This is a genomic window from Phyllobacterium zundukense (assembly GCF_025452195.1).
In the GTDB taxonomy this organism is placed as follows: Bacteria; Pseudomonadota; Alphaproteobacteria; order Rhizobiales; family Rhizobiaceae; genus Phyllobacterium; species Phyllobacterium zundukense_A.
Map to the genome: position 1 here is coordinate 173014 of NZ_CP104973.1, position 114165 is coordinate 287178.

Below are 114165 nucleotides of genomic sequence, written 5' to 3' on the forward strand. Positions count from 1 at the left end.
TGATGATTCTGGCGATCTGAGCGTCGATACCAGCCTCGACTTCGGTCAGGGTCGCTGTACCGCGCGGCGAACCATAGACACCGAAACTGCCGGCATCCAGTGACCCGCCTTGATAATATGCACCGGCACTTGCAGCCGTTCCGTCGGTGATGACCAGAGACTGGTAGATGCGGCTGCGGTTGGATCCACCCAAAATTTCACTCAAAAGATCCAAGGCTTCAGCTTCCCCTGGTTTGGCACTGGTATAAGAAGGAGCAAGCCACATCTTCTGGAAACTCGGCTGCGAGACCCGTGGGTCGGCCAATGAGACAGTACGCTTGGTATTCTGCTCCGGTTCCTGGGGGCGTTCGCGTTTTCCAGGCTCCGCCCTCCGCGGAACCCTACCATAAGTCTTTTCCGCAAGCGCCTTTACCGTAGCCAGATCGACATCACCCGAGACAACAAGCGTAGCATTATTCGGGGTGTAATATTTGGCATAAAATGCAAGCGCGTCCTTGAGATTTAGCTGCTGCATTTCGTGCAGCCAGCCAATTACCGGTATCCGATAGGGATGGTTCTGGTAGAGCGTCGCATTGACCTCTTCCGCAAGCAAAGCTGAAGGGTTGCTGTCCGTCCGAGAGCGGCGCTCCTCAAGCACGACATCGCGCTCGGTCTTGACGACATCGTCGTTGAGAATGAGATTTTCCATACGGTCGGCCTCATAGGTCATGACCATTTCGAGAGCCGATGGCGCTACTTGCTGATAGAACGCAGTGTAATCGTAAGAGGTAAAAGCATTTTCCTGTCCGCCGATCTCGGCAACCTTGCGGGAAAATTCACCAGCTGGATAGGTTTTGGTGGCTTTGAACATGAGGTGTTCAAAGAAATGTGCGATGCCGGATTTGCCAGGTTCTTCATCTGCTGAGCCGACGTGGTACCACATCATATGGGTGACGACGGGCGCGCGATGATCCGGAATCACGACGACTTCAAGTCCGTTGTCCAGATGGAACGACGAAACGTCATCTTTATTGGTTGTCTCGATCGCCTTCGCGGTTTGCGGAACAGTATCCGCACGCGCTGGAACGAAGGAAACAGCCGTAAGGGTCGACGCGCCGACCAGGATAAATACCGTAAGGGCGCGGCTTAAAATGCAGGACATACAGATCGATCCAGTTCTGTTTCACGAAAAGCGATACAATCGCGGTCTTTACGACTTCAATGTGACAAACCTTATAACCGTTCCGCCATAGGAACGTTCTTCAACCACGACAAATCGCGGGTCGAGTTCGATCACAGCTTCGGCCTCTTCCTCCAGCACCAGAAGCGTGTCTGGACTGAGCCAGCCGCCCTCAAGTGCGGATTTGAATGCCATCTCGCCGAGGCCTCTCCCATAGGGGGGATCGGCAAAGACTAAATCAAATGGCTCGATGGTGCCTGCGTCGCCAAGTTTAGTCGCATCACGTCGGAATATCTTGGTGTTACCGAGCAGACCGAATGCCTCGACGTTGGTGCGGATCAGTCCGCGCCCTTCCGTCGATTCTTCAATGAACACACCATAGCGAGCGCCGCGTGACAATGCCTCAAGGCCCAGCGCGCCAGTCCCGGCGAAAAGGTCGAGTACGCGCGTTGATTCAAACTTCTCCGGATAACTGTGCACCAGAATATTGAAAAGGCTTTCGCGCGTACGGTCGGTCGTCGGCCGTATTGCGTTGGAAGCGGGCGTCGCCAAGGCACGCCCGCGAAATTTGCCACCGACAATTCGCATGGCTTCAAGTCCTAGGATTTGGGTTTGTCGCCACGCGGAGGGCGACTTGCGCCTCCACCGGACCGGCCCCTCGGTGCACCTTTGGGCCCGCCATATGGCCGATCTCCGCTTTTGCCATCCTGGCGGCCGGGCGATCGAGTCGGTCTGCCGCTTGCCCCGTATGGGCGCTCGGAACGCGCTGGGCGATCACCCTGAGCCGGATGCTCACCCCTTGCTTCCCGCTCCTTCAATTCGGCACGCTCCCGCTTGCCGACGCGCGGGGGACGATCCGCACGAGGTCCGTCCCGAGAACCTTCCGGCCGCGTAGCCCCGAATGTCCGCTTCGGTCGATCAGCATTGTCGCCTTCGCTTCGTGGGGCGCGCGGAGAAAAACTGCGTGGCTTGTCGCCGGCATAACCAGCTGACGAACGACCGACGGTGGTGCGATCACTGGCAGGACGATCACCGGCAGGCCGAGCGGAGCCTTCGCCGAAACGCTTCGGCTTGTCGGCACGCTGACCTTCTGAACGGTTACGCTCTTCCCGCGCTTCCACGGCCTTGGCCCTCGCCTTACCCATCGGACGCGCGCCAGGCGCCATCCAGACGTTGGCGCCGCGAGACTTGCGCGGAGCTGCCGCTTCGTCTTCCTTGCGCTCCCGATCGGCTTTCGATGACACGCCATGCTGGGAGCGTGGCTTACGATCGTCTTCGCGTGGCGCGCGTGCTGGGCGATCCTCACGACCGCCACGAGGCACCGCCGGCCGCTCATTGCGATCCGTCGTCCAGCGTGAGAGGGACTCCTCCCGCTTCTCGTCCTTCGATTTGCGCGGCCCGCGGGCCTTGGCGACGGGAGCGCTGGAAATCCATTCGGATGAGCGGCGCTCCGGACGCTCGCTCGGTTGCTGGACCGCCTCACCCTTCACCGCGTCATTGGAGAACACGTTGATTATCGGCGCATCGAAATCCGCACCGGATTCTTCGATCAGCCGTTCGCCCAGCTGGTCACGCAAGGTTCGGCCATTCATTTCGCGTACAGAGCCTTCCGGCAGATCGCTGAGCTGGAACGGTCCATAGGAAATGCGGATCAGCCGGTTGACTGAAAGTCCGAGCGCGCCAAGTACATTCTTGACTTCACGGTTTTTACCTTCGCGCAAGCCAACCATGATCCAGACGTTCGAGCCCTGTTCACGTTCCAGTGTCGCTTCGATCGCGCCGTAGAAGACACCATCCACTGCAATGCCATCCTTGAGCGTATCGAGCTTTTCCTGGGTAATGCTGCCATGAGCACGAACGCGATAGCGGCGGAGCCAGCCGGTAGACGGCAATTCAAGCGCGCGGGATAGGCCGCCATCATTGGTGAGAAGCAGCAAGCCTTCTGTGTTGATATCGAGACGACCGACGGAAAGGACGCGCGGCATATCCTTGGGCAAGGATTCAAAGACGGTCTGGCGCCCTTCCGGATCACGGTTGGTCGTAACAAGACCTGCGGGCTTGTGGTAGAGCCAGAGACGTGTGCGTTCCTTTTGCGGCAAAGGCTTGCCATCGACTTCGATGCGATCAGCAGGCATGACGTTGATGGCCGGGCTTTCGAGCCGCTTGCCATTGACGGACACGCGGCCCGCGGCGATCATCGTTTCGGCCTCCCGCCGAGAAGCTATGCCGGCGCGAGCAAGCCGCTTGGCGATACGCTCGCCTTCCTCGGCCGGTGCTTCGTCGCGTGGTGATTTGCGGTGCTCGACACCGTGCTTGGCGGGAGCCGCGCCCTCGAACTTGCGTGAGCCTCTGGCGCGATCGCCATCGTTGCCTCGCTTGTCGAAGCTTCGCTTTTCAAAGGGACGTTTGCCGCCCTTCCCGTCATCATTTGAACTTGTCATGGAATGTTTGCCTTTCAGCAGCGCTCACTAACAGCTATGAGGTTTTCTTGCGAGTAAATTCTGGACGATGAGCGCCGCGTGAACCAAAAAACTGATCCAATGAGTGTGGCTCTAGCCGAAGCGCATGACGCCGCGACGCGCAGCGAGGTGCCGATCGGTGCAGTCCTGGTCAAGGACGGGACAATCGTGGCGCGGGCGGGCAATCGCACGCGCGAGCTCAACGATCCAACCGCACATGCGGAAATCCTTGTCATCCGCGAAGCTTGCCACATCCTTGATGACGAACGCCTCACCGGTTGCGATCTCTACGTGACATTGGAGCCATGCACCATGTGTGCGGCTGCGATTTCTTTCGCCCGTATAAGGCGGCTCTACTACGGCGCACGGGATATCAAGGGCGGAGGGGTCGAAAACGGTGCGCGGTTTTTTGCCCAGCCGACTTGCCACCATGCACCGGAGGTATATTCCGGCTTTCAGGAACAGGAAGTGGAAGTCATGCTCAAGGAATTCTTCCAAACCAAAAGACTTTAATTTTCTGCTCTGATCTTTGCCGAAAAATCCATATCCGAGCCAGCATCCTGAGCAAGCTGGTTGATCGAAGCTGCTTTTATCGTCGCCTCCAAAGGTCCCTGATGATCGATGGCGCCGATATCATAAAGGTAGCCGGGCAAATAACCTGACAGAATGACCCGGTAATCGAGCGGCAGTTCCGGAGTTATTGCCCGGACCATGTCGAAAATCACCGTCGTGCAATTGGCCGTTATCGTATTATAGAATTTTGCCGTGCTCGCCAGATGATTGGCGTTATCCATATAGGACAGGAAGAGTGCCTGTCGCATCTCCGGCTTGAGATTGATGCGGTAGCGATAAACATCTTCCTTGCGGATATTCGTACGCAATCGAATGATATCGCGCTCGTCTGCTGCAATCATCGCCAGCTCGAATTCCTTGAAGAACCCTCCGATTTCGGAGAACTCTTCATGACGCTCTTTGCGTATCTCGGCGGAGAAAACAATGTGATCGCCGTTATTGAAGCCGAAGCTCACAAGCGTGTGGGCGATAGCGGGGTTCGACCAATAGGACAGAAATAGGTCGACGGAATCGAGATTTTGAAGATCATAAGTCCGGACTTCCCAGCGCTGGGTAAATTCTGTCGGCGTCCGCCATTCAAAATTGCGCACATTTGCAAGCGTCACATAGTTGCCGTTAAGAGAGCCGGTCACAGTCTGCGCAACATCATCGGCCCAGATACGATTCAACGAGGGTGTGATCGTGCTCCACCAATAGCCGAGGCCGACCATGACCGGAACCAGCACAATAAGTGCACGCCAGGCGCGACCCTTGAACTCAAGCCAAAGGACGGCGAAAGCGATCGCCGCCCAGAGCAAGAGGCAACCAATGTTGCCGGCAATGCCAAACGGCAATTGATACCAGAGTGCGAACCCTCCCCACAGAAAGCCAATAAGCGTCAAAATTATAAGGATGATTAGGCCAAGAAATCGCAGAATGAACAATTGTTGCGGTCCTTGATGGGAAGATGGAAGCGACGCTCTCTCCTTGTAGACGAAAGCATCAATCCGTTCCACAATTCTTGTTGCTAGAATCGCACTGTCAGATCGGCTCTGACGCCATGATCCTGCACTTCGCTGGCAATCTGCCCACGATAGGAAAAGCCAAACGTTGTGGCCGGCGCAAGATCAATGTCGAGACCCACCTCGACCAGCGCAGCGTCCCGAGCGATCGGCAATGCCGATATCTCGAAGCTATCCATACCGGCAAATGCAAGCGACGATAACGGCGTAACATCGCCGTAGGCATGCCGCCAACCCGCCATACCCCGAAGCATCGCCGTGGCGTCGCCGAACAACAATTGCTTTGAGGCGCGCAGACCAAGCGTAGTGAATGTCACATCGGCATCCGACGAGGCACCGGCAAGCGCGGCCGAACCGCCCTCTTCAGCAAAACTGTCGAGATGGAGATTGGCATAGGCTAAGTTGGCGAAGGGCTCGATAGTAACGGTATTGTATTGCAGGGAGTAGCCGAACTCACCAAAGATTTGCGCCGTTCCGCCGTTATAGTCAGCCGTGAGACGCTCCTCCGATCCGGTAAACTGCACGGTGCGATCGGTGCTGATATCGTGCCAAGTGTAGCTCGCGCCCGACCGAAGCCTAAGTCTTCCGAACTCTGCTCCACCATATATACCAAGATGAATATCATCGACATCTGCTGACGCGTCGAGCCCGGACTCATCGATGCTGGTTTGGCTGTAGCCGGAGAGCACACCGATACGGGCGTTGTCACCGACTGCAGCGTCGCCGCCGATGAGGAAGCCGCCGACGGATCGATCGACACCGGGAACTTGATCGTTACTCTCCCAGTCTGCCCACGAACCGAAGCCCTGCCCCCACACGGCAAACCGGTCGCCCGTGCCGATTTGTGGTTCGACGCCGTCGGGACCGTAAGCGAGAACGGGAATTGGCGGTGCGGCCACATCGCCGAAAGCCGAGCGCAGCCGATTGTTGGCTGCATCCCGGATGAAGCGGCCGTCATCTAGTAGCACGCTTGCCAATGACGCGTGAATTTCGCCGGGAAGCTGGGCGATGGTCAGAGGTGCCGTTGCTTTGTCGAGCCCAAGGAGCATTCCAATGAGCGGATTGTCCGTGTCCCGATTATCCATCAAGAAGCGATCAAGGGATTGAATTGCGTTTTTCTGGTTGGGTGTTTTGGCGAGTGAACCAAAGACGACTGGTGTCGGCTCTGGCCCCGGGTCTGGGCCGGGATCTGGCGGCAAGCGAACGAGCGTGAGTGTGAGCAGGACATTGTCGGCGTCATAGCTCAATGCCGGTGTCAGAAACTGGAGATTTGACGACACACCGAGGAACTCGCTGCCGTTCAATCCGCCTGCAGCCGTAAGAATTGTATAAACGGTGCCGATACGCCAACTGCCGGATGAAGCGATGACATCCACATGTCCGCCGCTCAGCGTTGCGATTCCGGAGACCAATGTCTTGTCACCGTTGCCAGCCGGATCGACCTCGACCTGATAGGTCGACCCTTGGTTGAAGGTGAGATTGCCGTCAACGTGCAGCGTACCGATCGAATTGCCCGGAGCAAGGAGACCACCATCGTTGATTGAGGTGGAGCCCACGGTCCCGGTTCCGCCCAACAGCCCGGTTTCCTCGACACTAATGATCCCGCCGAGTGTGCCATTCACAATGAGATTACCGCCCACGAGATTCGTATTACCAGTAAAGCCGCTGCTGTCTCCTGTCTGAATCACGTTGCCTGAAAGCACATTGAATGCGCCAGAACCACTCATACGAGCAGTAAGATCATAGTCCGTCGCGGGATCGAGATTGAACGCGCCGCTGCCTGCGCCGAACGCGATGCTATCTGTTTGCAAAGCTCCACCTAGAACGTTGAGCGTTCCTGACGAGCCAGGTTCGGAAGCAATGCTTATGACGGGACTTGCAGCCGTGCCACCGATGCCGAGGTTCAGGGTTCCGGTGCCGGTATTTCCAATGGTCAGTTCCGATGCTGCGGAAAGTGCAGCCCCTGCGCCCGCGACATTGACAATGCCCGTACCTGAGCCAGCCACGATACCCTGTGCTGGTACCCCAGCCCCACCGCCAATATCAACCCTATCAAGACTTCGGACAGCGGCGCCGTCCAGTACCGAGACCGAACCGGTACCGCCAAGGCCGACGAACAGGAAGCGGCCCGGATCGAGCACTGAATTCACACCCCGGATGGTGACTGTGCCATTGGCCTCGGGGAATCGCGCTATAGCGACGACCATATCGGTCGATACGCGTCCGCCTCCAATGATATCCAGCGAACCTGCGCCTCGAGTACCGACGCTTAGCCGGGATCCGGCCCCCCAGAGGGAACCAGTGCCATCAACGCGGACCATTCCCGAGCCGCCGGCCTCTGACCCGATCGCCGTCGCTGGTGGCGCGCCGTTAAAATCCGCACCGGCATCGAAGACCCTTGCACCATTCTCGATGACGAGAGTCCCTGATCCGGCCCCGCCGATCAACATCTGATGGCCATAATCGAACGACGATCCCGCGCCTGTCACAAGGACGGTGCCTACAGAGGCAGTATTCCTTCCGACATCGGTCGTTAATCGATCCACATCTGGATCGACACGCGAATGAAACGCAACGCCACCATCGCGAATGATCAATGAACCCTCGCCATCTATCCTGTTGACCAGATCGCTGCCGACATTCAGCAGGTAACCCACATCCCATGGACTGGGCTGTGGGCCGGGCGTTGTCAGAATTCCGCTCGTGACCTGGCCGCTCGTCACGATTTGTTGTGCGACGCCCGGTTCGGCAGGAATGAGGATAAAAATGGAAAAAGAGACCGTTATCAGACCCGTGCGCAAGGCACGAGTGGTTTTATCCCCCATCCTGACAACAATCATGCGAATACCCCCCAACGCCCCAAGGGTTTCGACTAGTCAGAAATAATAACACTTAAGTATTAGGGTGCGCAAATATCGTCTTAGTTGCAATTATTGTCGGCCTTGACGACCTTCGCGGTCGGTCAAGGAATAGTGGCTCGACAATTGTGTGACCTTGCAGACTGCGCGCGCTCGGTAAATCCCTATTCCCAAGGAATGAGATTCTTCCAGCTAAAGCCTTTGTCTTTTTTTGCAGCGGCTTTGCGTTCCCGCTCTTTCTTGGCCTCGTCTTCACCCAGCTCATTGGCTGCAGCGGTAGAGGCTGGAGCACGGTATTCGAGTGGCGGCTCGCTCAGGTAACGACGCGTCGTTGGCGATCCGGCTGTTGACGCAAGCTTGCGAGCGCGGAAATCCGCCCCCGCAGTGCTTTTCGATCCTTGATTGGCGGGAGACTTGTCATTGAAGAACCCATATTCCGGCTTGCCTGCAGATTGCTGGGCAAGAGGCATATCATTCTCGACTTCCGGCACGAAATTCGGATTGTTCTGGTTGGCCGTAGCTGTGTCGCGTATGCGCTTGCGCCGCGCCTCGGGCGATTCCGGCCAGTTTGCACTGTCGGTGGTCACGACATCATTCTGCGGTGCTGGCAATTGTGCTACCTTGCCCTCGGCTGGCCGGACGAGCTCGGGACGCGGGTTGTAAGCGATCTGGTTCTTCTTCTTGGATGATCCAAAGGAAGCCATGTTCGATACATCGTCGAGGAGCTGGCTGCCAGCAGTCTTGTCCGTCCCATAGGTAGGCGACGACATGCAGCCGCCAAGCGCCAGTGACGCGACCAGTGCACCGAAAACCGTAATGCGTCCGTTCAAATCCATACTCGCTATTTCCAACCCATGTCTGGGCAGTACTGACTGCCGATCAAATTGTGCTTGATCTATGCCCTGCCTCTAAAATCAGGCAACTCAATGGCAAGCCTTTTACATGAGGCCAATTAGATTAAGCAAGTCTGTGCATGTTTTTACAGAGGATATGCGGATCACTTTATCCAGCAATCCGCATTTCTTCTCTAAACAGCAAGTTTTCCAAGTTTTTCCAGCTCATGTAGAGCGCCGGCGTCGCGGGCTGAAACGTCCGGGAAAGCCGGGTCCAAGCCGACATCGTGCGTATATCGCCACGAACGGGCACACTTCATGCCTGTCGCACGTTGAGATACAACTGCAACGCCCTTCACATCATCGGCGACAAACGCATCCGCAGGGGCTTTTTCGCTTTTTATCGTGATGTCGCTGGTGATGCAGATCTCCGCCATGTCCAGCCCCTTCACCGCGGCAAGCAATTCCGGATCGGTGATGTAGACCACAGGCGCTGCCTCAAGGGACGAGCCGATGGTTTTCTTTACCCTCTCCAGTTCGAGTGCACCGGTTACAACACGGCGGACATCTTTCACCTTGCGCCATTTGGCGGCAAGTTCGTCGTTCTTCCATTCCTTTGGCGTTTCGCGGAACTGCTCAAGATGGACCGATACTGCGTCCCTGTGGAGGTCCAGCCAAGCTTCCTCCATCGTGAACGGCAGCATCGGGGCCAGCCATGTGACGATGCGGTCAAAGAGATAGCGCACGACTTGAAGCGAGGCCTTGCGTCTGATGCTCGACGGCGCATCGCAATAGAGCGAGTCTTTCCGGATATCGAAATAGAAGGCCGAGAGTTCGACATTCATGAAGTCGATCAGCGCGCGGGTGATACGCTTGAACTCGAAGGCGTCATAGCCCGTGCGGACAACATCATCGAGTTCGGCAAGCCGATGCAGCATCAGCTTCTCGAGCTCCGGCATATCGTCATAGGCGATCTCGGCGCCTTCATCGTGGGCAAGCGTACCGAGCATCCAGCGGATCGTATTGCGCAATTTGCGATAGGCGTCGATGTTGGTCTGGATGATGTTCTTGCCGAGACGCTGATCTTCCCAATAATCAGTCGTCATGACCCAAAGACGCAGGATATCCGCGCCGGAATCCTTGATTACGTCCTGCGGCGTCACCGTATTGCCGAGCGATTTTGACATCTTTCGCCCCTCTTCGTCCATGGTGAACCCATGGGTGACAAGGGTGTCGTAGGGCGCGCGACCACGCGTACCGCAACTTTCCAGCAGCGACGAATGGAACCAGCCGCGATGCTGGTCCGAACCTTCGAGATAGACATCGGCAGGCCATTTCAGGTCCGGCCGGTCCTCCAGCGTGAACACATGGGTTGAACCAGAGTCGAACCAGACATCGAGAATGTCGCGGACCTGCGTCCATGGCTCATTCGCCTTTTCACCAAGGAACCGCTCGCGCGCACCTTCAGCGAACCAGGCATCGGCGCCTTCCTGTTCGAAAGCTGCGAGGATGCGCGCGTTGACGCCGTCGTCTTTCAGGACATTGCCGTTGTCGTCGGCGAAGACGCAAATCGGCACACCCCAAGCTCGCTGGCGCGACAACACCCAATCGGGACGATCCTCGATCATGGCGCGAAGCCGATTCTGGCCGCCAGCGGGGACAAAGCGCGTTTCGTCGATAGCGGCAAGCGCGCGCGAACGAAGCGTCGTCTGATCGCCGAGGTCCTTGTCCATATAGACGAACCATTGCGGCGTGTTGCGGAAGATCACCGGCTTCTTCGAACGCCATGAATGCGGATAAGAATGCTTGAGACGGCCCCGCGCAAACAATGCGTCGCGGGCAATGAGTTCTTCGATAACGACCCTATTGGCGTCGCCCTTCTTGCCATTGTCGTCGATAACGCGCGCGGCACCGCCTTCACGGTCGGGGCCGAAGCCCGGCGCGTCCTTTGTATAATAGCCGGCATCATCGACAGTGAACGGGATTGCCGAAGAAATGCCGCGAGCTTCAAGATCGTTGCGCGCATCTGTCCAAGCATCAAAGTCCTCGCGCCCATGGCCGGGCGCCGTGTGGACAAAGCCAGTGCCGGCATCGTCGGTGACATGATCGCCGGGCAGCGTGGGCACGGGAAATTCGTATCCGCCACCAAGGCCTTTAAAGGGATGAGAAAGCGTCATCGCCGCAAGTTCATCAGCCGAAACCGTCCTGATGCGCTTGAAGGTCAGCTTGGCTTTCGTTGCCGATTCTTCGGCAAGGGCATCGGCAAAGATCAGCTTTTCACCTGGACGCGGACCAAAATCATTCTCCGCAGATTCAACCTCATACAGCCCATAGGCAACGCGTGGCGAATAGCTCACTGCTCGGTTACCGGGGATTGTCCAAGGCGTAGTGGTCCAGATGACGACATGCGCGTTCAGCAACTCGGGTCTCATTTCGGCGCCATCACGGCTCATGAAAAGCACCGGGAATTTCACCCAGATCGTATCGCTTTCGATGTCAGCATATTCAACTTCAGCCTCGGCGAGCGCAGTGCGCTCGACCACGGACCACATGACAGGCTTGGAGCCGCGATAAAGCTGGCCGGACATAGCGAATTTCAATAATTCACCGGCAATGCGGCTTTCCGCATGGAACGCCATCGTGGTGTAGGGGTTTTCGAAATCGCCTTCGATGCCGAGGCGCTTGAACTCCGCCGACTGGACCTTGATCCAGTGCGTGGCGAACTCACGGCATTCCTTGCGGAACTCGTTGATCGGCACCTCGTCTTTGTCCTTGCCCTTGGCCCGGTACTGCTCCTCGATCTTCCACTCGATCGGCAGGCCGTGACAGTCCCAGCCGGGCACATAGTTGGAGTCATAGCCGCGCATCTGGAACGAGCGGGTGATGACGTCCTTGAGGATCTTGTTCAGCGCGTGGCCGATATGGATGTTGCCGTTGGCATAGGGCGGACCATCATGCAGGACATAGAGCGGACGCCCATTCGCGTCCTCACGCAGCTTTTTATAGAGGTTCATCTCCTGCCAGCGTGCAACGAATTCCGGCTCCTTGGCAGGCAGCCCGGCGCGCATCGGAAAGTCCGTCTGTGGCAGATAGAGTGTTTTCGAATAGTCGAGTGTCGTGGACGTGTCGGTCATTTTACCAGCTTGTGATGGGGCCCGCGCGTTATCGCAGCGGGCAGATCTCGAAGAAATCATGTTAGAGCGCAAAGGCGCCGCCCCGGACCTTCCGCACCGCGAAGCCGAAGCTTCAGGAACGCGGCAAGGCCGGGCCAGTAATTCGTATCGTCTGAATAGGTATGGACTGCGCGCCGGTCCAGCAAACGGTTTTCATGCGGCGCTTTTAGCAATCACCGCTCATAGAATAAAGAGGGAGGCGCAATAAACTTCGCGTGTGCCTCCTCAAGCCCTTAAAGCGCGAAGTCGAAGCGGTAGGTTGCCTGCACGCCGAGTGTCGCCTGATTGGCCGAACCGCGCTCCCTGACCAGGCTTGAATCTGCCGCTGGTCCCATTAACCGGCTATATTCGGCATAGGCGCTCGTGGTGATCTTGTCGGTGGTCTGCCAGGTGATTTGACCGCCGACGCCAAGCGATTTCAGGCCGCCGCCCGGCGAATATCGTGCGAGGCCCGATGCCGCAGACTCGCTGGCAGTCACACCATAATATTCCTCAAAATAGTCTTTGGAGGCAACGGTTGCACGCGGACCCGCAGACACGCGCACTGTCGGCGTTATGTCCTTGAAGGCATCGATGGCAAAATCGGCTACGACGCCGTCATGAGCGCCGATACCGCGCCGTACCTCGACTCGGCCGCGAATATTGTCTGTCGGATAGAATTCTGCAAAGCCACCGAGCTCGAATCCCCAGTCGACATCGTGAAGGCCTTTGAGATCATCCGAGTCACCGCGGTCGCGCCCGGTGATCAGTTTACCGGTGATCCCGGCCCGAAAAACGCCTGTGTCGATGAAACCGAGGGAGGCATTGTCATTGAGCGAAGAAAAACGAACCGACTTACCTGCACGGCCAAGGGAGATAACCGGGGCAGCGCTGAGCATATAGTCCTTGGCGCCTTCATACTTTGGAGCAACGAAGCCTTTGGCGCCAAGCGTGAGATACCAGTCGCCTGACCACCAATGATCTCCGCGCGTGCTACTGGTAGGCTGGCTGTCCGGATAATACTCATCAGCAAAAACTGCAGTTGATCCCGCAAAAAACAGTGCGCTCGAGAGAGCGCCAATCAGGCGAATAGACATGAAATCACTCCGGAACCCTGCCTGGGAGGTGGCAAGTTATCTGGCGAAACTACCGAAAGATAGATAAAATTGGCTTTATTGTCTTGGTAAACAATTTACCAATTCAATCGAAGTTGATCGTCTGGTCGAGCGCCGACAACGGCCCCACACCCTGCAGCAAGGCCCGCGATTCCTCTTCATCACGCCTGATTTGCTGCATCATCGGTTCCAGGCCGTCGAATTTTTCCTCGCCACGCAGATAACCAAAGAATGATACAGCGCAGGTTTCACCATAGAGATCGCCGTTGAAATCGAAGACATAGCTTTCGAGCAGCGGTTCACCATCTGTGTCGACTGTCGGCCGCCGGCCGAAGCTGGCAACTCCATCGTAGAGCGTACCGTCAGCCCTGCGGAAACGCACGGCGTAAATGCCATGTTTCAGATGTGTTTCCGGCGGCAAAACCATGTTGGCTGTCGGAAATCCAATAGTGCGGCCTAGCTGTTTACCGCGAATGACCTCTGCCCGAATACGGTGGCGATAACCGAGTAGACCCGCTGCCTCCACCACCTCGCCTTCGCCGAAAAGTTCGCGAATACGGCTCGATGAGATGGCGTGGCCGCCCTCATCGCGGAAGGCATCAACCAGAGTAACATGAAAGCCGCGCTTTTCGCCGGCATCCATCAGAAAGGCGGGGCCGCCCTGACGGTTCTTGCCGAAATGAAAATCAAAACCAGTAACGATGCGGCTCGCCGCCAGGCCGCCGACCAGTATCTGGTCTACAAATACGTCTGCAGTCAGCTGCGAAAACTCGCGGGTGAAATGGCACTCGACCACTGCATCAAAGCCCAATGCTTCGAGAATGGAGGCTTTCTCGGCGGCCGGGGTCAAGCGGTCGACCGGCTGGTCCGGTACAAACACGCTGCGCGGATGCGGCTCGAAAGTCAGCACGAGGGAAGGCTTTCCCGCCGCCTGCGCTGCCTCGAGCGCGCGTTCCAGCACGGCCTGGTGACCGCGATGCACACCATCAAAATTGCCAATCGCGACAACGGCATCTTTGAGGTGCTCGGGCAAATGGTTCGGATCGCTCAGACGCAGGATCGACATGAACTTTAGCCTCAGGCCAACATAGTCATCGTGGCCACAGGAATGCTGCCGTGCTTCGCCAGAAATGCAAGCAGTTTCTCAAGGTCTTGAACGCCGCCCATGACGTAATCTCCAGCATGGATACCACCGGAAATATAGAGAGCATCGATCCCGAAAAGGTCGGCGCCCTTGATGTCAGTCAGCATACCATCGCCGATAGCGAGGACGCGCGCGAGATCGACAGGCTCATCGCGCACCTCCATAGCAGCGGCAACAGCGGCCTCGTAAATTGGGCGATGCGGCTTGCCGGCAATCAATGTCCGGCCGCCAAGCTGGCTATAGTCACGGGCAAGCGCTCCCGCGCACCATATGAGTCGGTCGCCACGCTCGACGACAATATCCGGGTTGGCGCAAATGAACGGCAGATCGCGCGAACGGAATCGAGTGAGCATTTCTGCATAATCTTCCGGCGTTTCCGTCTCATCGTCAAAGAATCCGGTGCACACGACGACGTCTGCTTCGCGTTCCTCGACAAGTTCGACGTCCAGCCCTTCATACAGTGTTTCATCGCGCTCAGGCCCAAGATGAAAGACGTGGCGCGGCGCATTGCGGATCAATTCGCGCGTCACGTCCCCCGATGTGACAATGCGATCGTAGGAAGATTCGGCCACGCCAAGCGCGTGTATCTGCTGTGCGACGCTATCAAAACGGCGCGGTGCATTGGTTATAAGGACGACCGTCAGACCGGCTTTCCGCGCACGTGAAAGAGCTGCCGATGCGGAAGCAAAAGAATCCACGCCATTGTGCAGAACGCCCCAGACATCGCACAGGAGGACATCGTAGCGATCCATCAATTCGTCGAGACGCTGCAAATGTATCATATCGGTCATGCCGATCCTTTCCGAGAACGCAAAGCCCGACATCGCTTACCCGATTGCATGAAATGTGTCACCCATGATCATCTGCGATTGTTTCGCGTCCAGATATTGACAGCATACATATGAACAATTATTGATATGTTTGTTATCACTAGGGCAAGCCATGTCAAATTCCCACGAAGGCCACGACCACGCACCGAAGATCACGGTGGGTAATCAGCGCAAAGTGTTGATTGCGTTTTTCATTACATTTGCCTTCATGATCGTCGAAGTCATCGGCGGTTTGTTGTCCGGTTCGCTGGCGCTGATCGCCGATGCTGGCCATATGGTGACCGATGCCGCGGCGCTGGCTCTGTCCTATGCGGCATTCCATTTCGGCAAACGGGCCGCAGATGAGCGGCGCACATTCGGTTATTTGCGTTTTGAAGTCATTGCCGGGCTGATGAACGCCATCGCCCTCTTCGCTATCCTCATCTGGATTACCATCGAAGCAATTGATCGCTTCCGCAACCCCGGTGAAGTACTGGCAGGGCCGATGCTGATCGTCGCGACGATCGGGCTAGTCATCAATATAGCTGTATTCTGGATCCTTACGCGCGGCGACAGCGAACACGTCAATATCAAGGGTGCAATCCTGCATGTGCTAGGCGATCTGCTTGGTTCTGTCGGGACAATCATCGCCGCTATCGTCATCTATTATACGGACTGGACGCCGATAGACCCCATCCTCTCGGTCTTCGTCTGCCTGCTTATCCTGCGCAGTGCCTGGGCATTGCTGCGAAATTCAATGCATATTCTTCTTGAAGGTGCGCCGGCGAACGCCTCGCCGGAAGAAATCGAGCAGCATTTGAAGAAAACCATACCCGGTTGCGCCAATGTTCGGCACGTTCACGTTTGGATGATTACATCAGGAAAAGCGCTCGCAACACTGCATGTACTGCCGCAAGCGGATGCCAATCCTCGTTTGCTGGTAAAGCAGGTCGAAGCCGAGTTGAGAACGAAGTTCGGGATTGAACATTCGACCATCGCCATCGACTGGCCGGATACCGCGCCGGAGGATTGCTGCCTTGGCATAGAGCCGGGCGGCGGTCACGAAGAACATGACCACGCAGATCACAACCACGCGCCGCATAGTCATGGTCACGAGGATCATAAACATTGAACAAGGTAGCAATTCCATCGCAGCTCGATACAACGGTCCTCGCAGAGACGTTTCGGCTGCTTGGCGATCCGACGCGGTTGCGCATCCTGTTCTTCTGCCTCGACGAGCCGAGATCAGTCGGTGATATAGCGACGAGCCTCGATCTGTCGCAATCTCTGGTAAGTCATCATCTGCGGCTATTGCGCGGAGCACGGCTGGTACGTGGCAACCGGCAGGCCAAGCAGATCTTCTACAAGCTTGCCGACGAACATGTCAGCGACATGCTCGTCGACATGGCCCATCACGTTTGCGAGGAGCAGTTCGACGACTGACGCTGCTCTTCTAGCCGCTTCTACTACCCAATAGCCAGCGCAATTGACCTGATTTAGAATCCGGACAGAACAATCTTGCCTTTGGCGCGGCCGCTTTCGATAAGCGCATGTGCTCTCTTCAGATTAGCGGCGTTGATCAGGCCGAAGTCATCGGCGAGAGTCGTCTTGATCGTCCCTTCGTCAACGAGTTCCGACACCTGGTTCAAAATTCGATGCTGAGCATCCATATCGGGTGTCTTGAACAGCGCCCGTGTAAACATCAGCTCCCAATGCAGCGATATGCTCTTGCGCTTCAACAACATGACATCGAGTGTCTTCGGATCGTCGATCAGTGCGAACCGGCCCTGCGGCGCGATCAGCGTGGCGACTTCGGCAAGATGCGCATCGGAGTTGGTAGTTGAGAACACGAATCCCGGAGCGCCTATACCCAGCGCCTCAACCTGGGCCGCTATGGGTTTCGAGTGATCTATGACGTGATGAGCGCCGAGATCACGGGCCCAAGTCTGCGTTTCCGGACGCGACGCCGTGGCGATGACGGTGAGGTTGGTCAACTTTCGCGCGAGCTGAATAGCGATCGATCCAACTCCACCGGCGCCGCCGATGATAACGATGGCATTGGCCGCCCCGAGTACCGGTGTTTCGACATGGAGCCGATCAAACAACGCCTCCCACGCGGTGATCGATGTCAGCGGTAAGGCGGCCGCGGCGCTGAAGCTCAGCGATGATGGTTTTTTGCCGACGATACGCTCATCGACGAGGTGAAATTCTGAGTTCGTGCCGGGACGATCGATCACTCCAGCGTAGAACACTTCATCACCCGGCTTGAAGAATTGTGCCTCGGGACCCACTGCGGCTACGACGCCTGACGCATCCCAGCCAAGTACCTGGGGCGTTCCCCCTTCCGGGTTGACCCTGACCCGGACCTTGGTATCGACGGGATTGACAGAGATCGCCCTCACCTCAACCAACAGGTCTGTGCCACTTGCTTCGGGCTTTGGCAGGTCGATATCGACCAATGAAGTTTCAGCGGTGATGGGTTGTGATTCTGAAATAGGCGACAGCGCGCATGATCGTTGCTCCTGAAAAAGTTGACCTGCTCGAGATGCGCCCTATGCTACATAAGTGCAAGAATGCACATATAATGCATATAGTGTCAAAAAGGATACCGTTATGCCCCGCGTGCGCCACAAGACGTTTGATTGCTCCGCCGGCTGTCCGGTCGAAGGTGTTCTCAACTTGATCGATGGCAAGTGGAAAGGCGTGATCCTCTACCATCTCATGTCAGGTACGCTGCGGTTTAATGAGATCCGACGCAAGCTGATTAATGTCACGCAACGCATGCTGACAAACCAGCTGCGCGAATTGGAAGCCGATGGGCTGATCATACGCAAGGTCTACGCCGAGGTGCCGCCCAAGGTCGAGTATTCGCTTTCGGAGCGCGGCCGTAGCCTGGAGCCGGTTATCAACGCCCTGAAGGCATGGGGTGATGCAAATCTCGCTCTCGACAAGATCGACGTCGAAGCAGCCTGACGCGTCGTTTCATCAAGTCATCACATTCATATGGGATTAATGGCTTGCTGCAGCACCTGCGAGCGCCTGCGACTGCCGAATTTGGTCTTACCGCAGAAAGATTCATCGCAGCTTTCCCTTGACTCTTCAGTGTCATCCCACTATCTCCGGCCGCAGTTAGCACTCACCTCTGTCGAGTGCTAATAACGCGGATGGCGCAGCTGTTCGCGACATCGTTTTGACACCAACATCAAGGGTTCTAACCATGGCCAAGACCAAGTTCCGCCCGCTTCACGACCGCGTCGTAGTACGCCGCGTTGAATCCGAAGCAAAGACTGCAGGCGGCATCATCATTCCGGATACTGCCAAGGAAAAGCCACAGGAAGGCGAAATCGTCTCCGTAGGCACTGGCGCTCGTGACGAAGCCGGCAAGCTCGTACCACTCGATGTCAAGGCAGGCGATCTTATCCTGTTCGGCAAGTGGTCCGGTACGGAAGTCAAGATCGGCGGCGAAGACCTGCTGATCATGAAGGAATCCGACATTCTCGGCATCCTCGGCTAATCAACGTCGTTTCAACACAATTTCGATCAAACCGGGTTAAGTCCCAGGAGAGATAAAATGGCTTCCAAAGAAGTAAAATTCGGCCGCGACGCGCGTGAGCGCATGCTGCGCGGTGTCAACATCCTTGCAGACGCGGTCAAGGTAACGCTCGGCCCGAAAGGCCGTAATGTTGTCATCGACAAGTCCTTCGGCGCGCCACGCATCACCAAGGACGGCGTGACCGTTGCCAAGGAAATCGAACTCGAAGACAAGTTCGAAAACATGGGCGCACAGATGGTGCGTGAAGTCGCTTCGAAGACGAACGACATTGCCGGCGACGGCACCACGACTGCTACCGTCCTTGCCCAGGCTATCGTTCAGGAAGGCGGCAAGGCTGTTGCTGCCGGTATGAACCCGATGGATCTGAAGCGCGGCATCGATCTTGCTGTTGCTGAAGTCGTCAAGCAGCTCGGCAAGAGCGCCAAGAAGATCAAGACTTCGGAAGAAGTTGCGCAGGTCGGCACGATCTCTGCCAACGGCGAGACTGAAATCGGCGAAATGATCGCCAAGGCGATGCAGAAGGTCGGCAACGAGGGTGTTATCACCGTTGAAGAAGCCAAGACCGCTGACACCGAACTCGAAGTCGTCGAAGGCATGCAGTTCGACCGCGGCTACCTGTCGCCTTACTTCGTCACCAACCCTGAAAAGATGGTTGCTGATCTCGAAGACGCCTACATTCTTCTCCACGAGAAGAAGCTTTCGAACCTCCAGGCTCTTCTGCCGGTTCTTGAAGCTGTTGTTCAGACCTCCAAGCCACTCGTCATCATTTCTGAAGACGTCGAAGGCGAAGCTCTTGCTACGCTCGTCGTCAACAAGCTGCGTGGCGGCCTGAAGATTGCGGCTGTAAAGGCTCCTGGCTTCGGCGATCGCCGCAAGGCAATGCTGGAAGACATCGCGATCCTCACCGGTGGTCAGGTTATTTCCGAAGATCTCGGCATCAAGCTCGAAAGCGTTACGCTCGACATGCTCGGCCGCGCCAAGAAAGTGTCGATCACCAAGGAAAACACCACGATAGTTGACGGTCATGGCAAGAAGGGCGAAATCAACGCCCGCGTCGGCCAGATCAAGCAGCAGATCGACGAAACCACTTCCGACTACGACCGCGAGAAACTGCAGGAACGCCTTGCCAAGCTCGCCGGCGGTGTTGCCGTTATCCGCGTTGGCGGTGCAACGGAAGTAGAAGTGAAGGAAAAGAAGGACCGCGTCGACGACGCCCTCAATGCTACCCGTGCGGCTGTTGAAGAAGGCATCGTTGCTGGCGGTGGCGTTGCTCTCCTTCGCGCTTCGGCTGGTCTTACCCTCAAGGGTGCAAATGCCGATCAGGATGCTGGCATCAACATCGTTCGTCGCGCTCTGCAGGCTCCGGCTCGCCAGATTGCAACGAACGCAGGTGATGAAGCTTCGATCGTTGTTGGCAAGATCCTTGAGAACAAGAAGGACACCTACGGCTACAATGCGGCCAATGGCGAATACGGCGATCTGATCGCACTCGGCATTGTCGATCCGGTCAAGGTTGTCCGTACTGCTCTGCAGGACGCTGCATCGGTTGCTGGCCTTCTCGTCACCACCGAAGCCATGATCGCCGAAGCTCCGAAGAAGGACAACGGCGGCGCTCCCCAGATGCCAGGCGGCGGCATGGGCGGCATGGGCGGTATGGACTTCTAAGAAGTCCTCATCCACGCAAATACGGAAAAGGCGGGTTTCGACCCGCCTTTTTTTGTTATTTAGACCGCTGAAAGTCTTGCGACGGGCGTTGTATGATTCTTTATTCTGCCGCGTCAGCGAATCTTCGCTGTACCTGGGCGTCCCCGTGGGCTGCATCGAAACGGGCCCGGGCCTCGCTGACACGTTGCTCGTTCTTGATCGCCCAGTCTCCAAGCCCTCGCACGGGAACGAGCAGATCGCGACCCAAGTCAGTCAGCTCGTAATCCACACGTGGGGGAATGGTTGGGTAGACCGTTCGTGTAACGAAACCGTCGCGCTCGAGGCTCCGTAGTGTGCTCGTCAGCATCTTTTGCGAGATACCGTTGATCGCCCGCTTCAACTCGTTGAATCGCATTGAGCGATTGCCAAGATAACTGACAACCAGGACCGTCCATTTGTCGCCGACGCGCGCCAGAATGTGATGAACCGCGCTGCAGGCAGAGGTAACTTCAAAGTGATCTGGTTTCAAAAAAGTGCCTCCTTGCGGTCGTTTCGAACAGTCACTTATATAGCGCGGGTCACAAATAGTTACCATCCCAAGACACAAAGGATTTCTCAATATGGCTAAAGCAAAAATCGGCATCATCATTGGCAGCACACGGATCGGCCGTTTCGCCGAATTTCCGGCCAAGTGGATCGCCGAGATAGCCGGAGAACGTGACGATATCGAAGTCGAAATCCTCGATTTGCTCGATTATCCTATGCATTTCTTCGGCGAAGAGCGCACGTCGACCGCCCAAACCGAGACGGCAGAGCGCTGGAAAAAGAAACTGCGTGAGTTCGACGGTTTTGTTGTCACCGTTGCGGAATACAACCACGGCCCGACTGCAGTTCTGAAGAATGCTATCGATCTTGGTGAGTTCATTCACAAGCCGGTTGGATTTGTCGGCTATGGCGGCGTTGGCGGTGCCCGCGCAATCGAGCATCTTCGACTGGTTTTTGTGGAAATGAGTGCCGCATCAGTCAAGACCGGCATCCACATCTCCTTCCCCGAATATCTCACTGTGGTCAAAGGCGAGAAGAAGCTTGCCGACTATGAACATCTCAATGAAGCAGCCAACAACCAGCTCAACCAGCTTGTCCTGTGGGCAAACGCTCTAAAAACAGCCCGTGCTGCTTGATAATTGAAGAGCGGCCGCGCAAGCGGCCGCTCACCTGTCAGACCAGACCGCCAATTCGTAACCCTCCGGATCGGTGAAATGAAAGCGGCGCCCACCGGGGAAATTGAAGATCGGTTTGACGATCTTGCCTCCCGCCTTTTCAACCCGCCTCAATGTATCCGCAAGATCGTCGGCGAAGAGGATCACCAGCGGACCGCTACCCTGTTTGACGTCGCCGGCGTTCGCAAATCCGCCTTTGAGATTACCATCGGAAAACTCGCAGTAATCGGCACCGTAGTCGGTGAACGTCCAGCCGAACGTATTGCCATAGAAGCTGCGAGCCCGCGCAATATCCTTCACGTTGAATTCGATATAGTCGATACGCTGGTCCTTACCTGAACTGGCCATTTTTCACCTCACTCTATAAGTTGTGCTTCGAGCACGTCCTTGAGTTTTTGCAGATCACGCATCACCCAGGCTGCGTCTGCAGTGAATTTTTCGTCGTCCATTCCCGGCAGCCGGAATAAAGTGAATGTTACTTCCGAATTGTCTCCATTGGCGACAACCCGCAATGGAATATAAACCTCCTCACCAGTTTCGGTGATGACCCAGTGATCGAGAACGCCGAGCTTGTTTGGCGGTGCAAAACGTAGCCTGAGCTTACCGGCAGGACTGTCCACCAGCCATTCGTCGCCCGACCTTTGCAAGGCAGACGTTAGTCCGGAGGCCCATTCTGGCAGGTTTTCCGGGATGCTTGCGTAGTCATAGACGTCGCGCCAAGATCGCTGAATGGAAATTTGAAGGGTTCGCGCTTCATGCGTCGCCATGCCCTGTCCTCCCTGCATGCTCTAATCGATTTTAACTTAGCATGGCATCGTTTTCCGGCCAACATTTGCCGCTCGAACCTTGCCTCCCGTCGAGCTTCGCAGTAGTGATCTGCCAACTCCCATCAGGAAAAGTGCAGATGAGCTCTACGCGTACCGAAACAGATACTTTTGGCCCGATCGAAGTTGCCTCGGACAAATATTGGGGCGCACAAACCGAACGTTCACTGCACAATTTCAAAATCGGCGGCGAAAGAATGCCGATCCCGCTTGTACGTGCTCTCGGTATAGCAAAGCGCGCCGCCGCCGAAACCAACATGGCACTTGGCAAGCTCGACGAAGTGATCGGCCGTGCCATCACCGTCGCTGCCGAAGAAGTCATCGAGGGCAAGCTGGACGACCATTTCCCGCTCGTCGTCTGGCAGACGGGATCAGGTACGCAGTCAAACATGAATGCCAATGAGGTGATCTCCAATCGCGCTATCGAGATGCTGGGTGGAACAAAGGGCTCGAAAAAGCCGGTTCATCCCAATGATCACGTCAATATGAGCCAATCGTCGAACGATACATTTCCGACGGCAATTCACATTGCCACAGCAGTGGAAGCGACAGAGCGTCTCTTTCCAGCACTGAACCATTTGACGGAAGCGCTGGCCAAGAAAGAAGAGGCCTTTACAGACATAATCAAGATTGGTCGCACACACACACAGGATGCAACGCCAGTCACGCTTGGCCAGGAATTCTCCGGCTACAGGGCTGCGCTGGAATTTGGGCGGAAGCGGATCGAACAAAGTCTCGCTGATATCTTCCTTTTGGCGCAGGGTGGTACGGCAGTCGGTACAGGCCTCAATGCGCCAATTGGCTTCGATACCGGATTTGCCGAGGCAGTGTCAGATATTACCGGCCTTCCCTTCAAGACGGCGCCAAACAAGTTCGAGGCACTGGCCAGTCACGGTGCACTCACAAACTTCCACGGCAGCCTCAATGCGCTTGCCACCGATCTGTTCAAGATTGCCAATGACATCCGCTTTCTCGGCTCTGGTCCTCGCTCCGGTCTCGGTGAGTTGAAACTGCCGGAAAACGAACCGGGCTCATCAATCATGCCTGGCAAGGTCAATCCGACCCAAGCCGAAGCACTGACCATGGTGGCCACACAGGTGTTCGGCAACAACGCTACTGTGACCGTCGCAGCCAGCCAGGGTCATTTCGAACTCAATGTATTCAAGCCTGTGGTTGCACTGAACGTGCTTCAGTCGATCCGCATTCTCTCCGATGCGATGATCTCCTTTGCCGATAATTGCGTCGACGGTATTGAGGCGGATGAAGTCCGTATCAAGGACCTGCTTGAGCGTTCATTGATGCTTGTCACGGCCTTGGCCCCGGCTATCGGCTATGACAATGCAGCGAAGATCGCCAAGACCGCTCACAAGAACGGCACGACCTTGCGCGAGGAAGCTCTCGCCAGCGGTCACGTCTCGGCCGAAGACTATGATCGCCTCGTGCGCCCGGAACGAATGATCGCGCCGGAATAAGGTTGGAAAACCAATCTACTGTGAACAATCTGTAGAGAAAATAATGGCTTTGTTTGACAATCGGATTTAGCTATTGGGGGGCAACGCCAAACCCGGAGAGATTTCTTATGTCTAACAATGCCCTAGTTACACTGATCAGTCGTATTCTACTTTCGATTCTGTTCATTCCCGCCGGCTTCGGCAAGCTGACCGCTATTGCGGGCACTGCGGGATATTTCGCCGCCAAGGGCCTGCCGCTGCCCACAGTCACTGCCGTCATCGTCGGTCTGGTCGAGTTGTTGGGCGGACTTGCCGTACTCGTCGGCTTTCAGACACGCTATGCTGCAATCCTGCTTGGCCTTTTTACCATTGCCGCAGCATTTGTCGGGCACCTCGTGCCCTGGGACCAAGCGAACCAGATCAACTTCTTCAAGAACCTTGCCATAGCCGGTGGCTTTTTCATTCTCGCCCAGTACGGTGCAGGCGCTCTTTCGGTAGACGCCAAACGCGGCTGACCGCATTTGACCGAATGTAAAAAGGCCGCTCCGTGCGGCCTTTTTCTATAAGAGGAACAAGGGTTTAATTCGAAGCTTTCGCTTCGCTGACCAATACCGGCTTGTCCCGATAGTCCTGGGGGAATAACTTGCTCAGGTTTTCAATTTTTGGCAGATCGTAGTACGCGATATAGGGCTGTGTCGGATTGATCGTGGCGTAGTCCTGATGATAGGCCTCGGCTGGATAAAACTTTTCGAGCGACGAGACTTTGGTAACGATCGGATCGGAATAGACCTTCGCCTTATCAAGCTGGGCAATGTAAGCCTTGGCCACCTTTTCCTGATCGGCACTGGTTGTGAAAATCGCCGAGCGATACTGCGTCCCCGAATCCGGACCCTGACGATTGAGTTCCGTCGGATTGTGAACCACCGAGAAATAGACCTGCAGGATTTTGCCAAGGCTGACAGCCTTCGGGTTAAAAGTTACCTCGACGGATTCAGCATGCCCAGTGTCGCCGCCGCTGACAATCTCATAGCTCGCCGTTTCCTTCTTGCCACCGGAGTAGCCAGAGACGGCGCTGGTTACGCCCTTCATGTGCTGGTAAACGCCTTGGACGCCCCAGAAGCAGCCGCCGGCGAGGACGACTGTTTCAGAATTGGCCGAGGATTTCTGGTCAAGCGAAGGTGGTGGCACCATGGTGACCGTTTCGCTGGCAACGGCGTAGCCGGGAGACAACAAGATGGTTGCGGCAAGCAGTAGTTGACGAAGTTTCATGGGAATGTCCTTTGAGCTCAGGCGGCTGCCGGTTTGAAGTTCAGGGCGACACCGTTCATGCAGTAGCGCAGACCGGTCGGTTTCGGACCGTCGTCGAAAACATGGCCAAGATGACCGCCGCAACGGTGGCATTCGACCGCCGTTCGCGACATGCCGAATGAACTGTCCGTTTTTTCGATGACCGAGCCCTTGATGGGCAACCAGAAGCTTGGCCAACCGGTACCACTTTCGAATTTCGTGTCTGAATCAAAGAGCGGCAGATCACAGCCAGCGCAGGTAAATGTGCCCTTGCGCTTTTCATGATTGAGCGGGCTCGTGAACGGTCTCTCAGTCCCCTCCTCGCGCAGCACGTAGTATTGCTCGGCGGTGAGCAGCTTCTTCCATTCCGCGCTCGTGTGCTCGACTTCGAACGTGCCCGCCGCGTGGGCTGTCGGTGTCGCGGAAAAACGCGCCGCCACGAACGCACCAAGCCCTGCTATAGCACCGCCAAAAAGCGTTCGACGTGTCATCATGGCTGAACTCCCTGTGCCAATGTACCGATAATAACCGGTTTCTGCAGGGAGATACGTAAGGACGGCCGGAAAGGTTACACAACCAGCCTGGAATCACGGAGAGTTGATGAAAAATCAACCTTTGCTCAAAGCGGTCTTGATGCGCCGCGACAGTTTTTCGACTGCGCTAGCCTCGGCTGTACCACGTGACGAAACCAGACAGGCTTCCGATTGGAGGATTGTTCCGTCGTCAAGAACCCTTAGATGATTGGCTTGCAGCGTCGAACCCGTCGAGGTGATGTCGACGATGATATCAGCCGAACCCGAAGCCGGGGCGCCCTCGGTGGCGCCAAGACTCTCGACGATGCGATAGACCTGAATGCCGTGCATTTGCGAAAAGAACTGCTGCGTGAGACGCCAATATTTGGTGGCGATGCGCAGACGCCGGCCATGGCGCTGGCGGAAATCGGCAGCGACGTCATCTAGATCGGCCATGCTGGATACGTCGTACCAGACCTCCGGTACCGCGACCACCACGTCCGCTTGGCCGAAACCGAGTCGGGCCTCGATCTGAACACGCTCATCGGCCGATGACAAAGTCTCGCGGATCAGATCTTCCCCCGTGATGCCCAGATCAACACTGCCGTAGCCAAGCTCGCGTGCGATTTCCGAGGCAGAGAGAAACAGGATATCGATCTGGTTTTCGCCTTTGACCCGCGCCCGGTAGTTGCGTTGATCGTTGGGCAGGATCACGCTGAGACCGGCGCTTTCAAGCACACCAAGCGCCTGATCCTTGAGACGGCCTTTGGATGGAAGGGCCAAGGTAAGTGTCATTTTGCCTCTCCCGCGATCTGTTCAAGCCTGTCGAGCCAGATCGAGAATCCGACGCCTGGAACGGAGCCAACGGCTCCGAGCATCGTCAGCAACCGGTCATAACGGCCGCCGCCGACGATTGCGCCGAGGTCAATATTGTTCAGAGCGCGCGTTTCATAGACGAGACCGGTATAGTAATCGAGCGGGCGCCCGAAGGCGGCGTCATAGATAATCGTCTCATCTCCGATACCCGCTTCGACGACCGAGACCGCCCGCGCCTCGAATTGTTCCAGCGCAGGTCCAAGATCGAACTCGTTGGAGCGCGCGAATTTGAGCAATTCACCGGCGGCAGATCCCAGTGGCACACGGATCGCAAGAAAGCTCTCCAAAGCAGAGAAGGCCTTGGCGGGCAGCCGTACCGAAGCAAGCGCTGCCTTTTCGATCAAGCGGCGCGCGATTTCGACAGGTGCGCGACCTGCGGCCGGCGAAATACCAGCAACCCGCATATCCTGTTCGAGCGCAATGGCCAGTCCGGCTTCATCGCCTTTTTCGACCAGTGCCGTGAGATGATCTGGTAGCGTATCGCTTTGCCGGTCCGACGAAAGGTCCTTGAGCAAACCCTTCAATTGACCGGGATTGCCAAAGGCGCGCGCAAGCTTCTTTTGCCAGCCACGCGGCAGACCAAGTGCTGCCAGCACCGCCTCGAAAATAGCCTGGTCACCGAGCAGGGTTTCGAGTTGCGCATCAGGCGCAACAAGGCGGATCGCGGCAATAGCATCGGCCAGCGAACGCGCATCGGCACGAGCGCGGTTGGCATCGCCAAGATCCTCGATGCCGGCCTGGAAAAACTCGTTACCCCCCTCACGGTGCTGGCGGAACACCTCGCCCAGATAGGCATAGCGTTTTGGCGTCGCGGCGTTGCGTTCGATATGATTGCGGCAAACGGGAATCGTAAATTCCGGGCGAAGGCACAGGCTCTCGCCGTTTTCGTTTTCGGTCAGAAAGATGCGGCGGCGCAGGTCTTCGCCCGCCATGTCAAGGAACTGATCGGCAGGCTGTATAACAGGAATATCAACGAGTTCCGCATCCCGGCTCGAAATCAACGCGGCGAGTTCACCGGAAAAAGCTGGGGCTCTGGAGGCGACCATCCGAATTCAGACGGCCTTCGCCGCGTTGGCGCGATCTTCCGCCTGCGCTTCAAGAATTTTGCGCACCTCGGTGACCAGATCGCCTTCCTTGGCCGTGATCTGTGCCGGACGGCCTTCACGCCAGGTGACATTGTCCTCGATCTCCGCTGAAAGACGCGCGCCCTCGATCAGGTCCTTGATCTGCACTTCGCCGTTGTCACGCTCCTGCGATCCCTGAATGATCACGCAAGGTGCACCGCGGCGATCGGCATATTTCATCTGCGGCTTCATGCCGGACCCGCCGAGATACATTTCCGCCCGGATGCCGGCCTGGCGTAGGTCCGAAACCATTTTCTGGTAGCGGCCAAGACTAGCCGTATCCCTGTCCATGACGAGCACCACGACCGGGCCGATATTGTCGGAGGTATCGAGCTTGCCAAGATTTCTTAAAGCAGTCATGAGGCGCGAAACGCCGATAGAGATGCCGGTTGCGGGGACTGGCTCGCTGCGGAAGCGTGACACTAGGCCATCATAACGGCCACCGCCGCCAACGGAGCCGAAAACGACCTTTTCGCCTTTTTCGTTGGTGACGTCGAAAAGCAATTCGGCTTCGAAGACGGGCCCGGTGTAATATTCCAGACCGCGCACGACGGAGGGATCAATCTTGACACGGCCTTCATAGCCCGCCGCCGAGCAAAGCGCCTCAATTGTTGTAAGTTCTACAACCCCCTCTACGCCCTTGTCATTGCCGCTGACGACACGTTCAAGGTTGGCAATCGTCTCGCCGCCAGTGGCGCCACCCGCGGATGTGAAATCGATCACCTTAGCGATAGCAGCCTCGTCTAGACCAGCGCCCTTGGTGTAGTCACCGCTCTCATCGAGACGGCCCTTGCCCAGCAATTCGCGTACGCCATCGGGACCGAATTTGTCCAGCTTGTCGATGGCGCGCAATACGACCAGGCGTTTGCCACCGTTCTCGTCGCCGTCCAGGCCGATCGCGTCGAGCACGCCGTCCAAAACTTTGCGGTTGTTGACCCGGATGACATAGTCACCGCGCTTGATGCCCAACGCTTCCATGACATCAGCCATCATCATGCACATTTCCGCATCCGCCGAAACGGATGGTGCGCCGACCGTATCGGCATCGAACTGCATGAACTGGCGGAAGCGGCCAGGACCAGGCTTCTCGTTGCGAAACACCCAGCCCGCGCGGTAGCTGCGGTAGGGTTTGGGAATGCTCTCGAAATTCTCGGCAACGTAGCGAGCCAGCGGTGCGGTCAGGTCATAGCGTAGCGACAGCCACTGCTCATCATCGTCCTGGAAGGAAAACACACCTTCGTTGGGACGATCCTGATCCGGCAGGAACTTGCCCAGCGCGTCGGTGTATTCAATGAGCGGTGTTTCGACTGGCTCGAAACCATAGAGTTCGTAGACCTTGCGAATTTCCGCCATCATCTTTTCGGCAGCGCGCAGATCCTCCGGCACACGATCCACGAATCCTCGTGGCAGCCGTGCCTTAACTCTATCTGCTTTCGTTGCCATGATGAAAACCTTGAAATGTCTTGATTGCTGAAGCGGGTTTGCTCTAGCCGATCAGTGCATCAAGGGCAAGGATTGATGAAGCCGCAGCGATTTGAGAACTACGGAGTTAAAGCGGGCCGTTTGAAACCTTTACGCAGCTTTTCTATTTCCTGACGGCATCTGCAGCCCTCTATATGATCGTTGACGAGGCCCATGGCTTGCATATGCGCATACATCGTCGTCGGGCCGACGAAACTCCAGCCACGCTTCTTCAGATCCTTGGACAACCGGATCGAAGTCGGCGAGGTGGGGTTTGCAACAAGCGTCGGATAGTCGACCACCTTGGGGCGCTCATCTGCCGGAGGCTCGAAGGTCCAGAAATAGGCAGCAAGCGATCCCGTCTCTTTGACGAGTTCAATCGCGCGATTGGCATTGTTGATTGCAGAGTTGATCTTGCCGCGATGGCGGATAATTCCTGCATTGGCGAGCAGCCGGTCGACATCCTTCTCACCATAGCGAGCGATACGGCGATAGTCGAAGCCGTCGAACGCCTCGCGAAAATTCTCGCGTTTGCGCAATATGGTCAGCCAGGAAAGGCCCGACTGGAAGCCTTCGAGGCATATTTTCTCGAACAGGCGCGTATCATCCGTAACCGGCCTGCCCCATTCGTGGTCGTGATAGTGAACATATTCAGGAAGAGTGCCCGGCCAGAAGCAACGGGTGACGCCGTCCTCGCCTGTCATCAGACCGGTCTTGACCGGGATATCATCTTGCATAGTGCCTACCCTTCGAATGTTTCACTGGACGTTAACCAGTTCTGAAAACCAGCTGGTAACCACACCAAATAGTTTCGACAAAAAATCGCATTTTATCGATCGCGATTCACTTTTTTCTACCCCGGCGCGGGCAAACTCAACCCGAAAGCTGACAAATCCTGTCAGCAGAGTTTTTGAGAACAATCAGATGAGAACTGCCCTACTGCTTTTGACATCCTGCCTCGTCGTGGCAAGTGTCCCCGGTGCGATAGCCAGCGAGCGTTACGCAACAAGGCCACCTGTGGTCATGAGCCCCGACCTCACCGCGCCCTGGGTCATGCAATTGCGTCAAAGGCCAGTCGGCTCGCCGGTCAATCCTCGCGGCTATGTGGTCTTCAGTGATCCACCGGTACGTGCAGTCAAGCAACGGGACCGCCGCGCGGTTCGCCGAGATGTCGACGCAAATCCGGCCGTTCGTGAAGTTTCGTTTCAACGCCCTGAACAGCCGGCTGCCGACACCCAGCCAAAACGGCGGGGCATGGATCCGAAGTTCCTGCCGCAAACGGTTGCCTATGATGGGCCGGAAAAACCTGGCACCATCGTCATAGATACATCGCAACGGTTTCTGTATCTGGTCGAGGCCAGTGGAACCGCACAACGTTATGGCGTCGGCGTCGGCAAGGAAGGTTTTGGCTGGTCCGGGACCAACGCTATAAGCCGCAAGGCGGAATGGCCCGACTGGAATCCGCCTGCGCAGATGATCGAGCGCGAGCGACTGAAGGGGCGCATCATCCCGGCACACATGGAGGGCGGCGTTGCCAATCCGCTCGGCGCACGTGCGCTCTATCTCGGCTCCACGCTTTACCGCATTCACGGCACCAATGCGCCCTGGACAATTGGGCATTCCGTCTCAAGCGGTTGCATCCGCATGCGCAACGAAGACGTCACCGATCTCTATGAACGGGTGAATGTCGGTACCAAGGTCATTGTGAGATAGACAGTTATGGGGGCCGGCACCGGCGGCGGTGCCGGGAACTGGGCAGGGGTTCGCTTGAATCCCTGCCCTCTTTATTTATTCAGCTGCTTGCAGTGACGAGACTGGTGCTGGCACACCTTCAGGTCGGGGCCCGCCATAAGCCCAGTCTAGCAACTCAACAGTGTGGACGATAGGCAATTTCGAACCGCTGGCAATCTGGGTGATGCACCCGATATTTCCGGTTGCGATGAGGCTGGCGCCGGTCGCTTCAATGTTCTTCACCTTACGATCCCGCAATGTGCGAGCGATCTCCGGCTGCATGATGTTGTAGGTCCCGGCCGAACCGCAGCAAAGGTGCCCTTCGGCCGGATCCTTGACAATGAAGCCTGCTGTCTTCAGCAAGTCCTTGGGTTGGCGTGTGATCTTCTGCCCGTGCTGCATCGAACAAGCGGAATGATAAGCCACGGTCAAGTCCGGAGATTGCTTCGGTGCAGGTAGGGACAGGGTCGCCAGATATTCGGTAATGTCCTTGGCCAAGGCGGAGACTCGGGCAGCCTTGTCCTTGTAGTCGGGATCGAGGCGCAGCATGTAGCCATAGTCCTTGATCGTCGTGCCGCAACCGGAGGCAGTAATCACGATGGCATCAAGGCCACCTGTATCAAGCTCGCGGATCCAGATATCAACATTGCGACGGGCATCCGCAAGTGCCTCTTCTTCGCGGCCCATGTGGTGCACGAGCGAGCCGCAGCACCCTTCACCTTTTGGCACCACGACTTCGATGCCAAGCCGGGTCAAAAGTCGGATTGTCGCCTCATTTATACCGGGTCTCAGCACCGGCTGGGCGCAACCAGTGAGTATAGCAACCCTGCCCTTTTTCGATGTCTCAGGTGTATGCGAACCCGGCTCGGCAAAGCGCGATTTCGCTGGGATAGATTTGGGCGCGAGTTCGAGCATCGCCGCCATTGGTTTCAACGCGGCGATCGATTTGAACAGCGGAGCAAGTGGACGGCCCAGCTTTGCTGCGGTGAGAGCAAGGCGAAAGCGTCCCGGATAAGGCAAGACAAACGCCAAGAGAGCACGCGTCAGCCTGTTCGTCATCGGGCGTTTATAGGTCTTCTCAATATGGGCGCGGGCGTTATCGACCAGATGCATGTAATTCACGCCGGAAGGACAGGTTGTCATGCAGGCAAGGCATGACAGGCAGCGATCGATATGCTTGACAACCTGCTCATCAGCCGCACGGCCGTTTTCCAGCATGTCCTTGATCAAGTAGATGCGCCCGCGCGGACTGTCGAGTTCGTTCCCGAGGGTCACATAAGTCGGGCAAGTCGCGGTGCAGAAGCCACAATGCACACATTTGCGCAGGATCTTCTCGGATTCTTCAACGCCGGGATCCAGCAACTGCTCGGGAGTGAAATTTGTTTGCACGTTTATACTCCCGCGACCATGCGGCCAGGGTTTAGTATTCCGCTCGGGTCGAATTGCTGCTTGAGCCGCTTCGACAACGCTGCCAAGGGCGCAGGTTGCGGCTCGAACACCGGCAATGCCGCGCGCACGCTCGTCGATGCGCGAACGAGAGTTGCATGACCTCCGCCATATTTCCTGATGAGGGCACGTACAGCCTCCGCTTCCGGCTCGCCTTCCATGCGCAACCATACAAGCCCGCCCTGCCAATCATAGAAGGCATCGACGGCGGCGCCCATGCGCAAGGATGCGACGAGTTTGTAAGCCTCCATCGGCACCATCGATACGCGCCATACGGGTTGCTCCGTGCCGTCCACAAAAGGGATGACGTCGCGGATCTCTTGCCAGAGCTTACGCGAAGTATCGCCTGAAAGGTCCACAATCGTACCAGCCGACGCCAACAGACCTTTGAGCATAGTCGCGCGATCGTTGACCGAGGGCGCAAAACCTTCAAGCCGCAGCAACGTCGATGCGCCACCTTTGAGAACGCCGTCGATGACACGTCCGGATACATTGACCGGAAGATGGGCTGCGGAAGCCACCTCGCCGCTCGATCCCATGGCAATCGCCATGGCGCGCGCCGCTTCATCATCGGCAAGACCACGCACTATAAGTGTGGTTTCGGTTTCCGGGGCGGGCAGAACCTTGAAGGTTATTTCAGTGGCGATGCCGAGTGTACCCCACGAATTGGCCATGCCTTTCGATAAATCATAACCGGTCACGTTCTTGACAACCCGGCCGCCAGATTTGAACAGTTCGCCGCGCCCTGAAACGACGCGGACCCCCAGAACATGATCGCGTGCCGAGCCCGATTTCAGACGGCGCGGCCCGCATAGGTTGGTGGCAAGCAGGCCTCCAAAGGTGCCCTGTCCCGCGGCTTGCCCAAGAAGCGGCCCATAGTCCATTGGTTCGAACTGAAACGCCTGGCCGTTCTCGGCAAGCAGCGTCTCGAGCTCGGCGACAGACGTGCCTGCTTTTGCGCTCAGCACAAGTTCGTCCGGGTCGTAGAGCGTCACCCCGGAGTATTCCGACATTGCGATGGTGTGCTCCGTCTGCAATGGACGGCCAAGATTACGCTTGGACCCATGACCGACAACTTCAACCGGCGCATTTTCGGAAAGCGCCCACTGGACAGCCTCGACAATTTCGTCCTCGGTTTTGGGAGTAAATGTGGTCACTCAGAATCTCGGAATTTCTGGGAATGGCACCTGTCCGCGATGCACATGCATGCGGCCAAGTTCGGCACAGCGATGCAATTGCGGAAATACTTTGCCGGGATTGAGGAGGTGCTTGTCATCAAAAGCGCATTTGACCCTGATCTGCTGGTTGAGATCGATTTCATTGAACATTTCCGGCATCAGTTCACGCTTTTCTACACCGACGCCATGCTCTCCCGTCAACACGCCGCCAACTTTGACACAGAGCCGTAGAATATCGGCGCCGAAATCCTCCGCCTTGTGTAGCTCCTCAGGAATATTCGCATCGTAAAGAATGAGCGGATGCAGATTGCCGTCGCCAGCATGGAAGACGTTGGCAACGCGAAGGCCGTATTTTTCCGAAAGTTCGCGCATACCGGCCAACACTTTCGGCAGCTCCTTCCGCGGGATCGTGCCGTCCATACAGAGATAGTCCGGCGAGATGCGCCCAACCGCAGGGAAAGCCGCCTTGCGGCCCGCCCAGAAGGCCATGCGTTCCTCTTCGCTTTGTGAGATCACGCACGTTGAAGCACCGTTTTTGTAAGCAATGGCCTCTACCATGCTGATCAGGTGATCAACCTCTACCACCGGGCCATCGAGTTCGATAATCAGTAGCGCCTCCACATCAAGCGGATAACCGGCATGGACGAAGTCTTCGGCCGCGTGAATCGCCGGACGGTCCATCATTTCCATACCGCCCGGAATGATCCCACCAGCGATGATGTCAGCAACGCATTTGCCAGCTTGCTCACTTGTCGGGAAGCCTACCATCAACGCGCGCGCTGTCGCTGGCTTCTGCAATATACGCACGGTGACTTCAGTGACTACGCCAAGCAACCCCTCCGAGCCGGTCATTAGCCCGAGAAGATCATAACCCTCCGAATCGAGATGCTTGCCGCCAAGCCGGACCACTTCGCCGGTGATCAGCACCATTTCGAGGCCAAGGACGTTATTCGCGGTAAGCCCATATTTGAGGCAATGCACGCCACCTGAGTTTTCGGCAACATTGCCGCCGATCGAGCAGGCAATTTGCGACGAAGGGTCTGGCGCGTAATAGAAGCCCTCGTGTTCGACCGCGTTGGTGATGCCGAGATTGGTTACACCCGGCTGCACGACGGCGACGCGATTGGGATAGTCGATTTCCAATATCTGATTGAAGCGCGACATGACCAGCAATACCGCGTCTTCGAGTGGCAGGGCGCCCCCAGACAGGGACGTTCCAGAGCCACGCGGCACGACCTTTACATTGTTCTCGTGGCAATATTTGAGGACGCGCGAAACCTGCGCCACGGTTTGCGGCAGGACAACCACCAGCGGCAGTTGGCGATAGGCGGTCAGAGCATCCGACTCAAATACCCGCATTGCATTGGTGGCATCGACGACACCCTCGCCCGGAACTATTGCTCGCAGCGCCGTCACGATGTCCGAACGGCGCGACATGGTTGAGTCGTCGGCTTTCGGCATCAGTAGTCCGGACATGAACTTTCCCTTGCTACAGCTATTCCAGCATCTCTCGCTATGACATTATCCGCCTGGACGAGATATCGCACAACTACGACGCGAAAGACAATTGCACAATGAAAACAGTTGATTTCAAACACGCACGGGGACCCGATAGGCTACGTGTTTATGCTATCGGCGATGTGCATGGCCGACTCGATCTTCTGCAAGAAATGCATCGGCGCATTCAGGCGGAGAACGAGAAATCACCTCCTTTCGATTGGGTGATTGTTCATCTTGGCGACTACATCGATCGCGGTCCCGATTCAAAAGGTGTGCTTGATCTTTTGGTCAGCGCACAGAAGAAGACGCACCGAATGCTGGCCATCGCAGGAAATCACGATATCGGCTTTCTGGAGTTTCTGGCGACTGGCGCACCCAATGGAATGTTTGCACACAATGGCGGTCGTCAGACTGCGCTTTCCTATGGCGTTGCCATCGATTTCAACGATCTTGGATCTATAGCGGCCGGACGGAACGCGCTGCTAGATGCGGTTCCCCCGGGGCACATGGAATTTCTTCGCGGCCTGAAGCGCTCGATGATTTTTGGCGACTTTTTCTTTTGCCACGCCGGGATACGTCCGGGCGTCGATCTTGACCATCAAGATCCCGAAGATCTCGTCTGGATCAGGGAGCAATTCCTTGGGGAGCCACGACTCTATCCGAAAGTCATCATCCATGGCCATACACCAGTTACAGACGTGGAAATCAGACCGAACCGCATCAACCTCGATACCGGAGCGGTGTTCAGCGGTCGTCTCAGCGCGATCGCAATCGACGCCGAGAACAAGTTTTTCCTTGAGGCGATGTGAAATCCGCTATCAGCGGAAAGAGGTGCTCACGCCGTAGCCGTCGCTGGAAACCGTAGGGCTGCCGGCATCTACCGAGAACAGACCTGCGCCCATGAACAGGATGGCTGAGAGCATCACGGCAGTTAAAAGTGCAGCACTCTTGGTGGTCATTTCGGGCGTTTCCATCGGTTTCTATCGGTCTGGCTTCATGCCAGTTAACCAGTGTGGCCAATAAAGGACGCAATTATTACCAACTAGTGAATTGGAGACACGCTTCACCTGAATCCCGACATCCCATCGGATTCGGAATTAGGTTGTTGCCAAGTTGCAACGAAATCGCGATGTAGGCCTAAATCAGCGCCACCCAAGCGCGAGCGAGCGCCCGGCCGGCCGCATCTGCTGCAGCGCCGTCACGCTCGAGATAAGTGCCGTAGTTGGCGAGCCAATCGGGATTCAGATTTTTGATCTGGTCATGGAAAACATGTCTCCACTCGTCAACGAGCTTGGTATCGGCCTCGAAATGAAACTGGATGCCATAGACGGCACGGCCGATACGAAATGCCTGGTTCCGGGTCATATGACTTGAAGCGAGGTGTACCGCACCTTCAGGAAGCGTAAAGGTGTCGCTGTGCCAATGAAAGATCGGAAACTTTTGCGGAACAGCAGAAAGAACCGGATCGGACTTCGCTTCAACAGTTCCGGTCACTTCGTGCCAACCGAATTCAGCCGGACGTCCCAGAAGGTTCTCTGCACCGTGGCCGCGCGCGACAAGCTGACTGCCCAGGCAAATTCCAAGGACCGCCTTGTCGGCATCACCGAAACGTTTGGTGAGCCGTGCCAGTTCGGGAAGATAGGGGTGAGTGTCATCGGCAAGGGCATTCTGGTCGCCGCCAAGTATGACCAGCGCATCGTGATCGGAATCGTCGTTTGGCAGGATTTCATCAAGATAGGGCTGACGCAGATCAACTTCAACGCCTGCCTCCTCCAATGCACGTCCAACCTGGCCGAGACCTGTATTCTGATAATTCTGAACGACGAGAACACGCATGCAGCCTGCCTGATGATCGCAATAATAGGAGTTCTCGGATAGCATGCGCGTTAGAGAGTCGGAAGCTGTCAAATGACCTTGCAGAACCGCGTCACACCTTTTGGCGATATTGTTGCTGCGCCATATCGTGGCGCGCTGATGGGAAATCGCGGGATCATCCACGACCCCGCCACGCGTACCTTGCTCAAGCGTCAATGGACGACGCGAGCCTGGATCATCTGCGTCTGCGAATTCAAAGGCGTGCGCCGCGAGGTGATGGCGCGCCGAAGCTGGACCGAGTTGTTCTTTTTTGACGAGGCGACAGCGCTCGCAGCGGGACACCGGCCATGCTTCTATTGCCAGCGGCAACGGGCGAAAGCCTTTCAGGCGGCGTGGGCTGACGGGTATAAAACATCAATCCAGCCTGCACCTGCTATGGACGCCGTCCTGCATAGTGAGCGGCTGGATGCAAAGGGTAGGAAACGGCGACATCCCATCGAAGGTCAAATACAGGATTTGCCGAATGGCACGATGATTGCCAGTGGTGAAGATGCCTATTTTGTAAAAGAAGGGGTGACATATCTTTGGTCTTGGCAGGGGTACGCACCATCCGATCCGCCCAGCCACGATGTTATGCTCCTCACCCCGCCTTCCACCGTCCTGGCATTGAGGGCGGGCTATGACCCGCTCGTTCGCATTAGGCCTTGACACCCAGCGGAACTGATCTGCGGAATGTCCAGCCGAGGCTCGTGCCCGCGGCAGCAAGCAGAATGACAGCGGACCCGGCCAGCTGGCTCGGCTGCAAGGCGTGTCCGAACGCAATATAATCCACCAAGATCGCAGCAATTGGATAGATGAAGGAGAGCGAGCCCGTGATGTGCGTCGGCAGTTTCTGGATTGCGCTATAGAGCAGGATATACATCAGGCCGGTGTGGACTACACCTATCGTGATGAGACTGCTCCATTCGCCCGTGCTCTGCGGCAATTGAGCGAAACTAACGAATGGTGCAAGCATCAGGACGCCAACACAGACCTGAATGAGGGCGATGAGGTGTGATGGAATGCCTTTCAGGCGTTTGGCCACTATGGCGGCGATCGCATAGAGAAAGGCTGCACCGAGCGACAGGGCAATGCCCATCATGTAGTCGGAGCCGTTATAGGCGCCTCTAGGTTTGGCCTGGACGATGAGCAGCATCCCCGCAAAGGCGAAACCCAGCCAGCAAAGCTTGGTAGCAGTGAGTTTTTCCTTGAAAATCAATGCGCCCAGACCAACCAGCATGAACGGTTGGACGTTATACACCGTGGTGGCGATGGCAATGGATGCGCGTGAGTAAGCGGCAAAAAGCAGAACCCAGTTCAACACGATTGCTACTCCGCCAACAACGGCGAGCCCGAAGAGTTTCAGCGAAATGGCGTCACGTCGCAACAATCCGAGTGCCCCGCAGACAGCGAGCAACGTCACAGCACCAATGGCGCAGCGCCAGAACACCACTGACAGGACCGGTTGACCTGAAATCAATACAAACCAGCCGATTGTCCCTGATATGAGCATGGCGGCAGTCATTTCAGCACTGCCCCTCAACACATCTTTATCCATGTCGAACACCTTTTGTTGATTTGCCGAGGGTATGCGCCAAGTGGCGAATTTGATATATGTCGCGAAAGGCAAAACTCGCGCTTTACCTTCTTATTTGAGGCGAAACAAACGAGTGGCCTTAGGAGGAAATTATGCTTGATGATCTTGACCGAACTATCATCGAGATTCTTGTTAATGATGCGCGTATATCGCTAAAGGAGCTTAGCAATCAGGTGGGCCTGTCTTCGCCGAGTGTTTCCGAGCGGTTACGACGTCTTGAAGAGAAAAAAGTGATCCGCGCCTTTACGATCGACATCGATCCCGTCGCTCTCGGCTACAGCCTCTCGGCCATTGTACGCGTCAGGCCATTGCCTGGCATGCTGCACATGGTCGAAAAGCTGATACAGGAAACGCCGGAAATAACTGAATGCGACAAGGTCACAGGTGACGATTGCTTCGTTGGTAAATTACAATTCCGGACGATGGAACAACTCGACACGATACTCGACCGTTTATCGGAAAGGGCAGAGACAAACACTTCTATTGTCAAGTCGTCCCCGGTCAAGCGCCGCCTGCCTCCGCTCAGCTAAATCCAACCTTCGGTTATTCAATGCGCGCAAATTACAAAATGCAGCGGCTCTACGTCACCGCAAATCTTGCTGCCGGGAAGCGCGCAGAGACAGGTCCGGAGGCCGTCAACTATCTGTCCAATGTATTGCGGATGAAGGACGGTGACGAAATCCTCGTCTTCAACGGGCGTGATGGCGAGTGGCGCGCGGCATTGCGATTTGAAAGCAGGAAAAAGCTGTTCCTTGAGCCGCTGGAACAGACTCGCCAACAGCCCGCCGCGCCGGATCTTCTCTATTGCTTCGCACTGTTGAAACAGGGCCGGCTCGACTATCTGGTCCAGAAGGCGGTGGAGATGGGCGCAGGCGTTCTGCAGCCGGTGATTACCCAGCATACGCAAGTTTCCCGCATCGGGACCGAGCGAATCGAGGCCAACGCGATCGAAGCAGCGGAACAATGCGGCGTGCTGGCCATCCCGCAAACGCGTGAACCTGCAAAGCTTGAAAAGCTGCTTGAGGGCTGGGACACTCAGCGTCGTCTCATTTTCTGCGATGAGGGACATGACACACACAATCCCCTGCCTCTGCTGCAATCGCTCCCGCGCGGCCCGCTTGGTGTCCTCATCGGTCCGGAAGGAGGCTTTTCCGACCAGGAACGCGAAACCTTGCGAAAGCTGCCCTTTGTCACCGCTATTCCACTGGGTCCGCGCATCCTGCGGGCAGATACAGCTGCCGTTGTGGCCCTCGCCTTGATTCAGGCGACGATAGGCGATTGGTGAGTTACAAATACTCTTGATGAGACCATAAGCGAAATTTGCTTGCGCTCCTGCGCGAAAACGGTCAATCACGCGCGACAATCTCATCATCTCGGAAAGCACCATCCATGGCGCGCGATACGACAGACGAAACACCGATCTCCGGCACTGAGGAACTGGCTACCTATCTTGCTCAGGGATCGAGACCGGAGTCCGACTGGCGCATCGGCACCGAGCATGAGAAGTTCCCATTTTACACGGAAGACAACAGCCCGGTTCCCTATGAAGGCCCGCGCGGAATTCGTGCGATCCTGGAAGGCATGAAGTCCAAGCTTGGCTGGGAGCCGATCCTCGACGAAGGCAATATCATTGGCCTTGTCGAGCCTACTGGTCAGGGTGCAATCTCGCTGGAGCCGGGCGGACAATTCGAGCTTTCCGGTGCACCGCTTCTCACTATTCATCAGACCTGCCGCGAATCCAACGCACATCTGGCACAGGTGCGCGAAATCGCCGAGCCACTTGGCATTCGCTTCCTTGGTCTTGGCGGCAGTCCCAAATGGACGCTTGCCGAAACGCCGCGCATGCCGAAATCGCGCTACAACATCATGTCCAACTATATGCCGAAAGTTGGCAAGGACGGCCTGAACATGATGTATCGCACCTGCACGATCCAGGTGAATCTCGACTTCTCGTCCGAAACGGATATGCGCCGCAAGATGCAGGTTTCGGTCAAGTTGCAATCCATCGCGACGGCCCTGTTCGCCATGTCGCCTTTCACCGAGGGCAGGCCGAATGGGCTTCTGTCTTGGCGCTCCAACATCTGGCGCGACACGGACAACAATCGCTCGGGCGTTCTGCCGTTCATCTTCAATGAGAATTTCGGCTTTGCCGACTACGTCGAATGGGCACTCGACGTACCCATGTATTTCGTCATGCGTCACGGCCGCTATCATGATTGTACCCACGTGACATTCCGTCAATTCATGAACGGCGCTCTGAAGGATTCCATCCCGGAAGGCACGCCGAACATGGGCGACTGGACAAATCATTTGTCGACCCTGTTTCCGGAAGTGCGACTGAAGCGCTTCCTCGAAATGCGTGGCGCCGATGGCGGACCTTGGCGGCGCATCTGCGCGCTCCCAGCCTTCTGGGTTGGGCTGCTCTACGATGCCGAGGCGTTGGATGCAGCAGAGGCCATGACCTATGACTGGACCTACCCGGAAGTACAGGCGCTGCGCGACGAGGTTCCGGCGAAAGGCCTGCGCGCCATGGTGCGTAATCGGTCGGTGCACGAAATATCACGTGATGTGCTGGCGATTTCGCGTCTCGGCCTGAAGAACCGGGCAAAGCTCAACAGCGAAGGCTTTGACGAGACGCACTATCTCTCGTCGCTGGAGGAAGTTGTTGCGCGTGGAACAACATCGGCCGAGCAGATGCTGTCGCAGTATAATACTGCTTGGGGCAGTTCCGTTGAGCCGGCATTTCTGGAATACGCTTACTAGTCAACTCGAGGATCGGCCATGACCAAAACCATTCTGATTACCGGCGCCAGCCGCGGCATCGGCCGCTCAGCGGCAATTCTTGCAGGTCAGAGGGGTTGGTCGGTGGGCGTCAATTATGTGGGCAATAAAGCCGCTGCCGACGAAGTGGTTGAGGCCATCATTGCAGCGGGCGGCAAGGCAAAAGCCATTCAAGGCGATGTCGCCGTCGAATCCGATGTTATTTCCATGTTCGAACAGGTGGCCGAACTCGGCACTCTTGACGGTGTCGTGGTGAATGCGGGCATTGTTGCTCCTGGCTCGCGACTGATGGATATGGACATCGAGCGTATGCGCCGCATCTTCGACGTGAACGTGCTTGGCGCCTATGTCTGCGCACGCGAGGGCGTGCGCCGCCTCGCCCGTTCACGGGGTGGCAATGGCGGTTCGATCGTTCTCTTGTCCTCTGCGGCCGCTCGGCTCGGCGGACCAGGCGAATATGTCGATTATGCGGGATCGAAAGGTGCCATGGATACGCTGACTATCGGCCTGTCCAAGGAGGTCGGAGCGGAAGGTATCCGCGTCAACGCTATCCGGCCGGGACTGATCGAGACCGATATTCATGCCAGCGGCGGCCAACCGGACCGGGCGCAGCGTCTTGGGGCTACCGCTCCACTCGGTCGTGCTGGTACTGCCGATGAAGTCGGCCAATCCATTGTGTGGCTCTTGAGTGACGAGTCATCCTATGTAACCGGGGCCATCCTTGACGTAACTGGCGGACGTTGAGACAAGCATTACAATTGTGACTCCCGTCGGCCGCCATATGTGTTATGCGGGAGCCATATCATTCGTGCGGATTTCTGAACCATGCCGAAATACAAAGCGCTGTCCGAAGCCTACATTCCAGAATTGCCGAACTACTACAAAGGCAAGGTTAGGGAGAATTACGACCTTGCGGATGGCAGGCGCATCATCATCGCCACGGACCGCATCAGCGCGTTCGACCGCATTCTTGCGTCCATACCACTGAAGGGTCAGGTGCTGACGCAAACGGCGCGCTTCCAGTTTGAACAGACGCAGGATATTTGCCCCAATCACGTCATCGAATATCCAGATCCAAATGTTCTGGTTTGCCGCAAGCTGACCATCCTGCCGGTTGAAATCGTCGTGCGCGGTTACCTTGCCGGAACAACCGGAACGTCGATACTGACGCTCTATAAGGCAGGTAAGCGTGAAATGTACGGCTTCACCCTGCCCGATGGGATGCAGGACAATGAAAAGCTACCAGCGCCGATCATCACGCCGACCTCAAAGGCCTTCGATGGCGGCCACGACGAACCCCTGATTGCTGAGGAAATCCTGAAACAACGGCTTCTCACCAAAGAGCAGTGGGAAACGATTACTGGCTACGCGCTGAAGCTTTTCGCGCGGGGTCAGGAGATCGCCGCAAGCCGCGGTTTGATCCTTGCTGACACGAAATATGAATTCGGCACCGACGATGAAGGTAACATAGTGCTGGCCGATGAAATCCATACACCGGATTCCAGCCGCTATTGGTTTGCCGACAGCTATGCACCCGGCAAGCGGCCGGTCAGTTTCGACAAGGATTTCGTGCGTAACTGGGTCGTGGAACGATGCGATCCCTACAAGGACGATATCCCGGAGATACCGGAAGACGTGATCGACGCGACGACGCAGGTTTATATTCAGGCCTATGAAAAGATCACTGAACGGAAATTTGAGGCCGGTGATCCAGCAGTTGATCCGCTGCAGCGTATTCGCAACAATCTGGCGAAATATTTCCAGTAGTAGAAAAGCATTGAAGTCCAGACTACTACGGCGCTAATCTCCCTTCGCGCATCAGCCCGGAGGAGGATCGGCGCCATGAATCTCGTAGACATGTTTTTGAAGGCACAGGGCGGACAAGCAGTCGATGCCCTTTCAAACCAGTTCAATCTCTCCCAGCAGCAAACCGTTGCCGCCCTTGAGGCATTGATGCCCGCATTTTCCCAGGGTTTGCAGAGAAATGCCGCCGATCCAATGGGCTTTGGCGGCTTCGTTCAAACGCTCTCATCGGGTCGGCAGGTCAATTATTTTGACAATCCCCAAGCAGCTTTTGACCCCATGGGCGTTGCCAACGGCAAGAATGTTCTAGATCAACTCTTCGGGTCGAAAGACCTGTCGCGAGCCGTTGCCGATCATGCTTCGGCAGTCTCCGGAGTTGGGGCGGATACACTAAAACAGATGCTGCCGGTGGTCGCCTCCATGATGATGGGTGGTCTGTACAAGAAATCGACCGGCCAATTTGCTGCGGCCGGACTTGGCGGTGGCAATGTTATCGGCGACCTCATCGAGCAGATGATGCGCCAGAGCGGCGGTCAACCGTCCGCGCCCCAGCAAAGTGCACCTGGCGCAGGCGGCAACCCATGGGGACAGATATTGGAAAGCATGCTCGGTGGAGGTGCATCAGGGCAGCCACAGCCGCAAGGCCAGGGCAATCCGATGGGAAACAATCCGCTTGGCAAAATATTCGAAGAGATGATGAAAGGTGCTGGTGGTGCGGCGCAGCAAGCTCCGGCGCCCCGTGGCAGAGCTCCCCAAGACGCAACGCCTCAGCAGGATACGGCGCAGGGACAAAACCCGTTCGGAGATAACCCGCTGGGGAAAATATTCGAGGAAATGATGAAGGGCGCTGGTCGGCCCGCAGCACAGCAGACACCAACGCCGCGTGGCATGCCTCAGGATAATGCACCTCAAGAGACAGCGCAGGGGCAAAATCCGTTTGGCGACAACCCCCTGGGCCAGATTTTCGGAGAAATATTCGGTGGTGGTGGGCAGCAGCGTCCAGCACCGCAATCGCCCGAACCACAGCCGCAAGCCCAGCAAAGAACGGCGCCTTCCGCCCCTTCGGACAATCCTCTGAAGGACATACTCGGCCAGATGTTCGATACGGGTAAGCAGACGAACGATCAGTATCAGAAAGGTCTGGAATCCATCTTCGACCAGTATAAGCGCGGTATGGATCGATACCGCTGAAGAGCAGGCAAGAAAAAAGCCCGGCCACTTGCATGAGCAGTGTGGGCCGGGCAGGAGGCAGGCGGGACGCCGGGAGGGGATTCCGGCGCGAATGGGCGCCTGCTAAACAGTCAAATCGTCAGCCTCAGATGATCGAGCGGGCGGCGCGAACACGCGACCGCACATCGGCCAATGCGCCCAGTCTTTCGCTCGGATCATCGAGAAGCGAGGTGCCAATCGCAGAATGAAGATCGGCACGGGTGACGCCGATATCATGCAGCATTTCGTCATTCCACTCGCCGAGGCTCATGATCGTTTTGCGATTACGACGTGCGACGATTACTTGCCTGACAAAGTTGGCAGCCTGCGACGCAAAGGTTGCGATCGTGCGGGTGAAACCGTTTACTTCAGTCATTCTCGTTGTCGTCGTCATCGCCGTTACTCCTTTTGAAGGGCGATCAAGAAAGTTAAACCGCGCGAAAACCATTTTCCGCGCACCACGCCGCGTTATCCCTCGAACCACTCGTAGGACACCGACGCTTCCTGAACATTTGCAGAATGATGCATAATAATTGATTATTCAAACGAATGTTTTTAATGTAAACCTTCAATAATAATGATGGATCAGCCATTCCGGGAACATTGCCATGAACGCACCACTTGATCTCGACCAGTTGCAGACATTCACGGCTATCGCCGACCTGGGCAGTTTTACAAGAGCTGCCGACAAGGTGAACAAGACACAATCCGCCGTGTCCATGCAGATGCGCCGGCTGGAGGAGCGCGTTTCAAAATCGCTTTTCGAGCGCGATGGCCGCACCAATCGACTGACGGAAGATGGCGAACGCCTGCTGGCCTATGCACGGCGGATGCTGCAGCTTAACAATGAAACCATTGCAGCTTTTGATGATACGCAGCTGCAGGGACACATTCGCATCGGCACTCCAGACGATTATGCCGACAGGTTTCTGCCGGAAATCATGGCTCGATTTTCCCGTTCCAATCCCCGCGTCGAGCTATCAGTCGTCTGCGAGCCCACCGTCAACCTCGACGAGATGATCCGCAAGGGTCAACTCGATATTGCGCTCGTAACGCAGTGCGACGAGCAGCGGCGCTCAGAAGTTGTGCGTAGCGAACAGCTGCTTTGGGTTACCTCAGCCCACCATAATGTGCATGAAGAACAAGTACTTCCGCTGGCAGTCGGTCGCCCGACCTGTATCTGGCGCGCTGCCGCGGTGGATGTTCTGGACAGCATGCACCATGACTACCGCATTCTCTTTACAAGCTGGTCGGCTACCGTCCTGGCGGCGGCCGTGCTGGCGGGCCTTGCTGTCTCGATCCTGCCCGAGTGCGCCTTGCGTCCGGGAATGCGCGTTCTGACGGAGGCCGACGGTTTTGGCCGCTTGCCGGAATTCGGCATCGGCATCATGCGCGGCCACACCAAGCCCTCCGCGATTGTCGATGCGCTGGCACAGCACATTGTCGAAAGTCTCGACAATCTGTCGATGCCCTCTCCCGTCAGCGTGAGCCAAGCTTCGGCGCCGATCATGGCCAATCAGCGTCTCCGGCAAGTCCGTGCAGCGGAGCTCGTCCCTGGCTGGTGATCACATTCCCCCTTGCCATGCCTTCACTGCGTCCAGGGGATAGAGCAACATGACGATGTTCAGGGTTAGGTTGTCGCGTATGACCCAGCCAGCCAGCAGCTCGAAGAAGATCGCCAGCATGATCGTCAGCCAGAGAGGAGCTCTGGCTGCGAAGAAGAAGCCTAGTACCATGAACAATATGTCGCTGACGGAATTCAGGACACTGTCGCCGACATAGCCCAGCGCGATCGTGGCTTCGCGGTAGCGATTGATGACCATGTCGGTGTTTTCAAAAATCTCCCAGGCCGCCTCGACCACGATAGCCATCAGCAGGCGCTGGCCGAGGGGCAATTTACGGGCGACAATCCAGAAAATAGCATAGAACAGGAAGCCATGGATAATGTGCGAGAGCGTGTACCAATCGGCGATATGCTGTGAATTATCTGGTGAATTCGTCTCGCCAACCCACAACTTTATTGTGCCGCAAGTACATATCGGGTTGCGGCCCATCCACAGCAGGATCGCTGCAGCGGCAGCAATCATGAGCGCCCCTATCGGAAGATAATGACGTAATTTCCAACCCTTGGAAGTAGCGCCAATATCTGCTGGCATGTGGATTCCCCTTTTTCCAACTCTTGCGGATAGGCGAAATTCCTGAGGCTTGCAATGGTGCAATCGAGGATTGCCGAGACTTGACCCTGACGGCAGGGGGACTAGGAATAGCGCATGAGCGAAAAGCCCGAATCTGCATCGAATGTTGCCGAATATACTGTCTCTGAAATCTCCGGCGCGTTGAAGCGCACGGTCGAGGACACTTTCGGGCACGTAAGGGTTCGCGGCGAGATTTCGGGCTATCGCGGCCCGCATTCGTCTGGCCATGCCTACTTCTCGCTGAAAGACGACAAGGCACGTATAGAGGCGGTCATCTGGCGGAGCGCCATGAGCCGGCTGCGTTTCCAGCCCGAAGAGGGCATGGAGGTCATCGCTACGGGCAAATTGACGACTTATCCGGGCTCGTCCAAATACCAGATCGTCATCGAGCAGATGGAACCTGCCGGCGCCGGCGCGCTGATGGCACTGTTGGAGGAACGCAAGCGCAAGCTTGGTGCGGAGGGACTTTTCGATCCCGCAGCAAAGCGACGACTGCCCTTCATGCCGCGCATTATCGGCGTTGTCACATCGCCGACCGGCGCTGTAATCCGCGACATCATCCACCGCATCACCGACCGTTTCCCGCTGCATGTTCTGGTCTGGCCGGTACGGGTGCAGGGCGAGACTTCTGGCGCTGAAGTCGCCAATGCGATCAATGGTTTCAATGGGTTAGAGCGAGGCGGCGTTCTTCCTCGTCCCGATGTCCTGATCGTAGCACGTGGCGGTGGCAGCCTTGAAGACCTTTGGGGATTCAACGATGAAGCCGTCGTGCGCGCCGTCGCCGCATCGCAAATTCCCATCATTTCTGCCGTCGGTCACGAGACCGACTGGACGCTGATCGACCTTGCCGCGGACGTTCGCGCACCGACGCCAACTGGTGCTGCGGAGATGGCTGTGCCGGTCAAGGCAGACCTTAAGGCACAGGTCGCGATGCTTGGCGCCCGGCTCGCTTCCGGCATGTCGCGCTATCTCGACCGCCGTCGTCAGGCGCAGCGGGCGCTTGCCCGTGCCCTGCCCTCGGCGGACCAGTTGCTTGCACTTCCACGCCGGCATTTCGATGAAACCGCAGGCCGTTTGGGCCGTGCCTTACAGGCGAATACGCAGAAGAAACGCGGCGAGTTCGACGGCTGCGCCAGGCAATTAGCGCCGCGGCTCCTTGAACAGAAAATTCGCGAAAAGCGGATTGAAATCAAGCGTTTGGACAGTCAGCTGCCGCGTTGTCTTGCAGCTTTTCTGCACCAGCGGCGCGCGGTTTTTGACCGGCAAGCCGCACGGCTTTCGATTGAACCTGCCGCACGGTTGGCACAAAGAGACCGCCAGGATCTGCAACAGCTGGACCGGCGTCAGATCCAGGCCGTCAATCTGCTGATCGACGGCGCCAAACGGCGCAGCGGCGAACTCGAGCGCCTGCTGAAAACCCTGTCATATCAAGGGGTTCTGGAACGTGGCTTCGCGGTTGTCCTTGACCAATCAGGCACGCCCATCAAGCGAGCGGGGGCTATTGCAAGCGGCGATGACCTTACCCTCAAGTTCCAGGACGGTGACGTACAAGCTGTCGCGAAAGATGGTGAAGAACGTCGATCGCAGCCGAAAACAGAGCGTCCCGCTCCTGCCAAAAAGCCCCCTACTCCGGCTGGTTCACAGGGCTCGCTCTTTTAGTACTTCGCGTCGCCACAACCATTTTTCTCGCCAGAGTTGAAAATTTCGTTCCGGATTCGATGATTCATGCGTCAGGAATCGGGTCTTCTTATGTGAGAATTGAATATTCTTGCAGAGAAACTGTCCCGGTATTGCGATCCGCCATTCAAAATCAGGTTTTCTATTCGCGCATCCACGCAGGACTGTTCAATTCAATCAAGGATTGCGACCAATCCTCGATGAAACGTTGGCGTTGTGCCCTGTCCTGCACCGCGAGCAGAGCCGGGCCGATGCGGATCGGCTGGGCAACGCCGGACTCTTTCAAATTTTGCGGACCATCGACGCCGGGGGGCAGTTCACCACTTTCCGTGAAATAGAACGCATTGGTTCGCGCCACCGATTGGCCACGCTCTGACAGGAGATAATCAAGGAACCGTGCGCCGAGATCTGCTCGCTGTGCACCTTTCGGGATAAGCGCACCACGGCTCAAGACGAGCGTATAATCGCGCGGCACCACCACGCCCAATTCCGGGTGACGCTGGGCGGCGTCGTAGGCATAGGAACCGAGCAGATTGTAACCGATGTAGAGATTGCCCTTGGCGACCTCTTCCAGGATTTCGCCGGTGCAGCAACGGGCCACAGCGGACGCACGCGCCATGCTTTCCAGCAGGCGGCCGAAGACGGTCGTCGTTTGCCGCGCATCATTGAAGGCGAGAAGATAACCGATCCCGGACAGGCGAATATCATAGGTGCCGACACGGCCGCGATAATAGTCGAGCCGCTCCCGTAAAAGGTCGGCGAGTTCGACATGGGTACGTGGAACTTCGGCCGGTGGCACCTTGCTCCTGTTATAGACGAAAACCGCCGGCTCATAGGTAAAACCGAAGACCTCGTCACGCCAATTGGCCCACTCTGCGACGCGAAGGGTTTCGGGCGACGTATGCGCCGCGGCGCAGCCGTCATTGGCGAGCTTGAGCAATTGGTCGACCGATGACGACAAGAGCAGATCGCCGAGCGGTTCCTGCTTGCGGCAGGCCTCGCTGGCCAAGGCATTCAGCTCGTTGGTCAGATATTCGTTGTAGTCAACCGACACATCCGGCGACGATTTCTGAAAATCCTCGATCAGCGGTTTTATCGCGACCAGGTCTGTCGTCGAGTAGATCGTCAGCGTGCCTGCGCCCGGCTGGACCGCTGGAAACAGCGTTTTGTTGTTCTCAGCAGCCAACGCTTGTGCGGCGGTGAAACCAGCCACCAAGAGCGCGAAACTCACCCGGATCATTTCGCCTCTCCCTTGAACAGCGGCACGGTCAGAACCACGGTAAAGCCTTTTTCATCGCGGGCGCGGAAGCTCAAGGTGCCACCATGGGCATTTGCCACTTCCTGGGCAATGGCGAAGCCAAGACCTGAGCTGCCTTCATGCGATTTCGACGTGGCAAAGCGCTGCGTCGCCTTCTCCCAGCTTTCCGGCGGGATGCCGGGACCATCATCCTCAACCTCGACAAAGGCTTGCGTGTCGCTGGCGCGTACCCGCACCTCCAGCCGCTGATCAGTGCCGTGCCGCAAAGCGTTGTCGATGACGTTGACAATAGCTTCGCGCAGGCTGACTGCGTCGCCGAGCACGAAGGGCCGGTCATCCGGCGCTTCGAAAGAAATGACGATATCGGGATCGACCGTGACCGGAACGGCGACCCGATAGGCGCGCCTTGCCACATCGACAAGACTGATCGGCTCCAGCTGAACAGAATCGGCGCGATGAATCACCATCGCGTGGCTGAGCAACTGGTTGGTCAGCCGCGAGAGTTCGCTTGTCCTTTCCTTGACCCGATTGAAATGCTGGCGGCCCGCCTTGTCGAGTTTGCCGGCCCCCAGAAGATCGATCTGCGCCGTCAGCGCAGTCAGCGGCGTGCGTATCTGATGTGCGGCATCGGCAATAAAACGCTGCAACAGATCGACGCGTTCATTGAGCCTTCCCATGAAATGGTTGATCGAACCGACAAAGGGATCAAGCTCACGCGGCACGTCGACTGTAACCGGCGTCAGATCATGCGGATCGCGGCCACGAACCTCCGTCCCCAACCGTTCCACCGGCTGCAGCGCATAGCGGATCGCCAGCATGGCACCAGCGAAAGCCAACAGACTCATAATGAAGACGAGGATCGTCGCGCGCAATGTAAGCTCGCGGGTCAACGCCAATCGCGCCTCATTCGTCTGGGCTACGATGACATAGGCACGACCAGAGACTGCAGGATCGGCAAGGACCCGCGTCGCATGGGCGATGCGCACAGGCTCACCCTTGTATACGCCCTCTTCCACGCTCAGGGGATCTTGCGCGCGCTCCAGTGGTGTCGGTGTTTTGAGATCGTCATACCCGGTCAGGGTCTGGCCATGCGTATCGATGACGCGGTAGAAAATCCGGTCGCGATCAGCCAGGCCGAGCAGCTCGAACGCAGAGGTCGGCAGACGAGCGGTCAGTACACCATCCTCGACCGAAAGACTTTCCGCCATCTGGAACGCCGCGCCAACGAGCAGGCGATCATAGGCCTTGTTCGCCGCAGTCTCGGCATAGTACCAGGCGGCAGTAACGAGTAACGCAGCGCCAATGAAAAGGACAAACGAAATGCGCCGGGCGAGACGCCCGAACAGAGACGCGCCGTGCTGCAGGGCTTCAGGGCGCATCGCCAGCTACCAGCTGATAACCGAGCCCCCGTACGGTGACGATATGCGCTTTCGCACCCTCCAGTTTCTTGCGCAAACGGCCTATATAAAGTTCGATCGCATTGGCATTCGCTGCTTCATCGAAACCGAAGATCTGATCGAGCAATTCGTCTTTGCTGAAGACGCGACCCGGCCGGGCCACGAGAACTTCGAGCAGGGTCAGCTCACGCCGCTTCAACTGTACTTCGCGCTTGCCGACGTGAACGGATCGCGTTCCGCGATCGACGGCAATATCACCGCATTTGATCAGGTTGGTCGCCTCGCCGCCCGTGTGGCGGCGCATCAGGACGCGTGCCCGCGCCTCCAATTCGCGGAAGTCAAACGGCTTTACCAGATAGTCGTCCGCCCCAAGATCAAGCGCTCCAACCCGGTCGTCGATTTCAGACCGGGCGGTCAGGACAAGGACGGGAACCGCATTGCCGGATTTGCGGATGCGTTTGAGGATTTCAAAGCCATCCATGCCCGGCAACATGACATCGAGAATGATCAGCGCATATTCGGTGAAATCGATGATATCGGCTGCATCCCGCCCATTGGTTTCCCAGTCGACGGCATGCCCTGTCGCCTCGAAACGCCTGGCGATTGCCTCCCCCACATCATGCGTGTCTTCTACGAGCAATATGCGCATGGCGTTTCATTCGCATGAAACATCAAGGGCCGCAAACAGTAAAAAATCGGCACAGTGTGAGCCGTTCATACAACTGCGCAACCGCCTAACAGCGAAACGTTTCAACCGGGCGTTCGTGGCGCCGTTGCCTCAACCAAGCGATGAAGTGAGAGCATTTCAGTTTGGAGGCAGAAGCAGTCGCACCGAGCCAGCCGGTGCGTCGAAGGCGATTGGCCACTTCGACCGCGGCAACGGCCTTGCTTCCAACTTGGAGGTAAAGCGATGTGGTGCAAACCATATAGCGTTACCCTCGTCATAAAAAGAACCCGGACAGGCTGGTCAATGTCTTTCCGGGTTCACTTTATGAAATGAGGAATGGGGGCGGACGTAAGTCTGTCCCCGCTCCAAGCTCCAACATAACAGTTCCGCGGATTTTTCCAAGTTTCAAATGCCCTGTGTTTCTGGCTCTTTCGCTGAACGCTGAAGGACAACCGTGCAACCGATTGTTTGCAAAGCGTTTCAACTTGGCGTTCGTTGCCTTGGCTCGTGAAGCAAGCGATGAACTGAGAGCATTCAGTTTGGAGGCAGAAGCAGTCTGCACCGAGCCAGCCGGTGCATCGAAGGCGATTGGCCACTTCGACCGCGGCAACGGCCTTGCTTCCAACTTGGAGGTAAAGCGATGTGGTGCAAACCATATAGCGTTACCCTCGTCATAAAAAGAACCCGGACAGGCTGGCAAGTCTCGTTCCGGGTTCATTTTATGAAATGAGGAATGGGGGCGGACGAAAGTCTGTCCCCGCTCCAAGCTCCAACATAACAGTTCCGCGGATTTTTCCAAGTTTCAAATACGCTAAACAGGGGTGGACGGCGCGCAACAGAAGATTATCCTGCGGCCAACTTTGTTTGAGGCTGGTGGGACATTGGGGCGATGATAGTTAGTGATGCTTTTCCAGATGGCTTCCACAATGGCGAAAAGCTCCGCTCATGTATGCCGCTTCGACAACGTCCTCTCAAATATTATACGCAGTGGCTCTCCCGACTCTCCAACGGTTCCCGATGATCGTTCCGAAGTGGATGAGCCGATACTTGCGTGGAGGACTGAGCAGCCGCAGCATGGGGTTGCAATGGGCGATTCTGCTCGGATTGTCGGTCCTGTTCTTCCTGCTTCTGCATGCGACGCATCTGCCGGCGGCACTTCTGCTTGGGCCGATGGCTGCAGCCATTGCCGTTGCGGCAGGGGGCGGTTCGATCCGCCTGCCGATGCGTCCCTTCATTCTCGCTCAAGGCGTGATCGGCTGCCTGATCGCGCTCAGTATTCGGCCCGCAGCGCTTGCCGAGATGCTGCACGACTGGCCCCTCTTTCTGGTGGTGATCGGCTCCGTTCTTCTGGCAAGCAACGCGCTCGGCTGGTTGCTGACACGCTGGCAGGTCCTGCCCGGTACGACCGCCATCTGGGGCTCATCTCCCGGTGCAGCTTCGGCGATGACGCTGATGGCCGAGGCCTTTGGTGCGGACATCCGCCTGGTGGCATTCATGCAATATCTACGCGTGGTCTTTGTGGCTATCGTCGCCTCGGCCGTATCCAGCATATGGGTCACAGGACCAGTGGCTCCGGTGCCAGAAATCGTCTGGTTCCCGGCCATTCCCTGGCTTGGTCTTGCACAAACCTTGATACTCATAGGGCTTGGAAGTTCGCTCGCCGTGCGACTGCGCATCCCCGCCGGGCCGCTTCTGGTACCGCTTGTCGTGGGTGTGGTCCTGCAGAACACAGGTATGATGGAGATCGTCTTGCCGCCCTGGCTACTTGCCGCGAGCTATGCGCTCGTCGGCTGGAATATTGGCTCGCGCTTCACACGACCCATCCTTGTTCATGCGGCGCGTGCCCTGCCCCGCGTCGTCGCCTCTATCGTGACCTTGATTGCTATCTGCGGAGGAATTGCCGCCATGCTCGTATGGGTGGCGGACGTCGACCCGCTGACGGCTTATCTGGCGACCAGTCCCGGCGGCGCCGATTCCGTTGCGATCATTGCGGCGTCCAGCGATGTCGACGTGGCCTTCGTCATGGCAATGCAAACATCGCGGTTCATCATCGTGCTTTTGACGGGCCCTGCGATTGCCCGTTTCATCGCAAAGCGAACAGGCCATGGAAGCTAGAGCAAATTGGACGGGATGATTATTGAAAAATGGTACGGACGGGTGGGCTCGAACCACCGACCTCAGGAGCCACAATCCTGCGCTCTAACCAACTGAGCTACGACCGCATACCGTCATATTTTTGACAGGCGTCACATACGAAGGATTGACGCTTTTTGCAAGTGTTCGATGCAACAAAGACAGCCAGAAACTAAAAAAAGAAAAAGGCCGGGGGAGGATCCGGCCTTTTTCCATCAACGCAAGACCAGGCGGGAGGAGCCATGAAGTCTTGCTTCCCCTACGGCCGGGAGGAGGAGTGCCGTCGGGGTATTTCTTCCGTCAAGTTGCTGATTAAGCGACCTTGACGTCCTTGATTGCCTTCTCGACAGCCGACTTGACCGGTGCGGAGATTTCTTCAACGGCCTTCGAAGCAACAGCCTGGAGTTCCTTGGCCTGACCGGAGATGGCTTCAGCCTGCTTGCGAACGAATGCGCTCTGCAGTTCGATCACTTCGCCAAAGGACTTCACGCCGATCAGCGCTTCGATGTGAGCGAAGCCGGCTTCGGTGTTGGCACGGAATGCAGCCAATGCCTTGAGCGAAAGAGCGGCGCCATTCGACTGAGCAGTTTCAAAAGTGGTTTCAAGCGTCTTCTGGGCAGCTTCGGCCTGATCCTTGATCTTGGCATAAGCTTCCTTGGACTGAGCAACGCCCTTTTCGGTGAATTCGCGAACCTGGTCGGTTACAGCGGTTGCATCGAAGGTAGGGATCGAGAACGCATCGGCAGTCTGTTTGGTGGTCTTGCTCATAACAGGTTCCTTCCTTGGTGCAGATGGTCGTTCGCCTCTGCAGCTGATTTGATAACTTCTATATAATCCAAAATATGGTGCGTTGCAACATTTATTTTGCAGTGCACAATCGTGTACCTGTTTCTAAATCGAAATTATTATGTGGACGGTTGTATTGCTGCGATGGAAGTTAACTAAACCAAGAGAAAGACATGTAAGATAGAGGGCTGCGAGTGGACGAGTGACGGCTGGATCATTATTAACAAAGTCTTAAGAACATCGCGAGGATGCGACTGTTCGATCGGAGCATGCTGGTCAACATATGGCGTCTGGAACTTATCCATTCATCGACATCGCCGTTCGCGACGAGATCCGCGAGCACTTTGCCAATGGCGATGCGCTCGTCGTGATATCGCAGGATCTGCAGAACGTTATCTGGGCAAATGGCCAGGGTGCGTCGATGCTTGGCTATGCGTCGATCGACGAGATACTCGGTGGCGGAGCAGTGCTCGGCATACAGGCACGGCGGCAGCTCATGGCGCTGGATGGCTTCCCGGCCATCGGTCATGGACGCACGGTTTCGTTGCGCGTTGCCTTCGGGCTTTCCAGCCGCATCCTGACATTCCAGGCGAGCGATCTGACACTGCCGCGCGGCGAACAGGCCATTCTTCTCTCCATGGCCAATGCTGATCGGGCAAGCTCAGGGAAGCAGGTCGCCGCATTGGCAATCAAGGGCTTTGGCGACCGGACAACGCATGCGGCGATGATCGACGCCAATGGCGGCGTGATCGCCGCATCGCAGCAGTTTGCCAGGCTCGAATTCAACGACAAGATCCTCGGCGATCTCGTACGCGAGGTGCGGCTCGAGCGCGACCGCCTGGTAAAGCGCCCGGTACAGACGGCGAAGGGCGCCATACCCGCCGGCATTGCGAGACTGACGGACAGCCCCGCAATGCATTTGTTGTTCGCGATCGAGCCGGAGATTGTAAACAGGCAGGCAAGCGAGCTTGACGACCCGCAGCACGAACTTGCCGTTGTGCCCGACGCGCCCATTGCCGATGCGCAGGTTGTGGATCAGACAGCGGCAGAGCCCCAGACTTCTCTTGCGCTTGAGCCATCATTCAAGGACTCGAAGACACCTTCGGGCGTATTCCAATACGTACCGTCCGAGACGCCGGTGCGCTTTGTCTGGAAGGTCGATGCACAGGCGAATTTCAGCGAGATATCACCGGAGTTCTCCACCGCTGTCGGACCGCAATCGGCATCGATCATCGGCAGACCTTTCCGGCACGTGGCGGCGAGCCATGGGTTCGACGACAATGAGGAAATCGCCGCGCTTCTCGAGCGCCGCGATACTTGGTCGGGACGGACGGTGCTATGGCCTATCGAAGGCACCGACCTGCGCGTGCCGATCGAGCTTGCTGCGCTGCCGATCTATTCGCGTGACCGGGTGTTCCTGGGTTTCAGGGGATTTGGCGTGGCCCGCATGGGTGATGTCACAGCCGATCCGAAAGGCGCCGGCAAGATATTGAACGACGTACGGACAGAGATGCAGAGTGCTGCCGTAGACGTTTTCAACGGGGAAAAACCCGCGCTGGAAATCACGCCGGAGACAACAGACAATATCATTCCGCTCAAGACGCAACGGCTCTCACGCGACGACGGACGGCTCAACGATGCCGAACGCAATGCTTTTCGCGAAATTGCCGAAAGGCTGCGCCGTGAAGTGCTGGGTGATGGCCCGAAGAGCAGTAGCGATGCAGAGCCCCTACCTGCTGCACCTCCGGCTTCAACGATGAAGCCCAAGGTTCCGGATGCGGAAGTGGTCGGTCCGGGCTATGCCGTTGCGGAAAGCGATAACAAGGACGAACTCGCCCGGCCCGAGGATTTTGCTGTCGACATTCGTGAACAGGCACGGCAGGGCGTCGATACGTCCATTCTTGCCGCCCTGCCCTTACCGGTGCTGATCCACCGTCACGGCCAGATACTATATGCAAATCCCGCGCTGCTGGAGAAGATATTGTATGCGTCTGCCGAAGCGATCAACGATGCGGGCGGCTTGAGCATCCTCTTCGCCGATGAAGCTGGCGATAGCGGCGATGACGACGAAGCCGGCATGAACCTGCGGCGCAGCGATGGTTCGGTGATGCGGGTGCAGGCGCATCTGCAGGCGGTCCGCTGGGACGAAGCAACCGAGAATGGCGAGCGCGCGCTGCTGCTTGCATTGTCGCCGCAAACCCCGGCTGCCGATCATTTCGAGGTGAGCGAACGACAACTCCTGCAGACGCGCATCGATGAGCTCAACGCTATTCTCGATACGGCGACGGACGGCGTGATCCTGCTCGATTCCGCCGGTTCAATTCGCTCCGTCAACCATTCCGCCGCTGCGCTCTTTGGCTACGAGCCGGAGGAGTTGACCGGTAAAGCCTTCTCCATGCTCTTCGCCATCGAAAGCCAGCGCGCGGCGATGGATTATCTGAACAGTCTTTCAGAAAATGGCGTCGCCAGTCTGCTCAATGACGGGCGCGAGGTGATCGGCCGTGAAGCGCAAGGCCGCTTCATCCCCCTGTTCATGACCATCGGTAAACTGGACGCCTCCAAGGGATACTGTGTTGTCCTGCGCGACATCACCCACTGGAAGCGCGCCGAAGAAGAGCTCACCAGCGCCCGCCGTGAGGCTGAGCGCACGTCGGCCCAGAAGAGCGAATTTCTGGCGCGCATCAGCCATGAAATCCGCACACCGCTCAATGCCATCATCGGCTTCTCCGAATTGATGGCGGACGAGAAGTTCGGCCCTATCGGCAGCGAACGCTACCGCGACTATCTGAACGATATCAGTCGCTCCGGCAATCATGTCCTGTCGCTGGTCAACGACCTTCTCGATATCTCGAAGATCGAAGCCGGCGCCGTCGAGATGGATTTCGAGGCGGTTTCGCTCAACGAAGCGCTGACGGAAGCCGTTGCGATCATGCAGCCACAGGCGAACCGCGAGCGTGTCATCATCCGCTCCAGCCTGACATCACGGCTGCCCGACATTGTCGCAGACCATCGTTCGATCACCCAGATCGCGTTGAACCTCTTGTCAAATGCGATCCGATTTACGGGGCCGGGTGGACAGGTTATCGTTTCCACGAGCTATGAGGCGAGCGGCGATGTGCTTTTGCGCGTGCGGGACACCGGCATCGGCATGACACGGCAGGAGGTCGAGCAGGCGCTGCGGCCCTACAAGCAGATCACGACGCCCAAGCATTCCCGCAGCGATGGTACCGGCCTTGGCTTGCCGTTGACCAAGGCAATGGCTGAAGCAAACCGCGCCAATTTCACGATCGACTCCAATCCGGGTCGCGGGACAATGGTCGAGATAACATTTCCTTCGACGCGCGTGCTCGCTGAGTAGACATCCACCGATCTAACAAATTGACCGCAAACGAGCTATACCGGCTTGAATTGCCCCGCATGATCGCTAAACCGTGGAAGGCAATGCAAAAATCCTTACAGCAGGCAGCTGGAAGGATTGAAATCGGAAACGCTCATGTCCTGGTACAGGCCAAGGAACCTTCTCGCAACGATCTTGATGTTGGCTCTCGTCGCCGTGGGAGTTCTGGCGGCCCTGCCCTACCTCGTCAGTACGGATCTGATTCGGGCGAGGCTTATCCAGGAAATCAGCAACTGGACCGGCTATAGCGTCGAGTCCCGTCAGACGCCACAGATATCCTTCTTTCCCGTTTTCACCGCTTCGCTAGGCGATATCACCATTCGCAACCCGTGGCAGAGTGAAGGGGCACCCTTCATGCAAGCTGAGAGGATAGAAGTCGACCTGTCGCTTCTTTCCGCGCTACTGGGCAATATCGAATTTACTGAAACCAAAATCGTGCGGCCAAGATTTGTCATCGACGAACCGATCAAAAGCCTTTCCGAGATCGGCGAGGCCCTTGCCAAGAGTGATGGCCGGATCGGCGATGTCGTCCGGGAAGCGCGCGCTGCTGTTGAAGCCAATCCCGCCAAACCGGATATGAGCACCGTATCGTCGCAGCCGTTCGGGCGTGTGCGGCTGGAAGACGCGACGGTCACCTTCAAGCGGCCAATCAACGGCGCCGAAGAACAGATATCGAGCATCAGCGGCGTTTTTGACTGGCCGCAGACCTCGGGCGTTGCGAGTTTCCAGGGCAAAGCCATCTGGCACGGCGAAGAAACGGAAATCGACAGTTCGGCCACGCGGGCGTTGTTGCTTCTGGCTGGCGGCACCAGCCCTCTGCAGGTCAATCTCAGCTCGACACCCTTGACGCTGTCATTCAACGGTTCGGCCAATGTCTCCAAGGATCAGTTCTTCGAAGGAACGCTGTCGCTAACCTCGCCATCCCTGAGACGCACGCTCGAATGGTCGAGAATGGCGACTATTCCGGGCGCGCCGATCGGCAGCTTCGCAATAGATGCATCCGTCTCCGGTTCCGCTACGCGCATGAAACTGGACGGATTGACGGCAACGCTGAACGACAATCCCGCGAAGGGTATCATCGAAGTCGTGCTTAATCAGGGAACACCCAGCATCACCGGCACGCTTGCCTTCGAAGCGCTCGACATTCATTCGGTGTTTTCAGGTTTCATGCCCTTGCCGGATGGTTCCGCGGATTCCGACACGGTTATCGACAGTGGTTTTCTGAAGCAGCTCAATCTTGACCTGCGCGTATCCACACAAAAAGCAACGATCGGGACGATCGATCTCTCGAAGGTCGCCGCGACGGCACAAATCCGCAATGGTCGCGCCATGTTCGACATCGGCGAGGCCTCGGCGTTCGATGGTTCGGTTGCTGCAAGTTTCCAGCTTGCCGATGAGGGGGATGGCGCAACGACCGGCGAATTGCGCCTCAACGGCACAGATGTGAACAGTGCTTCGATCGCCTCCTTGCTTGGATTTGGCGATCGCTTCCAACTTGGCAAGGGAACGATGTCCCTTGTCTTGAAGGGTCCGATATCGCGTTGGTCAACAGCACTCGGCAATGCCAAGGGAACGCTGTCCATGCGCTTCGGCAGTGGGCAGATCCGTAGCCTGGACTTCAACGGCCTCCTGAGCAAGGCCAAGACGGACCGCTTCTTCAGCCTCAACGAGAAGACAGATGCCTGGCTGGCCTTCGACAAGTTCGAGGCCAAGGCGAATATCATGGATGGAGTGGCGGCTCTGGAGACGGCGCAAATCCAGACCAAGTCGGGCACTCTGAATTTTGCCGGTATCGTGACGCTGATCGGTAAAAGTCTGGCGCTCACAGGTGACTTCGCGGCCCGCGTTCCCGCTCCGGCACCGGCAGCAGGCGCTGCGCCGGACGTACCCAAGCCGGAGCCGACGGTCAATCACACGCGCTTTTTCATAGGCGGTTCCTGGGACAATCCGTTTATCTCACCAATCATTTCCCAGTAGACGAAAGTCGTCAGGGGGCCGCTCTTGGAAACTCGCGAGAAGATGTTATAGTCTTGGGGCAGAGGATGAGCTTTCGCCCACCCTCCGTTCCTTATCTAAAGACGTGAACCCGGACGGTCACTGACCAGGTCGTCCGGGTTTTCTTTAAGATAAGGGTTACGCTAAACGGCATGTACCGCATAGTTTCACCTCCAAGTTTGAGGCAAGGCTCTTGCCGCAGTCGGGGGAGCCTATCTTCCCCGATACACCGCTGGCCCGGTGTTGCTGCTTCGCCATCAAACCGTTTGCGCGTTAACGCCATTTCTCATCTATTGCTTGGTTTGATGTGGGCAACAACGAACGCAGAGTTGCATTCGAGGCGCTATCTCAGGCTCGGAAGTTGTCCAGGGTTGTCAGTTCCGTGCAGCGGCCTGTTCGTCGCGTGCCTTCTGGACCTCACGGCGCTTGTTGGCGATCGATGCAATGATCACTCCGACTGCGACGATGGCAATCAGGATGGTACAGGCGGCGTTGATTTCCGGTGTCACGCCAAGCCGGACCTGTGAGTAGATACGCATCGGGAGGGTCGTCGCACCTGGCCCCGAGGTGAAGCTGGAAATGACCAGATCGTCCAGCGAAAGGGTGAAGGCAAGCATCCAACCAGAGACCACCGCCGGCAGGATCACCGGCAGCGTTACCTTGAAGAACGTCGTTACCGGGGTTGCGCCCAGATCCATCGCCGCTTCTTCCAGCGAGCGGTCAAATGTCACCAATCGCGACTGCACGACCACGGCGACAAAGCACATGGAGAAGGTGATATGTGCGAGGGTCATGGTCCACAGGCCGCGGTCGAAGCCGATGGCAACGAACAGCAGCAACATCGACAGGCCCGTAATGACTTCCGGCATGACCAGCGGTGCGTAGATCATTGCCGAGAATAACAAGCGCCCGCGAAAGCGCGTATAGCGGGTCATGGCCAAGGCACCGAGTGTTCCGAGAATTGTGGCGACAGTCGCCGACACGAGACCGACGCGGATGGTTACCCAAGCCGCATCGATAAAGCTCTGGTTGTGGAAGAGAGAGACGTACCATTTTGTCGAAAACCCCGCCCACACGGTGACGAGCCGGGATTCGTTGAACGAAAAGACGACCAGAAGGACGATCGGCAGATAAAGGAAGGCGAAACCGAAAACCAGGGAGGCAATGTTGAAGCGGGACCAGGTGGTGTTCATCTTATTTCTCGCTTTCCTGCGCCCGCGCTTCCGCACGCTGGAACAGAACGATCGGCACGACCAGCAACAGCAGAAGGATAACAGCGACGGCGGAGGAAACCGGCCAATCGCGGTTGGAGAAGAACTCGTTCCACAGCGTCTTGCCAATCATCAGGGTCTGCGATCCGCCGAGGAGATCAGGAATGACGAATTCACCGACCGCAGGAATGAAAACCAGGAAACACCCGGCTATGACGCCCGGCATCGACAGGCGAAAGGTGATTTTCCAGAAGGCGAGTATGGGTGGACAGCCAAGATCCTCGGCTGCTTCGACCAGCGAGTAGTCCATCTTTTCCAGCGCCGAATAAATCGGCAGAACCAGAAATGGCAGATAGGAATAGACGATGCCTATAAAGACCGCCGTATTGGTATTGAGAATATTGAGCGGCGTGTCGATCACATGCGCCCACATCAGGAACTGGTTGAGCAGACCTTCAGGCTTTAAGATGCCTATCCATGCATAGACGCGGATCAGGAAGCTGGTCCAGAACGGCAGGATTACCAGCATCAACAGCGTCGGCCGTATCGTCGCGGGCGCGCGCGCCATGCCGTATGCAATGGGATAGCCGATGATAAGCGTCAGAACGGTCGAAACCGCGGCGATGAGCAAACTGGAAAGATAGGCTTTGTAATAAAGCGGATCCTCCACGAGCCAAATATAATTGTCCCACGAGAGCTGGGCGAAGCTCTCCCTGAGCCCTTGCCAACCCGCCGAGAGATTGAACGCAGGCGTATAGGGCGGAATTGCCATGGCGACTTCAGACAGGGAAATCTTGAATACGATGACGAAGGGAATGAGAAAGAAGATCAGCAGCCACAGATAAGGAACGGCTATGACGAGCCGGCCTACAACGGACGATATCAATTTCTGCATGACCAGCCCCCTCACGCGGTCAACACGATACCGGCGTCGGTATCGAAGTTGACCCAGACCGTATCGTCATAACCGAGCGGGTCCTCGACCGTGCGCACCGCGTTGAGGCTCGCAGCCTTGATGATCCGGCCGCTTTCAAGCTTCACATGGAAGACTGTCATGTCACCGAAGTAGGCGATGTCATAAAGCTCCCCATGCGCAGAGTTGATGGACGGATCGGCGGGCTGCTTGCGGCTGACCCGGATTTTCTCCGGCCTTATGGCAAAGCCGACCGGCTGGCCGACAGCGCAGCTTCTCGAGGCGGCATCGGTGCGGATCGTCAGGTTTTCAGGAGCAACGGCGATATCGATCTTGCCATTGGCGACTGCGGCGGCGGTGCCTTCGAACATGTTCACATTGCCGATGAAATCGGCGACGAACTTCGAGTTCGGGGCTTCATAGACTTCCGCCGGCGTTGCCACCTGCATGACTTTGCCCTTGTCCATGACAGCGATACGATCGGCCATGGTCATTGCCTCTTCCTGATCGTGGGTGACCACCACGAATGTCAGGCCGAGCTTCATCTGCAGGTCCATGAGTTCAAACTGGGTTTCCTCGCGCAGTTTCTTGTCGAGCGCACCGAGCGGCTCGTCGAGCAGCAAGACCTTCGGACGCTTTGCAACGCAACGCGCAAGCGCCACGCGCTGGCGCTGACCGCCGGAGAGCTGGTGCGGCTTGCGCTTGGCGAACTGCTCGAGCTTCACAAGCTTGAGCATTTCGGCGACACGCGCCTCGATATCGCCCTTGGCCATGCCCTCCTGCTTCAGGCCAAAAGCGATATTGCCTTCGACCGTCATGTGCGGAAACAGGGCATAGGACTGGAACATCATGTTGACCGGGCGCTTGTAGGGCGGAATGCCGCGCATGTCCTGACCGTCGATGAGAATGCGGCCGGCGGTCGGTTCCTCGAAGCCGGCAAGCATGCGCAGAAGAGTCGACTTGCCGCAGCCCGAAGCACCCAGCAGCGCAAAGAACTCGCGGTTGTAGATATTCAGAGACAAATCATTGACGGCCGCGAAATCACCGAATTTCTTGGTGACATTTTCGATCGCGATAAAGGGTTTCGCCTGCGGGTCATTCCAAGGTGCGAATGTGCGGCGAAAGCTTCCCAATGATTTCATGATTTGCCCCGGACTTTTCTGTTCTTGATTTCAAAAGACCCCGGCATTGGCTGCCGGGGTCTTTTGTGGATTATTGGCCTGTGACAACTTTCGTCCACAAGCGCGTCACCACGCGTTGGGTTTTGGTGTCATAGGGCGTCACCGTGAAGAGCTTTGCCAGCACCTCCGGTGTTGGATAGACAGCGGGGTTTTCAAGAACCGACTTGTCAATCATGGCCTGGGAGGCCTTGTTGCCGTTGGCATAGGACACGAAATCCGTTGCTTTGGCGGCAACTTCCGGCTTCAGCATGTAGTTGATGAATTCATGGGCTTCCGCGACGTGCGGCGCATCGGCCGGAATCGCCATGACGTCGAACCACATCTGTGCACCTTGTGCTGGGATCGCGTAATCGAGATTTACCCCGGCCTTCGCCTCTTCGGCACGGCTTTTGGCTTGAAGGATATCACCGGAATAGCCCAGAGCCAGACAGATATCGCCATTGGCCAATGCATTGATGTATTCGGACGAATGGAACTTGCGCACGTAAGGGCGTATCGATTCGAGTAGCGCCCCGGCCTTGGCGAGTTCATCGGGATCCTTGCTGTCGGGATTGAGCCCGAGATAGGCGAGCGCGGATGGCATGACGTCTGACGCGGAATCGAGGATATGGATGCCGCAATCCTTGAACTTTGCCGCCAGTTCCGGCTTGAACAGCACATCCCAGGTCGGCTTCTCATCCGAGCCGGTTATTTCCTTCATCTTGTCGACATTATAACCGAGGCCAGTTGTTCCCCACATGTAGTCGACGGAATACTCATTGCCCGGATCGTACGTCGCGATTCGCTGGTTGATCACGTCCCATGTGTTGGAAAGGTTCGGAAGCTTGGATTTGTCCAGCTTCTGGAACACGCCCGCTGCAATCTGGCGCTGCAGGAAGGAGGCGGTCGGCACAACGACATCATAACCGGTGCCGCCGGCGAGAAGCTTGGTTTCAAGAATTTCGTTGGAGTCAAAGGTATCGTAGACGACCTTGATACCCGTTTCCTTGGTGAATTCTTCAAGGATCGTCGGATCGATGTAGTCAGACCAATTATAGATATTGACGACGCGGTCCTGCGCGAAGGCCGAGCTTGTAAGGCCGAGTGCGAGCGTTGCCGTCAACAGAGCAGTTTTGATACCCATTTATTTCTCCAATGATGCTGGCACTAATCCTTTGAATTGTGCCGGGGTTCCCGTGATTGGCCTCCACCTTTTTAGATTGCGAAGGGTTCGTCAACTGGCTTCAGGCAACACTTTCATTGAAAATTGCGCAAGTGCGAAATTTTCAATGATGCAGCGCAGTCGTTACGCGGAAAATTGCGACTATCGGGCGATTGCCGCCACGCGCTTTTGGCGCCGATATTCCCAGCCGAGATGCATGAGCAGTGCGGCGAGAATGATGGCGCCGCCGATGATCGTGCGCTGAGCCGGGACCTCGTTGTGCAGGAGCCAGACCCAGACCGGGCCGAGCACGGGTTCGAGCGTGCTGATCAGCGCGGCCAGCGCCGAGGGAATGAGCCGCGCGCCGCTGACGAAGAATGCGAGGCCAAGGCCGAGATTGACCGCACCAAGTGCAAAGAGCAGCACGAAATCGCGCGCGCTGGTGCTGAACTCGCTGGCCATCGTCGAGGCCACGCAGCCGGCAATGACCATGCCGAGGAAAACCGCCGGCGTCATGCGCAGATGCGCCTTGCGGCGGGTGATGACGGTGGCGATGGCGAACGAGATGGCGATCAACAGCGCCAGCATGTCGCCGATGGGGGAAACCTCCCCGTCGAGCGAATCCGAGACCATGATGGCAACGCCGGCGATAACCACGGCAATGGCGATCCATGTGGCGGTACTGATGCGCTCGCGGAACAATATCCACGAGATCAAAGCTGCAAACAGCGGCACGCCCGCCTGCAGCAGGAGCACATTGGCGACCGTCGTATAGGACAGCGCGATGATGAAGCAGGATGAGGCGATGGCGAAGCAAATGGCGACGCCGAGGCCCGCCAGCCCCATATGCTGAAACAGCCGCCATGTGCCGCGCGGCCCGTCGCGCACCAGCATGAAGCACAGGAGAAACAACGCGGCGAAAACCGAGCGCCAGAAGACGATCGTCCAGTTGTTATTGGCTTCAACGAAGCGCGTGAGCGCGCCGCCGGTGCTCCATGCGATCGCGGCGCCCGCCACCAGCAGACAGCCGATCGCGGCCTCCGAAGAGGTCTTGGCAGGATCAGGCCCGGCGACGGGCGGCAGGGGCACGGCGATACTCATGCACGCGACAATGCCAAGCTTGTGGCAAAGGTTGAGTCTGGAAAGCGACTGTTGATTGTCGGTTTAACGGCACCGGCGCCGGTGTTCAGTACGATAGGTCGATCTTGGCCTCTACTATCGGCTTTGGCTTCAGCTTTTTCACGCCTGAGGTGCGGGATACCCCAGCTAGTTGTTCATAGTCGATCGCCGCGATGCGTGAGACTTGGCCAGCCACTCCCGCGATGTTAGGGTGGCCGCGAATGTGTCGACTGGTTGGGGCAGGTACAAATGACAATTGAAAAAATCACGCGCCGCGGGCTGATGCTGGGCGGATTGGCACTCATGACCTCCGGGTGCGGTTCCGGAGTGCGCGACGCGTTTTCGCCAATCTCATCAGCTTTTGCCGTGCCACGCGGCATGGATCCCCGTTTGAGGCGGCAGGAAGTCGCGTATCAAGGGAGCGAGGCGCCCGGGACGCTCGTCGTCAACACCTATGAACGTTTCCTCTATGCGGTCCAGGGGGACGGATCGGCCACGCGCTATGGTATCGCCGTCGGGGAAGAGGGACTGACGCTCAAAGGCAGAGCGACGATCGAGCGTAAAGAGCAATGGCCATCCTGGACGCCCACTGCAAGCATGATCAGGCGCAAGCCGCATTTGGCGCAATATGCCGGCGGAGTCCCAGGCGGGCCAAATAATCCGCTCGGTGCACGGGCGCTTTATCTCTACCGCGGCGGACGTGACACCTATTTTCGTCTGCACGGTACAAATGAACCCTGGTTGATAGGACAAGCTGTGTCGAACGGGTGCATTCGCCTGACGAATGAGGACATCCTTTATCTCTATGACAACACGCCTCTGGGAACGCCGGTATTGATCGTCTAAGAGCTGTCTTCAAACTCTCCTGCGACGGTCACCGCGATTTTCTGCGCCTCCGGTGCTCAGGTATTCGATGCACGCTGCGTCCGTCGCAAAGGCGGCCTCGAAAACCACGCCATATGTTTCGCGGCAAGGCTTTCAGGCTCCAAATATCCCGGCCGGATCGTCCTGTTGCAAACTGGACACACTCGTTGTGCGTTTACCTTACCAAGTGCGTTTACCTTACCAAGCTCTAGTCATCACTACTATTTGTGCTACTCTACCATTGGTAGTACTCTACCGTCGGTAACCTACTCGCCTTTGAGGGAAAGGAAATCTGATGAGCAGGATTTTATTCGCTGTAGTTTGCACTATAACCGTTGCCAGCCTAAGCGCTTGTGGGTCGATGGGTAAGGGGAAAGCTCCGCCGCCAGTCGCTGAGGAGCCCGCAGCAGCACCAGTTTATAAATAAGAAGTTTCGTCAAAAAAATGGAAGGGTCGCCCGACCCTTCCAGCATCATGTGATCTCGCAAAAAAAGCCGGCTTCACAAGCGGCTGTGCGGCCCCCGATGATTTATGACGGGTTTGGCCGGGCTTGAGGATTGCGTTTTGACGAATTCTGGTATGGGATGACGCTCATGAGTGTTCGTCTTTTGTCTGTGATCATGCTTGGGCTCGCAGTGGCGGGATGTCAAACGAGCAATGAGAGCAAGTCGGGTTCCGTGTCCGGTACCAGTGACAGCACTGCGGCCGTTCAGGTGACTTCGGCGACAACAAAACAACCCGCGCAAAAAAACGGGCGCTACTATATCGAGTTTCGCTCGCGCTACGCCCTTACCTACGGCCATACCTATGTGATGTTCGGGCGTCTGGACAAGGCGGGCAATATAGTTGATCGCGAAGTTGCCGGTCTCCACCCGGCTACGAACAGCGTGGTTCCATATATTCTTGGCCACTACATACCCGTTCCAGCCGAGACCGGTGAGAGCGACGGTGATACGGACGATAAGTACAGGTCGGCAACCTGGCGCGTCACCTTGAACGAAGCCGAGTACAACAAGGTCGTCGCCTACATACGCAAACTGCAAGCCAGATCGCGCTTCTGGCAGGCAACGACGTTCAACTGCAATGCCTTCGTCGGCGAGATCGCGCGGTCCATGGGATACAAAGCACCCGGCCACTTGCTGCGTCCGCAACAATACATCGTCAAGCTTCGAGAGATGAACGGCGGGCCAAATGCGGTCGGTTATACCGGCCCTCCCGGCTAGGAATTCGCGCTCTGACGGCCTGCAGATGGCGTCTTTCTGTGCTCCGTTGCTCACGTACCCTAAAGTACGCTGCACTCGCCGCGAGGGCGGCCCCGGAAACCGGCGTTTTCGCCTCGTCATGATCGCGAATCTCGCAGACCTAGTCTAGGTGGAGAAGGCCATAGCAAGTTCGCCACATCTCGATTGCAAGTCGTTATCTATTGCCGAATGTCGCGATGCGGAGGCGCGGGAGCGCCATCAATAAACTTACGCCTCGCATAATCATGAACATATGAAGAGCGATCCAAAGGCCATAATTATCAAACAACCACCCCAGCACAAATAGCGCTACGACGTAGACCGCAAATGATAATATCATCATATTTCTAAGCATTGAAGACCACGTTGCCCCCAGATAGATCCCGTCCATCACCACTGCGGCCCACGCAACGCCAACGACTCCTTGAGAGATATAGCCCCCACCATACCGATAAGCAGATGTTAAGAATATTAATCAGCACTTGGAGCCCCAACGCGTGCCGCGCTTTGGCTTTCCCAAGTAGAACACCCAGGATCACATAATTCATCAATGAAAACGGGGCCGCTATCAGCCGAATTCCGATATAGGAGGTCATTGCCGAGCCAACTGCATCGGATGCTCCGATAAAACCCGTCCCCGTCAAGCATATGAGCGGCGCACCAATGATCAGCACAATGCCGCACAAGATTCGCAGGATGGAAGCGCGCCAGAATATCTTCTGTTCTTCGGCAATATCGTCTGCGCCATACGCCTGGGCGACAAGTCCAGTTGTTCCAGCGCGCAAAAAATTGAAACTCGTAAACACCAGGTCAAATATCACGGCACCAGCAGCCAAGCCCGCCAACAACGCAACATCGTTGAGTTGTCCAACGACTGCTGTGTCCACGAGTCCCAAGAGCGGAGTGGTCAAATAGGCTAACGTCATTGGCGCCGCGAGAGCCAACACGATGCGGTTCGTGACTTCGAACGCGCCACCCTGGGCTTGGTCATCACCGTCGCAGCGACCATGGCCGGATGATCCATCCTTGGAATTAAACATGTCCCACCAACTCGCGATCATCCACGGTACGAGTTCGGGGAATGCGGCCATTGTCGACGAGTTGAAGTAGCTCGTGTTTTGACAACCAAACCGGGCCGCTTCTTATTCCGGCCTGTCTCGAAGTTGTTAATGACCCGCTCGATCCATTCGGAGGAAATAAAGTGATTCTCGTTTTTGTGCAGGCCAATCCAGTCATCTCCGCCTACAAGTTTACCTGCATCGTATGACATGGAAACAGTAACCCTTTCAGGGTCCAAACAAAATATATGAATAATTGACTTGCACAGGCGACGAACTATTAAATTGATTTCTGCATGATCTATATCGAAGCCAATAACATTTGGCTATATTTTCATTATTCATATGCGTATACGAAAGCTACAATATTGTTAATATTGCAGTCAATATCTTTATTTAACAATTATACTTTTAACTCTGCATTGCATTGAGTTGCAGTTATTTGTACTACTGAAAATCGAACGCGCTGAGCCCCGTCACCATCTCGTCCAGTCCCACCGGCCGTGTCACGGGTGGTTCGGCCCGGGAGAGGCAGGCGGCGCGTTCGCACAGGCGGCAGGCCGGGCCGACAGGCGTGGAGCCGACGAATTTGCCGAGCGGAGGGGCGCTGATACTCATGTTACCGAACGCGCTGCCATAAACCGTCTTGTCAGCATGTTCGATATCGCAGCCGAGAAGGATGGCCGTGCGGCGCGGGCGTTCGTTGAAGGCGCCCTGCGGCCCTTCCAATGTGCGGGCAATGGTCATGAACTCGGCGCCATCCGGCATCTCCACCGCCTCGACGAGGATCTGGCCGGGCTGAGCGAACGCGGCATAGACAGGCAGCTTCGGGCACTCGCCGCCGAAACGGGACTGCGGAAACCCTTGCGCCCCTGCCCGGCGGAAACGATTGCCGGCGTGATCGACTTCCAGCATGAAGAACGGAATGTCGGACTTGCCGTCAAGCGTTGTCAGGCGGTTGGCGGCCTGTTCAAAGGAGACGTGGAAGCGTGAACGAAGGACGTCAACATCATAGCGAGCACGAACAGCCGCGCTCTGGAAAGCCTGATGAGGCATCATGAGTGCATGCGCCGCGTAGCGCCCGAACTCGAAACGGGCGATTCGCCGCGCCTCGTCCGAGGAGAGTTTCAAATCCTGTATTTCGGCTGCGATGACCACCTGCATGCGCATGAGCGCCGCCTCCATCGCCACTTCACGCAACTGGTCGAAGGGCGACAGCCGCTCGGAGATGAACAGCCGCTGCGAATGCCGATCATAACGCCGGCGCCAATTCGGCATGGTCGCCACGGGAAGCACACGCACGGAGATGCCATGTTCACTCTTTAACCAGGCCTTCAGGGCGCCAAGCAAATCATCGCCGGGTTTGAGCAGGCCGGTAAAGCTGTCGACCTCCCCCTCAATGCGGGGAAAATGATTGGCGCGGCGCTCCAGCGCCTCGCGGACCTCGTTCAGCGGCATGCGTGTGGCGACAAGGGATGGGGCGCGACCGTCCTTCGCCAGAAGTTGTGACAGATCAGAAAGGCGCTCGAGCGATTCCCGGTACGCGCGATAAAGCTTGATGACGCCGGTGGCGGCATTGGGCGCAGCATCGCTGATTTCGATGAGCTCCTGGTCGCCCGGCAACTCGCCATTGAGCAGCGGGTCGGAAAACACTTCCTTGAGCACGGCCATGGAGGAGCCAGTCTCCATTTGCAGTGTGTCGAGCTCGATCTTGTAGGTTGAAGAGAGTTTGAGCAGGAGCTGGACCGTGAGCGGCCGCTGGTTGCGCTCGATGAGATTGAGATAGGACGGCGAAATACCCAGCGCCTCGGCCATCGAGGTTTGTGTGAGACCACGCTCGTTGCGAATGCGCCTGATGCGCGGACCGGCGAATATCTTGCCCTCAGCCATGGAGCCTCACTGTTGCGTGCATCGCCGCTGTGCGTGGTTCATTATGACAAGATTTACACATCTCGCTTCCATGCCAGGATATTACAAAATTTACAAATTTACAAACCAGTATTGTCAAACACACAACAGGATAACTCGATAAAACCGCCAAAACATGCGATATTTCTGGCTTATCTCGCCCTGCAATGTAAATCTAGTCATATCAACGCAGTCGTCAAACTCCCTATCAGACAGGCTGCGGCGGGATACAACTCTTTGTGGAGACAATAATGACTGATTTTTACAACCTCGTACCAAACGCACCGGAGGGCCGCTATGATGGTATCGAACGTCCTTATACACCTGACGATGTCCAGCGCCTCAGAGGCTCGGTTCAGATCAAGCATACTCTCGCTGAAAACGGTGCCAACCGGCTCTGGAAGCTCATTCACGAAGAGGGTTTCGTCAATGCACTGGGCGCTCTCTCGGGCAACCAGGCTATGCAGATGGTTCGCGCAGGTCTCAAGGCAATTTATCTTTCCGGATGGCAGGTTGCTGCCGATGCAAACACAGCTTCAGCCATGTATCCTGACCAGTCGCTCTACCCGGCAAATGCGGCGCCGGAACTGGCCAAGCGCATAAACAAGACGCTGCAGCGCGCCGACCAGATCGAGACGGCAGAGGGCAAGGGCCTTTCGGTCGAGACCTGGTTCGCGCCCATCATTGCCGATGCGGAAGCAGGATTTGGCGGACCACTCAACGCCTTCGAGATCATGAAGGCTTTCATCGAGGCTGGCGCTGCCGGTGTCCATTACGAAGACCAGCTCGCTTCCGAGAAGAAGTGCGGTCATCTTGGCGGCAAGGTTCTGATCCCGACGGCCGCGCATATCCGCAACCTGAACGCCGCGCGGCTTGCCGCGGACGTTATGGGAACGCCGACGCTGGTCATCGCCCGCACGGATGCAGAGGCTGCCAAGCTGCTGACCTCGGATATCGATGAGCGCGATCAGCCATTCGTCGATTACGACGCCGGACGGACGACCGAAGGCTTCTATCAGGTCAAGAACGGACTGGAGCCTTGCATCGCTCGGGCCGTCGCCTATGCGCCGCACTGCGACATGATCTGGTGCGAGACATCGAAGCCGGATCTTGAGCAGGCCAAGCGCTTCGCCGAAGGTGTGCGCAAAGAGCATCCGAACAAGCTACTCGCCTATAACTGCTCGCCTTCCTTCAACTGGAAGAAGCATCTGGATGAGGCGACGATTGCCAAGTTCCAGCGCGAGCTCGGGGCGATGGGCTACAAGTTCCAGTTCATCACGCTGGCCGGCTTCCATCAGCTCAACTTCGGCATGTTCGAACTCGCCCGTGGTTACAAGGACCGGCAGATGTCGGCCTATTCGGAACTGCAGGAAGCTGAGTTTGCCGCAGAGACCAATGGTTACACCGCGACCAAGCATCAGCGCGAAGTCGGTACCGGCTATTTCGATGCGGTTTCGCTGGCAATCACCGGCGGCAAATCCTCAACGACCGCAATGAAGGAATCGACCGAGACGGCACAGTTCCGTCCGGCTGCAGAGTAAAACAACAAAAACGCCAAGGAGAAAAATCATGGCACCGCAGACACGCGTCAAGGAACGGGCCGAGGAGCAATCATCGGCCATGAATACAGACCAGCAGGCTGTCATTCGCATGGTCGCCAATGACTTGCATCGCCTCAACCAATCCGTCATGAAGGCGGTTGACGCCGGTGTGTCCGTGGAACTGGTTCGCTCCGCCCGTCACCATGGCGGCGACGGTAACTGGGGCGATCTTCTGATCCCGGTTGTTCTTACAAGGCAGTAGCTCTTCGCGGTCTTTCAGGGCCCGGTCTGGAGCCAGAATGACGCGCATAACCGCTCGCAAGCAATTGCAGGCGGTTTTCGCTCGCACACTAGAGCAAACTTTGTCTATTCAGAGCCAGTTCTGGGCCAAATCCTTCGGGCTTCGGCTTCGTCCGATGGACAGGCATCGGCCTCGCCAAACCCCTCGACCTTGTCCACGAATTCTCTCCGGCAGAACGACTCTGAATAAACAAAACTTGCTCTAGCCAAGAGAAAAGTGCGTGGTCCGATTTGCCGTCGAACCACGCACCGATGACTGGAGCTGTCTGACCCCACAGCGAACGAAGGAAATTCGCATCAAACCATCCAATCACCTGCTCAGTTCAAGAAGAGGCGCCTTATATTCATGGTCGACGCGGGCGTTCGATCCATATGCTGGTCGGCCGCATAGGCAAGGGCAAGGCCGACAATGGCTCGCGTAATCTCATTCGACGACCAACCTGCTTCTCCTGCCTCACTCGCAAGAAAATCGACGGCACGCCGGAACTCTGGCTCCAAAGCCAGCTGACAATCGTAGCTCCGGCTTGGATATTCAGTCGGACGCATCGGTTTATGAATACGCATGCTCCCCTCCTTATGCCATGCATGAGCTCCCGGGAAATGCGACGGATATCAAACTGTCTGGTAGCATCTCAGAAACTTCAAATGCATGCGCTCACGCCTTTTTGCTTTACGCAGAGCATGTTTTCCGACAAGTGTCTTGCTGGTCAGCGCAGAAACCAAAAACTTCGGATCATGCTCCTCAACATTCGACCCCCATTGCCCGACATACCGCTTTTGGCAAAGAGGCAGAATGTTATCGCCTGAAAAATAATAGACGTCATTCATCCTAGTCTTCCCCTCGGAAAATCTAAGCAAACGTATCAATACAGTAATTATTTCGAATTAGTAAAAGTATATATAGAAAATTTTGTCTGTCAATTGAACAAACTTTTTTGACAAATAACCTTGCCAAAAGAATACGTCAAAATTGATGAAACATTGTGCGCGTCAATTTAGATTGGAGCATTTACCCGAGACATACATTACTTGCGATAACCGTTCGGGTTCGAAGTTTCGTATTTCTGCTGCAGGTTTTTTCCAGTCTCGGGTGCTCCGATGGCACGCGGGCGTATGAACCTGAGCCGCGGCATCTTTTCAGTTTTCGTTTCGGAGAATACGCGCGATAACTTCCCCTTCTTCGCCACAAGAATTGATCTGAAGTATCGACTGGAACATTCTAATGTAGAGCAATCTCTTTTATATTTTACAATATGTGTCATAATAGGGTGCAGAGAAAATATAACCGATTATTCGGTCAAATAATGACAGACAATTCTACAATTGTCCATTGGCGGACAATGCATTGTGTCATTTTTTTATTTCGATATTTATAGCATTTCATCACGCAGGATTCTCTGTTCCCGCGAGAAGGGACGAGGATGTCAGCTTCACAATTTGCGTTTGAGAACAAGCTTCTCAGGCATATGCGTGCGAACGATTTTGAGTTGCTGGCACCGCATCTCGACGCACAGAAGTTGCCGCTGAGGCACGTGATCGAGAAATCGCAAACGCCCGTCACGGACGTGTACTTCCTTGAAACAGGCCTTGCCTCGATCGTCTCAAAAATGCCCAGTGGCCGCGACGTCGAAGTAGGAGTGTCCGGCAATGAGGGGATGACGGGTTCCTCAGTCGTTCTTGGCGGGATGCAATCGCCGCATGACAGCTACATGCAAGTAGCCGGCCTCGGTTACAGTATCGCTACTGTGGATCTTCAACGCGCTATGGAAACAAGCACCACGCTGCGCAGCTACCTGCTCCTCTATGTCCAGACCTTGGTCATCCAGACGGCCTCGACCGCATTGGCGAATAGCCAGGCGGACGTCTCATCCAGAATGGCTCGTTGGCTCCTGATGGTGCATGACCGCACGCATGGTCCAGATATTGTGCTGACGCACGAATTCCTGTCGGTCATGCTTGGAGTGCGGCGGCCATGGGTGACGGAAGTCTTGCATATACTGGAAGACAAACGGTTGATCCGGGCAAAGCGAGGACAGATAACCATCGTCGATCGTACCGGGCTCATGGCCGAGGCCAACGGTTTCTACGGGGTAGCCGAGCAAGAGTATAAACGGCTGCTCGGGATAAACCTCGCCCGATAATTCCCTAGAAACGAGTGGAGTGACAATTTTCTCGTCCCCGCCTCCCATATTGCAAACGCTGGAGGATTTCCGCTTTTCGTTCGAACGACGAAATGCTGTTTTACGCAATTCCGGACGGAAAACCGCTTCACACTTTTCCTGGAGTTGCTTTAAGTTTGTTTTTACGCAGTTCCGGACGGAAAACCGCTTCACACTTTTCCTGGAATTGCTTTAAGTTTGTTTTTACGCAATTCCGGACGGAAAACCGCTTCACACTTTTCCTGGAATTGCTTTATCATCTTGTCACCGCAACTCATTCTGGTGATTGATGCCTTCCGAAACTCCCGAGAAAAAACCCGCACGGACGACAACGCGGCGGCGTACACCCGCTTATGTCAAAGCTACGCGCGGCGTGAAGAACTGGCGCGAAGCTTCCGAGTGGCTGGCCTGGCGGGATATCGAGGACATCGAATGCATTACCCCGGATCAGGCCGGTGTGGCGCGCGGCAAAATGATGCCGTCGAAGAAATTCACATCCAATACCTCCCTGGCGCTCCCTTCCGCCGTATTCATGGCGACGATCTCGGGTTCCTATCCGGAAGACGGCCATGGCTTCTCCTATCCTGAGGATGACGGCGATCTGAAACTGATGCCGGATCTTTCCACGCTCTCGGAAGTACCATGGGAGGCCGACCCTACAGCACAGGTCATCTGTGATCTCGTCAACAAGGACGGACAAGCGGTAGAATTTACCCCTCGCAACGTATTGAAGCGTGTCATGGCCGCTTATGCCAGGAAGGGCCTGAAGGCGGTCGTCGCGCCGGAGATCGAATTCTATCTCGTCAAGAAGAACCCCGATCCGGATTATCCCCTGACCCCGCCTGTCGGACGCTCTGGCCGGGCGATCGGCGGCGGACAAGGTTATTCAATCGCCGGCGTCAACGAGTTCGATGAACTCATCGACGATATCTATCATTTTTCCGAGAGTCAGGGCCTTGAGATCGACACGCTGATCCATGAGGAAGGCGCGGCGCAGCTCGAAATCAATTTGCGGCACGGCGATCCGATCGAGCTTGCCGATCAGGTGTTCCTGTTCAAGCGCACGATCAGGGAAGCCGCACTGAAGCACGACATGTATGCGACATTCATGGCGAAGCCTATACAGGGCCAGCCGGGTTCCGCGATGCATATCCATCAATCGATCATCGACAAGAAGACGGGCCGAAACGTGTTCTCCAACCCGGATGGAACGGAAAGCCCGGCGTTCCGGCATTTTATAGGCGGCATGCAGAAACATGTCCCGGCCTCGCTGGTGATGTTTGCGCCCTATGTGAATTCGTACCGGCGGCTGACACCGGCGGCCTCTGCGCCCGTCAATGTCAAATGGGGCTATGACAACCGCACAACGGCCTTTCGTGTACCGCGCTCGGACCCTGCGGCACGGCGTGTCGAAAACCGAATCCCCTCCTCCGACGCGAACCCGTATCTGGCATTGGCGGCATCGCTGGCCTGCGGTCTGATCGGCATGAACAACAAGATCGAACCCGACGAGCCTGCCTCGACGACGGTCAACGACAATCTGATTGAATTGCCGCGCGGGTTGATCGAGGCGACGATCCTGTTCGAGCAGGACAGGGAACTGGTGGCCATGCTCGGTGAATCCTTCGCAATCACCTACGCCGCAATCAAGCGCGCCGAGTTCGAGACCTTCATGGAGGTCATCAGCCCGTGGGAGCGCGAGTTTTTGCTGCTGAATGTTTGATGTTGTCCCTCCTCCGCTATTTTCTTTCTGCGCAACTGCTGTGCGTGGTTCGACAAGCTCACCATGAGGGAGGTGGGTTGATTGCAAGCAGTCAAGTTCTGCATGGTTGGTGGTTGCAAGCAGTCAAGTTCTGCAAGGTTGTTGATTGCAAGCAGTCAAGTTCTGCAAGGTTGGTGATTGCTTGCAGTCCACAACCTGCCTCATGGTGAGCTTGTCGAACCACGCACAGCAGTTGCGCAGCAGATAAACGTAGAAGTTTGCAAATATGCCCTACCAATCACCCATTTCCCCCGGCGTTTCCTGGTACGAGTCAGCCATCACCGACCGAACCGAATATCCGGCGCTGGATGGATCGCGCAACGCCGATGTCGTCATCGTCGGCGGCGGCTTTACCGGCCTCTCCGCTGCCGTGCATCTGGCATCGGCGGGCGTCGACGTGGTGTTGCTCGAAGCCTGGCGCTTCGGCGACGGCGCATCGGGGCGCAATGGCGGCCAGCTCGGCACCGGCCAGCGCGCCTGGGCGGAAGAACTCGAAGCGCAGTATGGTTTCACCCGCGCCAAGGCGCTCTTCGATCTTGCCGAGGAAGCGAAAAGCCATCTGCTGCAATTTGCCGAGACCCACAAGATCGACATCGAATATGTGCCGGGACAAATGTCCGTCGTGCATAAGAAACGCTACCTGAAGGACTATCGGGCGCACGCGGAACTGATGGCGACACGCTTCGGCTATCCGCATATTCATTATATGGACGCCGCGGAAACCGCGGAGCGCCTTGGTTCGACGCGCTATCTCGGCGGAACATACGACAAGGGCACCGGCCATATCCAGCCGATGAAGCTGGTGGTTGGCACGGCAAAGGCCGCGGCGCAGGCCGGCGCGCATCTCTACGAGAACAGCAAGGTCACCAGCATCAAATCCGAAAACGGCCGCGTGACCGTCACGACTCCCTTCGGCAACGTGACCGCGGCGAAATGCCTGATCGCAGTCAATGCCTATGGCGGCAATCTCGAACCAATCAGCGCCTCGCATGTGATGCCGATCCGCTCGTTCATCGGCGCGACGGTGCCGCTCGGGCCCGACAGTCCCGTTTTGCCGGGCGGCGAGAGCGTCGACGATTCGCGTTTCGTCGTGCGCTATTTCCGCCGCTCGAAGGATGGGCGGCTGTTGTTTGGCGGGCGCGAGGCCTATACGGCGGACAACCCGCTCGACATCAGCACGCATATCCGCCGCCAGATCGCCGAGATTTATCCGGCGTTGGCCAATGTCGAAATCACGCAGGCCTGGGGCGGTTCGGTGGGCATTACCCTGCCGCGCCAGCCCTTCGTGCGCGAGGTCATGCCGAATGTGATCTCGGCCGGGGGCTATTCCGGGCATGGGGTGATGCTGTCGAACTTCGTCGGCAAGCTCTATGCCGAGACTGTGGCCGGCAACCGCGACCGGCTGAAACTGCTGGAGGAGCTGAAAGTGCCCGCATTTCCGGGCGGGCGGACATTCCGCGCACCATTACTGTTTCTTGCACTGAGCTGGTATGCACTGATGGACAGAATCTAGCTTTCTTCAAATAAAAAAATGCCAAATTCTTATGTCTAAGTATATGTTTCTGGTAACTATTCTGGATTGTGCATTAATTATTTATGATTATACTTTGATATAAGTAAATATAGGTATACACTCTCTTGCAGCGACTGTGGGGTTCAAGGCCCCATTTCGGCGACCGCCCCGCAGCCCGAGAGGGCCGCGCTTGTGCCCTCTCACCAACGGGGAGGATGAAATTATGGCAGAGGAACTATCGCAATCTTACAGAAATATCCTGAATGTGGGCAGTGCGGCGACGCTGGAGGGCACCAATGGCAATGACACGCAAGTATGGACGCTACCGCTAGGGGCCCAGCACTATTACAACGGGCTGGATGGAAACGACACCATCAGCAGCGCGCTTGCAGGCAACAGCTATATCGAAGGCGGCAAGGGCAACGATATTCTAACCGGCGGTCTTGGCGAAGATACTATTGGATATTTGAACTCTGAAGGTCCCGTCAATGTCACCCTCACTGGCGCTGGAGGCATCACGATGAACGCCTATATAGGCGACGCCATCGGCGACATCACATTGTCCGGTTTCGAAAATCTGGTTGGCTCAAAGAACCCCGACTATTTGAGAGGCAATGGGGACCCGAACAAAATTCTCGGTATGAAGGGCGCGGACAGTATCAACGGTTATGGCGGCAATGACTCGTTATATGGTGGCGATGGCTTCGATTACATAGACGGTGGCGACGGTAATGACCACCTCTTTGGTGAAAACGACGGTGACGACCTTAGAGGCAAGGCTGGCAACGACATATTCGATGGCGGCCCTGGTAACGACTACCTGACCGGCGGCGACGGCAACGACACCTTTCTCTTTAGCGAGGGCGGTGATTACATCAGGGGTCAGGCGGGCATTGACACAGTGGATTATTCGGCAAGTCCGGGCCAATACAATGGTGCTACCATCAACCTCGATACAGGACTGGGCTACGATGACGCAGCGGGGGCAAGGTATGAGACCATCGAAAATGTCATCGGCACCAATTTCAATGACGACATTTGGGGCGACGATCAAGCCAATACAATGAAGGGAGGCCCCGGTCGGGACAACTATTTCTACTATGACCTCGCCAACCTTGATGGAGATGTCATACTGGACTTCAGCACTGTTCAGCATGACTTGATCAAAGTGAGTGTCAGCTACGACCAAATAATTGAAGTCTCCAGGGATACTCGAGAACACTACGCCATATTCAGGCTTAACGATGGCAGCCAAACAGCCGATATAACCGTTTACTATCAAGATCCTGGTTTTCCTGATAAATTTACTGTCTTTTAACAGACCGGCTGAAGCCGAGCTGAATCAGCTGCGGTCGAGGAGGGCAATGAGTTCGCCCTCCTCTTCTTCTGCAAGCCTGAACCTTTCTGGGGCGGGTCGGTGGGCATCACCCTGCCGCGCCAGCCCTCGCCGGCAATCGCGACCGGCTGAAACTGCTGGAAGAGCTGAAAGTGCCCGCATTCCCGGGCGGGCGGACATTCCGCGCACCATTACTGTTTCTTGCGCTGAGCTGGTATGCACTGCTGGACAGAATCTAGATATCCCCAAATAAAAAAATGCCAAATTCTTTTGTCTAAGTATATGTTTATGGTAACTATTCTGGATTATGCATTAAATATTTAGGATTATACTTTGATATAAGCAAATATAGGTATACACTCCCTGCAGCGACTGTCGGGGTTTAGGTCCCCATACCGGTTGACCACCCCAGCAGCCCGAGAGGGCCACGCTTGCGCCCTCTCACCAACGGGGAGGATGAAATTATGGCAATCGATCTGGACTCAAACATGCTGACTTTGCTCGGCATTACCGCACCCGTCTACCGCGAAGGTACGGAGGCAATCGATGCAATCACAGGTGGCCGTTCGAGCGATTACATCAAAGGCTTGGGCGGACTCGATGTTCTGAGTGGCGGCGATGGGAATGATTACATCGAAGGGGGGACATCACTTCTTGGACTGACCCCTGAACTTTTGAACGGCGGCAGTGGCAACGATACCGTAGGTTACTTCAATGCGTCGGGTCCGGTGACCGTCAACCTGCTCTTGAACGGGACTGGGACGGCCACCGGTGCGGACGGAGTGGATGCACTGACCGGTTTCGAGAATGTCGTTGGCTCAAATCACAATGACACGATCAACGGTGACACTGGCAATAACAAACTTTTCGGTATGGGCGGCAATGACACGATCAACGGTCGCGGCGGTAATGACACGCTTTATGGCGGCAATGGCAACGACACGTTCATTTACAGCGGCGGCGATGCCATGGACGGCGGAGCCGGCATTGATACCGTGGATTATAGAGCAAGCACAAATGTGGATGGCGGTGCCACCATCGATCTCAGGCCAGGGGAGATTGGGCGCCATGATGCAGCGGGAGATACATACTTTTTTATCGAAAATGTCATTGGTACCCCCCGCAATGATGACATTTATGGTAATGCATCAGCTAACGTGATGAATGGCGGTGCCGGCACCGACCGCTTCTACTACAAGAATCCTGCCGACCTAAATGGCGATAGAATCAACGATTTCTATACGTTCGATGGCGAGAATGATAAGGTTCACCTTACCGGTTTAGGTCTTACCGATGCTAACATCACCTCACAAACAATTGCAGGATCATATGTGCGCTTCACAATAACAAGTGGCAGCCAGAGCTATACTATTGATGTCGATGGAAGAGATTATATTCCATTCGAGTCACAAGTTTTCGTGCTATGAATCATCCGGCATCGCCGCTTTGATTGAGAAGATTCGGCAATAGGGAAGGGTGCAATTTGCACCCTTCCCTAAACCAGGAGAGTCCCCCTAAACCTTCCGCACGATCACGCTGCCCACCGAATATCCCGCGCCGAACGAACAGATAACGCCGAGGCTGCCGGGCGCCAGATCGTCGGAGTATTTCGAGAACGCTATGATCGATCCGGCGGATGAGGTGTTGGCATAATCTTGCAGGATATTGGGCTGTTCGCCGGGTTCCGGCTCGCGGCCGAGCACCTTGACGCCGATCAGGTCGTTCATGCCCTTGTTGGCCTGGTGCAGCCACAGCCGCGACAGGTGCGCGGGCGCGATGTTTTCGTCGGCAAGATGGGTGAGGATAAGATCGGAGACGATCGGCACCACCTGCTTGAACACCTTGCGGCCTTCCTGCTTGAAAAGCATGTCGCGCCGGTCGGCCATGTGGCCTTCGCGGGTGCGGCGCAGGAAGCCATTATTGTTGCGGATATTGTTGGAGAATTGCGTGAGGCAGCGGGTGGAGACGATCTCGAAGCGGTCCTTGGCGGTGGCCAGATCATCGCGCTCGAGCAGCACGGCGGTGCAGACATCGCCGAAGATGAAATGGCAATCGCGATCGCGCCATTCGAGATGCGCCGAGCAAATCTCCGGATTGACCATGAGGATCGCGCGGGCCGAGCCGGAGCGGATCATGTCGGCGGCGGCCTGGATGCCGAAGGTGGCCGACGAGCAGGCGACATTCATGTCGAAGCCGAAGCCTTCTATGCCGAGCGCCTGCTGCACCTCGATGGCAATGGCCGGATAGGGGCGCTCGTGATTGGAAGCGGCGCAGATCACCGCATCGACTTCCGACACATCCCGCCCGGCTTTGGCGAGGGCGAGACTGGCGGCATGCACAGCCATCTGCGCCATGACGGACAGGTCCTCGTCGGCACGCTCGGGCAGGACCGGGTGCATGATCTCCGGATCGAGGATGCCGGATTTGTTGAGGACATAGCGGTTTTCAATGCCTGACGCGCGGACGATGAAGTCCTCGGCTGACATGGTCATGGGCTCGCGCGTGCCTGCGGCGATTTCATCGGCGTAGAGCTCGTTCTGCCGCGTGGCATAGGTGTTGAACGCCTCCACCAGCTCGGCATTGCTGATGGACTGTTCCGGCGTGAAAACGCCCGTACCGCTGATGACGACTTTATGCATGGCGCTTCCAAAATCTTGTGTTTGAAAAGCGATAGAGTTTCCGGACGTTTCGCGCAAGTTGTCATAGGTGGGCTCACCTCTCCGCCATGACGAACGCTACCCTCTCCGTCATCCTCGGGCTTGACCCGATGACCCACGGCAAAGCAGCTCTATTCTTTCAACCACCCGACACATTCCAGCCAATTCCATTCTCAATGAAGAATTGCCGTACTGTGTTGCTGGATCCCGTTGAGATGCCGGCATTGGCAATGCTCCTCAGCCATGGGTCCTCGGGTCAAGCCCGAGGATGACGGAGAGGGTAGCGTTCGTGATGAGAGTAAAAGGGCATTTCACGATCGGTGGGGCGGTGTTCCAAGCCGAAGGTAGCCCGAATTGAGCCTCGCCCTGTCATCAAGGGTTCACGTGAGGGTCATAGCCTTTCCCCGGTAACCATTTGGGATCTGGTCGTGACGGTAAGTAACACAACTGATACCAGTCCGCGCAGAGCTGAGCATCCACTCGACAAACCAAGCAGCTCGGTCAATCGCCAAACCCAAGAAGCAGGCACTCGAACAAATTGGTCGGCTTTGCCGGCCATTTTTGTTTCACCATACCCGGCCAACCCAACCTTTGTGGCTGGCAAGCTCATCGAAAGTTGTATCGGCGGAGATCAATGGCAGCTCATGATGTATTGCTGTCGCAGCAAGCATCCGGTCGAATGGATCGCGGTGAGCCCAATCCATGGTACCGGCATTCAAACTGATCTCCGGAGTAAGCGCGGCAAGGCGACCATATTGCTCATCAAGGATGTGCGGCAGGGTGTTTAGATAAGGCGCCATCTCTGGCCATTTGCCAATGCGAACTTTCTGGGCGATTTCGAAAAAGCTGACAGGCGAAATAAAAACAGCCTCTGCCTCTTCGATCGTCGATAAGTGTTTTACTGGTAACAGATTGTCTTTAAGCAAAAACCAAGCCCACACATGAGTGTCCAGAAAGACTGATTTCACTCGCCACCTTCCCAAAGCTTCAATTCTTCTTCGGACATAGGTTCAAAGAAATCCGGCGCTGTGCCTACGAGCCCCTTCAAAGCCCCTGCTTTGAAACGGCTCTTGGGAATGGGCACTATTTTTACGACGGGATTCTTGCCTTTGGCAATGATAACCTCTTCGCCAGCCAAGGCCGCGTCGATCAGTTTCGATAAATTGGTTTTGGCTGCGTGAACTGTAACCAGCATTGAAATGCTCCATTAGCTAACTTAGCTAATACCATCGATCTTCTATTTCTACAATTGAAAGTTCACGCAGCCGATCGTGACTAGAGCCATTCCGTTTCTCTTCAAATCACGGAATTGCTCCAAGTATGTTTCTACGCAATTCCGGACGGAAAACCGGTTCCCACTTTTCCTGGAATTGCCCTAAGCTTGTTTCTACGCAATTCCGGACGGGAAAACCGGTTCCCACTTTTCCTGGAATTGCTCTAAGCGTCCGGGTAATCCGCACCCAAGGTCACCTTTTCCCAAGCGCCGAAATCCTTCTGGAGGTCGGCGATCTTGGCATGGGCGTTCTGGAAAGCCTGTTTGCCGAGCAGAAGGCGCAGCGGCGGGTCCTTGGCTTCGACCGCCTGGACGATTGCCTTGGCCGCACGGACCGGATCACCCGGCTGATTGCCGCTGATGTTGCGGATCATCTCCGCACGCTGACCGGACGTGGCGCGGTAGTCTTCAATCGTGTGTTTGGCTTCATTGGCCGAGCGGCCGGCCCAATCGGTGCGGAATGGACCTGGTTCGACGATAAGCACCTTGAGCCCGAGGGGCGCGATTTCCTTTGAAAGAGCTTCCGACAGCGCTTCTACGGCGAATTTGGTCGCAGTGTAGAAGCTGACAGCAGGGTTGGCCACCAACCCGCCTTGCGAGGAGATATTCACGACGGTGCCCGAGCGCTGTTTGCGCAGGGTTGGCAGGACTGCACGTGTCATATTTGCGAGGCCCCAGACGTTGATTTCAAACATCTGCCGCACCTCGTCCATCTCGCTCTCCTCGAAGGAGGCGAAATAGCCGATGCCGGCATTGTTGACGAGCACGTCGATGCGTCCGAAACGTTCCAATGTCGCCTTGACCGCGTTCTCAATATCCTCTGGCTTGGTCACGTCGAGCTTCAGCAAAAGCGCATTGTCCTCATGGCCTTTGGCAAGGTCTTCGATCTGCGCAACGTTGCGGGCGGTGACAACGGTCGGATAACCAAGCTCAAGCGTATGACGCGCAAGTTCGCGGCCAAAGCCGGTTGAACAGCCAGTGATGAACCAGACAGGTTTCGATGTCATGTTGATGTCCTTGAAAGATGGGAGCGCCACGGGGGTCCGAGGGGGCCAGGGCAGCACAGGGGGAAATTTGGCTACATTATTAATGTAGCCAACCCCGCCCATGTTTCAAGGTTTATCGTAAGTCAGATGCAGCGCCCGCCATCAACTTCCAGTGCAACGCCGGTAATAAAGTCGGCCTCGCTCGAGGCGAGCCACAACGCTGCATTGGCGACGTCGAGCGGTGTTGACAGGCGGCCAAGCGGAACCGTCGCCTTGAACTGCGCACGCTTTTCCGGCGTATCCTCACCCATGAACAGGCCAAGCATCGGGGTTTCACCCGCCACCGGGCACAGGCAATTGACCCGGATATTCTTCGGTGCAAGTTCGATCGCCATGGATTTGGTGGCGCTTATCGCCCAGCCTTTCGAGGCATTGTACCAGGTGAGGCCAGGGCGCGGGCGCAGGCCCGCCGTCGAGGCAGTCGTGATGATCGAGCCACCGCCCTGCCTTTCCATGATTGGCACTACGGCGAGCGCCGAATAGTAAATCGCTTTCATATTGACGCCGGTGATGAGATCGAACGTCGCCTCGTCGACGCCGAGCATTGGGCCATTGCGATGGGTGAAGCCGGCATTGTTCACCATGATGTCGATCCGGCCAAATGCGTCCATGGCGGCCTGTACCATGACGTCCACCTCTTCCTTGCGCGTCACGTCGGCATGAACAGCAATGGACGATTTGCCGATATCCGCGGCAACCTTCTCGGCGCCCACGAGGTTCAGATCGGCAACGACGACATTGGCCCCCTCCTCGGCAAAGCGCTTGGCCATCGCCTCGCCAAAGCCCGATGCGCCTCCGGTGATGATTGCTGTCTTGCCTGCCAAACGCTTCATGTCTTCTCCTCATACACGCTGGTGATTGTAGGTGGAATTGGATCAATCGTGACGGAAGATGATCGTCTTGGTCGCGGACATGTCGTAAAGGGCCTCGAAGCCCTTTTCGCGACCATGACCGGATTTCTTGAAGCCGCCAAATGGCAGTTCGATGCCTCCGCCGGCGCCGTAAGCGTTGACGAAGACCTGCCCTGCACGCACGCGCTTGGCAACGCGATGCTGGCGCGCCCCATCCCTGGTCCAGATACCGGCAACGAGGCCATATTCCGTGTGGTTGGCAAGCCTTATGGCCTCCTGCTCGTCGTCAAACGCGAAGAGCGTGAGCACCGGGCCGAAAACTTCTTCCTGGGCGATAATCGCCGTCGGATCGACGGCCCCGAAGAGCACTGGTGCCACATAGTAGCCAGTGACAGGGGCGTGACTATCGATGGAACCACGCGCAATGACATCAATGCCAGCCTCGGCAGCCGCTGTGACGTAATTTTCAACCCTGCGTTTCTGTGCCGGATTGATCATCGCCCCAAGGTCGAGATCAGCATCATGCGGGCCGGCCGCGAGCTTGTCGAAACGTTCACCCAGCGCTGCGGCGACCTCATCGTAGATTGGACGCTCGATAAGAATGCGGCTACCCGCCGAGCAGGTCTGCCCGCCGTTCTGGATGATTGCATTGACGAGAACAGGGAGCGCCTTTTCAATATCCGCGTCGGCAAAGACGATCTGCGGTGACTTGCCGCCAAGCTCCATCGTAACGCCGCGATTGTTCGCGGCAGCGGCCTGCTGGATGGCTGTGCCGGTTGCGGGCGAACCGGTGAATGTCACATAGTCAACGCCGGGATGCACTGAAAGAGCTGCACCCGCTTCGCGGCCATACCCTGTGATGACGTTAAGCACGCCATCCGGAAAACCTGCCTCGATGGCAAGTTCGCCGATACGGAGCGTGGAGAGCGATGCGTCTTCGGCTGGCTTGATGACCAGCGTATTACCCATGGTAAGCGCCGCGCCGACCACGCGCGCCATGATCTGCATCGGGTAGTTCCATGGAATGATCCCGGCAACGACGCCATGCGGTTCGCGCAGGGTCAGCGCCGTATAGCCGTCGAGAAACGGGATCGTATCGCCATGGATCTTGTCGGCCGCACCGCCGTAGAATTCATAGTAGCGCATCGCAGCAGCAACATCCGCTTTGCCCTGGCGAATTGGCTTGCCGGTATCGCGCGATTCGAGCGCTGCAAGTTCGTCACTGTGCTGTTCGATCAATTGCCCAAGCCTGGTCAAAAGCCTGCCTCGCTCGAAGGCTGGCATCCTTGACCAGGGGCCGTGATCGAAGGCCTCGCGCGCGGCACGTACGGCACGGTCCACATCATCGGCATCGCCCGCCGGAATGGTTGCAAAGGCCAAGCCATCGGACGGACACAAAACAGTGATCGTTTCCTGGCTTAATGCGGCAACAGGTCTGCCATTTATGATATTCAGGAAATTCTTATCCTGTGCGACAACTCTGGATAGATTATGTACCATGACCACATCCTATTCGTTGCGAGCCTATTGGAAAGGACACGAATTGGAAATGCATTTTGACGCAGTTCATGCTTCGGGACTGGTCATTTTAAATCGATTAGATTATACAACCCGCAAAGTCAGGCATAGCGAGACTCTCCCATGACAAGTCAGATTATACCGGTTGATCCCTTCGATTGCATTGTGTTTGGAGGTACCGGCGACCTCGCCGAGCGCAAGCTGATCCCGGCACTTTATCAACGTCAGCGCGATGGCCAGCTTTCGGAACCGACCCGTATCATCGGCGCGTCCCGTTCGCCCATGTCAAACGAGGAATATCGCAAGTTCGCGGAAAGCGCGATCAAGGAATTCGTGAAGCCAAGCGAATTCGACCAGAAGCAGGTCGATCAGTTTCTGGCGCGTGTGTCCTATGTCGCGGTCGATGCCACATCCGACAATGGCTGGGAGGAGCTGAAGACCGAGATCGGCAATGATACCAAACGCGTCCGCGCCTTTTATCTTGCCGTCAGTCCATCCCTCTTTGCCGATATTTCAAGCCGCCTGAAGAGCTACAAGCTCGTTCATGACCACACGCGTATCATCGTCGAGAAGCCGATCGGCCGCGACCTTCAGTCAGCCATCGCACTCAACGATACGATCGGCCACGTTTTTCACGAACAGCAGATTTTCCGCATCGATCATTATCTCGGCAAGGAGACTGTGCAGAACCTGATGGCGCTACGCTTTGCCAATGCGCTGTATGAACCCCTTTGGAATTCGGCCCATATCGACCACGTGCAGATCACGGTTGCTGAATCTGTCGGACTGGAAAATCGCGCTGGCTATTACGATACGGCGGGTGCGCTTCGCGACATGGTGCAAAATCACATCATGCAGTTGCTCTGCCTTGTGGCGATGGAGCCGCCGGCATCGATGGATGCGGATGCGGTGCGCGACGAAAAGTTGAAGGTGCTGCGTTCGCTGAGCCCCATAACCTCGAAGAATGCCGAGGAACTTACTGTCCGCGGCCAATATCGCGCTGGCGCTTCTTCCGGCGGCGCAGTGAAAGGCTACTTACAAGAACTGGAACACCCCAGCAACACCGAAACATTTGTCGCCATCAAGGCCGAAATCGCCAACTGGCGCTGGGCCGGGGTGCCATTTTATCTGCGTACGGGCAAGCGCCTGGCATCACGTGCTTCCGAAATCGTCGTGTCGTTCAAGCCAATCCCGCATTCGATCTTCGGTGACAGTGCTGGCCGCGTTGTCGCCAACCAGCTCGTCATCCGGCTGCAGCCGGACGAGGGCGTCAAGCAGTGGATGATGATCAAGGACCCGGGCCCGGGCGGCATGCGCCTGCGTCACGTTCCTTTGGACATGACCTTTGCTGAATCCTTCGCTGCGCGTAGCCCCGACGCCTATGAACGGCTGATCATGGACGTGGTGCGCGGTAACCAGACATTGTTCATGCGGCGCGACGAAGTGGTCGCAGCGTGGCAATGGGTGGACCCGATCCTGAAGGCGTGGGCCGAAACCGAACAGCCACCGGCAGGCTATACTGCCGGCACGTGGGGTCCATCGGCGGCTATCGCGCTTATCGAACGCGACAACCGCACATGGCATGAACCTGAGTGAAATTTGACCCCATGACAGCAGATCCGCGACTGAACAGTTTTGCCGATGGCAATGCGCTTGCCGAAGCCCTCGCTTCGACAGTCGCGGCGCGTCTGGCGGATGCAGTGGAAGCACGCGGCAAGGCTGTGCTGGCCGTATCGGGTGGCACGACCCCTGCCCGCTTTTTCAAGACGCTGTCGCTGAAGGATCTGCCCTGGGACAAGATCACGATCACGCTGGTGGACGAGCGCTTCGTACCGCCGACCAGCGACCGTTCAAACCAGAAGCTCGTGACAGAAATGCTTCTGCAAAACAAAGCCGCCCAGGCGAATTTCATCGGACTCTACAATGAGGCGCCGAACGTCGAAGAAGGTGCTAAAATGGCGGCGCAGGCGATCGCCAAGCTTGGACAGCCTTTCGATGCCGTCATTCTCGGCATGGGTGGCGATGGTCATACCGCATCGTTCTTTCCCGGCGGAGACCGATTGAGCGATGCGATATCGCCAGAACAGCCGGCGCTGGTGCTGCCGATGCATGCGGAAGGTGCAGGCGAGCCAAGGCTGACGCTGACACTGCCGGTGATTGTCAATGCACGCTTCGTGGCACTTCATATTGAAGGCGCCGGCAAGCGTACGACGCTTGAGGCGGCTCTTCGACGTGGCGCGACAACCGACATGCCGATACGCGCGTTATTGCGATACGAGCCGATTGAGCTCGAGATTTTCTGGGCTCCCTGAGGTTCAGAGCGTGATTGCCGGGAAGGCTCCCAAACTTCCGGGCAAACACCATAAGGAGATAGGATATGACCGTTTCTCAGCGGGTGAAAAGCATTACCCATCGCATCTGCGAACAGTCGAAACCGACACGCGATGTCTATCTTGACCATTTGCGCGAAGCCGCATCGCGCAAGCCGAAGCGTTCGGCGCTCGCCTGCGCCAATCTCGCCCATGGGTTTGCGGCCTGCAGCCCTTCCGACAAGGCGGCGCTGGCCGGCGATGTCATAGCCAATCTTGGCATCATCACCTCCTACAATGACATGCTCTCGGCGCATCAGCCGTTTGAGACCTATCCGCAGCTGATCAAGGCAGCAGCCAAGGAAGCTGGCGGCGTGGCGCAGGTTGCGGGCGGCGTCCCCGCCATGTGCGATGGCGTGACGCAAGGCCAGCCCGGCATGGAGCTCTCGTTGTTTTCGCGCGACGTTATTGCCATGGCAACCGCCATTGGTCTGTCGCATGACATGTTCGACGCTGCCGTCTATCTCGGCGTTTGCGACAAGATTGTACCGGGTCTCCTGATTGGCGCGCTAACGTTCGGCCATCTGCCTGCAGTCTTCATCCCGGCGGGACCGATGACCACTGGTCTTCCCAATGACGAGAAAGCCAAGACGCGCCAGCTCTATGCGGAAGGCAAAGTCGGCCGCGAGGAGCTGCTCGAATCCGAATCGAAGTCCTATCATGGTCCTGGTACCTGCACATTTTACGGCACGGCGAATTCCAACCAGATGCTGATGGAGATTATGGGCCTGCATATGCCGGGTTCGTCGTTCATCAATCCGGGCACGCCTTTACGTGAAGCGCTGACGCGTGAAGCGGCAAAGCGGGCACTTGCGATCACGGCGCTCGGCAATGAGTACACGCCGGTCGGCGAAATGATCGATGAGCGCAGTATCGTCAATGGCGTTGTTGGCCTGCACGCCACGGGTGGCTCGACCAATCATACGATGCATCTCGTCGCCATGGCCGCCGCTGCCGGCATCAAGTTGACTTGGCAGGATATTTCCGACCTTTCCGACGTCGTGCCGTTGCTGGCCCGCGTTTACCCCAATGGTCTTGCCGACGTGAACCATTTTCATGCCGCCGGCGGCATGGGTTATATTATCCGCGAGTTGCTCGATGGCGGTCTTCTGCACGAGGACGTCAAGACCGTCTGGGGCGGCGCGGAAGGTCTGCGCGCCTATACGATCGAGCCGAAGCTTGGTGAAAACGGCACGGTCGTGCGCGAGCCGGTCGCTGCGGAAAGTGCCGACAAGAAAGTTCTGTCGACCTGCAAGCAGCCGTTCCAGGTTACGGGTGGTCTCAAGATGCTCAAGGGCAATCTCGGCACGGCGGTGATCAAGACATCAGCCGTGAAAGCCGACCGGCACATCATAGAAGCGCCTGCCATCGTCTTTGACAGCCAGGCAGCGCTGCAGGATGCCTTCAAGGCCGGAAAGCTCGACCGCGACTTCGTTGCAATCGTGCGGTTCCAGGGGCCACGCGCCAATGGCATGCCTGAACTGCACAAGCTCACGCCAGCGCTTGGCGTGCTGCAGGATCGCGGCCATATGGTTGCGCTCGTCACCGATGGGCGCATGTCCGGCGCATCCGGCAAGGTTCCGGCGGCTATTCATGTGACGCCGGAAGCCCTCGACGGTGGCATCATCGGCAAGATCCGGGATGGCGACGTGGTTCGGCTCGATGCCGAAATCGGTACGCTCGACGTGCTGGAGGACCCCGATGTGCTGGCAGGTCGTCCGACGCCCGAGGTGGATATCAGCCACAACAGCTACGGCATGGGACGCGAGTTATTCGCAGCCTTCCGCAATGTTGTCGGAAAGGCGGACAACGGGGCTTCGGTTTTCGGTTGATCAGTAAGTCGTGCGGCGCTCGTCCGAGGGTGAGCGCCCGAATTGCGCACGGTAACTCTGGGCAAAATAGGAATGCGACGTGAAGCCTGTCGCCAGCGCCACGTCCAGAATGGGCGAATGGGTCTGGCGCAACAGTTCACGCGCCCGCTCCAGGCGGAGGCTCATATAGTAGCGCCCCGGCGTCATATTGAGATGGCGCAGGAACAACCGCTCCACCTGCCGGACCGACAGGCCAACGGCCTTGGCCAGTCGCACTGCGGATTTCGGTTGTTCAAGATTGTCCGCCATCAGCTCGACGATCTTGCGCAGCTTTTCCGACTTGCCGGTGAGATCACGCTCGGGGCCAACGCGCTGACGGTCGGTCTGCGAGCGGATACGTTCGTGATGAAACTGGTTCGCCACTTCATTGGCAAGCGCCGGACTGAAGTCCTGCTTAATGATCTCCAGCATCAAATCGATCGAAGTCGTACCTCCGGCGCAGGTATAGCGCTTCCGGTCGATTTCAAAGACATTGCCGGTGCACTCGATCTGCGGAAACCGCTCCTGAAAGCCAGCGCGATTTTCCCAGTGTATAGTGCAGCGATGACCTTCCAACTGCCCCGCCTCCGCCAGAATGTAACTGCCTACATTCAGTCCGCCGAGCACGGCGCCTCGGCGTCCCAGGGTGCGCAGGGTGGCGATGACCTTGGCCTTGTCTTCAAACTCAGTCGTCATCCCGGCGCAAATGAAGGTGATGTCGGCGCTGGGCAAATCCGCCAGCGCATATTGCACATTGATCTGCAGTCCGTTCGAAGCTGTTACCGCTGCACCATTGGCGGAAACGGTAGTCCAGGAATAGAACGCCTCTTCCGACATGCGGTTGGCCGTGCGCATGGTATCGATAGCCGCCGCGAGGCTGAACATCGGGAATCTGTCGACGAGCAGAAAGGCAAAGGTTCTGGTGACTTTGAGGGCTTCTGGCATGCGTTGTTCTAACCGGATTCCCTGTAAGAGCAAATGGATCAGAAACGCGGCGGCACTTCGCCGACCGAGCGATAGGCGGCGACAAGCGTGTTGGCCATCAACATGGCGATAGTCATAGGCCCGACACCACCCGGAACTGGCGTAACAGCACCAGCGACCGTTGACGCGTCGGCAAAGTCCACGTCACCAACGAGGCGGGTCTTTCCCTCGCCCTTTTCGGGAGCTGGAATGCGGTTGATACCGACATCGATGACTGTTGCGCCGGGCTTGACCCAATCGGCCTTGACCATTTGTGGCCTGCCGACGGCAGCAACCAGAATATCGGCTGTCCGGCAAAGGGCAGCCAGATCCCTGGTCTTGCTATGCGCAATGGTAACTGTAGCATTGTGGGCGAGCAAAAGGTTGAACATCGGCTTGCCGACGATATTGGAACGGCCAATGACCACCGCATTGAGACCCGAGAGATCCCGTCCCAGGATACGCTCGATCAATAGCATCGACCCGGCCGGGGTGCAGGGTACGAACGCAGTCTCGATTTCGCCGGTGCCCAGCTTGCCGACATTGACGAAATGGAAGCCGTCAACATCCTTGTCTGGCGAGATGGTCTGGATGATGCGGCCGGAATCGATATGTTTCGGCAAGGGAAGCTGGACAAGGATGCCATGGATCAGCTGATCGGCATTGAGCTTTTCAACCAGCGCGACAAGCTCGTCCTCTGAAGTATCCTCCGACAGAGTATATTGGACGGAGTGAAAGCCGCATTCACGCGCCTTCCTGCCCTTTGACGCAACGTAGACCTGACTAGCTGGATCTTCGCCAACGATAACAACGGCGATGCCGGGCGTGATCCCGCTGGTTTCGATCAGATCGGCGGCAGAAGCTTTGACCTTCGAAACCACGTCCTCGGCAATTTCCTTGCCATTGATCGTCACTGCCATGTGCTGCTCCTGGAACTTCACGGTTTTGAGCGCCATTCTGTTGATTTTACGCGCCAACAATACCGCCATAACGGCGTTCACTGACGCAATAGCGAAAGCGGGTGCGGATCGCAATGCGGCAATATCCCGGCTGCGGCCTGTATTTGTTGCATTGCCATTGTGCGTGGTTCGACGGGGCTCACCATGAGGGAGATTTTTTGGGCTGCAACGATGTTCGTCATTGTCGCGGAAACTTGACTCCTTGCAACCAACCTAATTCCCTCATGGTGAGCCCCGTCGAACCACGCACAATGGCAATGCAAATGAGCGCCTTGGCTAAGCCGATGAATCCAAGCATGATCGCGATACAACGAATCCGGGAACTCCTATGCGCTATTCAGCTTTCAGCCTTTTGAAAAATGCCCTCAACGGCAACAAGGACTGGAAACCCGCCTGGCGCAAGCCCGATCCGAAACCAGCCTATGACGTGGTGATCATCGGCGGCGGCCATGGTCTTGCTACCGCCTACTATCTGGCCAAGGAGCATGGCCTGCGCAATATCGCCGTCGTGGAAAAGGGCTGGCTCGGATCCGGAAATATCGGCCGTAACACCACAGCCATCCGCTCCAACTATCTTCTTTCAGAGAACCAGCATTTCTACGAAGCGTCGATGAAGCTATGGGAAACCATGTCCCACGACCTCAACTACAATGTGATGTTCTCGCAGCGCGGCGTGGTGAATCTCGCCCATACGCTACCGCAGCTCGATGTTTACGCGCGGCGCGGCAACCAGATGCGGCTCAACGGCATCGATTGCGAACTGATGAATCCGGCGCAAATCAAGAAACTTATCCCCGGGCTGGATATCAGCAGCAACGCGCGCTTTCCTATTCTTGGTGGGTTGATGCAGCGTAGTGCGGGAACCGCTCGGCACGATGCGGTCGTATGGGGTTACGCCCGCGCCGCTGACCAGCTCGGCGTCGATATTATCGAGAATTGCGAGGTCACCAGCTTTTTGAAGGACGGCGACACCGTCACAGGCGTCATGACAACACGCGGGCCGATCAATGCCAAGAAGGTTGGCTGTGCCGTCGCCGGGCACACCAGCGAGCTCATGCGGCGCGCCGGTATCGACCGCCTGCCACTTGAATCGCATGTGCTGCAGGCTTTCGTTTCGGAAGCGCTGAAACCTGTGGTCGATACAGTGGCGACGTTCGGCGGCGGTCATCTCTATTTCAGCCAATCCGACAAGGGTGGCCTTGTTTTTGGCGGCGATATCGACGGCTATAATTCCTACGCGCAGCGCGGTAACCTGCCGGTGGTGGAGGATGTGATGAGCGAGTTCGTTGCGCTTATCCCGGCACTGGCGCGCGTGAAATTGCTGCGCTCGTGGGGCGGGATCATGGACATGACCATGGACGGTTCGCCGATCATCACGACGGGTCCACTGCCGGGCATGTATCTCAACACCGGCTGGTGCTATGGCGGCTTCAAGGCGACGCCGATCTCAGGAAAATGCTTCGCCTGGACAATCGCCAAGGACGAGCCGCACCCGCTGTCCGCACCCTTTACACTGGACCGGTTTTATCGCGGCTACGTCATCGACGACAAAGGGCAAGGCCCGACACCAAGGTTGCATTAAAAAGCCGCACCAGCCCATGCCGCGTTATCTCTCCCCTTGTGGGAGAGAAAGGATTTTCTTGAGTTTAGCCCCTTCGCTAAATTCTTAGAAATCCAAGTGAGGGGGTAGTTCAGTGAAGCAAATCCCCTCTCTTGCGATTTCTAGCACTTAGCTGAAGAGCGAAGATGCTGAACTCGCTTTCTCCCCCGCATGGGGGAGATAAGTACTCAGCCGGCGCGCAAACGCAGGACTTCGCGCAGCGCGGCGATCTCGACCAACATCTCCTCGATGTTCGAATTGTCGTGATGGCGTGGCTCGATCTGCGCGTCAGCATGTTCATAGAGGAATTCGGCAATTGCTGCCTCGTCATCGGCGGAATTCGGTGAGTCTTCGAATTCAGTTGTCTCAGATGCCAACGCCCGTGTCTGGGCGCGTCGGATTGCTGCGCCAAGCCGAGATTCAGCAGGCACTGCGGACACAGGGCCAGCACTTTCGGGCGAAACGGTGCGTTTCGTTCCGGATGGCGGCACCGGATCGACTGGCGGTTCATCTTCGACATAGACCGGCGCGCGATTGCCGGCGCGGAAGCTTTCGATCATGCCGAGCAACACGGCGATACCGAGACCAGCCAACAGCCCTCCAAGCAAGCCGCCAATTGCAACGAGCTTGCGCGAACCACCCGTGCTTTCAAGCGCCGGGCGCGCCGGCGAAATGACACGGATATTCGTTGTGTTCATGCCCTCGAGTTCGCCAGTTTCTTTCGCGCGCAACAGAAAGGCTTCGTAGACTTCGCGCTTGGCGGTGACTTCACGTTCGAGCTCACGCAGCTTGACCATGTCCTCGTTGTTGTTGGCGGTACGCGCTTTCAGCTGCGCCAGCCGCGATGACAGGTCCTGTTCCTGCTGGGTGGCACGCTGTAGTTCCACCTGCACCGAAGACGCGATACGGCCAAGCTCGTTGCGGATTTCGTTGCGGACTCCAACAACCTGCGACTGGGCTTGAATGAGCTGCGGGTGGCGCGGCCCTAGCTTGGTGGCGAGGCCATCCGCCTGTTGCTTCAGCGCGCCATATTGGGAGCGGAGGGCGACGATGACACCGGAGCGGAATTCTTCCGGCAGTGTGTTGCCGAGCACGCCTTCGACGGAGGTATTGCGGATAGAGTCAGCCTGCGCCTTGAGCCGGATCGTCTGGTTGCGCGCCTGGGTGAGTTCGTCATTCGTGCGCGTGATTTCATCATCGCTGATCAACCTGCCCTGTACGTCGACAAGGTCATTTTCCGCCTTGAACTTCTGCACGGCGTTCTCGGCATCCTGAACGCCTGCGCGCAGATCATTGAGGCGCGCTGTCAACGACTCCGTGGCCTGCCGTGCGGTATCGGACTGGATATTGCCCTGCTCCTCGCGGAAAACATCGGATACGGTATTGGCAATCAAGGCCGCCTTTTGCGGATCCCTTGATTTCACGGTGATATTGAAGATGAAATTCTTGGTGCTTCGCTCAACCTCAAGGTGGTCGTAGAGATTGCGCAGAAGAACGGTTTCACGCGTTGTCTCATCCGGCGTGCTATCGGTAGAGAACAGGTCCTGTATTGACGCAAAAAGGCCTCGCTCCTTGAGGTCGCCGTTGAATTCGGGATCCTTGGCAAGTCCTGTGCGATCGATCACCTTGGTCAGCACGCTGCTCGACTGAATGACGCGCAATTGGCTCTCGGCGATGGCGAGCGAAGCATCGACGGGCAGCTGGCTCGATGAAATTTCCTTGTCGACGATCTTCAGATCGCGCGGATCGACAAGCACTTCAACGGTCGAGGCGTAGAGCTTCGGCAATGTCATCGCATAGCCAACGCCAAGGAGTGTACCGATGATTGTGGTTGCGATAATCAATCCCTTGGAACGGCCAACGCGATTGATAACGATACGCGGGTCAACGAGTGGCCGCCATTCATCGCTTTGATATTCGACCGCCTGTACTTTGCGCGCTGCCGGCCGGCGCACCGGAACCGGTGCGATAACAGGTTCAGGGGCCGGCTCTAGCTCCTTGTTTTCCGGACGGAAAACCGGTTCCAATTCTTCTTGGAACTGCTCTATCGGCTCGGGTTGGGACCTTGCTGTGACGACTGGCGCTTCCGGCTCGGCACGGGCTGGTTCTTCAGTCAACGGCAACGATTCTTCGCGCTGTGGCGTAATTTCTTCGGCGGCATCGACGCGGCGGTTGAGCTCTGCCTTGATCGCGGCCATGTCGGCGCGCATGCGATTGACCGCATCCTGCTCGGCTTCTTCGGAACTGAGGTCCTCGGGAATATCACTCAATGATGGTTGTGAGATTTCGCTGCCGGCTGCCAGGCGCAAAGCGCGCATGCGGTGATAGTGATCGAGATTGTCTTCGCCGCGAATGGATGTGACCAAGGGTTCGGGATCGACATGAGTCTCTCCCGCAGATTCCGGCTGACTGGCAAACGAGAGAAGCGAGCGCCGCGGCCGCTTTGCCGTCTCGTTTTCGCGATTGCTCATTCCCACTTCAACTCCACGATCGCCCAACCAACGCGATTCAATTGCGGCACCACATCCACAGTTAATTCAACCTAAAGTTCTATGGAAAATAAAACGTTAATTATCAGCCCATATGTCTGCAAGCTAACCTCGGCCTGGATGTTGTCTATACCACGTTTCGAAACGGCAAATACAAGCCGTTAAGTCTTTTGATGTAGAAATCCGGCGAATTCACGCTTGAGACAGTGCTTTCCCCGCAGCTTTGATTCAGGCATATCCGGCAGGACATGGAATTGGTTGCACGCCATCTGAAAGCTAATGCGGGGCTTATCCGCGACTATTTCTCCGTGATCAGTGGATCGGCGGGGCGGCTCGTCATTTCGCTCGCCTATTTCGTTGCGCTTGCCAATACACTTTCGATTGCGGAGTTCGGTCTGTTTGCCACGGCATCGGCAACGGGTGTCGTGCTGTCACGCCTCGTCTCCTTCGGCTTTGTTTCGCCGCTGTACCGGATTTCCACCGTGAAGCCGCAATTGATTGGCGCCTATACGGGCGGCTTTCTCGCGGCGGTCGTCGTGTCGTTGCCGATCTTCATTCTTGCAGCCTATCTGATGCATCTGATTTTCTTCGGCGCCGATCTCGCGCTTGGCACCTTTGCGGTGATCGTTGCGGCGGAAGCATTGCTTTGGCGGTCGCTGGAAGTTGTGGTGATCGTCAATAACGGCATGAACAGGTTCGGCCGGGCAGCATTGCTGGTCATTATCGGCACGGCATTACGGGCGATGGCGGCAGTGCTGTTTGCGTTCTCGAGCGTGACCAACCTCGCAATATGGAGCTGGTGGTATGCGGGGGCGAACGGCGTTGCGCTTCTTGTCGCTATCCTCTTCTTCTACCCGCGCGTGCGGCTGCGGCTTATTCCCAAGCTTTACCGCCGCAGGCTGGCAGATTCCTTTGCCGTCACTGGCGCCGAGGTGCTTTTCTACGTCCAGTCGGAAATGGACAAGCTGCTGGTGCTCGCAGTCGGCGGACCACAGACGGCGGGTGTCTATGCAATCATCATGCGGCTCGTCGATCTGACCGCCCTTCCCGTCCGCTCATTCAACATGATGCTGGTGCAGAAGTTGATGCGAACACCGGACATGCTGAAATCACTCAAAATCCGAGGCGGGCTGGAGCTTGGCGTATTTTTGGTGTCGACACTCGGTCTGGCGGCGCTTGCAATCTTCCTTGCCATTTTCCCGCGAGCTCTCGGAGCGAATGTTGCCTCGGTTGTTTCGCTGTTGCCCCTGGTCCTGCTCGTACCGGGACTGCGCAATCTCATCGAATATCAGGCGGAAATCCTTTATGCGCGCGGCCAATCTGGCTTGCGTGCGCTTAATCTCGCGTTGCTCGGCATCGCCAAGGCTGGACTGCTTTCGTGGATTCTCGTCGTGTTTCTCGATACCCACGATTGGATGATCTGGCTGAATGCCATGTTCGCCGTGCTTTATGTGCTTTCGGCGTATCTCACATACAAAGCTATAAAAAAGCCGGCGCGGCGCGTGTGAGGCTTGGCTACTTCAACAACTTCCGGATGCGGACCGTATCGTCGCCGATGAAGGATTGCATGCCGATCGCGACTTGTTCCGGTGTCATCGCTTCGACAAAGGCAAGGAACTCTGCATCCGTTGGCGCAGGCGCAAACCAGTAGACCCGACAGAATTCCGTCGCGTCATGATAGTGCCCTTCGGCCATCAACACTTCATCGGCATAGCGGCCATAGATCATGCATTCGGAAAACCGGCGGGAACGCCCGATCGCCGCGATCCAATGGCGCCCGGTGATCCTCTCGATGTGGTTACACATGGTCAGCAAGGCATCTCGCCGCCAAGCGATCAAGGTACCGATATAGTCATGTCCTGCTGGGCTTACCGGGACGAGCCCGAGTACTTGGCCAGCGTGTTCAGACCAGATGCGTTGATCACCGGGCACAGGGCGCAACAAGTCGCCATCGCGGCGGAACAGCCGCAAATCGCTGCCACGCCAGACCGAGGCACAATCGAAAGATTTCAGGAAAGCGACATCGGAATCGATGTAGAAGAATGCGTCTTCATCGGCGTGCGCCGCGATGGCGATGCGGCGAAATTGCTGCACGTGCCAGCCGCGCAAGGGCATCGTTCTTGGCGACAGCCAAATGCGGCGGCGACCGAAATTGCTCGGGTCGGGAAACGGCCTGATCCAGCGGGGCAATAGATCGTTCTCGTCGATCACCACACGACGCGGGCTTTCCAGCTGCCTGAACAGCGCGACGTCGCGATGCTCGACCAAAATATAGTGTCGGGTGTAGCCGGTGACGAAACGATCAATCGTTTCGCAGAGCAATCTGCAACGCTCAAAATCGGGTGCATAACTCGCAGTAACAAGTGCCGTTCTCGTCATGCGCCCCCGCTGACTTTAAATTTTGCACGCATGACGCGCAGCAGAAAAAGCGGATTGCCGACAATATACCGGTACCACAACCGGCCAGGTTCTTGCGCAAGGCGATACAGCCACTCAAACCGCAGTTTCTGCACGATCAAGGGGGCCCGAGGCACAGCGCCCGCCATGAAATCAAACAGCGCGCCAACGCCAAAGGCCAAGGTGCAATGTTCGGCCGTCAAGTTGTTCGCCATGAACATCTCCTGTCGCGGGACACCCATGGCGACGAGCAGGATATGCGGATGATATTCTTTCAGGACACGCAGAATGTATGGCTGATGCTCGCTCTTGAAGAAGCCGTCACTGATCACGCGAATTTCATGCTGGGGTGCAAGTTGCCTGAAGCTCTCCGCTGCCTTTTCGACCACCTCACGGCGCGCGCCAATGAGGCCGACGCGCAGAGGGCTGGTTTCTGCCTCTAGGAGTGCAGGCGTAAAATCCGTGCCGTTAAGATTCGCCGGAAAAGATGCGCCATGCAAGATTTTCGAGGCGATATCGACCCCGAAGCCATCAGGGAGAACGATGAATCGGTTCAAAGCCTGGCGGAAATCAACATTCTCCTGCGCGAGATTGGCGTTGTGGGCATTGAGCCACGTGACCAGGGCGAAGCGCTGCTGCGCGATACGCTCTCGCATGACTTCGATGGCGTCCACCCAAGGCAACGCGACAACTTCTACGCCAAGAATCGCACGACGTGGAATATCCGTTTCGCCCGAATTCATGCGGCTGCACGCCCATTCGTAATCCGGGTTTCAAGCCGGTCCAGTCCCAATCTTATCTGCTGGTCGAAGCGTATCAACTGTGCGGCGCGGAAGGCGTCTCCCTCGCATGTCAAGTCCTCACCGGCGCGCACACGGGCCACCATGGCGTTTACCGCCCTGGCAAAGGCGACGGGATCATCGGCGACAACGCAATTATCCGGAATATCTGCGATGCCCCGCACAGAAAGCGCCGTTGCGATGCTGGGCAAGCCCAGTTCGAATGTTTCGATCGTCTTGAGCTGCACACCGCTCCCGGCGCGGCTGATCAACGGGATCACGGCACAGCCGCAGACAAAATCCGTAGCGTCCGCAATACGGCCAGCGAAGGTAACTTCAGGCCATGCAGCTTTGAGATCTGCCGGCGTACTTCCGGCGACGGCAACGCCGATATCCTTGTCCAGATGCGGTACGACCTCGCGCAGGAACCACTCGAGGCCGATGCGGTTCGGCTGCCATGTCCAGGTTCCTATCAAGCCAAGATCGCGTTCAATCTTGCGGCCTTTGCTTGTCGCCGTATCGGCACCGGTCACGAGAGGAAGTGCCGCGGCACGTCCGGTTCCGGATAGGCCCAACGCATCGATATCGTCATCCGCCAGTGTAAAGACGAACGACGCCCTGCCGCACAACCGCTTCTCAAGGCCCATCAGAAGCCGGGACTCCCGGCTGAACAGATATTTCTGTACCGGGCTGGTTGCCGCCTCCGCATTCTCGCGTGCCGAGCGATGTTCGACATTGTGCGCGATGAAGATTTGCGGCTTGTCGTCGAAACAATCCTCGAATGCCCCGGGCAGTGGCACCCCGTTGAGCACGTAAGCGTCGAATGGCTCAACCGAAGCGATTGCGGTACGGAACGTTTCCTTTGTAACGACGCGCAGCTTGACCGACGAAACCGTGAGGCCTGACATCATTGCCTTGCCGAACCAACGCAACTTTTGCGCAAAGTTCGCTGTGTCGTTGCGCACATCCACTTCACCGAGGACGATTGTGTTCTCCGGATCGAGCGGCTTGCTCCCGGGCCAGACAAATCCGATCACGGTGACGCGAGCGCCGGCGCGCACGAGGCCATCGATGATCGCTTTGTTGGCAATCTCATAGCCGGTCGTCGGCTTACCATCCGGTACCAGCGATGTTACGAACAGCAAATGCAAAGGCTTGAAGCTCTCCACGACGATTTATTTCTCAATATTTGATTTGATCGCAGAATGTAATGAAATATTGAATAACCAACTCTTATAAGTTGTAACCATGGATAACGGATAAATACTCCGGCGATGAATCTCGATCTCTCAGAAAATATCAGCGTCGTGGCGCGGTCAACCGGCCTCAAGCCCGAAACGATCGACGTCGTGGTGACGTTGCCGACGTTCAAACGCCCGGAGCATCTATTGAAAACCTTGGCGTCGCTCAAAGCCCAGGTGACCACACGGCGCTTTGCCGTCATCGTCATGGAGAACGAGACCGAAAAACGCGAGGGCGCGAAAGCTGCGAAACCGTTGTTCGAGAGTGGCGAACACCGGGGCCTGCTGATCATCGCGCATGATCGTGGTAATTGTAACGCCTACAATGCAGGATGGCTGACCGCGCTGAAGGCCTTTCCAAATTTCACGTCACTGCTGGTTATCGACGATGATGAGATCGCCGATCCGAATTGGCTGGAAAACATGTGCAAGACGCGCGAGACCTATGGTGTCGACTTTGTCGGTGGGCCGCAACTTCCGGTCTTCGCCAAGCCGGAACATACGAAATGGTCGACACACCCTGTTTTCAGCCCCCACCATACCCGCACTGGTCGCGTGCCGATCATTTATTCATCCGGGAATCTGCTGGTCGGGCGCAATGTGCTTGAGACGATGCCGTTTCCGTTTCTCGATCTCGCTTTCAACTTCATGGGCGGCGGGGATTCGGATTTCATTAGTCGCAGCGTGGTCAAGGGCTTCACCGTTGCCTGGTGCGCGGAAGCACCCGTTTACGAAACCATCCCGGCAAGGCGCGTCGAGGCGGACTGGATCCGGGCACGGGCACTGCGCAATGGCGTGATCTCCACCTTGATCGAAAAGCGCAAGCGTGGTGGCGAACCTTTTGGCGGAGCGAAGACCGTCCTGAAGAGTCTGGCACTTCTAGCCGTCTCGCCGCTGCGGGCCGTGATCAAGGTGATGCAGACGGGATCTCTGTCCATCGGCACTTATCAGATCTATGTTGGCGTGGGCCGCGTTCTGGCGGAATTCGGATATTCGAATGAGCAGTATCGACAACCTGAAAAGAACTGACGCGATATCCGCGACCCCAATGCGACTGGTCGCCAGTCTTGTTGCGACGATCATTCTTTGCGTGCTGCTGATCTCGTTCCGCCCATTCCAACCGGCGAGCACGGCAATCGCGGGGAGCGGCGGCGATCTCGTCAATCAGCTTGGTTTCGGAGCGTTGGGCGGTGTTTCCGTGCTTGCGATGATGTTGCTTGCGAACCCGCGTACGCTCGTTGCCCTTATCAGCCCGATGTGGATCGTCATGTTCGGTTTTCTTTTCATGTCGACATTTGTCGCCATCGATCCTGGAGCCGCTCAACGCGCGGTGCTCTTCACCGTGATTGCCGCGCTCTGCATGATCGCAGTGCTGGCGCTGCCACGCGATGCCGATGGATTTTCTCTGGCGCTGGTGATCGCAGCCTTTGCCGTGCTGACGCTCTCCTATGCCGGTCTGGTTGTCGTTCCGGACCTCGCCAAGCACACCGCCAACGAAATCGAAGCCGAACATGCGGGACTTTGGCGCGGTATCTTCGCGCATAAGAATATTGCCGGACCGGTCATGGCGGCGTTCTCTTTTGGTGGTATCTACCTGATCCGACGCGGCTGGCGCGGGATTGGCGTTGTCCTGCTGATGCTCGCGCTCTGGTTCGTTGCACACACCGGTTCGAAGACTGCGACGGCGCTGGTGCCGATTGTGATTTTCCTCGTCATGTTCCCCGGAATGTTCGGCTTTCGTATGATCACTGCTGTGCTGATCGCCGCAGCTTTGATCGGATTCTTCTTCTTCACCATAGGAACACTCTTCTTCCCGGCTACGCACGATCTCCTCGTTCAGCTCGGTGCGGACACCACGTTTACCGGCCGCACATCCATCTGGCAGTTCGGGCTCGAAAAGCTCGCCGCAAGGCCGTGGCGCGGCTATGGTTTTGAAAGTTTCTGGGAAGCACCGGTCGTGCGGCAGGCCGAAAATCCGAGCTACTACCTTGATTGGGATGTGCGCGGCATTGTGCACGCCCATAACGGCTATCTCGATATTGCCATCGCCATGGGTTATCCCGCCATGATGTGCGCGCTCATCGTCTTGATCGTGCTGCCGCTTTTTGATTATGCGCGCTGCCTGAAAAAACGCGAGAATGTGTTCATGGCCGACTTTTTCATGATGTGCCTGACATTTTCTCTGATGAACGCTTTTCTTGAGAGCTTCTTCTTCCGGCGTGCAGATCCCGTGTGGCTGCTCGTGGTCATGGCATGTTTTGGTCTGCGCATGACCGCCCGCGTTCCAATCCTCACGCGCATAAATTCCCACAAGACTAGTTGACCGGGCGCACTCGGCCGGATCAAAGTGCCGCGACATCAGCGGGAGAATGAAATGGACAATGTGGTTCTGGTCGGTTGCGGCAATATGGGCTTTGCCATGCTCAAGGGCTGGCTGGACGCCGGGATATTGAAGCCGGATCAGGTCACCGTGGTCGAGCCAACCGATACGCTGCGCGAACGGGCGGCAACGCTCGGTGTTCATGCGCATGCCAACGCAAGCAGGCTAGAAGACGATCTGTCGCCGCGCATTATACTCATCGCGGTCAAGCCACAGGTGATGCGCGATGTGCTGCCCGCCTATGAGCGTTTCGCAGCCGGGTCAACGTTCGTCAGTGTTGCCGCCGGCGTCAAGGTCGCGTTGTTCGAGGAATTCTTAGGTGAAAAAACCGCGATTATCCGCACCATCCCGAATACGCCTGCAGCGATCGGCAAAGGCATGATCGTCACGTTCCGCAATTCGAATGTAAGCGACAAGGATGCCGAGTTTGTCGATACCTTGTTGAAAACCAGCGGAAAAGTCGCAGCCGTGGACGATGAAAAACTGATCGACGTCGCAACGGCGGTTTCGGGCTCGGGGCCGGCTTACGTTTTTCATTTCATCGAATGCCTGACCGAAGCGGCCGTTGTGGCTGGCCTCGAACGAAAGACCGCGGAGCTCCTGGCGATGCAGACCGTCTATGGCGCTGGCGTCCTCGCCGCCTCGAGCGAAGACACCCCAACGACGCTGCGCGAACAGGTGACGAGCCCGAAGGGTACCACTGCCGCCGCGCTCGACGTGTTGATGGGCCATGACAAACTCAAACGGCTTATGGTCCGGGCTGTATTCAAGGCACACCAGCGCGCCATAGAACTTGGCACCTATTGAGCTTCCGCAAGCTGGATCATTGCGATAGCGTGCCGAAATGAGCGTGCATCCATCTGATCCAGCCATCGAAGCAAAACCGCAACGTGCCTTTGGCTCGGCGCATCTCTCTGTCAAACCTTCCAATGGTCGTACGCGTATAGACACACTCTATCAGGACGGCTGCGCCAAGATTCGGTTGCCTGAGATCGATGATCGTTCGCTTGAGGCGGTGATGATCAACACATCGGGCGGACTGACGGGGGGCGACGAGATGCGCTGGCGATTCGACGTCGCTGACAATTGCCGGGCGCAGGTCACCACGCAGGCATGCGAGCGCATCTACAAGTCGTCTGCCGGCACCGCTGACATAACAAGCATCTTGAAAGTGGCGGAGCGCGCATCGCTCGCGTGGTTGCCGCAGGAGACGATTTTGTTTGAGGGCTCGGCACTGAAGCGAACCCTTACCGTCGATCTTGCCGAGACTAGCCGTGCCCTGATTGTGGAGCCCGTCGTGTTCGGTCGCAAGGCGATGGGTGAGGACGTGCAGAACTGTTTGTTCAGGGATCGCTGGCGCATTCGCCAGGAAGGCAAACTGATCCATGCGGAAGATTTCACAATCGGACCCGACGCGGCATCGATGCTTGCCCGTCCTGCCCTGTTTGGGGGGATGCGCACCATGGCGACTGTCCTGCTTCTCGATGCCGACGCCGAACGTCATCTTGAGCCGAGCCGAAAAATAGTTGGCACAAAAGGCGGTGTTTCCTTCTGGTCTGGCAAGCTTCTTGCGAGGCTTGTCGATGGTGACGCCTATTCATTGAGGAAGCGGCTGGTGCCATTGATAGAACTGCTCAATGAAAAGGCAGGCGTGCCTAAAGTCTGGTCAATCTAGACGCAAAACTGAGTATGGCTAAAGGAAAAGCATGAACCTGACACCACGCGAGAAGGACAAACTTCTCATTTCTATGGCGGCGATGGTCGCCCGCCGCCGACTCGAACGCGGCGTCAAGCTCAATCATCCGGAAGCCATTGCATTGATTAGCGATTTCGTCGTCGAGGGCGCCCGCGATGGCCGGTCGGTCGCCGATCTGATGCAGGCAGGGGCACATGTCATCACCCGGGAACAGGTGATGGAAGGTATTCCAGAGATGATCCACGACATACAGGTCGAGGCGACATTTCCGGACGGGACAAAGCTCGTCACCGTGCACGAACCGATAAGGTAGGAAACCGCAGATGATCCCCGGCGAAATCATAACGGCTAAAGGCGAAATCGAACTGAATGCCGGTGCCAGCAATATTATGCTGAAGGTGGCAAATACCGGCGACCGTCCGGTGCAGGTCGGGTCGCACTATCATTTCTTCGAAACCAACTCGGCACTGGTATTCGACCGCGATCAAGCGCGCGGCATGCGTCTCGATATTGCCGCCGGAACGGCGGTCCGGTTCGAGCCGGGGCAGGAGCGTGATATTACGCTCGTGCCGCTCAGCGGGAACCGGACCGTTTACGGGTTTCAGCAGAAGATCATGGGAAAGCTGTGACCGCTCCGCTTGACCTCATCTCCACGACAACAAGCGACCGGAGAAACACCGATCGCTGCGCATATTCCAGATGTGGGTCAGGTAGGGCTTGCCTGTCAGCTTGGCTTCTTGGTCACCAGGGTCAGCAGGCCTTTGGAATCGAGGCTGGCAATGACCACCGCTGCGGATGTCAGCCCCTTTTCCTTCAAGGCCGCGGAGACTTGTGGCGACTTGTCGATCGACGTGCGCAGTTTCTGCATGTCTGCGTCGCTACGCTTGGCAAGCGCATCGTTGACCTGGGTCTTGGTTGCATCCGGCAGTTCATTGATATCCACGATATTGATGGTGGTAATGGCCGTGGCACCAGGCTTGGCTGGAGTCTCGCTCTTTGGAGCGGGCTGCTCGGCGCTTGGAGCCTGCGGCGCCGCGGACTGCGCGTAAGCAACAGAAGTCGCAAGCGGGAATCCCGCACAGAGCGCGAGGGCTATCATCTTTCGCATCGTTTTTCCTTTCACGAGATTGGCGAACGATCATCTACTGATGACGCGCGCACTTCACATGCGGAATTCGATCTCAAGCGGTCGCTGATCGGGTTTTTCCAAGGCAATATCGCGGCAGAAATGTGGCAGACGCCGCCCGTTGTCGTCCATTCCGTTATCCATACAAGAGGGAAGTTCCATGCCCGCTAAAATCACTCGCGCGGCCTATGCCCGCATGTTTGGGCCAACGACGGGCGACAAGGTGCGTCTTGCCGACACCGAACTCTTCATCGAGGTGGAGAGGGACTTCACTGTCTATGGCGAAGAAGTGAAGTTCGGCGGCGGCAAGGTCATTCGCGATGGCATGGGCCAGAGCCAGATTGCCCGTGCAGACGGTGCCGTCGACACGGTGATTACCAATGCACTGATCGTTGACCATAGCGGTATTTATAAAGCCGATGTGGGTTTGAAGGACGGGTTGATTGCTGAAATCGGCAAGGCCGGCAATCCGGATACGCAACCCGGCGTGACGATCATCATTGGCCCTGGCACGGAAATCATCGCGGGCGAAGGCAAAATCCTCACCGCCGGCGGCATGGACGCCCATATCCATTTCATCTGCCCGCAGCAGATTGAGGAAGCGCTGATGTCAGGCGTTACGACAATGTTTGGCGGCGGCACAGGACCAGCCCATGGGACACTGGCGACCACCTGTACGCCGGGGCCCTGGCACTTGGGCCGGATGATTCAGTCTTTCGACGCCATCCCCATGAACATCGGCCTTTCAGGCAAGGGCAATACATCGCTGCCGAAAGCGCTGGAGGAGATGATCCTTGGCGGGGCGTGCTCGCTGAAACTGCATGAGGATTGGGGTACGACACCCGCGACGATCGACAACTGCCTCTCGGTTGCCGACCAGTACGATGTGCAGGTGATGATCCACACCGACACGCTGAACGAGAGCGGCTTCGTCGAGGACACGGTCGCCGCCTTCAAGGGTCGCACAGTTCACGCTTTTCATACGGAAGGTGCTGGTGGTGGACACGCTCCGGACATCATCAAGATTTGCGGGCTTGCCAACGTCATTCCATCTTCGACCAATCCGACGCGGCCCTATACGAAAAATACCATCGCCGAACATCTCGATATGCTGATGGTGTGCCATCATCTTTCTTCATCGATCCCGGAAGATGTGGCGTTTGCCGAAAGCCGTATCCGCAAGGAGACGATCGCCGCAGAGGACATACTGCATGATATCGGCGCATTCTCGATCATTTCCTCTGACAGCCAGGCCATGGGACGTGTCGGGGAGGTGCTGATACGCACGTGGCAGACTGCTGATAAAATGAAGCGTCAGCGCGGGAGCCTGCCGCAGGAAACCGGCGACAACGACAATTTTCGCGTCAAACGCTACATCGCCAAATACACGATCAACCCGGCGATTGCACAGGGTGTTTCCCGGCACGTGGGTTCAATCGAAGTCGGAAAGCGTGCCGATCTCGTCTTGTGGAACCCCGCCTTCTTTGGCGTAAAACCGGATATGGTCCTGCTTGGCGGCTCGATAGTTGCCGCACCCATGGGCGATCCCAATGCCTCCATCCCGACGCCGCAGCCGGTCCACTACCGTTATATGTTCGGCGGCTTTGGCAAGAATGTCAGCAATTCGTCAGTCGTCTTTGCCAGCAAGGCTTCGGTCGAGGCAGGCTTGCGCCAGTCGCTCGGTGTCGACAAACAACTGATCGGCGTCGAAAACACACGCAGCGGCATTTCCAAAGCATCGATGATCCACAATGATGCCACACCACATGTGGAGGTGGATCCGGAGACCTATGAGGTTCGGGCGGATGGGCAGTTGTTGACGTGCGAGCCGGCAACGCTGCTACCGATGGCACAGCGCTACTTTCTGTTCTGAGGGGAGGAACAAAGTGAAGGATCAATTCAGGCGGCTTGCGTACTATAACAAGTGGGCCAATGGGCGGATTTACGCGGCAGCCGGTGCCCTTGACCACGAAGATTATTTCGCCGACAGACGCGCGTTTTTCAAATCGGTGCACGGCACGCTGAATCATATCCTGGCTATCGACAAATTATGGTTCGGTCGCTTCACGGGGAACCTTTACGCCATCCCCTCCCTGGATGTCGTTCTGCACGATAATTTCAATGACTTGCATGCGGCGCGCATCGCCCTGGACGATCACATTATCGATGTGGTCACCAAATTGGACGAGGCTTCGATCAAGGGTATCTTTCACTGGATCACCACCGAAGGCCAACCATATACGTCAACCTTGGATCGCGCGCTGACACAAATCTTCAACCACCAGACGCATCATCGCGGCCAGGTCCATACACTGCTTTCGCAGATGACCGGTGACGCACCGCCGATCGACTTCTTCCTGTGCATGAACGATGATTTTGATGAGAAAGGCCAAGCGTGATGAAGCGCGTCACCAACCATAGCCACGCCGGGCATTATCACGGCACGCCGTTCGATCGCGTTGTACTGGCCCATGACGAGCGGCATTTGCGGCGCAAAGTCCTGACACTAGAGCAGGGCGAACAAATCCTTGTCGATTTGCCCGAAGCCATCGCGTTCGAGCATGGCGACGTGCTTATTCTGGAGGATAGGAGGATGGCCGAGATCATTGCGGCGGATGAAGCGCTTTACGAGGTCACGCCGCGGGATCGCCGGCATCTGTCGGAACTGGCCTGGCATCTTGGCAATCGTCATCTGCCGGCGCAACTGGAAGAAAGCCGCATCGTCATCCTGCGCGACCACGTAATCAAGGCGATGATGGAAGGTCTTGGGGCGAAAGTTACCGAGATCACGGCGCCGTTCCTTCCATTGCACGGCGCATATCATAGCGGGCATGGGCATTCGCACGCGCGTGAACATGGCCATGATCGTCAACACCACGATCACACCCATGGCTAACCTTGGCGTAAACACCGCGCTTCTGCGCCTCATGACGTGGCTTTCCCCGGCTTTTCCTGTCGGGGCGTTTTCCTACAGTCATGGCATCGAGCGAGCCGTGCATGATGGTTTGATCCACGACAAGGCATCGTTGCAGGACTGGCTTGTTGATCTTATGAACCACGGCTCGGTCTGGAATGACGCGGTTTTATTTGCTGCAAGCTGGGTGGATGCAGATACGGGCGGCAGTTGCGTGGAACAATCGGAGCTCGGAGAGGCAATGGCCGGCTCGAAAGAGCGGCACATGGAGACCATGCTGCAAGGCAATGCCTTCCTTCAAGCTATTAGACACTGGAGCAACGCAAAATCCGGCGTGGCAAAAGAAATGCCCTATTCGGTCGCCGTTGCCATGGTTGCAGCCCGGAACAGGGTTGCATGTGAACCGGCGCTTGCCGCCTATCTTCATGCCGTCGTTTCCAACCTCATTCAAGGCGCCGTCCGGTTGGTACCGCTCGGACAAAGCCATGGCGTATCGTTGATGGCGGCAATGGAAACGCAAATCCTGGCGGTGACTGAGCGTGCTGCGCGTTCCAGCCTCGATGATCTGGGCTCGGCGGCCATCATGTCCGACATCATGGCCATGCAACATGAAACACAATATTCGAGGGTATTTCGCTCATGATTTCGCAAAACGGACCACTTCGCATCGGGATTGGCGGGCCGGTTGGGTCCGGCAAGACCACAGTCACCGAAATGCTGTGCAAAGCGCTGCGCCACCGCTATTCCATCGCTGTCGTCACCAATGATATCTACACGAAGGAAGACGCGCTGATCCTCAACCGGCTGCAAGCCTTGCCCGAGGACCGGATCATGGGTGTCGAGACCGGCGGTTGCCCACACACGGCCATCCGTGAAGACGCGACGATCAATCTGCAGGCTATTGCCGAGATGAACAAACGTCATCCCGATCTCGACATTGTCTTCATCGAGTCCGGCGGAGACAATCTGGCCGCGACTTTCTCACCCGATCTCGCCGACCTGACGATCTACGTGATTTCGGTCTGCCAAGGCGAAAAAATCCCGCGCAAGGGCGGACCGGGCATCACGCGCTCGGATCTGCTGATCATCAACAAGAAGGACCTCGCGCCCCATGTCGGCGCTGATCTTGATGTGATGGACGCGGATACCAAGGTTCAGCGTGGAGCGAAGCCTTATGTGTTCACCGACATGCTGCGCAGGAACGGCCTTGACGACGTGATCGCCTTTATCGAAGCTGCAGGCGGTCTACGCCAGGCGGCTTAGCGGGGCGGTTTCAGGCCGCTCGATCATGGTTTCAGCGAGAATCTCATAAGAGCGGATTCTCGCTGGATGATCGAAAATCTGGCCTGTCACCATAATCTCGTCTGCACCCGTGCGCACAATGAAATCCTGAACGCCGGCCTTCACGGTTTCCGGCGACCCGACGACCGAGCAGGATAGAGCCTGACGCAAGATCGCCTTCGCGTGAAGGTCGAGCGTTTCCTCATAACCTCGCACCGGCGCGGGCAATGGCCCCGGATTGCCCGTACGCAGATTGACAAAGGCCTGCTGCTGCGAGGTCTGCAAAAGTTTTGCCTCATCATCGGTTTCTGCGGCGAAAACATTGAGGCCCAGCATTACATAGGGCTTGTCCAGGTACTCAGACGGTTCGAAGCGAGCGCGATAGATCTCGATCGCCCGCTCCATTTCAGCCGGTGCAAAATGCGATGCGAAGGCATAAGGCAGGCCGAGTGCCGCCGCGAGCTGTGCGCCGAAAAGGCTGGAGCCCAGTATCCATACAGGCACTTTCGTTCCGGCTCCGGGAACAGCTATGATGCGCTGGCCCGGCTCGGGATCGCGGAAATACCCCATCAACTCGACCACATCCTGTGGAAAGCCGTTGATGTCCTGATCGAGATTGCGGCGCAACGCCTGGGCAGTGATCTGATCTGTGCCCGGAGCACGGCCGACACCGAGATCGATACGGCCTGGATGCAAGGAAGCCAGCGTGCCGAAGGCTTCTGCCACCATCAACGGAGAATGGTTCGGCAGCATGATACCACCGGCTCCAAGCCGGATTTTCGACGTGCCAGCCGCGACATGCGCGATGACAACGGCCGTCGCCGCGCTGGCAATACCGCGCATGCTGTGATGCTCGGCTAGCCAAAGGCGGTTATAGCCAAGTCGCTCCGCGTTTTGCGCAAGATCCAGCGAATTACGAAGGGACTGTGCGGCATCGCTGCCAGCAACAATCGGTGAAAGGTCAAGGACAGATAGCGGGGTCATTGCCTTCATATAGGCGAGCGGCGCAAACGCACAATAACAGAGCGCGATTTCATGATTCACAAAAATTGAAGTTTGATTGAATGGGAAGAACGAGATTCAGAGGTGGCGTGCGCGAGACGATTCCAGGCGCAGTTCCATACCGACCACGGCGCGGGTTTCCTGTGACAACTGCTCATCAGATTCACGGATTGCAGTTTCGATGAAATAGGCAATCATCTCGAAACCAGCATTATCCGCCAAGGTGCACAATTTTGAGAGTTCTGTTTTTAATACTTCGAGTGTTTGTGCTCTCTTGTTCATGCTGTTCTCTCCATATCCCGTGAACCGCAATAGTGAGTTGTATCCCACTAAAATCTTCTCGCACTAGTGCAAGGACAAAAGCCATGCGACCAATGTGCTTATCAACAAATTCCCCGATACTTTCGAAGAAATTTCCAGCGATGGTTAAATTATGATTGTTGATTCCACCAAGACTTCGCAGATAACATTATTCTCAAAATGCGCGAATTGAAAAGCCCTTTAATTACTACAAATATTCGTGAATACAGGCGATAATCCATAAATTTATTTTAAAATTTTACTGAATGGTTTACAAGTGAATGAATGCGTTGAGCTATTTTATTCGATAATCGAATAATCTACGCTAAAAACCGGAAAGTTGCACTTTAGCTTTTCCGCATATTTCTTTTGATCCGGACTCTTCTGCCTTGTCGATGTGACCAGACGCGAGATCAGAAACGATTTCGACCGCTACGTCTTCCGGCAATCCGGTTTCCCGCATCCCCGCTTTCATCGCCGCTTCGCTGGCTTCATCGGTTCCGCAAATATACGCTCTGGCTTCAAGCAAGGCAGCCCGTTCGAATTGTCGATTGCTGACCTCACTGACGTCGTCCGACGCTTTTGCCTGATTTTTGATATTGAAAGCATTGGCCGGCAATACTTCAGCCGACGCAATAAGCGCCGCTGCGAGAATAGGTATCGATGATCTGTCGAAGCGCATGTTTCCTGCCCCTTCCAACCACATCTGGAGGCCAGCGTTTATCGCCATTCAAGCCTCGTTCATGGATTATTAACGGACGGGGACTGGTTCCGTTCCTGATGCATAGTCAATTGGCCGTGATCGGAGCGTGACGCTTCGGCGATGAGATTGCTGCGTTGCACAAAATGCATTGCTGCTATGCAATATTGTCTGTATTAAATCAGGACAGTTGAGTTATTCTCAAATCAGGAATTTTCGACAGCGCCACCTCCTCCCGGCCCTGTCGAAACGGACGGCCTCTTCTCCTCCCAGAAGGCCTTCCAAAACCAACGAAACCCACCGCACCTCCTCCCGCGGTGGGTTTTGTTGTTTCAGCCCTGTTCTTCTCCAGAAATTGACGTGCCGTATAATGCAAAACGCCGCCCCGACGCAGGTAGGCGGAGACGGCGTCGCATAGCAAAAATGTGGTTACTGAGCGGCAGCGGGCTTGGCTGCAGCCGCGGCGGCAGACTCACTCAGGCTGGGCGCCTTGGAGGGAGTTGCGCGCTGTGTCAGGGATTTGGGTGGCGGGACAAAATGCGTATCCTTGGCAGGTGAAGGCCCCGCGGGAGTGGTCGTCTTTGGTGTGGTTGTGCAACCCGTGACGAGCATGAGAGACAGGGCTATCAGGGACAGGGCTATCCGCATTCGACTTTCCTTTGGATATTGCGCCGGACGATGGCACGGATCGTAGCGTTGCATGCTAGAGCAGCTCACGCTGGCATGAATCGGCCACTGTTGACCACCCAAAGATGGCGATTAAGCGTCCATCCGTGACATTCAGCGAATGAGAATGGCCCGCAGATCGTTGACGTTGGTGCCGGTGGGACCGGGCGCATACAAATCGCCGATCGCATCAAACGCGGTCCAGGCATCGTTTTTGTTGAGTGAGGCCGACGCGTCATGCCCCTTGGCAAATAACCGGGCAATGCTGGTGCTGTCGGCAAATGCGCCGGCATTGTCTTCGGAACCGTCGATGCCATCGGTGTCGGCCGCAAAGGCGGTGATCCCGTCTGCCCCATCAATGTCGATAGCGAGCGACAGAAGGAATTCGCTGTTGCGACCACCCTTGCCCTTGCCCCGCACTGTCACAGTCGTTTCTCCGCCGGAGAGTATGACGACGGGCTTTTTGAATGGTTGATCCTTGGCAAGGACCTGTTTCGCCATTGCCGCATGGACGTGTGCGACTTCACGTGCTTCGCCTTCGATTGCATCGGAGAGTATGACTGCCTCGACGCCTAAATTGCGAGCGGCCTTCGCAACAGCCTCAAGCGACACACCGGCCGAGGCAATCACATGATACTCGTGGCCGGCAAAAACCGCATCGGAGGGTTTGGGCGCATCGGCGTTTGCTGAGTGAAGGTGCGCGAGGGCTGCTGCTGGCAGGTCAAGACTGTAGCGCTCGACGATTTTCAAGGCATCCTCCCGCGTCGTTTCATCGGTCACAGTGGGGCCGGAAGCCACGAAGGCGGGATTGTCGCCGGGAATGTCCGAGACGATCAGCGAATAGACACGCGCCGGGTGAGCCGCCGCAGCCAGACGTCCACCCTTTATGGTTGATAGATGCTTACGCACAGCATTCATCGCCGCGATTGGCGCACCGGATGCAAGGAGCATCTTGTTGACGATGATTTCATCCTCAAGGGTCATGCCTAGCGGTGGAGACGGCAACAGTGCAGAACCACCGCCGGAGATCAACGCGACCACAAGATCGTCTTCTTTCAGCCCCGAGACTATTTCAAGCAGGCGCTTTGAAGCCACCAGACCTGCAGCGTCCGGAACCGGGTGCGATGCTTCGATGATCTCGATCTGTTTGCAAGGCGCACCGAATCCATAGCGTGTGACGACGAGACCTTCGAGCGGAGCAT

106 protein-coding genes, 1 tRNA gene and 2 pseudogenes (2 of these 109 cut by a window edge) are annotated in these 114165 nt (G+C 56.7%); 49 read left to right on the top strand and 60 right to left on the bottom strand.

Annotated elements, in window-relative coordinates; genetic code table 11:
• The 3 genes in view from N8E88_RS13235 to N8E88_RS13245 are tightly spaced (at most 48 nt apart) and all read right to left on the bottom strand, a layout consistent with a single transcriptional unit that may run on beyond the window.
• On the bottom strand, positions 1-1141 hold the 5' portion of the coding sequence (locus tag N8E88_RS13235) for a M16 family metallopeptidase (RefSeq protein ID WP_262294071.1). Its footprint begins 332 nt before the window's first position; 1141 of the gene's 1473 nt are visible here — the first part of the coding sequence; it begins with the start codon at positions 1139-1141; its stop codon lies off the left edge, out of view.
• A 48-nt stretch (positions 1142-1189) separates the two neighbouring features.
• Positions 1190-1747, bottom strand: a complete 558-nt coding sequence (gene rsmD, locus N8E88_RS13240; RefSeq protein ID WP_262294072.1) for a 16S rRNA (guanine(966)-N(2))-methyltransferase RsmD — start codon at positions 1745-1747, stop codon at positions 1190-1192.
• An 11-nt stretch (positions 1748-1758) separates the two neighbouring features.
• Complete coding sequence (locus tag N8E88_RS13245) at positions 1759-3600, bottom strand: pseudouridine synthase (protein ID WP_262294073.1); 1842 nt, start codon at positions 3598-3600, stop codon at positions 1759-1761.
• Between the two features lie 99 nt (positions 3601-3699).
• Here N8E88_RS13245 and N8E88_RS13250 point away from each other — a divergent pair, with 99 nt between their 5' ends.
• Complete coding sequence (locus N8E88_RS13250) at positions 3700-4131, top strand: nucleoside deaminase (RefSeq protein ID WP_410010716.1); 432 nt, start codon at positions 3700-3702, stop codon at positions 4129-4131.
• Here N8E88_RS13250 and N8E88_RS13255 read toward each other — a convergent pair.
• The 7 genes from N8E88_RS13255 to N8E88_RS13285 all read right to left on the bottom strand — a co-directional run bounded on the left by N8E88_RS13255 (position 4128) and on the right by N8E88_RS13285 (position 15076).
• On the bottom strand, positions 4128-5114 hold the full coding sequence (locus tag N8E88_RS13255; RefSeq protein ID WP_262294075.1) for an Lnb N-terminal periplasmic domain-containing protein: 987 nt from the start codon (positions 5112-5114) through the stop codon (positions 4128-4130). The genes N8E88_RS13250 and N8E88_RS13255 overlap by 4 nt on opposite strands.
• Positions 5115-5197: 83 nt before the next feature.
• Positions 5198-8032: an autotransporter outer membrane beta-barrel domain-containing protein gene (locus N8E88_RS13260; protein ID WP_262294076.1), complete on the bottom strand. Its 2835-nt coding sequence runs from the start codon at positions 8030-8032 to the stop codon at positions 5198-5200.
• A 182-nt stretch (positions 8033-8214) separates the two neighbouring features.
• Complete coding sequence (locus tag N8E88_RS13265; protein WP_262294077.1) at positions 8215-8886, bottom strand: hypothetical protein; 672 nt, start codon at positions 8884-8886, stop codon at positions 8215-8217.
• Between the two features lie 191 nt (positions 8887-9077).
• Positions 9078-12017 (bottom strand): isoleucine--tRNA ligase, encoded by a 2940-nt coding sequence (ileS, locus tag N8E88_RS13270; protein WP_262294078.1) that lies wholly within the window; start codon positions 12015-12017, stop codon positions 9078-9080.
• A 272-nt stretch (positions 12018-12289) separates the two neighbouring features.
• Positions 12290-13132, bottom strand: coding sequence for a MipA/OmpV family protein (locus N8E88_RS13275; RefSeq protein WP_114428324.1), 843 nt, complete (start codon positions 13130-13132; stop codon positions 12290-12292).
• 103 nt (positions 13133-13235) lie between these two features.
• Positions 13236-14216, bottom strand: coding sequence for a bifunctional riboflavin kinase/FAD synthetase (locus N8E88_RS13280; RefSeq protein WP_262294079.1), 981 nt, complete (start codon positions 14214-14216; stop codon positions 13236-13238).
• Between the two features lie 11 nt (positions 14217-14227).
• Entirely contained in the window at positions 14228-15076 is an 849-nt protein-coding gene (locus tag N8E88_RS13285; RefSeq protein WP_262295718.1) for a TIGR01459 family HAD-type hydrolase, read from the bottom strand.
• Positions 15077-15236: 160 nt separating this feature from the next.
• Here N8E88_RS13285 and N8E88_RS13290 point away from each other — a divergent pair, with 160 nt between their 5' ends.
• Positions 15237-16235, top strand: a complete 999-nt coding sequence (locus N8E88_RS13290) for a cation diffusion facilitator family transporter (protein ID WP_262294080.1) — start codon at positions 15237-15239, stop codon at positions 16233-16235.
• Positions 16232-16546 carry an ArsR/SmtB family transcription factor gene (locus tag N8E88_RS13295; protein WP_262294081.1) on the top strand — a complete coding sequence of 105 codons (315 nt, stop codon included), beginning with the start codon at positions 16232-16234 and terminating at the stop codon, positions 16544-16546. Before N8E88_RS13290 ends, N8E88_RS13295 begins: the two co-directional genes overlap by 4 nt.
• Positions 16547-16599: 53 nt before the next feature.
• On the opposite strand, the pseudogene N8E88_RS13300 reads toward N8E88_RS13295, so the two are convergent.
• Positions 16600-17614: pseudogene (locus N8E88_RS13300) on the bottom strand (zinc-binding alcohol dehydrogenase family protein).
• A gap of 102 nt (positions 17615-17716) precedes the next feature.
• On the opposite strand from N8E88_RS13300, the gene N8E88_RS13305 reads away from it, so the two are divergent.
• From N8E88_RS13305 to groL, 3 genes are all read left to right on the top strand, one after another.
• Complete coding sequence (locus N8E88_RS13305) at positions 17717-18076, top strand: winged helix-turn-helix transcriptional regulator (protein WP_112525988.1); 360 nt, start codon at positions 17717-17719, stop codon at positions 18074-18076.
• Positions 18077-18320: 244 nt separating this feature from the next.
• Positions 18321-18617, top strand: a complete 297-nt coding sequence (groES, locus tag N8E88_RS13310; protein ID WP_106715529.1) for a co-chaperone GroES — start codon at positions 18321-18323, stop codon at positions 18615-18617.
• 57 nt (positions 18618-18674) lie between these two features.
• On the top strand, positions 18675-20321 hold the full coding sequence (gene groL / locus N8E88_RS13315; protein ID WP_106715528.1) for a chaperonin GroEL: 1647 nt from the start codon (positions 18675-18677) through the stop codon (positions 20319-20321).
• A gap of 100 nt (positions 20322-20421) precedes the next feature.
• Here the strand turns inward: groL and N8E88_RS13320 are convergent, their stop codons facing one another.
• The gene (locus N8E88_RS13320; protein ID WP_262294082.1) at positions 20422-20829 is read right to left on the bottom strand and encodes a winged helix-turn-helix transcriptional regulator; all 408 of its coding nucleotides are present in this window, start codon (positions 20827-20829) and stop codon (positions 20422-20424) included.
• A gap of 91 nt (positions 20830-20920) precedes the next feature.
• On the opposite strand from N8E88_RS13320, the gene N8E88_RS13325 reads away from it, so the two are divergent.
• A complete protein-coding gene (locus N8E88_RS13325; RefSeq protein ID WP_262294083.1) occupies positions 20921-21481 on the top strand; it encodes an NADPH-dependent FMN reductase in 561 nt (186 codons plus the stop codon).
• Positions 21482-21511: 30 nt separating this feature from the next.
• Here N8E88_RS13325 and N8E88_RS13330 read toward each other — a convergent pair whose 3' ends face one another.
• Both N8E88_RS13330 and N8E88_RS13335 read right to left on the bottom strand, forming a co-directional pair.
• Positions 21512-21868, bottom strand: coding sequence for a VOC family protein (locus N8E88_RS13330; protein ID WP_262294084.1), 357 nt, complete (start codon positions 21866-21868; stop codon positions 21512-21514).
• Positions 21869-21876: 8 nt separating this feature from the next.
• On the bottom strand, positions 21877-22287 hold the full coding sequence (locus tag N8E88_RS13335; RefSeq protein ID WP_262294085.1) for an SRPBCC family protein: 411 nt from the start codon (positions 22285-22287) through the stop codon (positions 21877-21879).
• A gap of 137 nt (positions 22288-22424) precedes the next feature.
• Between N8E88_RS13335 and fumC the strand changes: the two genes are divergently transcribed.
• Complete coding sequence (fumC, locus tag N8E88_RS13340) at positions 22425-23816, top strand: class II fumarate hydratase (RefSeq protein ID WP_262294086.1); 1392 nt, start codon at positions 22425-22427, stop codon at positions 23814-23816.
• A gap of 107 nt (positions 23817-23923) precedes the next feature.
• Positions 23924-24310: a DoxX family protein gene (locus N8E88_RS13345; RefSeq protein WP_262294087.1), complete on the top strand. Its 387-nt coding sequence runs from the start codon at positions 23924-23926 to the stop codon at positions 24308-24310.
• A gap of 64 nt (positions 24311-24374) precedes the next feature.
• On the opposite strand, the gene msrA is transcribed toward N8E88_RS13345, so the two are convergent.
• The 6 genes from msrA to N8E88_RS13375 form a co-directional block, all read right to left on the bottom strand.
• On the bottom strand, positions 24375-25064 hold the full coding sequence (gene msrA / locus N8E88_RS13350; protein ID WP_262294088.1) for a peptide-methionine (S)-S-oxide reductase MsrA: 690 nt from the start codon (positions 25062-25064) through the stop codon (positions 24375-24377).
• 17 nt (positions 25065-25081) lie between these two features.
• Complete coding sequence (gene msrB, locus N8E88_RS13355; protein ID WP_262294089.1) at positions 25082-25576, bottom strand: peptide-methionine (R)-S-oxide reductase MsrB; 495 nt, start codon at positions 25574-25576, stop codon at positions 25082-25084.
• A gap of 114 nt (positions 25577-25690) precedes the next feature.
• A complete protein-coding gene (gene hisG, locus N8E88_RS13360; RefSeq protein WP_262294090.1) occupies positions 25691-26389 on the bottom strand; it encodes an ATP phosphoribosyltransferase in 699 nt (232 codons plus the stop codon).
• Positions 26386-27516 (bottom strand): ATP phosphoribosyltransferase regulatory subunit, encoded by a 1131-nt coding sequence (locus tag N8E88_RS13365; RefSeq protein WP_262294091.1) that lies wholly within the window; start codon positions 27514-27516, stop codon positions 26386-26388. Before N8E88_RS13365 ends, hisG begins: the two co-directional genes overlap by 4 nt.
• Before the next feature lie 6 nt (positions 27517-27522).
• On the bottom strand, positions 27523-29037 hold the full coding sequence (gene hisS, locus N8E88_RS13370) for a histidine--tRNA ligase (RefSeq protein WP_262294092.1): 1515 nt from the start codon (positions 29035-29037) through the stop codon (positions 27523-27525).
• A gap of 98 nt (positions 29038-29135) precedes the next feature.
• Positions 29136-29792, bottom strand: coding sequence for a DNA-3-methyladenine glycosylase I (locus N8E88_RS13375; RefSeq protein WP_262294093.1), 657 nt, complete (start codon positions 29790-29792; stop codon positions 29136-29138).
• 187 nt (positions 29793-29979) lie between these two features.
• Between N8E88_RS13375 and N8E88_RS13380 the strand changes: the two genes are divergently transcribed.
• A complete protein-coding gene (locus tag N8E88_RS13380; RefSeq protein ID WP_262294094.1) occupies positions 29980-30768 on the top strand; it encodes a L,D-transpeptidase in 789 nt (262 codons plus the stop codon).
• 75 nt (positions 30769-30843) lie between these two features.
• Here the strand turns inward: N8E88_RS13380 and glcF are convergent, their stop codons facing one another.
• Genes glcF through N8E88_RS13395 form a run of 3 tightly spaced genes read right to left on the bottom strand, consistent with a single transcriptional unit; the run spans position 30844 to position 34886 of the window.
• Positions 30844-32175 carry a glycolate oxidase subunit GlcF gene (gene glcF, locus N8E88_RS13385; RefSeq protein ID WP_262294095.1) on the bottom strand — a complete coding sequence of 444 codons (1332 nt, stop codon included), beginning with the start codon at positions 32173-32175 and terminating at the stop codon, positions 30844-30846.
• Between the two features lie 2 nt (positions 32176-32177).
• On the bottom strand, positions 32178-33389 hold the full coding sequence (gene glcE, locus N8E88_RS13390; protein WP_262294096.1) for a glycolate oxidase subunit GlcE: 1212 nt from the start codon (positions 33387-33389) through the stop codon (positions 32178-32180).
• Positions 33390-34886, bottom strand: a complete 1497-nt coding sequence (locus N8E88_RS13395) for an FAD-linked oxidase C-terminal domain-containing protein (protein ID WP_262294097.1) — start codon at positions 34884-34886, stop codon at positions 33390-33392.
• 98 nt (positions 34887-34984) lie between these two features.
• Here N8E88_RS13395 and N8E88_RS13400 point away from each other — a divergent pair, with 98 nt between their 5' ends.
• A complete protein-coding gene (locus N8E88_RS13400; RefSeq protein ID WP_262294098.1) occupies positions 34985-35719 on the top strand; it encodes a metallophosphoesterase in 735 nt (244 codons plus the stop codon).
• A gap of 9 nt (positions 35720-35728) precedes the next feature.
• Here N8E88_RS13400 and N8E88_RS13405 read toward each other — a convergent pair whose 3' ends face one another.
• Both N8E88_RS13405 and N8E88_RS13410 read right to left on the bottom strand, forming a co-directional pair.
• The gene (locus N8E88_RS13405) at positions 35729-35869 is read right to left on the bottom strand and encodes a hypothetical protein (RefSeq protein WP_262294099.1); all 141 of its coding nucleotides are present in this window, start codon (positions 35867-35869) and stop codon (positions 35729-35731) included.
• A gap of 178 nt (positions 35870-36047) precedes the next feature.
• Complete coding sequence (locus N8E88_RS13410; RefSeq protein ID WP_262294100.1) at positions 36048-36746, bottom strand: type 1 glutamine amidotransferase; 699 nt, start codon at positions 36744-36746, stop codon at positions 36048-36050.
• Positions 36747-36818: 72 nt separating this feature from the next.
• Between N8E88_RS13410 and N8E88_RS13415 the strand changes: the two genes are divergently transcribed.
• The gene (locus N8E88_RS13415) at positions 36819-37433 is read left to right on the top strand and encodes a hypothetical protein (RefSeq protein ID WP_262294101.1); all 615 of its coding nucleotides are present in this window, start codon (positions 36819-36821) and stop codon (positions 37431-37433) included.
• Here N8E88_RS13415 and N8E88_RS13420 read toward each other — a convergent pair.
• A complete protein-coding gene (locus N8E88_RS13420) occupies positions 37423-38322 on the bottom strand; it encodes a DMT family transporter (protein WP_262294102.1) in 900 nt (299 codons plus the stop codon). The two genes, N8E88_RS13415 and N8E88_RS13420, sit on opposite strands and share 11 nt — an antisense overlap.
• A gap of 131 nt (positions 38323-38453) precedes the next feature.
• On the opposite strand from N8E88_RS13420, the gene N8E88_RS13425 reads away from it, so the two are divergent.
• The 6 genes from N8E88_RS13425 (at position 38454) to N8E88_RS13450 (ending at position 44136) form a co-directional block, all read left to right on the top strand.
• Complete coding sequence (locus N8E88_RS13425) at positions 38454-38891, top strand: Lrp/AsnC family transcriptional regulator (protein WP_262294103.1); 438 nt, start codon at positions 38454-38456, stop codon at positions 38889-38891.
• Between the two features lie 20 nt (positions 38892-38911).
• Positions 38912-39646: a 16S rRNA (uracil(1498)-N(3))-methyltransferase gene (locus N8E88_RS13430; RefSeq protein ID WP_262294104.1), complete on the top strand. Its 735-nt coding sequence runs from the start codon at positions 38912-38914 to the stop codon at positions 39644-39646.
• Between the two features lie 104 nt (positions 39647-39750).
• A complete protein-coding gene (locus tag N8E88_RS13435; RefSeq protein ID WP_262294105.1) occupies positions 39751-41124 on the top strand; it encodes a glutamate--cysteine ligase in 1374 nt (457 codons plus the stop codon).
• Between the two features lie 18 nt (positions 41125-41142).
• A complete protein-coding gene (locus N8E88_RS13440) occupies positions 41143-41886 on the top strand; it encodes an SDR family oxidoreductase (RefSeq protein WP_262294106.1) in 744 nt (247 codons plus the stop codon).
• Positions 41887-41967: 81 nt separating this feature from the next.
• A complete protein-coding gene (locus N8E88_RS13445) occupies positions 41968-42909 on the top strand; it encodes a phosphoribosylaminoimidazolesuccinocarboxamide synthase (RefSeq protein WP_262294107.1) in 942 nt (313 codons plus the stop codon).
• A 75-nt stretch (positions 42910-42984) separates the two neighbouring features.
• Complete coding sequence (locus N8E88_RS13450; RefSeq protein ID WP_262294108.1) at positions 42985-44136, top strand: DUF937 domain-containing protein; 1152 nt, start codon at positions 42985-42987, stop codon at positions 44134-44136.
• Between the two features lie 124 nt (positions 44137-44260).
• Here N8E88_RS13450 and N8E88_RS13455 read toward each other — a convergent pair whose 3' ends face one another.
• Positions 44261-44548, bottom strand: coding sequence for a DUF1127 domain-containing protein (locus N8E88_RS13455; RefSeq protein WP_181872324.1), 288 nt, complete (start codon positions 44546-44548; stop codon positions 44261-44263).
• A 214-nt stretch (positions 44549-44762) separates the two neighbouring features.
• Between N8E88_RS13455 and N8E88_RS13460 the strand changes: the two genes are divergently transcribed.
• Positions 44763-45719 (top strand): LysR substrate-binding domain-containing protein, encoded by a 957-nt coding sequence (locus tag N8E88_RS13460; protein WP_106715502.1) that lies wholly within the window; start codon positions 44763-44765, stop codon positions 45717-45719.
• Here N8E88_RS13460 and N8E88_RS13465 read toward each other — a convergent pair whose 3' ends face one another.
• Entirely contained in the window at positions 45720-46310 is a 591-nt protein-coding gene (locus N8E88_RS13465; protein WP_410010644.1) for a DUF2585 domain-containing protein, read from the bottom strand. It abuts the gene before it with no gap.
• A 114-nt stretch (positions 46311-46424) separates the two neighbouring features.
• On the opposite strand from N8E88_RS13465, the gene xseA reads away from it, so the two are divergent.
• Complete coding sequence (gene xseA, locus N8E88_RS13470) at positions 46425-48008, top strand: exodeoxyribonuclease VII large subunit (protein WP_262294109.1); 1584 nt, start codon at positions 46425-46427, stop codon at positions 48006-48008.
• A gap of 160 nt (positions 48009-48168) precedes the next feature.
• On the opposite strand, the gene N8E88_RS13475 is transcribed toward xseA, so the two are convergent.
• The 3 genes from N8E88_RS13475 to N8E88_RS13485 are packed head-to-tail and all read right to left on the bottom strand — an operon-like array spanning position 48169 to position 51330.
• On the bottom strand, positions 48169-49266 hold the full coding sequence (locus N8E88_RS13475) for an ABC transporter substrate-binding protein (protein WP_262294110.1): 1098 nt from the start codon (positions 49264-49266) through the stop codon (positions 48169-48171).
• The gene (locus tag N8E88_RS13480) at positions 49263-50663 is read right to left on the bottom strand and encodes a sensor histidine kinase (protein WP_262294111.1); all 1401 of its coding nucleotides are present in this window, start codon (positions 50661-50663) and stop codon (positions 49263-49265) included. The genes N8E88_RS13475 and N8E88_RS13480 overlap by 4 nt, the downstream gene beginning before the upstream one ends.
• Entirely contained in the window at positions 50653-51330 is a 678-nt protein-coding gene (locus N8E88_RS13485) for a response regulator transcription factor (RefSeq protein WP_262294112.1), read from the bottom strand. The genes N8E88_RS13480 and N8E88_RS13485 overlap by 11 nt, the downstream gene beginning before the upstream one ends.
• Before the next feature lie 1092 nt (positions 51331-52422).
• Between N8E88_RS13485 and N8E88_RS13490 the strand changes: the two genes are divergently transcribed.
• Complete coding sequence (locus tag N8E88_RS13490) at positions 52423-53463, top strand: AbrB family protein (protein ID WP_262294113.1); 1041 nt, start codon at positions 52423-52425, stop codon at positions 53461-53463.
• Positions 53464-53493: 30 nt separating this feature from the next.
• Here N8E88_RS13490 and N8E88_RS13495 read toward each other — a convergent pair.
• Together N8E88_RS13495 and N8E88_RS13500 are read right to left on the bottom strand one after the other, a co-directional pair.
• A tRNA-His gene (locus N8E88_RS13495) sits at positions 53494-53570 on the bottom strand.
• A 223-nt stretch (positions 53571-53793) separates the two neighbouring features.
• Positions 53794-54249 (bottom strand): phasin, encoded by a 456-nt coding sequence (locus N8E88_RS13500; protein ID WP_209997910.1) that lies wholly within the window; start codon positions 54247-54249, stop codon positions 53794-53796.
• Between the two features lie 301 nt (positions 54250-54550).
• Here N8E88_RS13500 and N8E88_RS13505 point away from each other — a divergent pair, with 301 nt between their 5' ends.
• Positions 54551-57625, top strand: coding sequence for a PAS domain S-box protein (locus N8E88_RS13505; RefSeq protein WP_262294114.1), 3075 nt, complete (start codon positions 54551-54553; stop codon positions 57623-57625).
• 135 nt (positions 57626-57760) lie between these two features.
• Positions 57761-59641: an AsmA family protein gene (locus N8E88_RS13510; protein ID WP_262294115.1), complete on the top strand. Its 1881-nt coding sequence runs from the start codon at positions 57761-57763 to the stop codon at positions 59639-59641.
• 392 nt (positions 59642-60033) lie between these two features.
• On the opposite strand, the gene N8E88_RS13515 is transcribed toward N8E88_RS13510, so the two are convergent.
• The 5 genes from N8E88_RS13515 to N8E88_RS13535 all read right to left on the bottom strand — a co-directional run bounded on the left by N8E88_RS13515 (position 60034) and on the right by N8E88_RS13535 (position 65206).
• Entirely contained in the window at positions 60034-60852 is an 819-nt protein-coding gene (locus tag N8E88_RS13515; protein WP_114428288.1) for an ABC transporter permease, read from the bottom strand.
• A 1-nt stretch (position 60853) separates the two neighbouring features.
• Positions 60854-61765 carry an ABC transporter permease subunit gene (locus tag N8E88_RS13520; RefSeq protein WP_262294116.1) on the bottom strand — a complete coding sequence of 304 codons (912 nt, stop codon included), beginning with the start codon at positions 61763-61765 and terminating at the stop codon, positions 60854-60856.
• Positions 61766-61776: 11 nt separating this feature from the next.
• Positions 61777-62925 (bottom strand): ABC transporter ATP-binding protein, encoded by a 1149-nt coding sequence (locus N8E88_RS13525; protein WP_262294117.1) that lies wholly within the window; start codon positions 62923-62925, stop codon positions 61777-61779.
• 70 nt (positions 62926-62995) lie between these two features.
• Positions 62996-64087, bottom strand: a complete 1092-nt coding sequence (locus N8E88_RS13530) for a polyamine ABC transporter substrate-binding protein (protein ID WP_262294118.1) — start codon at positions 64085-64087, stop codon at positions 62996-62998.
• Between the two features lie 180 nt (positions 64088-64267).
• Positions 64268-65206 carry a DMT family transporter gene (locus N8E88_RS13535; RefSeq protein WP_262294119.1) on the bottom strand — a complete coding sequence of 313 codons (939 nt, stop codon included), beginning with the start codon at positions 65204-65206 and terminating at the stop codon, positions 64268-64270.
• 267 nt (positions 65207-65473) lie between these two features.
• On the opposite strand from N8E88_RS13535, the gene N8E88_RS13540 reads away from it, so the two are divergent.
• A complete protein-coding gene (locus N8E88_RS13540) occupies positions 65474-66070 on the top strand; it encodes a L,D-transpeptidase (RefSeq protein WP_262294120.1) in 597 nt (198 codons plus the stop codon).
• A 602-nt stretch (positions 66071-66672) separates the two neighbouring features.
• On the top strand, positions 66673-67311 hold the full coding sequence (locus tag N8E88_RS13550; protein WP_262294122.1) for a hypothetical protein: 639 nt from the start codon (positions 66673-66675) through the stop codon (positions 67309-67311).
• 365 nt (positions 67312-67676) lie between these two features.
• Here N8E88_RS13550 and N8E88_RS13555 read toward each other — a convergent pair whose 3' ends face one another.
• On the bottom strand, positions 67677-68369 hold the full coding sequence (locus N8E88_RS13555) for an MATE family efflux transporter (protein ID WP_410010645.1): 693 nt from the start codon (positions 68367-68369) through the stop codon (positions 67677-67679).
• A gap of 465 nt (positions 68370-68834) precedes the next feature.
• Positions 68835-70277 (bottom strand): helix-turn-helix domain-containing protein, encoded by a 1443-nt coding sequence (locus N8E88_RS13560; protein WP_262294123.1) that lies wholly within the window; start codon positions 70275-70277, stop codon positions 68835-68837.
• A 269-nt stretch (positions 70278-70546) separates the two neighbouring features.
• Here N8E88_RS13560 and aceA point away from each other — a divergent pair, with 269 nt between their 5' ends.
• Both aceA and N8E88_RS13570 read left to right on the top strand, forming a co-directional pair.
• Positions 70547-71836 (top strand): isocitrate lyase, encoded by a 1290-nt coding sequence (aceA, locus tag N8E88_RS13565; RefSeq protein WP_262294124.1) that lies wholly within the window; start codon positions 70547-70549, stop codon positions 71834-71836.
• Positions 71837-71864: 28 nt separating this feature from the next.
• Positions 71865-72098 (top strand): SMc00767 family acetate metabolism repressor, encoded by a 234-nt coding sequence (locus tag N8E88_RS13570; protein WP_114428276.1) that lies wholly within the window; start codon positions 71865-71867, stop codon positions 72096-72098.
• A gap of 356 nt (positions 72099-72454) precedes the next feature.
• Here N8E88_RS13570 and N8E88_RS13575 read toward each other — a convergent pair whose 3' ends face one another.
• The gene (locus tag N8E88_RS13575) at positions 72455-72700 is read right to left on the bottom strand and encodes a hypothetical protein (RefSeq protein ID WP_114428275.1); all 246 of its coding nucleotides are present in this window, start codon (positions 72698-72700) and stop codon (positions 72455-72457) included.
• 48 nt (positions 72701-72748) lie between these two features.
• The gene (locus tag N8E88_RS13580) at positions 72749-72964 is read right to left on the bottom strand and encodes a hypothetical protein (protein ID WP_262294125.1); all 216 of its coding nucleotides are present in this window, start codon (positions 72962-72964) and stop codon (positions 72749-72751) included.
• A gap of 593 nt (positions 72965-73557) precedes the next feature.
• Here N8E88_RS13580 and N8E88_RS13585 point away from each other — a divergent pair.
• From N8E88_RS13585 to N8E88_RS13610, 6 genes and pseudogenes are all read left to right on the top strand, one after another.
• A complete protein-coding gene (locus N8E88_RS13585) occupies positions 73558-74277 on the top strand; it encodes a Crp/Fnr family transcriptional regulator (protein WP_262294126.1) in 720 nt (239 codons plus the stop codon).
• Between the two features lie 307 nt (positions 74278-74584).
• On the top strand, positions 74585-76018 hold the full coding sequence (locus N8E88_RS13590) for a glutamine synthetase family protein (RefSeq protein WP_262294127.1): 1434 nt from the start codon (positions 74585-74587) through the stop codon (positions 76016-76018).
• Positions 76019-76283: 265 nt separating this feature from the next.
• The gene (locus tag N8E88_RS13595; RefSeq protein ID WP_262294128.1) at positions 76284-77570 is read left to right on the top strand and encodes an NAD(P)/FAD-dependent oxidoreductase; all 1287 of its coding nucleotides are present in this window, start codon (positions 76284-76286) and stop codon (positions 77568-77570) included.
• 223 nt (positions 77571-77793) lie between these two features.
• Complete coding sequence (locus N8E88_RS13600) at positions 77794-78888, top strand: calcium-binding protein (protein ID WP_262294129.1); 1095 nt, start codon at positions 77794-77796, stop codon at positions 78886-78888.
• 116 nt (positions 78889-79004) lie between these two features.
• Positions 79005-79145: pseudogene (locus N8E88_RS13605) on the top strand (FAD-dependent oxidoreductase); the annotation flags it as partial.
• A 225-nt stretch (positions 79146-79370) separates the two neighbouring features.
• The gene (locus N8E88_RS13610) at positions 79371-80333 is read left to right on the top strand and encodes a calcium-binding protein (protein WP_262294130.1); all 963 of its coding nucleotides are present in this window, start codon (positions 79371-79373) and stop codon (positions 80331-80333) included.
• Between the two features lie 87 nt (positions 80334-80420).
• On the opposite strand, the gene N8E88_RS13615 is transcribed toward N8E88_RS13610, so the two are convergent.
• The 6 genes from N8E88_RS13615 to N8E88_RS13640 form a co-directional block, all read right to left on the bottom strand.
• On the bottom strand, positions 80421-81545 hold the full coding sequence (locus N8E88_RS13615) for a beta-ketoacyl-ACP synthase III (RefSeq protein WP_262294131.1): 1125 nt from the start codon (positions 81543-81545) through the stop codon (positions 80421-80423).
• Between the two features lie 584 nt (positions 81546-82129).
• On the bottom strand, positions 82130-82531 hold the full coding sequence (locus N8E88_RS13620; RefSeq protein WP_262294132.1) for a type II toxin-antitoxin system VapC family toxin: 402 nt from the start codon (positions 82529-82531) through the stop codon (positions 82130-82132).
• Positions 82528-82758, bottom strand: a complete 231-nt coding sequence (locus tag N8E88_RS13625; protein ID WP_262294133.1) for a type II toxin-antitoxin system Phd/YefM family antitoxin — start codon at positions 82756-82758, stop codon at positions 82528-82530. Before N8E88_RS13625 ends, N8E88_RS13620 begins: the two co-directional genes overlap by 4 nt.
• 242 nt (positions 82759-83000) lie before the next feature.
• A complete protein-coding gene (locus N8E88_RS13630; protein WP_262294134.1) occupies positions 83001-83843 on the bottom strand; it encodes an oxidoreductase in 843 nt (280 codons plus the stop codon).
• Between the two features lie 122 nt (positions 83844-83965).
• Positions 83966-84715 (bottom strand): SDR family oxidoreductase, encoded by a 750-nt coding sequence (locus N8E88_RS13635; RefSeq protein ID WP_262294135.1) that lies wholly within the window; start codon positions 84713-84715, stop codon positions 83966-83968.
• Between the two features lie 42 nt (positions 84716-84757).
• Complete coding sequence (locus tag N8E88_RS13640) at positions 84758-86233, bottom strand: aldehyde dehydrogenase family protein (protein ID WP_262294136.1); 1476 nt, start codon at positions 86231-86233, stop codon at positions 84758-84760.
• Positions 86234-86374: 141 nt separating this feature from the next.
• Between N8E88_RS13640 and zwf the strand changes: the two genes are divergently transcribed.
• From zwf to edd, 3 genes are all read left to right on the top strand, one after another.
• A complete protein-coding gene (zwf, locus tag N8E88_RS13645) occupies positions 86375-87847 on the top strand; it encodes a glucose-6-phosphate dehydrogenase (protein ID WP_262294137.1) in 1473 nt (490 codons plus the stop codon).
• Between the two features lie 11 nt (positions 87848-87858).
• Complete coding sequence (gene pgl / locus N8E88_RS13650; RefSeq protein WP_262294138.1) at positions 87859-88563, top strand: 6-phosphogluconolactonase; 705 nt, start codon at positions 87859-87861, stop codon at positions 88561-88563.
• Between the two features lie 65 nt (positions 88564-88628).
• The gene (gene edd, locus N8E88_RS13655; protein WP_262294139.1) at positions 88629-90452 is read left to right on the top strand and encodes a phosphogluconate dehydratase; all 1824 of its coding nucleotides are present in this window, start codon (positions 88629-88631) and stop codon (positions 90450-90452) included.
• Here edd and N8E88_RS13660 read toward each other — a convergent pair whose 3' ends face one another.
• On the bottom strand, positions 90453-91415 hold the full coding sequence (locus N8E88_RS13660; RefSeq protein WP_112526107.1) for a GlxA family transcriptional regulator: 963 nt from the start codon (positions 91413-91415) through the stop codon (positions 90453-90455).
• A gap of 38 nt (positions 91416-91453) precedes the next feature.
• Positions 91454-92353: a bifunctional methylenetetrahydrofolate dehydrogenase/methenyltetrahydrofolate cyclohydrolase FolD gene (folD, locus tag N8E88_RS13665; RefSeq protein ID WP_262294140.1), complete on the bottom strand. Its 900-nt coding sequence runs from the start codon at positions 92351-92353 to the stop codon at positions 91454-91456.
• A gap of 367 nt (positions 92354-92720) precedes the next feature.
• On the opposite strand from folD, the gene N8E88_RS13670 reads away from it, so the two are divergent.
• Positions 92721-93974: a sarcosine oxidase subunit beta family protein gene (locus tag N8E88_RS13670; RefSeq protein WP_262294141.1), complete on the top strand. Its 1254-nt coding sequence runs from the start codon at positions 92721-92723 to the stop codon at positions 93972-93974.
• Positions 93975-94180: 206 nt separating this feature from the next.
• Here N8E88_RS13670 and N8E88_RS13675 read toward each other — a convergent pair whose 3' ends face one another.
• The gene (locus N8E88_RS13675) at positions 94181-96463 is read right to left on the bottom strand and encodes a GumC family protein (protein WP_262294142.1); all 2283 of its coding nucleotides are present in this window, start codon (positions 96461-96463) and stop codon (positions 94181-94183) included.
• Positions 96464-96735: 272 nt separating this feature from the next.
• On the opposite strand from N8E88_RS13675, the gene N8E88_RS13680 reads away from it, so the two are divergent.
• Positions 96736-97989 carry a lipopolysaccharide biosynthesis protein gene (locus N8E88_RS13680; RefSeq protein WP_262294143.1) on the top strand — a complete coding sequence of 418 codons (1254 nt, stop codon included), beginning with the start codon at positions 96736-96738 and terminating at the stop codon, positions 97987-97989.
• A 7-nt stretch (positions 97990-97996) separates the two neighbouring features.
• Here N8E88_RS13680 and N8E88_RS13685 read toward each other — a convergent pair whose 3' ends face one another.
• Genes N8E88_RS13685 through N8E88_RS13695 form a run of 3 tightly spaced genes read right to left on the bottom strand, consistent with a single transcriptional unit; the run spans position 97997 to position 100808 of the window.
• Positions 97997-98860, bottom strand: a complete 864-nt coding sequence (locus tag N8E88_RS13685; RefSeq protein WP_262294144.1) for a DUF6492 family protein — start codon at positions 98858-98860, stop codon at positions 97997-97999.
• Complete coding sequence (locus N8E88_RS13690; RefSeq protein WP_262294145.1) at positions 98857-99621, bottom strand: WecB/TagA/CpsF family glycosyltransferase; 765 nt, start codon at positions 99619-99621, stop codon at positions 98857-98859. The genes N8E88_RS13685 and N8E88_RS13690 overlap by 4 nt, the downstream gene beginning before the upstream one ends.
• Positions 99618-100808 carry a glycosyltransferase family 4 protein gene (locus N8E88_RS13695; protein ID WP_262294146.1) on the bottom strand — a complete coding sequence of 397 codons (1191 nt, stop codon included), beginning with the start codon at positions 100806-100808 and terminating at the stop codon, positions 99618-99620. The genes N8E88_RS13690 and N8E88_RS13695 overlap by 4 nt, the downstream gene beginning before the upstream one ends.
• Before the next feature lie 123 nt (positions 100809-100931).
• On the opposite strand from N8E88_RS13695, the gene N8E88_RS13700 reads away from it, so the two are divergent.
• Genes N8E88_RS13700 through N8E88_RS13725 form a run of 6 tightly spaced genes read left to right on the top strand, consistent with a single transcriptional unit; the run spans position 100932 to position 105603 of the window.
• A complete protein-coding gene (locus N8E88_RS13700; protein ID WP_262294147.1) occupies positions 100932-101927 on the top strand; it encodes a glycosyltransferase family 2 protein in 996 nt (331 codons plus the stop codon).
• On the top strand, positions 101896-103221 hold the full coding sequence (locus tag N8E88_RS13705; protein ID WP_262294148.1) for an O-antigen ligase family protein: 1326 nt from the start codon (positions 101896-101898) through the stop codon (positions 103219-103221). The genes N8E88_RS13700 and N8E88_RS13705 overlap by 32 nt, the downstream gene beginning before the upstream one ends.
• Before the next feature lie 51 nt (positions 103222-103272).
• The gene (gene proC / locus N8E88_RS13710; RefSeq protein ID WP_262294149.1) at positions 103273-104085 is read left to right on the top strand and encodes a pyrroline-5-carboxylate reductase; all 813 of its coding nucleotides are present in this window, start codon (positions 103273-103275) and stop codon (positions 104083-104085) included.
• Positions 104086-104122: 37 nt separating this feature from the next.
• Entirely contained in the window at positions 104123-104953 is an 831-nt protein-coding gene (locus N8E88_RS13715; protein WP_262294150.1) for an urease accessory protein UreD, read from the top strand.
• 31 nt (positions 104954-104984) lie between these two features.
• On the top strand, positions 104985-105287 hold the full coding sequence (locus tag N8E88_RS13720; protein WP_106715462.1) for an urease subunit gamma: 303 nt from the start codon (positions 104985-104987) through the stop codon (positions 105285-105287).
• Positions 105288-105297: 10 nt separating this feature from the next.
• The gene (locus tag N8E88_RS13725) at positions 105298-105603 is read left to right on the top strand and encodes an urease subunit beta (RefSeq protein WP_262294151.1); all 306 of its coding nucleotides are present in this window, start codon (positions 105298-105300) and stop codon (positions 105601-105603) included.
• A 95-nt stretch (positions 105604-105698) separates the two neighbouring features.
• Here N8E88_RS13725 and N8E88_RS13730 read toward each other — a convergent pair whose 3' ends face one another.
• Positions 105699-106082: a hypothetical protein gene (locus tag N8E88_RS13730; protein WP_114428251.1), complete on the bottom strand. Its 384-nt coding sequence runs from the start codon at positions 106080-106082 to the stop codon at positions 105699-105701.
• 178 nt (positions 106083-106260) lie between these two features.
• On the opposite strand from N8E88_RS13730, the gene ureC reads away from it, so the two are divergent.
• Genes ureC through ureG form a run of 5 tightly spaced genes read left to right on the top strand, consistent with a single transcriptional unit; the run spans position 106261 to position 110277 of the window.
• Positions 106261-107973 (top strand): urease subunit alpha, encoded by a 1713-nt coding sequence (gene ureC / locus N8E88_RS13735; RefSeq protein WP_262294152.1) that lies wholly within the window; start codon positions 106261-106263, stop codon positions 107971-107973.
• A 13-nt stretch (positions 107974-107986) separates the two neighbouring features.
• Positions 107987-108499, top strand: coding sequence for a DinB family protein (locus tag N8E88_RS13740; protein WP_262294153.1), 513 nt, complete (start codon positions 107987-107989; stop codon positions 108497-108499).
• A complete protein-coding gene (gene ureE, locus N8E88_RS13745) occupies positions 108499-108996 on the top strand; it encodes an urease accessory protein UreE (RefSeq protein ID WP_262295720.1) in 498 nt (165 codons plus the stop codon). The genes N8E88_RS13740 and ureE overlap by 1 nt, the downstream gene beginning before the upstream one ends.
• Entirely contained in the window at positions 108962-109657 is a 696-nt protein-coding gene (locus N8E88_RS13750; protein ID WP_262294154.1) for an urease accessory protein UreF, read from the top strand. The genes ureE and N8E88_RS13750 overlap by 35 nt, the downstream gene beginning before the upstream one ends.
• Positions 109654-110277: an urease accessory protein UreG gene (gene ureG, locus N8E88_RS13755; protein ID WP_262294155.1), complete on the top strand. Its 624-nt coding sequence runs from the start codon at positions 109654-109656 to the stop codon at positions 110275-110277. The genes N8E88_RS13750 and ureG overlap by 4 nt, the downstream gene beginning before the upstream one ends.
• Here the strand turns inward: ureG and N8E88_RS13760 are convergent.
• The 5 genes from N8E88_RS13760 to N8E88_RS13780 form a co-directional block, all read right to left on the bottom strand.
• On the bottom strand, positions 110260-111279 hold the full coding sequence (locus tag N8E88_RS13760) for an LLM class flavin-dependent oxidoreductase (RefSeq protein ID WP_262294156.1): 1020 nt from the start codon (positions 111277-111279) through the stop codon (positions 110260-110262). The genes ureG and N8E88_RS13760 overlap by 18 nt on opposite strands.
• Positions 111280-111375: 96 nt before the next feature.
• On the bottom strand, positions 111376-111579 hold the full coding sequence (locus tag N8E88_RS13765; RefSeq protein ID WP_262294157.1) for a hypothetical protein: 204 nt from the start codon (positions 111577-111579) through the stop codon (positions 111376-111378).
• 343 nt (positions 111580-111922) lie between these two features.
• Positions 111923-112327, bottom strand: coding sequence for a hypothetical protein (locus N8E88_RS13770; protein WP_262294158.1), 405 nt, complete (start codon positions 112325-112327; stop codon positions 111923-111925).
• A 399-nt stretch (positions 112328-112726) separates the two neighbouring features.
• Positions 112727-112945 (bottom strand): hypothetical protein, encoded by a 219-nt coding sequence (locus tag N8E88_RS13775; protein WP_262294159.1) that lies wholly within the window; start codon positions 112943-112945, stop codon positions 112727-112729.
• 132 nt (positions 112946-113077) lie between these two features.
• Positions 113078-114165, bottom strand: partial view of a glycerate kinase type-2 family protein gene (locus N8E88_RS13780; RefSeq protein ID WP_410010646.1) — the 3' portion only. 184 nt of this gene lie beyond the right edge of the window; only the last 1088 of its 1272 coding nucleotides appear in the window; the start codon falls outside the window, past its right edge — the gene reads right to left on this strand; it ends in the stop codon at positions 113078-113080.

Excerpts from the sequence above, each read along its gene's own strand:
- rsmD (WP_262294072.1), bottom strand. The coding sequence starts at position 1,747 with ATGCGAATTGTCGGTGGCAAATTTCGCGGGCGTGCCTTGGCGACGCCC.
- N8E88_RS13245 (WP_262294073.1), bottom strand. The coding sequence starts at position 3,600 with ATGACAAGTTCAAATGATGACGGGAAGGGCGGCAAACGTCCCTTTGAA.
- N8E88_RS13250 (WP_410010716.1), top strand. The coding sequence starts at position 3,700 with ATGAGTGTGGCTCTAGCCGAAGCGCATGACGCCGCGACGCGCAGCGAG.
- N8E88_RS13260 (WP_262294076.1), bottom strand. The coding sequence starts at position 8,032 with ATGATTGTTGTCAGGATGGGGGATAAAACCACTCGTGCCTTGCGCACG.
- N8E88_RS13265 (WP_262294077.1), bottom strand. The coding sequence starts at position 8,886 with ATGGATTTGAACGGACGCATTACGGTTTTCGGTGCACTGGTCGCGTCA.
- ileS (WP_262294078.1), bottom strand. The coding sequence starts at position 12,017 with ATGACCGACACGTCCACGACACTCGACTATTCGAAAACACTCTATCTG.
- N8E88_RS13275 (WP_114428324.1), bottom strand. The coding sequence starts at position 13,132 with ATGTCTATTCGCCTGATTGGCGCTCTCTCGAGCGCACTGTTTTTTGCG.
- N8E88_RS13280 (WP_262294079.1), bottom strand. The coding sequence starts at position 14,216 with ATGTCGATCCTGCGTCTGAGCGATCCGAACCATTTGCCCGAGCACCTC.
- N8E88_RS13285 (WP_262295718.1), bottom strand. The coding sequence starts at position 15,076 with ATGATACATTTGCAGCGTCTCGACGAATTGATGGATCGCTACGATGTC.
- N8E88_RS13290 (WP_262294080.1), top strand. The coding sequence starts at position 15,237 with ATGTCAAATTCCCACGAAGGCCACGACCACGCACCGAAGATCACGGTG.
- N8E88_RS13305 (WP_112525988.1), top strand. The coding sequence starts at position 17,717 with ATGCCCCGCGTGCGCCACAAGACGTTTGATTGCTCCGCCGGCTGTCCG.
- groES (WP_106715529.1), top strand. The coding sequence starts at position 18,321 with ATGGCCAAGACCAAGTTCCGCCCGCTTCACGACCGCGTCGTAGTACGC.
- groL (WP_106715528.1), top strand. The coding sequence starts at position 18,675 with ATGGCTTCCAAAGAAGTAAAATTCGGCCGCGACGCGCGTGAGCGCATG.
- N8E88_RS13325 (WP_262294083.1), top strand. The coding sequence starts at position 20,921 with ATGGCTAAAGCAAAAATCGGCATCATCATTGGCAGCACACGGATCGGC.
- N8E88_RS13330 (WP_262294084.1), bottom strand. The coding sequence starts at position 21,868 with ATGGCCAGTTCAGGTAAGGACCAGCGTATCGACTATATCGAATTCAAC.
- N8E88_RS13335 (WP_262294085.1), bottom strand. The coding sequence starts at position 22,287 with ATGGCGACGCATGAAGCGCGAACCCTTCAAATTTCCATTCAGCGATCT.
- fumC (WP_262294086.1), top strand. The coding sequence starts at position 22,425 with ATGAGCTCTACGCGTACCGAAACAGATACTTTTGGCCCGATCGAAGTT.
- N8E88_RS13345 (WP_262294087.1), top strand. The coding sequence starts at position 23,924 with ATGTCTAACAATGCCCTAGTTACACTGATCAGTCGTATTCTACTTTCG.
- msrA (WP_262294088.1), bottom strand. The coding sequence starts at position 25,064 with ATGAAACTTCGTCAACTACTGCTTGCCGCAACCATCTTGTTGTCTCCC.
- msrB (WP_262294089.1), bottom strand. The coding sequence starts at position 25,576 with ATGATGACACGTCGAACGCTTTTTGGCGGTGCTATAGCAGGGCTTGGT.
- hisG (WP_262294090.1), bottom strand. The coding sequence starts at position 26,389 with ATGACACTTACCTTGGCCCTTCCATCCAAAGGCCGTCTCAAGGATCAG.
- N8E88_RS13365 (WP_262294091.1), bottom strand. The coding sequence starts at position 27,516 with ATGGTCGCCTCCAGAGCCCCAGCTTTTTCCGGTGAACTCGCCGCGTTG.
- hisS (WP_262294092.1), bottom strand. The coding sequence starts at position 29,037 with ATGGCAACGAAAGCAGATAGAGTTAAGGCACGGCTGCCACGAGGATTC.
- N8E88_RS13375 (WP_262294093.1), bottom strand. The coding sequence starts at position 29,792 with ATGCAAGATGATATCCCGGTCAAGACCGGTCTGATGACAGGCGAGGAC.
- N8E88_RS13380 (WP_262294094.1), top strand. The coding sequence starts at position 29,980 with ATGAGAACTGCCCTACTGCTTTTGACATCCTGCCTCGTCGTGGCAAGT.
- N8E88_RS13395 (WP_262294097.1), bottom strand. The coding sequence starts at position 34,886 with ATGTCCGGACTACTGATGCCGAAAGCCGACGACTCAACCATGTCGCGC.
- N8E88_RS13400 (WP_262294098.1), top strand. The coding sequence starts at position 34,985 with ATGAAAACAGTTGATTTCAAACACGCACGGGGACCCGATAGGCTACGT.
- N8E88_RS13405 (WP_262294099.1), bottom strand. The coding sequence starts at position 35,869 with ATGACCACCAAGAGTGCTGCACTTTTAACTGCCGTGATGCTCTCAGCC.
- N8E88_RS13410 (WP_262294100.1), bottom strand. The coding sequence starts at position 36,746 with ATGCGTGTTCTCGTCGTTCAGAATTATCAGAATACAGGTCTCGGCCAG.
- N8E88_RS13415 (WP_262294101.1), top strand. The coding sequence starts at position 36,819 with ATGACCTTGCAGAACCGCGTCACACCTTTTGGCGATATTGTTGCTGCG.
- N8E88_RS13420 (WP_262294102.1), bottom strand. The coding sequence starts at position 38,322 with ATGGATAAAGATGTGTTGAGGGGCAGTGCTGAAATGACTGCCGCCATG.
- N8E88_RS13425 (WP_262294103.1), top strand. The coding sequence starts at position 38,454 with ATGCTTGATGATCTTGACCGAACTATCATCGAGATTCTTGTTAATGAT.
- N8E88_RS13430 (WP_262294104.1), top strand. The coding sequence starts at position 38,912 with ATGCGCGCAAATTACAAAATGCAGCGGCTCTACGTCACCGCAAATCTT.
- N8E88_RS13435 (WP_262294105.1), top strand. The coding sequence starts at position 39,751 with ATGGCGCGCGATACGACAGACGAAACACCGATCTCCGGCACTGAGGAA.
- N8E88_RS13440 (WP_262294106.1), top strand. The coding sequence starts at position 41,143 with ATGACCAAAACCATTCTGATTACCGGCGCCAGCCGCGGCATCGGCCGC.
- N8E88_RS13445 (WP_262294107.1), top strand. The coding sequence starts at position 41,968 with ATGCCGAAATACAAAGCGCTGTCCGAAGCCTACATTCCAGAATTGCCG.
- N8E88_RS13450 (WP_262294108.1), top strand. The coding sequence starts at position 42,985 with ATGAATCTCGTAGACATGTTTTTGAAGGCACAGGGCGGACAAGCAGTC.
- N8E88_RS13455 (WP_181872324.1), bottom strand. The coding sequence starts at position 44,548 with ATGACGACGACAACGAGAATGACTGAAGTAAACGGTTTCACCCGCACG.
- N8E88_RS13460 (WP_106715502.1), top strand. The coding sequence starts at position 44,763 with ATGAACGCACCACTTGATCTCGACCAGTTGCAGACATTCACGGCTATC.
- N8E88_RS13465 (WP_410010644.1), bottom strand. The coding sequence starts at position 46,310 with ATGCCAGCAGATATTGGCGCTACTTCCAAGGGTTGGAAATTACGTCAT.
- xseA (WP_262294109.1), top strand. The coding sequence starts at position 46,425 with ATGAGCGAAAAGCCCGAATCTGCATCGAATGTTGCCGAATATACTGTC.
- N8E88_RS13475 (WP_262294110.1), bottom strand. The coding sequence starts at position 49,266 with ATGATCCGGGTGAGTTTCGCGCTCTTGGTGGCTGGTTTCACCGCCGCA.
- N8E88_RS13480 (WP_262294111.1), bottom strand. The coding sequence starts at position 50,663 with ATGCGCCCTGAAGCCCTGCAGCACGGCGCGTCTCTGTTCGGGCGTCTC.
- N8E88_RS13485 (WP_262294112.1), bottom strand. The coding sequence starts at position 51,330 with ATGCGCATATTGCTCGTAGAAGACACGCATGATGTGGGGGAGGCAATC.
- N8E88_RS13490 (WP_262294113.1), top strand. The coding sequence starts at position 52,423 with ATGGGGTTGCAATGGGCGATTCTGCTCGGATTGTCGGTCCTGTTCTTC.
- N8E88_RS13500 (WP_209997910.1), bottom strand. The coding sequence starts at position 54,249 with ATGAGCAAGACCACCAAACAGACTGCCGATGCGTTCTCGATCCCTACC.
- N8E88_RS13505 (WP_262294114.1), top strand. The coding sequence starts at position 54,551 with ATGGCGTCTGGAACTTATCCATTCATCGACATCGCCGTTCGCGACGAG.
- N8E88_RS13510 (WP_262294115.1), top strand. The coding sequence starts at position 57,761 with ATGTCCTGGTACAGGCCAAGGAACCTTCTCGCAACGATCTTGATGTTG.
- N8E88_RS13515 (WP_114428288.1), bottom strand. The coding sequence starts at position 60,852 with ATGAACACCACCTGGTCCCGCTTCAACATTGCCTCCCTGGTTTTCGGT.
- N8E88_RS13520 (WP_262294116.1), bottom strand. The coding sequence starts at position 61,765 with ATGCAGAAATTGATATCGTCCGTTGTAGGCCGGCTCGTCATAGCCGTT.
- N8E88_RS13525 (WP_262294117.1), bottom strand. The coding sequence starts at position 62,925 with ATGAAATCATTGGGAAGCTTTCGCCGCACATTCGCACCTTGGAATGAC.
- N8E88_RS13530 (WP_262294118.1), bottom strand. The coding sequence starts at position 64,087 with ATGGGTATCAAAACTGCTCTGTTGACGGCAACGCTCGCACTCGGCCTT.
- N8E88_RS13535 (WP_262294119.1), bottom strand. The coding sequence starts at position 65,206 with ATGAGTATCGCCGTGCCCCTGCCGCCCGTCGCCGGGCCTGATCCTGCC.
- N8E88_RS13540 (WP_262294120.1), top strand. The coding sequence starts at position 65,474 with ATGACAATTGAAAAAATCACGCGCCGCGGGCTGATGCTGGGCGGATTG.
- N8E88_RS13550 (WP_262294122.1), top strand. The coding sequence starts at position 66,673 with ATGACGCTCATGAGTGTTCGTCTTTTGTCTGTGATCATGCTTGGGCTC.
- N8E88_RS13555 (WP_410010645.1), bottom strand. The coding sequence starts at position 68,369 with ATGTTTAATTCCAAGGATGGATCATCCGGCCATGGTCGCTGCGACGGT.
- N8E88_RS13560 (WP_262294123.1), bottom strand. The coding sequence starts at position 70,277 with ATGGCTGAGGGCAAGATATTCGCCGGTCCGCGCATCAGGCGCATTCGC.
- aceA (WP_262294124.1), top strand. The coding sequence starts at position 70,547 with ATGACTGATTTTTACAACCTCGTACCAAACGCACCGGAGGGCCGCTAT.
- N8E88_RS13570 (WP_114428276.1), top strand. The coding sequence starts at position 71,865 with ATGGCACCGCAGACACGCGTCAAGGAACGGGCCGAGGAGCAATCATCG.
- N8E88_RS13575 (WP_114428275.1), bottom strand. The coding sequence starts at position 72,700 with ATGCGTATTCATAAACCGATGCGTCCGACTGAATATCCAAGCCGGAGC.
- N8E88_RS13580 (WP_262294125.1), bottom strand. The coding sequence starts at position 72,964 with ATGAATGACGTCTATTATTTTTCAGGCGATAACATTCTGCCTCTTTGC.
- N8E88_RS13585 (WP_262294126.1), top strand. The coding sequence starts at position 73,558 with ATGTCAGCTTCACAATTTGCGTTTGAGAACAAGCTTCTCAGGCATATG.
- N8E88_RS13590 (WP_262294127.1), top strand. The coding sequence starts at position 74,585 with ATGCCTTCCGAAACTCCCGAGAAAAAACCCGCACGGACGACAACGCGG.
- N8E88_RS13595 (WP_262294128.1), top strand. The coding sequence starts at position 76,284 with ATGCCCTACCAATCACCCATTTCCCCCGGCGTTTCCTGGTACGAGTCA.
- N8E88_RS13600 (WP_262294129.1), top strand. The coding sequence starts at position 77,794 with ATGGCAGAGGAACTATCGCAATCTTACAGAAATATCCTGAATGTGGGC.
- N8E88_RS13610 (WP_262294130.1), top strand. The coding sequence starts at position 79,371 with ATGGCAATCGATCTGGACTCAAACATGCTGACTTTGCTCGGCATTACC.
- N8E88_RS13615 (WP_262294131.1), bottom strand. The coding sequence starts at position 81,545 with ATGCATAAAGTCGTCATCAGCGGTACGGGCGTTTTCACGCCGGAACAG.
- N8E88_RS13625 (WP_262294133.1), bottom strand. The coding sequence starts at position 82,758 with ATGCTGGTTACAGTTCACGCAGCCAAAACCAATTTATCGAAACTGATC.
- N8E88_RS13630 (WP_262294134.1), bottom strand. The coding sequence starts at position 83,843 with ATGACATCGAAACCTGTCTGGTTCATCACTGGCTGTTCAACCGGCTTT.
- N8E88_RS13635 (WP_262294135.1), bottom strand. The coding sequence starts at position 84,715 with ATGAAGCGTTTGGCAGGCAAGACAGCAATCATCACCGGAGGCGCATCG.
- N8E88_RS13640 (WP_262294136.1), bottom strand. The coding sequence starts at position 86,233 with ATGGTACATAATCTATCCAGAGTTGTCGCACAGGATAAGAATTTCCTG.
- zwf (WP_262294137.1), top strand. The coding sequence starts at position 86,375 with ATGACAAGTCAGATTATACCGGTTGATCCCTTCGATTGCATTGTGTTT.
- pgl (WP_262294138.1), top strand. The coding sequence starts at position 87,859 with ATGACAGCAGATCCGCGACTGAACAGTTTTGCCGATGGCAATGCGCTT.
- edd (WP_262294139.1), top strand. The coding sequence starts at position 88,629 with ATGACCGTTTCTCAGCGGGTGAAAAGCATTACCCATCGCATCTGCGAA.
- N8E88_RS13660 (WP_112526107.1), bottom strand. The coding sequence starts at position 91,415 with ATGCCAGAAGCCCTCAAAGTCACCAGAACCTTTGCCTTTCTGCTCGTC.
- folD (WP_262294140.1), bottom strand. The coding sequence starts at position 92,353 with ATGGCAGTGACGATCAATGGCAAGGAAATTGCCGAGGACGTGGTTTCG.
- N8E88_RS13670 (WP_262294141.1), top strand. The coding sequence starts at position 92,721 with ATGCGCTATTCAGCTTTCAGCCTTTTGAAAAATGCCCTCAACGGCAAC.
- N8E88_RS13675 (WP_262294142.1), bottom strand. The coding sequence starts at position 96,463 with ATGAGCAATCGCGAAAACGAGACGGCAAAGCGGCCGCGGCGCTCGCTT.
- N8E88_RS13685 (WP_262294144.1), bottom strand. The coding sequence starts at position 98,860 with ATGACGAGAACGGCACTTGTTACTGCGAGTTATGCACCCGATTTTGAG.
- N8E88_RS13690 (WP_262294145.1), bottom strand. The coding sequence starts at position 99,621 with ATGAATTCGGGCGAAACGGATATTCCACGTCGTGCGATTCTTGGCGTA.
- N8E88_RS13700 (WP_262294147.1), top strand. The coding sequence starts at position 100,932 with ATGAATCTCGATCTCTCAGAAAATATCAGCGTCGTGGCGCGGTCAACC.
- N8E88_RS13705 (WP_262294148.1), top strand. The coding sequence starts at position 101,896 with ATGAGCAGTATCGACAACCTGAAAAGAACTGACGCGATATCCGCGACC.
- proC (WP_262294149.1), top strand. The coding sequence starts at position 103,273 with ATGGACAATGTGGTTCTGGTCGGTTGCGGCAATATGGGCTTTGCCATG.
- N8E88_RS13715 (WP_262294150.1), top strand. The coding sequence starts at position 104,123 with ATGAGCGTGCATCCATCTGATCCAGCCATCGAAGCAAAACCGCAACGT.
- N8E88_RS13720 (WP_106715462.1), top strand. The coding sequence starts at position 104,985 with ATGAACCTGACACCACGCGAGAAGGACAAACTTCTCATTTCTATGGCG.
- N8E88_RS13725 (WP_262294151.1), top strand. The coding sequence starts at position 105,298 with ATGATCCCCGGCGAAATCATAACGGCTAAAGGCGAAATCGAACTGAAT.
- N8E88_RS13730 (WP_114428251.1), bottom strand. The coding sequence starts at position 106,082 with ATGCGAAAGATGATAGCCCTCGCGCTCTGTGCGGGATTCCCGCTTGCG.
- ureC (WP_262294152.1), top strand. The coding sequence starts at position 106,261 with ATGCCCGCTAAAATCACTCGCGCGGCCTATGCCCGCATGTTTGGGCCA.
- ureE (WP_262295720.1), top strand. The coding sequence starts at position 108,499 with ATGAAGCGCGTCACCAACCATAGCCACGCCGGGCATTATCACGGCACG.
- N8E88_RS13750 (WP_262294154.1), top strand. The coding sequence starts at position 108,962 with ATGATCGTCAACACCACGATCACACCCATGGCTAACCTTGGCGTAAAC.
- ureG (WP_262294155.1), top strand. The coding sequence starts at position 109,654 with ATGATTTCGCAAAACGGACCACTTCGCATCGGGATTGGCGGGCCGGTT.
- N8E88_RS13760 (WP_262294156.1), bottom strand. The coding sequence starts at position 111,279 with ATGACCCCGCTATCTGTCCTTGACCTTTCACCGATTGTTGCTGGCAGC.
- N8E88_RS13765 (WP_262294157.1), bottom strand. The coding sequence starts at position 111,579 with ATGAACAAGAGAGCACAAACACTCGAAGTATTAAAAACAGAACTCTCA.
- N8E88_RS13770 (WP_262294158.1), bottom strand. The coding sequence starts at position 112,327 with ATGGCGATAAACGCTGGCCTCCAGATGTGGTTGGAAGGGGCAGGAAAC.
- N8E88_RS13775 (WP_262294159.1), bottom strand. The coding sequence starts at position 112,945 with ATGCGGATAGCCCTGTCCCTGATAGCCCTGTCTCTCATGCTCGTCACG.